80 protein-coding genes (1 of these 80 running past the window's edge) are annotated in these 115,343 nt (G+C 34.1%); 53 read left to right on the top strand and 27 right to left on the bottom strand.

Annotated elements, in window-relative coordinates; genetic code table 11:
* On the bottom strand, positions 1-427 hold the 5' portion of the coding sequence (locus DZ60_RS0111500) for an oxidoreductase (RefSeq protein ID WP_025742217.1). Its footprint begins 404 nt before the window's first position; only the first 427 of its 831 coding nucleotides appear in the window; its start codon is at positions 425-427; its stop codon lies beyond the left edge, outside the window.
* 98 nt (positions 428-525) lie between these two features.
* Entirely contained in the window at positions 526-1,113 is a 588-nt protein-coding gene (locus DZ60_RS0111495) for a Crp/Fnr family transcriptional regulator (protein ID WP_025742216.1), read from the bottom strand.
* Here DZ60_RS0111495 and DZ60_RS25160 point away from each other — a divergent pair.
* Both DZ60_RS25160 and DZ60_RS0111485 read left to right on the top strand, forming a co-directional pair.
* Positions 1,113-1,250 carry a hypothetical protein gene (locus DZ60_RS25160; RefSeq protein WP_161634396.1) on the top strand — a complete coding sequence of 46 codons (138 nt, stop codon included), beginning with the start codon at positions 1,113-1,115 and terminating at the stop codon, positions 1,248-1,250. The genes DZ60_RS0111495 and DZ60_RS25160 overlap by 1 nt on opposite strands.
* A 174-nt stretch (positions 1,251-1,424) precedes the next feature.
* Positions 1,425-1,808 carry a VOC family protein gene (locus DZ60_RS0111485; protein WP_025742215.1) on the top strand — a complete coding sequence of 128 codons (384 nt, stop codon included), beginning with the start codon at positions 1,425-1,427 and terminating at the stop codon, positions 1,806-1,808.
* Between the two features lie 64 nt (positions 1,809-1,872).
* Here DZ60_RS0111485 and DZ60_RS0111480 read toward each other — a convergent pair whose 3' ends face one another.
* From DZ60_RS0111480 to brnQ, 8 genes are all read right to left on the bottom strand, one after another.
* Positions 1,873-3,216 (bottom strand): cytochrome-c peroxidase, encoded by a 1,344-nt coding sequence (locus tag DZ60_RS0111480; protein WP_025742214.1) that lies wholly within the window; start codon positions 3,214-3,216, stop codon positions 1,873-1,875.
* A 218-nt stretch (positions 3,217-3,434) separates the two neighbouring features.
* Positions 3,435-4,853, bottom strand: coding sequence for a TolC family protein (locus tag DZ60_RS0111475; RefSeq protein WP_025742213.1), 1,419 nt, complete (start codon positions 4,851-4,853; stop codon positions 3,435-3,437).
* Complete coding sequence (locus DZ60_RS0111470) at positions 4,854-6,206, bottom strand: HlyD family secretion protein (protein ID WP_025742212.1); 1,353 nt, start codon at positions 6,204-6,206, stop codon at positions 4,854-4,856.
* Positions 6,199-7,872 (bottom strand): peptidase domain-containing ABC transporter, encoded by a 1,674-nt coding sequence (locus tag DZ60_RS0111465; protein ID WP_025742211.1) that lies wholly within the window; start codon positions 7,870-7,872, stop codon positions 6,199-6,201. The genes DZ60_RS0111470 and DZ60_RS0111465 overlap by 8 nt, the downstream gene beginning before the upstream one ends.
* A 129-nt stretch (positions 7,873-8,001) precedes the next feature.
* The gene (locus tag DZ60_RS0111460) at positions 8,002-8,340 is read right to left on the bottom strand and encodes a hypothetical protein (protein WP_025742210.1); all 339 of its coding nucleotides are present in this window, start codon (positions 8,338-8,340) and stop codon (positions 8,002-8,004) included.
* Positions 8,337-9,005: a TetR/AcrR family transcriptional regulator gene (locus DZ60_RS0111455; RefSeq protein WP_025742209.1), complete on the bottom strand. Its 669-nt coding sequence runs from the start codon at positions 9,003-9,005 to the stop codon at positions 8,337-8,339. Before DZ60_RS0111455 ends, DZ60_RS0111460 begins: the two co-directional genes overlap by 4 nt.
* A 190-nt stretch (positions 9,006-9,195) precedes the next feature.
* Positions 9,196-9,507, bottom strand: a complete 312-nt coding sequence (locus DZ60_RS0111450; RefSeq protein ID WP_025742208.1) for a hypothetical protein — start codon at positions 9,505-9,507, stop codon at positions 9,196-9,198.
* Positions 9,508-9,711: 204 nt separating this feature from the next.
* Complete coding sequence (gene brnQ, locus DZ60_RS0111445; protein WP_025742207.1) at positions 9,712-10,998, bottom strand: branched-chain amino acid transport system II carrier protein; 1,287 nt, start codon at positions 10,996-10,998, stop codon at positions 9,712-9,714.
* Between the two features lie 46 nt (positions 10,999-11,044).
* Here brnQ and DZ60_RS0111440 point away from each other — a divergent pair, with 46 nt between their 5' ends.
* Positions 11,045-11,842, top strand: a complete 798-nt coding sequence (locus tag DZ60_RS0111440; protein ID WP_025742206.1) for an alpha/beta fold hydrolase — start codon at positions 11,045-11,047, stop codon at positions 11,840-11,842.
* Positions 11,843-12,055: 213 nt separating this feature from the next.
* The gene (locus DZ60_RS0111435) at positions 12,056-12,328 is read left to right on the top strand and encodes a hypothetical protein (protein ID WP_025742205.1); all 273 of its coding nucleotides are present in this window, start codon (positions 12,056-12,058) and stop codon (positions 12,326-12,328) included.
* 10 nt (positions 12,329-12,338) lie between these two features.
* On the opposite strand, the gene thiL is transcribed toward DZ60_RS0111435, so the two are convergent.
* Positions 12,339-13,385, bottom strand: a complete 1,047-nt coding sequence (thiL, locus tag DZ60_RS0111430) for a thiamine-phosphate kinase (RefSeq protein ID WP_025742204.1) — start codon at positions 13,383-13,385, stop codon at positions 12,339-12,341.
* A gap of 297 nt (positions 13,386-13,682) precedes the next feature.
* On the opposite strand from thiL, the gene DZ60_RS0111420 reads away from it, so the two are divergent.
* The 6 genes from DZ60_RS0111420 to DZ60_RS0111395 all read left to right on the top strand — a co-directional run bounded on the left by DZ60_RS0111420 (position 13,683) and on the right by DZ60_RS0111395 (position 20,548).
* Positions 13,683-14,012 carry a HesB/IscA family protein gene (locus DZ60_RS0111420; RefSeq protein ID WP_025742203.1) on the top strand — a complete coding sequence of 110 codons (330 nt, stop codon included), beginning with the start codon at positions 13,683-13,685 and terminating at the stop codon, positions 14,010-14,012.
* Between the two features lie 40 nt (positions 14,013-14,052).
* Positions 14,053-15,498, top strand: a complete 1,446-nt coding sequence (gene sufB / locus DZ60_RS0111415) for a Fe-S cluster assembly protein SufB (protein ID WP_025742202.1) — start codon at positions 14,053-14,055, stop codon at positions 15,496-15,498.
* A gap of 27 nt (positions 15,499-15,525) precedes the next feature.
* Positions 15,526-15,942, top strand: coding sequence for a hypothetical protein (locus DZ60_RS22985; RefSeq protein ID WP_025742201.1), 417 nt, complete (start codon positions 15,526-15,528; stop codon positions 15,940-15,942).
* 30 nt (positions 15,943-15,972) lie between these two features.
* The gene (gene sufC / locus DZ60_RS0111405) at positions 15,973-16,725 is read left to right on the top strand and encodes a Fe-S cluster assembly ATPase SufC (RefSeq protein WP_025742200.1); all 753 of its coding nucleotides are present in this window, start codon (positions 15,973-15,975) and stop codon (positions 16,723-16,725) included.
* A gap of 94 nt (positions 16,726-16,819) precedes the next feature.
* Positions 16,820-18,133 carry a Fe-S cluster assembly protein SufD gene (sufD, locus tag DZ60_RS0111400; protein ID WP_025742199.1) on the top strand — a complete coding sequence of 438 codons (1,314 nt, stop codon included), beginning with the start codon at positions 16,820-16,822 and terminating at the stop codon, positions 18,131-18,133.
* Positions 18,134-18,403: 270 nt separating this feature from the next.
* Positions 18,404-20,548, top strand: coding sequence for a KAP family P-loop NTPase fold protein (locus DZ60_RS0111395; protein ID WP_025742198.1), 2,145 nt, complete (start codon positions 18,404-18,406; stop codon positions 20,546-20,548).
* A 128-nt stretch (positions 20,549-20,676) separates the two neighbouring features.
* On the opposite strand, the gene DZ60_RS0111390 is transcribed toward DZ60_RS0111395, so the two are convergent.
* Positions 20,677-21,333, bottom strand: coding sequence for a hypothetical protein (locus DZ60_RS0111390; protein WP_025742197.1), 657 nt, complete (start codon positions 21,331-21,333; stop codon positions 20,677-20,679).
* Positions 21,334-21,476: 143 nt separating this feature from the next.
* A complete protein-coding gene (locus tag DZ60_RS0111385; RefSeq protein ID WP_034229498.1) occupies positions 21,477-22,829 on the bottom strand; it encodes a serine hydrolase domain-containing protein in 1,353 nt (450 codons plus the stop codon).
* 83 nt (positions 22,830-22,912) lie between these two features.
* Here DZ60_RS0111385 and DZ60_RS0111380 point away from each other — a divergent pair, with 83 nt between their 5' ends.
* The 9 genes from DZ60_RS0111380 to DZ60_RS0111340 all read left to right on the top strand — a co-directional run bounded on the left by DZ60_RS0111380 (position 22,913) and on the right by DZ60_RS0111340 (position 31,042).
* Positions 22,913-24,127 carry an aminotransferase class V-fold PLP-dependent enzyme gene (locus tag DZ60_RS0111380; RefSeq protein WP_025742195.1) on the top strand — a complete coding sequence of 405 codons (1,215 nt, stop codon included), beginning with the start codon at positions 22,913-22,915 and terminating at the stop codon, positions 24,125-24,127.
* A gap of 200 nt (positions 24,128-24,327) precedes the next feature.
* Positions 24,328-25,452: a hypothetical protein gene (locus tag DZ60_RS0111375; RefSeq protein WP_025742194.1), complete on the top strand. Its 1,125-nt coding sequence runs from the start codon at positions 24,328-24,330 to the stop codon at positions 25,450-25,452.
* Positions 25,453-25,606: 154 nt separating this feature from the next.
* Positions 25,607-26,623, top strand: a complete 1,017-nt coding sequence (locus DZ60_RS0111370) for a zinc metalloprotease (RefSeq protein ID WP_025742193.1) — start codon at positions 25,607-25,609, stop codon at positions 26,621-26,623.
* A gap of 38 nt (positions 26,624-26,661) precedes the next feature.
* Positions 26,662-27,162: a hypothetical protein gene (locus tag DZ60_RS24255; protein ID WP_152537416.1), complete on the top strand. Its 501-nt coding sequence runs from the start codon at positions 26,662-26,664 to the stop codon at positions 27,160-27,162.
* 176 nt (positions 27,163-27,338) lie between these two features.
* Positions 27,339-27,761 (top strand): SufE family protein, encoded by a 423-nt coding sequence (locus DZ60_RS0111360; protein ID WP_025742191.1) that lies wholly within the window; start codon positions 27,339-27,341, stop codon positions 27,759-27,761.
* Positions 27,762-27,808: 47 nt separating this feature from the next.
* Positions 27,809-28,135: an SUF system Fe-S cluster assembly protein gene (locus DZ60_RS0111355; RefSeq protein ID WP_025742190.1), complete on the top strand. Its 327-nt coding sequence runs from the start codon at positions 27,809-27,811 to the stop codon at positions 28,133-28,135.
* A gap of 40 nt (positions 28,136-28,175) precedes the next feature.
* Positions 28,176-28,685, top strand: coding sequence for a DUF2480 family protein (locus tag DZ60_RS0111350; protein WP_025742189.1), 510 nt, complete (start codon positions 28,176-28,178; stop codon positions 28,683-28,685).
* A 172-nt stretch (positions 28,686-28,857) separates the two neighbouring features.
* On the top strand, positions 28,858-29,790 hold the full coding sequence (locus tag DZ60_RS0111345; protein ID WP_025742188.1) for a DUF3078 domain-containing protein: 933 nt from the start codon (positions 28,858-28,860) through the stop codon (positions 29,788-29,790).
* 223 nt (positions 29,791-30,013) lie between these two features.
* Entirely contained in the window at positions 30,014-31,042 is a 1,029-nt protein-coding gene (locus DZ60_RS0111340) for a DUF3078 domain-containing protein (protein ID WP_025742187.1), read from the top strand.
* 89 nt (positions 31,043-31,131) lie between these two features.
* Here the strand turns inward: DZ60_RS0111340 and hflX are convergent, their stop codons facing one another.
* The gene (gene hflX / locus DZ60_RS0111335; protein ID WP_025742186.1) at positions 31,132-32,340 is read right to left on the bottom strand and encodes a GTPase HflX; all 1,209 of its coding nucleotides are present in this window, start codon (positions 32,338-32,340) and stop codon (positions 31,132-31,134) included.
* Positions 32,341-32,474: 134 nt separating this feature from the next.
* Between hflX and DZ60_RS0111330 the strand changes: the two genes are divergently transcribed.
* Positions 32,475-33,452, top strand: coding sequence for an endonuclease/exonuclease/phosphatase family protein (locus DZ60_RS0111330; protein ID WP_025742185.1), 978 nt, complete (start codon positions 32,475-32,477; stop codon positions 33,450-33,452).
* 98 nt (positions 33,453-33,550) lie between these two features.
* On the opposite strand, the gene DZ60_RS24250 is transcribed toward DZ60_RS0111330, so the two are convergent.
* Complete coding sequence (locus tag DZ60_RS24250; protein WP_025742184.1) at positions 33,551-35,155, bottom strand: M12 family metallopeptidase; 1,605 nt, start codon at positions 35,153-35,155, stop codon at positions 33,551-33,553.
* A gap of 815 nt (positions 35,156-35,970) precedes the next feature.
* Here DZ60_RS24250 and DZ60_RS0111320 point away from each other — a divergent pair.
* Both DZ60_RS0111320 and DZ60_RS0111315 read left to right on the top strand, forming a co-directional pair.
* Positions 35,971-36,780 (top strand): hypothetical protein, encoded by an 810-nt coding sequence (locus tag DZ60_RS0111320; RefSeq protein ID WP_025742183.1) that lies wholly within the window; start codon positions 35,971-35,973, stop codon positions 36,778-36,780.
* A gap of 201 nt (positions 36,781-36,981) precedes the next feature.
* Complete coding sequence (locus DZ60_RS0111315) at positions 36,982-41,586, top strand: T9SS type A sorting domain-containing protein (protein WP_081740475.1); 4,605 nt, start codon at positions 36,982-36,984, stop codon at positions 41,584-41,586.
* Positions 41,587-41,683: 97 nt separating this feature from the next.
* Here DZ60_RS0111315 and DZ60_RS0111310 read toward each other — a convergent pair whose 3' ends face one another.
* Positions 41,684-43,129: a right-handed parallel beta-helix repeat-containing protein gene (locus DZ60_RS0111310; RefSeq protein ID WP_025742181.1), complete on the bottom strand. Its 1,446-nt coding sequence runs from the start codon at positions 43,127-43,129 to the stop codon at positions 41,684-41,686.
* Between the two features lie 415 nt (positions 43,130-43,544).
* Between DZ60_RS0111310 and DZ60_RS0111305 the strand changes: the two genes are divergently transcribed.
* The 9 genes from DZ60_RS0111305 (at position 43,545) to DZ60_RS0111265 (ending at position 58,079) form a co-directional block, all read left to right on the top strand.
* On the top strand, positions 43,545-44,669 hold the full coding sequence (locus DZ60_RS0111305) for a helix-turn-helix domain-containing protein (protein ID WP_025742180.1): 1,125 nt from the start codon (positions 43,545-43,547) through the stop codon (positions 44,667-44,669).
* 1,147 nt (positions 44,670-45,816) lie between these two features.
* Entirely contained in the window at positions 45,817-47,733 is a 1,917-nt protein-coding gene (locus DZ60_RS0111300; protein WP_081740474.1) for a 7TM diverse intracellular signaling domain-containing protein, read from the top strand.
* Positions 47,730-48,440, top strand: coding sequence for a LytR/AlgR family response regulator transcription factor (locus DZ60_RS0111295; RefSeq protein ID WP_025742178.1), 711 nt, complete (start codon positions 47,730-47,732; stop codon positions 48,438-48,440). Before DZ60_RS0111300 ends, DZ60_RS0111295 begins: the two co-directional genes overlap by 4 nt.
* A 142-nt stretch (positions 48,441-48,582) precedes the next feature.
* Positions 48,583-49,542, top strand: a complete 960-nt coding sequence (locus DZ60_RS24245) for a hypothetical protein (protein WP_025742177.1) — start codon at positions 48,583-48,585, stop codon at positions 49,540-49,542.
* Positions 49,543-49,577: 35 nt separating this feature from the next.
* Positions 49,578-51,617 carry a T9SS type A sorting domain-containing protein gene (locus DZ60_RS0111285; protein WP_025742176.1) on the top strand — a complete coding sequence of 680 codons (2,040 nt, stop codon included), beginning with the start codon at positions 49,578-49,580 and terminating at the stop codon, positions 51,615-51,617.
* Positions 51,618-51,866: 249 nt separating this feature from the next.
* The gene (locus tag DZ60_RS0111280; RefSeq protein WP_025742175.1) at positions 51,867-52,637 is read left to right on the top strand and encodes a hypothetical protein; all 771 of its coding nucleotides are present in this window, start codon (positions 51,867-51,869) and stop codon (positions 52,635-52,637) included.
* 356 nt (positions 52,638-52,993) lie between these two features.
* Positions 52,994-54,253, top strand: coding sequence for a T9SS type A sorting domain-containing protein (locus tag DZ60_RS0111275; RefSeq protein WP_161634395.1), 1,260 nt, complete (start codon positions 52,994-52,996; stop codon positions 54,251-54,253).
* Between the two features lie 254 nt (positions 54,254-54,507).
* Positions 54,508-55,182: a hypothetical protein gene (locus DZ60_RS22965; protein WP_025742173.1), complete on the top strand. Its 675-nt coding sequence runs from the start codon at positions 54,508-54,510 to the stop codon at positions 55,180-55,182.
* An 8-nt stretch (positions 55,183-55,190) separates the two neighbouring features.
* The gene (locus DZ60_RS0111265; RefSeq protein WP_025742172.1) at positions 55,191-58,079 is read left to right on the top strand and encodes a T9SS type A sorting domain-containing protein; all 2,889 of its coding nucleotides are present in this window, start codon (positions 55,191-55,193) and stop codon (positions 58,077-58,079) included.
* Between the two features lie 128 nt (positions 58,080-58,207).
* On the opposite strand, the gene DZ60_RS0111255 is transcribed toward DZ60_RS0111265, so the two are convergent.
* Both DZ60_RS0111255 and DZ60_RS0111245 read right to left on the bottom strand, forming a co-directional pair.
* Entirely contained in the window at positions 58,208-59,503 is a 1,296-nt protein-coding gene (locus tag DZ60_RS0111255; protein WP_025742171.1) for an aminopeptidase P family protein, read from the bottom strand.
* Positions 59,504-59,782: 279 nt separating this feature from the next.
* Positions 59,783-60,064, bottom strand: a complete 282-nt coding sequence (locus DZ60_RS0111245; RefSeq protein ID WP_025742170.1) for a hypothetical protein — start codon at positions 60,062-60,064, stop codon at positions 59,783-59,785.
* Positions 60,065-60,247: 183 nt separating this feature from the next.
* Here DZ60_RS0111245 and DZ60_RS0111240 point away from each other — a divergent pair, with 183 nt between their 5' ends.
* Positions 60,248-63,106 (top strand): beta propeller repeat protein, encoded by a 2,859-nt coding sequence (locus tag DZ60_RS0111240; protein ID WP_025742169.1) that lies wholly within the window; start codon positions 60,248-60,250, stop codon positions 63,104-63,106.
* 82 nt (positions 63,107-63,188) lie between these two features.
* Here DZ60_RS0111240 and DZ60_RS0111235 read toward each other — a convergent pair whose 3' ends face one another.
* Together DZ60_RS0111235 and DZ60_RS0111230 are read right to left on the bottom strand one after the other, a co-directional pair.
* Entirely contained in the window at positions 63,189-63,395 is a 207-nt protein-coding gene (locus DZ60_RS0111235) for a hypothetical protein (protein ID WP_025742168.1), read from the bottom strand.
* 315 nt (positions 63,396-63,710) lie between these two features.
* A complete protein-coding gene (locus DZ60_RS0111230) occupies positions 63,711-65,501 on the bottom strand; it encodes an AraC family transcriptional regulator (protein WP_025742167.1) in 1,791 nt (596 codons plus the stop codon).
* A gap of 147 nt (positions 65,502-65,648) precedes the next feature.
* Here DZ60_RS0111230 and DZ60_RS0111225 point away from each other — a divergent pair, with 147 nt between their 5' ends.
* From DZ60_RS0111225 to DZ60_RS0111210, 4 genes are all read left to right on the top strand, one after another.
* On the top strand, positions 65,649-66,245 hold the full coding sequence (locus DZ60_RS0111225) for a helix-turn-helix domain-containing protein (protein ID WP_025742166.1): 597 nt from the start codon (positions 65,649-65,651) through the stop codon (positions 66,243-66,245).
* A 54-nt stretch (positions 66,246-66,299) separates the two neighbouring features.
* Positions 66,300-66,695 carry a DUF2721 domain-containing protein gene (locus DZ60_RS0111220; protein WP_025742165.1) on the top strand — a complete coding sequence of 132 codons (396 nt, stop codon included), beginning with the start codon at positions 66,300-66,302 and terminating at the stop codon, positions 66,693-66,695.
* Between the two features lie 45 nt (positions 66,696-66,740).
* Positions 66,741-68,192: a sensor histidine kinase gene (locus tag DZ60_RS0111215; RefSeq protein ID WP_025742164.1), complete on the top strand. Its 1,452-nt coding sequence runs from the start codon at positions 66,741-66,743 to the stop codon at positions 68,190-68,192.
* A 98-nt stretch (positions 68,193-68,290) separates the two neighbouring features.
* Positions 68,291-68,704, top strand: a complete 414-nt coding sequence (locus tag DZ60_RS0111210) for a response regulator (RefSeq protein WP_025742163.1) — start codon at positions 68,291-68,293, stop codon at positions 68,702-68,704.
* Positions 68,705-68,744: 40 nt separating this feature from the next.
* Here the strand turns inward: DZ60_RS0111210 and pyk are convergent, their stop codons facing one another.
* From pyk to DZ60_RS0111185, 5 genes are all read right to left on the bottom strand, one after another.
* Positions 68,745-70,172, bottom strand: coding sequence for a pyruvate kinase (gene pyk, locus DZ60_RS0111205; RefSeq protein ID WP_025742162.1), 1,428 nt, complete (start codon positions 70,170-70,172; stop codon positions 68,745-68,747).
* On the bottom strand, positions 70,172-70,663 hold the full coding sequence (locus DZ60_RS0111200; RefSeq protein ID WP_025742161.1) for an IPExxxVDY family protein: 492 nt from the start codon (positions 70,661-70,663) through the stop codon (positions 70,172-70,174). Before DZ60_RS0111200 ends, pyk begins: the two co-directional genes overlap by 1 nt.
* A 284-nt stretch (positions 70,664-70,947) precedes the next feature.
* Positions 70,948-71,682 (bottom strand): ribonuclease III, encoded by a 735-nt coding sequence (rnc, locus tag DZ60_RS0111195; RefSeq protein WP_025742160.1) that lies wholly within the window; start codon positions 71,680-71,682, stop codon positions 70,948-70,950.
* On the bottom strand, positions 71,682-72,935 hold the full coding sequence (gene fabF, locus DZ60_RS0111190; protein WP_025742159.1) for a beta-ketoacyl-ACP synthase II: 1,254 nt from the start codon (positions 72,933-72,935) through the stop codon (positions 71,682-71,684). The genes rnc and fabF overlap by 1 nt, the downstream gene beginning before the upstream one ends.
* 17 nt (positions 72,936-72,952) lie before the next feature.
* The gene (locus DZ60_RS0111185) at positions 72,953-73,186 is read right to left on the bottom strand and encodes an acyl carrier protein (protein ID WP_025742158.1); all 234 of its coding nucleotides are present in this window, start codon (positions 73,184-73,186) and stop codon (positions 72,953-72,955) included.
* Positions 73,187-73,367: 181 nt separating this feature from the next.
* On the opposite strand from DZ60_RS0111185, the gene purN reads away from it, so the two are divergent.
* The 6 genes from purN to DZ60_RS0111155 all read left to right on the top strand — a co-directional run bounded on the left by purN (position 73,368) and on the right by DZ60_RS0111155 (position 80,786).
* On the top strand, positions 73,368-73,952 hold the full coding sequence (purN, locus tag DZ60_RS0111180; RefSeq protein ID WP_025742157.1) for a phosphoribosylglycinamide formyltransferase: 585 nt from the start codon (positions 73,368-73,370) through the stop codon (positions 73,950-73,952).
* Positions 73,953-74,160: 208 nt separating this feature from the next.
* Complete coding sequence (locus DZ60_RS0111175) at positions 74,161-74,796, top strand: ribonuclease H1 domain-containing protein (protein WP_025742156.1); 636 nt, start codon at positions 74,161-74,163, stop codon at positions 74,794-74,796.
* A 214-nt stretch (positions 74,797-75,010) separates the two neighbouring features.
* Positions 75,011-75,937: a PfkB family carbohydrate kinase gene (locus DZ60_RS0111170; RefSeq protein ID WP_025742155.1), complete on the top strand. Its 927-nt coding sequence runs from the start codon at positions 75,011-75,013 to the stop codon at positions 75,935-75,937.
* A gap of 91 nt (positions 75,938-76,028) precedes the next feature.
* Positions 76,029-77,927: an amidophosphoribosyltransferase gene (locus DZ60_RS0111165; RefSeq protein ID WP_025742154.1), complete on the top strand. Its 1,899-nt coding sequence runs from the start codon at positions 76,029-76,031 to the stop codon at positions 77,925-77,927.
* A gap of 422 nt (positions 77,928-78,349) precedes the next feature.
* Positions 78,350-79,411 (top strand): helix-turn-helix domain-containing protein, encoded by a 1,062-nt coding sequence (locus DZ60_RS24240; protein ID WP_161634394.1) that lies wholly within the window; start codon positions 78,350-78,352, stop codon positions 79,409-79,411.
* Between the two features lie 73 nt (positions 79,412-79,484).
* A complete protein-coding gene (locus DZ60_RS0111155) occupies positions 79,485-80,786 on the top strand; it encodes an NHL repeat-containing protein (RefSeq protein WP_025742152.1) in 1,302 nt (433 codons plus the stop codon).
* Between the two features lie 78 nt (positions 80,787-80,864).
* On the opposite strand, the gene DZ60_RS0111150 is transcribed toward DZ60_RS0111155, so the two are convergent.
* The gene (locus tag DZ60_RS0111150; protein WP_025742151.1) at positions 80,865-81,473 is read right to left on the bottom strand and encodes a superoxide dismutase; all 609 of its coding nucleotides are present in this window, start codon (positions 81,471-81,473) and stop codon (positions 80,865-80,867) included.
* A 187-nt stretch (positions 81,474-81,660) separates the two neighbouring features.
* Here DZ60_RS0111150 and DZ60_RS0111145 point away from each other — a divergent pair, with 187 nt between their 5' ends.
* The 7 genes from DZ60_RS0111145 to DZ60_RS0111115 all read left to right on the top strand — a co-directional run bounded on the left by DZ60_RS0111145 (position 81,661) and on the right by DZ60_RS0111115 (position 93,679).
* Complete coding sequence (locus tag DZ60_RS0111145; protein ID WP_025742150.1) at positions 81,661-84,813, top strand: UvrD-helicase domain-containing protein; 3,153 nt, start codon at positions 81,661-81,663, stop codon at positions 84,811-84,813.
* Positions 84,814-85,098: 285 nt separating this feature from the next.
* A complete protein-coding gene (locus DZ60_RS0111140) occupies positions 85,099-86,490 on the top strand; it encodes an OmpA family protein (RefSeq protein WP_025742149.1) in 1,392 nt (463 codons plus the stop codon).
* Between the two features lie 208 nt (positions 86,491-86,698).
* Positions 86,699-89,434, top strand: a complete 2,736-nt coding sequence (locus tag DZ60_RS0111135) for a PD-(D/E)XK nuclease family protein (protein WP_025742148.1) — start codon at positions 86,699-86,701, stop codon at positions 89,432-89,434.
* A 41-nt stretch (positions 89,435-89,475) separates the two neighbouring features.
* Positions 89,476-90,321, top strand: a complete 846-nt coding sequence (locus tag DZ60_RS0111130; RefSeq protein ID WP_025742147.1) for an alpha/beta hydrolase family protein — start codon at positions 89,476-89,478, stop codon at positions 90,319-90,321.
* Between the two features lie 43 nt (positions 90,322-90,364).
* Positions 90,365-90,658, top strand: a complete 294-nt coding sequence (locus DZ60_RS0111125) for a hypothetical protein (RefSeq protein WP_034229475.1) — start codon at positions 90,365-90,367, stop codon at positions 90,656-90,658.
* 74 nt (positions 90,659-90,732) lie between these two features.
* Positions 90,733-93,129 (top strand): TonB-dependent receptor, encoded by a 2,397-nt coding sequence (locus DZ60_RS0111120; RefSeq protein WP_025742145.1) that lies wholly within the window; start codon positions 90,733-90,735, stop codon positions 93,127-93,129.
* A 4-nt stretch (positions 93,130-93,133) separates the two neighbouring features.
* On the top strand, positions 93,134-93,679 hold the full coding sequence (locus DZ60_RS0111115; RefSeq protein WP_025742144.1) for a hypothetical protein: 546 nt from the start codon (positions 93,134-93,136) through the stop codon (positions 93,677-93,679).
* Between the two features lie 558 nt (positions 93,680-94,237).
* Here the strand turns inward: DZ60_RS0111115 and DZ60_RS0111110 are convergent.
* Entirely contained in the window at positions 94,238-95,959 is a 1,722-nt protein-coding gene (locus DZ60_RS0111110) for a tetratricopeptide repeat protein (protein ID WP_025742143.1), read from the bottom strand.
* 713 nt (positions 95,960-96,672) lie between these two features.
* On the opposite strand from DZ60_RS0111110, the gene DZ60_RS0111105 reads away from it, so the two are divergent.
* The 4 genes from DZ60_RS0111105 (at position 96,673) to DZ60_RS24230 (ending at position 115,290) form a co-directional block, all read left to right on the top strand.
* Entirely contained in the window at positions 96,673-97,413 is a 741-nt protein-coding gene (locus DZ60_RS0111105) for a T9SS type A sorting domain-containing protein (protein WP_161634393.1), read from the top strand.
* 125 nt (positions 97,414-97,538) lie between these two features.
* Positions 97,539-104,570: a glycoside hydrolase family 48 protein gene (locus tag DZ60_RS25515; protein ID WP_025742141.1), complete on the top strand. Its 7,032-nt coding sequence runs from the start codon at positions 97,539-97,541 to the stop codon at positions 104,568-104,570.
* Positions 104,571-104,724: 154 nt separating this feature from the next.
* On the top strand, positions 104,725-107,103 hold the full coding sequence (locus DZ60_RS24235; RefSeq protein ID WP_025742140.1) for a cellulase family glycosylhydrolase: 2,379 nt from the start codon (positions 104,725-104,727) through the stop codon (positions 107,101-107,103).
* 459 nt (positions 107,104-107,562) lie between these two features.
* Positions 107,563-115,290, top strand: a complete 7,728-nt coding sequence (locus DZ60_RS24230; protein ID WP_025742139.1) for a PKD domain-containing protein — start codon at positions 107,563-107,565, stop codon at positions 115,288-115,290.
* The last annotated feature ends 53 nt before the right edge of the window (positions 115,291-115,343 follow it).

Raw genomic sequence — 115,343 nt, 5'->3', positions numbered from 1 at the left:
ATGCCTTAATACCTCCGTGAGAAGAAATCTGAATGATATGTCCACTTTTTTGGTTGCGCATATGAGGCAGAACAGCTTGGGTCAGTTTAAGAGTGCCAAAAAAGTTGGGCTCAAAAACATTGCGCACTTCGTCTAAGGAGGTTTCTTCTATCGCTCCTACAAAACCAATACCTGCATTGTTGACTAAAACATCGATTTTTCCGAATTGAGAGGTAATCGTTTCAATGATTTCTTCAATTTTTTTTTGATCCGTTATATCCAACAAAAACGCTGCAGTATTTTTAATGTTTTTTTTATTAAAATTGTCTACTTGTGATTTTTTTCTGAATGTTCCTATCATAAAATCACCTTTTTTGACAACCGCTTCGGCAAGAGCTTTTCCCAAACCGCTAGAAATTCCTGTTATTAGCCATATTTTAGTATTCATAGTGCCTTTCTTTTATAAAATTCATATTGACTTTGCAAAGTTGAGCAGATATATCAACTTAATAAATGAACTGAATTAGGAAATCACCTTAAACTAGTTCAAGATTTGGCAGCAAGCCGTTTTCTTATTTTACTTAAAAATTCTGGAGACATTCCTAGATATGAAGCTAAGGTGTATTGCGGAACTCGATGAACAATAGATGGGTACGATTTTTTGAATTCGACATATCGTTCTTCGGCAGATTGACCAAGATTTGATAATACTCGTCTTTGCGAAAAAGCAAATGATTTTTGGGCGACAAGCCTAAAGAAGCGTTCGAATTTTGGATTGATAGCACAAAGTTTTTCTACATCCTCATAAGCAATTTGTTGCACAATCGAATCTTCTAATGCTTCTACAAAAAGGGAGGCAGGCGTTTGATGAATATAACTATTAAAATCACTAATAAACCAATCCTCTATGGCAAACTGTATCGTGTGTTCGGCACCTTGATCACTAACAAAATAACTTCTAAACGCTCCGCTATGAACATAGGTTTGGTGTAAACAGATAAAATTTGGTTGGACAATAAACTGTCGTCGTTTGATTTTTGAGGTTTTTATTATAGAAATAAACTGTTTTTCATCCTCCTCATTTAGAGAGACGTAACGCCTAATGTTGTTTAATATGTTTGTATAGTCTTTCAATGGTTTATAAAGTAGAACGTAATACTAATTTTGAAGAAAAATGGTCTCTGCTTTTTGCCATGATCCATAAGTCGTATAAATGTATGAAAAAAGAAGAAACCACAGCTAGTGATGTGCCCTATGAAATAACAATATAAAATAGTTGTAATCTGGTATTTCAGTAATTTTATATAGGAATTGGTATTCGTTGACTTTTAGTATCTTATTTAGAAATATAGTAAGGATATTTTTTTGTGGCATGTCATTTTTTATCATGTATAGAATATATATGTTGTTTTGTTCGTTGATACTTAAAAACTGATTTTTACGTTATGCAGCGAATGAAAATTATTGCTGGTCATCAGCAAGCCATGCCTTACTTAGTAGTTGATAAAGCAGAAGACTTTATTGATTTTATTCGTAAAATTTTTAGAGCAGAAGAGATGTTACGAAGCCTTGATGCAGCAAAACGCATACAACATTCTGAAATTAGAATAGGGGATAGTATGATTCTTCTGGCAGAAGCCTCTGTAGATTTACCGGCACATGCTGGGTCTATGTATGTGTATGTGAAAGATACAGATCAAACCTATTATGAGGCGATTGATGCCGGAGCTACATCTCTAATGTCACCTATGGATGAGGACAATGGTGCTAGAGGTGCTGGTTTTAGGGACCCTTTTGGTAATATGTGGTGGATTGCAACCTTGCCTTAGTTGCTAATTTAATATTCGAACAAGGATACTCCTACCAAAGTGAAAATGATATTTTGTAAATTAATTAATTACATCCTAAATCATTTTTGGATTGCCTGTCATTATTAGGAAAACAGGACCCTGATAAAGGAGCATCTGGTACATATCTATTTAGGTTAGGATCTCGTAGACTATTTTCTATAAAAAGAGTAAGGTGGTCTATTTCCTCTTCGGTGAGATTAGTGGTACCAAATTGAGTTGCAAGGTTTTCTACAGGCACTTCTGTAGATTGAGGGATACCTTCATTCTTATAAGCAATGACATCTCTAACCGATGTAAATGTACTGCCGTGACCATAAAAACCATTGTCAATTAAATTATATAGAGTAGGAGTCTTAAATTTATAATTATCATTGGTATTTTTTGTAAAACCACCTCTTCCTTTTTTTACGTTTTCGAAATCTACATTTTTAAGAACAATTGCTTTTTCTGAATTATCAAAATCTCCCATTCCGAAAGCATAAAAGTTGCTGTCATTTAGAGCAGGACCTGTGTGACACTCATAGCATTTTCCTTTTCCGAAAAATGTGATGGCTCCTTTTTTCTCAGAATCACTTAGCGCATCGTCATCTCCTTTTAGCCATTCTTGCCAGGGAGATTCATCAGCAAGTAATGTTCTTTCATATGCTGCCATAGCCAGACCTGCATTTTGAGTTGAGTACCGATCTTTTTCTGAGATATCGGCAAAGGCAGCATCGAATAATCTCTTATATCCAAAAGTAGTTACAAATTCTTCATCAATTAGTAGTCGATGTACTCCTTGTCCTTTTAATGCTTGTACTTCTACTCCCTGAAACCCTAAAAAATTCTCCTCAATTCCTTCCCAATTTGCTTCGGTACCAGCATTGGTCCCTGTACCACCAAACTGACCGTTCCAGAGCATTATATCTTGATAGGCAACATTAAGAATTGTTGGTGAGCGCAATGGTTGAATATCAACAGAATCAATAGGAACACTACTATCGATAACTCTTGTATTTCCGTTCGATCCAAATCCGGTACCACATTCCCCTATACCTTGTCGAAGTCCAGAGCTAAATCCAGCTGCAGCGTGATGACATGAAGCACAAGAATACGTAGCTTTCATATCTTTTATTTTTGGGTTTTTACCCAATGCCGTTTCATGCAGTAGTAATTTTCCGAGTTTTACTTTTTCCTTGGTAATGGGATTAAGCGGGTCTTGTGGTATCTTATGGTACTCGTTGCTTTGTGGTAACATAAAATAAGGAATTCCTTTGTGACCAGAAAGATCAACCAATCTGTTCTTAAGGTCTCGATCCAAATCGGTGTCTATATCAACATAGTCATCATGGGTACAAGATGATAAAACGATCACAATACTTATAAAAAATGCATTGATTTTTCTCATTTTCCTAGGGCCTTACGTTCTTAATAAATTGTTAAAAATCGGCGCAAACTTAGGAAATTTTAAATAGCTGGCAATAAAATACTTGTCTATTTTTTAAAGAATTCGATATACACGTACAATTGTCGATAAACTGCAATAAACACATGGTTTTACCGCATTAATCAAAAACTTTATTCACTTATACAGAGTACTGTTACAATAATGTTAAAAAATCAAGCTTAATTAAGTATGGGTTCTGAAATCCCTAATGCGTTATAGAGACTTGCGGTCGCTATACGTTGTTTTATTAAAAGTGCATTTTCTTTAAGTCTAGCATCAATTAATTTTTGTTCTCGTGAGTTGATAAGAAAGAGGGAACTTTCTCCCATAAAAAATTTACGTTCTTCTGCTTGTACCATCGCCACATAATCTTTTACAATATTATTAATAAGTTCATTTTGTGTTGCAATTGATTGTATTTCGGCATTTACAGCATCTATTTTATTCTGAATATTAAGCGAGGCAGATACACGTTCGAAATTAGCATCCTGTATTTTAATAGAGGCAAGTTTGAGGTCGCCTCGTTCTTTACGTAAGAACAATGGAAAACTAACATTAACAAAAGCCTTGTAGTTTGCTGTATTGAATGTGTTTATATCGTTATATTCTGGTGATAAAAAATTGTATTGCAGATCTATTTTGGGCAATAGTTTATTTAATTTTAAAGAGCGATCGATGGTTAGTTGATCAATTTTAGCTTCAAGGCTTAGAATTTTGGGATGATTTTCTAATGCTGCAGCTCTATTGGAGATATCGTCTAATAATAATGACGTTTCTAAAGTCACTAATTCTGGAAGTACGGGAACTACATTTTCTTGTATTTCCATGGGAATATCATTTAGCCATAAATAAGTACTAACTATTAATGCAGCTTTCTGCCTTTTTAGTTTTGCTGCCTCTAGGTTGAGTTGTCTTGTTTGTAGCGTTATTCTACTTTCTGTAATATCAATGGCGGCTTTTTCTCCTAAGTCTACACTTCTTTCTACAGCTTTTAATCGGGTGGTCGCGTTTTCTAAAAAGCTTTCGTATATGAGTTGTTCATTGGTGGCCTCTAACCAATCAAAATATGCTTTACTTGCCTCGAATAAAATAGTGTTTACTAATAAGTCTCGATCTGCTTTTGTTTGTTCTCTAAAGAAGCGAGCTTTTTTAAGAGAAGCCATGCGTTCATTAATCAGGAACCCTTGTGCCAACGAAAAGGAAATACCAGCACTATATAATCCATCATCAGGAACGGTTGCGCTTGGGTTTAAAAACTCGCCAGTATTTTCTTCAAAATTTGCTTTAAACTCAATGCCATACCAGGTAGGTATTTTGAAAGTGGCATTAAGCTGATCGAAGTATTCTGTTTCTTTGAACTTTTTACGATCATAATCTACCTCTATTTTGGGATCAAAACCACCACGAGATTTTAGCAACCTTGCTTCTCCTGTACTTAAGATAAGATTTGCCTGTTTCATAAGAGGGTGATGGGTTTTTACAAATCCTAGATATTCTTCAAAAGAGAGTATTTGGTTTTGAGAACCTTCTATATTTTGAGTCCATCCAGTTTTTGTAAAAGCGAACAAAGCGAATACATATATAATAAGTGTCTTCATTTACTTTTCTGCTTTAGTTGATTCTTTTTTACTAGGGGTATAGTAATTAGGAGGGAAACCATTAAGTTGTCGCCATAATTCATACCAAATAGGCACATCCTCAAGCAATGCTATGGTAAACGCTCCTGAACCTACACGAACGTTTTCTGGCCAATCATTATGATTTTTATCGGGTGCGATCAGTATTCTAAACTTTCCATTATTGCTGATAAATGTTTCTATGGCAACTACTTTACCAGCATATGTACCAAAAGATGCATTAGGCCAACCACTAAAGAAAATAGCAGGCCACCCATCAAACTGAATACGAACCTCTTCTCCTATGTGCATTAAAGGCAAATCGATAGGATGCACATACGTTTCTACAGCAAGATCGTAGTTCGAGGGCATTATACCCACGAGTTTTTCTCCCTCCTTAAAGGTTTCGCCAATTCCTCCTTTTATTGCTTTGTTAATATATCCATTTTGAGGAGCTGTGATATAATACAAAGTATTACGTATCTCATAATTAGCAGATTGGTTTGCAAGCTTTGTTACTTGTGCTTCTACTTCGAATTGATTAGATTCTGCAGTAAAACGATCGCTTCGTGATTTTGCAATCTTATCACCAAATTCTGCAGCGATACGATTAATTTCTAGTTGCGAATTAATAACCTCATTTTTACTAGAAAGGAGCTTATTTTCTTGCGATATAAGTTTTGCCTGAGTCTCTTGAAGTTTTAGTCTTTTTGCTTCGACGTCTGTCATGGCTTTTAGACCTTCTTTTTGTAGCGACAGGGTTCGATCATATTGTGTTTTTGCAATACGAACATTCGTTTGTGCTGCTTGTAAATCAATGCTATCACTTGCCACCTTAAAACGAGATTGTTTTAATTTATTGGCCGCTTGAGAGAGTTTTAAATTACGCTCATTATTAAGTGCAGTTACTTGGTTCTCTAGGGCTTTGATTTTTTCTTGATAAGAAACTACAGAACGACTTTTGGCATCACGTTGTTGATTTGTTCGCTCTACTAAGCGAGGGTCCTGATATTCATTCTTGATTTCAGAAATAAATAGTATAGTGTCCCCCTTGGTAACAAAATCTCCTTCGCGTACATACCATTTTTCTATACGTCCCGGTATTGGGGATTGTATGGTTTGTGGTCTTTGGTCTGGTGTAAGTGTTGTTACAAATCCATTACCACTTACGTTTTGAGTCCAAGGTAAAAAGAGAATGACAATAAGAATAATAGCAAATGCACCCAAAAAACGATTAAACAGCTTGTTATGTTTTGAGGTAAAGGCTTTGTCGAAAGCATTATATCCCTCGAGCGACACCTTCTTATTGAGTTGATTATGAGAGATGTTAAGCATTATTTTGGGTTTTTGAGGTTATTTTTCCTTCTGAAATTTTTATGGTTTGATTGCAATGGTTTTTCCATAGTATATTTTGACTAGATACGACAAGTGCCCACGGGCGCTCTGGCGAAGTCAAATACTTAATGATTCGAATTACTTCTTCTTTCTCAAAATGCTCTAAAGGGTCTTTTAGTAAAAGTAGTTTTGGATTGTGTATAATTGCGCGAGCCAAAACAATACGTTTTGATACGGTAAAAGGAATGTGTTGTCCTTCGGGATATAGCACAGTATTGATGCCATTGGGTTGCTCTTTAACAAAAGAAAGTAACCCAAGATTCTTAAGCACACTATGTAGATGTTCTTGAGAAATATCTTTTCTTCCGAAAGTTATGTTTTCTAGTATGGTAGCTTCAAATGGTAATTGTGACGGGAGTACTTGCCCAAGATGCGCACGATATTTGTTTGGCCAAATTCCTTTTAAAGAAACATCATTTATATACAAAGATCCTCCCGAAGGTTTTAATAGTCCGGCAAGAATTTTGAGCACAGTTGTTTTTCCAGAACCAGATGCCCCGTCAAACAGGATTCTATCTGATTTGTCAATAGTAAAATCAATATTATTTAGCACTTTGTGTCCCTCTGGAGTAGTATATCTAATATGGTCAAGCTCTATGTGTAAATCTTGTTTATTAGTAAAAGGGTCTTCACCCATCTGAACCTCTAAATCTTTATCTACAATACGGCCTATTTTTTCTAAAGAAGTGAGGACATCATAAAAAGACTCTAATCCTTTAATTAGCTTTTCTACAGAACTAATAACTAATAGAATAATGATTTCTGCTGCCACAAATTGACCAATATTCATTTGTTGATTTAGTACGAGTAACCCTCCGATAACCAAGAGTCCCGCAGTAACAAGCACCTTAAAACCGATAAGTTGAATAAATTGTAAAACCAAAATTTTAAAATGACTTTCACGTGCTTCTAAATACTTAGTAGTTAGTATATCATTGTGTTTCATGGCAAGGTTCGTAGTTCCTGAAAGTTTAAAACTTATAAGAGAGCGCGACACTTCTTGAATCCAATGGGCCACCTTATACTTACTTTTTGATTCTACAAGGCTTGTATCTAATCCTTTTTTTGCTGTAAACTTAAAAACCACATATATAAGTATGACCAATAGAAAACCATAAATAATAAAAAATGAATGATAGAATGATAATAGTATTAACCCGAAGATAATCTGCAAAGCTGCTGCTGGGAAATCGATTAAAATTTTGGATAATCCTTTTTGAATGGTTAGTACATCAAAAAACCGATTTGCAAGTTCAGGAGGATAATACGTGCGTAATTCTTCCATTTTAATTTTCGGAAAACGATAGGCAAACTCAAAAGAAGCTCGTGTAAAAATCTTTTGTTGCATATTCTCTAATATGCGTACCTGCATCAATTGTAGCACACCTTGACAGGCAACTCCTAGGGTAACCAAAACAACCAAAACAATCCAAGATGTAGAAACTTGAGCTCCTTGTATAAGATTAATAATGGCTTGAATTCCTAAAGGTAAAGTAAGGGCTACTAGACCTGCAAATATGGCGTAGTAAAAAATCTGACGGATATCTTTTTTATCTAATTTTAAAAGATTTATAAACCGTTTCCAAGGTGACATTGTTTCTTTCATTTAACTGAAAATTAGGCAGTAAATATGTTGAGTCAACAGAAGTTAACCCCTAATAAAATATAAGATTTTGGTCATCTAGCACCCATTCTTTGAAATGAGAAATATTTGGTGTCTTATTCGGGATAAGAGCTAAATGACAAGAGGTGCTGAGTCGGGAGGCGGAATAAGAATTTCTTCATAAAAATCTTTGTAAGAGGAAAGCTTTAACGCATAAACAGAAAGCTCATGTGCATATTTTTTGTCGTATTTATAATAGTTCGAAATTTGCACTTTTGGCTCTTTGGCATCGCTCTCTTTTTCTTCTTCAACATCTAAATCTTCTTCTAAGTCTATTTGAACTAATTTTAGGTTATTTTCAGAAAAAAAAGATAGTGTTTGGGCACAGGGTCCAATAATAATAGTAAACATAATTACTATAAAAGTAACCTGCTTTAATATTGAAAATATGATTGCATTATAGCTTCTCATTTTATAGTTTTTGATACAAGACTTGTATAAAATCGTACAATATTGTTTTTTCCTTTTTCTACATCTGTAAGTGATGGCAAGTGTTTCGAAAAATAGCGTTGATGATGAGCGCCTTCAATAACAGTTGATACTAACATATGAGGAAATTCGAATTTAGGGTTTACCTCAAGTACAACATCACTTATGCGCTTTACTACTCGTTTATATGTTTTGTAATATCCTTTTTCGTTTTCAGCATCAATATCCTTCGTATGATAGGCCTTTGATGATTCGGCAATAATGATACGGTTAAGAAGTTCCTCATTAACAAACGAAAAAGCATTATCCTGAGTTATTTCTTCTGTCAGTATTTGTATTGCATTGGATAATTTTACCAAAGGAGAACTAATATTAGAATTAGTAAAAACCAACTTATACTCAATCCAACTCCAATACCAACTAATTAGGTATACCAACAACGCATGTTTACTCTCGAAGTATCTATACACAGAACTTTCGTTAGAGCCAATTTTTACACCTAGCTTTCTAAAAGTAAAACTTTCAAAACCCAGCTCATCAATCATCTCGATACTGGTACTTATAATCTTTCTTCCTAATTCTGTCGACTCAGGGTTTTTGATATATAGTTCTGGACTAATGGTTATTTGTATCTGTAAGTTTTCCAATTTTTTAGTCTATGAAATTTTCCGAAAACAAATATATGATAGTAATACTATTAATAAAAATAGTTTAACTATTTTTTATGAAAGTGAAACCCGCTAATACTGTTTAAACAATTTGAAACCGTAAAAAGAAGCAAGTTGTACGCTTTATTTTATTCGGAAGTCCTATTATAAGATAGTTAGCTTCGGGACTTTATTGTTCTATTTCAATAGATATGGTGCTCTTAACCACTAGTTTCTTTCCGTCGAGTCTCGCCTGTGAAAAGAATTCTTTTGCTAATGCCTGCTCGTATATCAATTCGTCAATTCTTTTATTATCAAATTCACAGGTGTTTTGATTATTTCCCTCGGTGAGAGATAAACGTTGTAGTTTATGAAAATTGATTTTCTCTTGTAACAGGGAATTAATAATTGTAGCAGCCTCTGAAGGACTAAAGCATCCATTGATAAGATTAACTTTTTGTTCATCTTTTAGAGAGGTAAGGGTTGCTTCAATTGTTTCCATAATGCTATTTTTTTATGATTTATGGCACAAAGATGTGATATATTAATTATATATTTTTATTTATATATTTTATATAATGCATAAGTAATGATTATGTATCATTGTACTATAACTAAGAAAATATTCATGTTTATTATACTTAAAAGTACTGAGATTAACTTTTAATGTAATATGCAGGTAATACCAAAGATTGATTGTAAATTTCTAAGGTGTTCTTACAAATTTTGTTCGTACTAGTACATTTCCAAAGATAAAGGAAAAAAAAGAAGGCAGTAGCCAGGCTAAAGTATAATCTCCTAAAGGGAGAACCTCTAAAACTTGATTGTTATATCCTTGAACCCCTAAAGACTTGAGACAATCAGGAATGCTAAATATAATAGTAGTAATAACAACAGTTCTAAAAACAAATACCGAAGTAAATGTATCGGATATTACATTGAGCATAATTAATATAACTGTAACAGGATAAATAAGCATAAGAACAGGCACTGCAATATCTATTATATAATGTACATCAAATTGCCCCATTAGAACTCCCAAAATACATCCTACAATAGCTGTAATTTTATAGGCAAGTTGTGAATTATTACAAAGACCTTTTACAAAGTCTGAGGTTCCTGTTACGATTCCCACGGCGGTTGTAAAACATGCCAATCCTACCAGAATACTGAGAAAAGTTTTTCCTATACTACCTAAGGTTTTTAAGCTAAGTCCAGACAATAGTTCGGTGCGAGTGATGGTAGTATCAAAATCACTTTTAAACAATGCTCCGTTATAAATCATACCGGCATAAATAATAAATAGCCCAATACCCGCAATAATTCCCGACCTTATTAGTAACCTATGCAGATGATCGTAGCTACTATCTTCTTTTATTTTTAATGAAATTATAATTACACCACCAACTACGACGGCACCAATAGCATCAAATGTCTGATATCCTTCTAATAATCCACTTATAAAAGGTGTTGTGAATTCTGAAGAATTTATAACGGGATCTCCTACCGAAAAAATACCAATGCAAATAATACCTACAATAACAATGAATAAAATAGGTGAGAGAAATTTGCCTAAAATACTTAGTATTCTGGATCTATTAAGAACAAACATCAATACCAAAACAAAATAGAAAAAGCTCGTAGTTAAGGAGTTTATTTCTAAAAAAGGCTGAATAGCCATTTCATGAGTTACAGAAGCAGTTCTGGGAGATGGTAATGTAATTGATATAATATATATGAGTATGCCATAAATAAGACTGAATGTAGGAGATACTTTTTTGGCAAAATCCAACATAGTCCCTTGCAATTTTGCATGAGCGAAAATCCCAAGTAAAGGAATAAATACGGCAGAGATAAGAAACCCGACAAGGACTAACCACCAAGAATCTCCAGCTTTAAAACCAAGAAGAGGAGGAAGCATTAGGTTACCGGCACCAAAAAACATAGAAAATAATGCAAATCCTGTGATGAAAGTTTCTTTATTAAATCTCATTTAATTAGGTTTATCCAAGTTTTGAGTCTAAAAATAAACTTTCGAAATGATATTAACCTATAAAGGGATTAAAATAAAATATAGCAGTGAGGGAAACGGAATTCCGATAGTTTTTCTACATGGGTTTTTAGAAAATTCTAGTATGTGGAAAGAAACGGTAACGTATTTACCGAATACCTATCAATGTATTACCATAGACCTATTGGGGCATGGAGAAACAGAATGTATTGGTTACATACATACTATTGAGGAAATGGCAAAAGCTGTTAAAGCGGTTTTAGATCATATAAAGGTTTCAAAGGTGGTACTTGTTGGGCATTCTATGGGGGGATATGTTGCTTTGGCTTTGATAGATTTTTTTCCTGATTTAGTTTCGGGACTGGTATTACTTAATTCTACATCCTATGCAGATAGTGAAGAGCGCAAGATTAATAGAGAAAGAGCTATTGGTGTTGTAAAAAAAAATCCTCAGGCATTTACGAGTATGGCTATTGCCAATCTTTTTGCTCAGGAACATAGGGATCAACATTTGGATCAAATTCAAGTAATTAAGAAAATAGCCTCATTAACACCACTTCAGGGTATTATTGCTGCATTAGAAGGAATGAAGATAAGAAAAGACAATGCGGCCGTTTTATCAAACTTCGAAGGGGCTAAAATCATTTTTTCGGGAAAACAAGATCCAGTACTTTCTCATGCTAATAGCCAAAGAGAATCTAAAGAATGTAATACAGATTTAGTTTCATTTGATGGGGGTCATATGACCTATCTAGAAAATAAGGGACAATATCTTTTAGAATTAAGCAACTTTTTAAGTGTTTTTTTAACAAAGTCATATATGTAGCAATGCATTTTGAAATACTTAAAAAAGATACTTAGACTACAGATAAAATGCAATTTTAAAGGCTTAAAAACCCTAAATAGCTATTTTTTCAATAAAAAATACGGTTAAACTGAAAATTTTTCTTACAAAATATTGTTAATAACTTTTTTTTTGCTATTATTGTATTGATAATGAACATATAACTGTTCATTTGTAAATTTTAACCCCTGAAAAATGGCAAAGAAACACTACCCCGGTTCTGTATTTTCTCTATCCAGAATATACTGTTCGTTCTTTGGTCATGATTATGTTGTCTCTAAAAAAGTAACTAACCATATCAAAGAATATTGCTGTTCTCATTGTGGAGAACAAGCAACAATAAATAGCAAAGGTCAATTAGAAGCAATGACGCCTAAATTAAAAGAAATTAATAATCTTTTGGCATCTGTTCATGCCAAGAAATTAGCAAGAACAAATTCAGACACTCCTTTTCAGGCAGCATCTTAATATTTCTTAACTATTCCTTTATAGGATTCCATCCTTGAGCTGTTATTTCAATTTTTTCATTTGCTCTGGTTACTAATCCAATGCCACTTTTTTTATCCGTTATGTGTCCGATAACGGTTAGACTAGGATTCGCCTTGATTTTTGGAAAATCTTCCTGTTTGATAGTAAACAATAATTCGTAATCTTCACCTCCATTTAGGGCTACAGTTGTACTATTTAGCTTAAATTCTTCACACGTAGCAATTACTGTTGGATCTAGCGGAATTTTATCTTCGTATAAATTCACTCCGACCTGAGACTGTGTACACAAATGAATAACTTCTGATGATAGGCCATCACTGATATCTATCATACTTGTAGGTTTTACATCTAAGGCACGAAGTAGTTCAGGAATATCTTTTCTTGCTTCTGGCTTTAATTGTCGTTCTATCAGGTAGGTGTATTGATCAAGATCTGGCTGTAGATTCGGGTTGACTTCAAAAACCTTTTTTTCTCTTTCAAGAACTTGTAAACCCAAATAGGCAGCACCCAAGTCTCCGGATACGACAAGAAGATCATTTTCTTTAGCCCCATTACGATAGACCACATCTTCTTTATTAGCATGCCCCACTGCAGTAATACTAATAAGTAAACCAGTAGTCGAAGATGTTGTGTCTCCTCCTACTACATCAATATTATATGTTTTTGCTGCTGTCTTTATTCCTGCATATAAAGCTTCAAGAGCTTCTAAAGGAAATCTATTTGATACAGCTATAGAAACAGTTATTTGGGTAGCTGTCGCATTCATTGCGTATACATCAGATAGATTCACAATTACTGCCTTATACCCTAAATGTTTTAATGGGACATAGGATAAATCAAAATGAACCCCCTCAATTAATAAGTCAGTAGTCAAAATACATTTTTTGGAATCAAAATCTAATACCGCAGCATCATCTCCAATACCAAAAAGAGTTGATTTTTGTTTGATTTCAAAATTTTTGGTCAGGTGATTAATCAGGCCAAACTCTCCTAATTCTGAAAGAGGTGTTTTGGGTGTGTTTTTATCTTCAATCATTTTGCAAATTTAGGCAACAAAGTATTTTTAATTAGTAGAAACATAAAATAAATTCGACGAACTTGAGTTGGCTTATCTCTCCAACCGTCCTAAAATGAGTAAAAAGAAGGGGTGTTCAGGTCTTTATTTTTATGAATTTGACAAAGAGTAGGGCTTTGGCCAAGACCTATGATGTCATTTTTTTACTATTGATAGGCTCTATTTTGACATTTGTTATATATATGTTAGGTTTGGTGTATAAAATGTACTTATGTAGTATATTTGCATTTCATTTAGAATTAATCTATTTTATAAAAGATGATTAAGGTATCAGACATAGCAAAAAACAAGGTGATCGAGCTCATGAGCGATGATGGATATGACGCGACTACAGACTATGTGCGCGTTGGAGTAAAAAGTGGAGGGTGCTCAGGTTTATCTTATGACTTAAAGTTCGATAAAGAACAAACAGAAGGAGATAAGGTGTTTGAGGATAATAACATAAAAATTATTGTAGACAAAAAAAGTTTCTTGTATTTAATAGGTACAACTTTAGAATATTCTGGAGGTTTAAACGGTACTGGTTTTGTATTCAATAATCCCAATGCTAGCAGAACTTGTGGTTGCGGAGAAAGTTTTTCACTTTAATTTATAAAAAATTCCTGAATTACCTTTTAGGATAAAGAAGATGGCATATACTGAAGACGACTTAAAGAAAGAATTAGAAACTAAGGAATATGAGTATGGGTTTTATACAGATATAGAATCAGATACTTTTCCCGTAGGACTTAATGAAGATATTGTTCGTGCAATTTCTAAGAAAAAAGAGGAGCCAGAATGGATGACAGAATGGAGATTAGAGGCTTTTAGGGTTTGGCAAAAAATGGAAGAGCCTGAGTGGGCAAATGTACAGTATCAGAAGCCAGATTTTCAGAGTATTTCTTATTATTCTGCACCCAATAAAAAGCCAAAATATAATAGTATAGATGAGGTAGATCCTGAGTTATTAGATACGTTTAAAAAACTGGGAATCTCATTAGATGAGCAGAAAAAATTAGCCGGTGTTGCAGTTGATATAGTGATGGATTCTGTATCGGTGGCTACCACCTTTAAGGAAACATTGGCAGAAAAGGGAATTATTTTTTGTTCTATCTCAGAAGCAATTCAGGAACATCCCGAATTAGTTAAAAAATATTTAGGATCTGTGGTACCACAGAAAGACAACTTTTATGCAGCTCTTAATTCTGCAGTTTTTAGTGACGGTTCTTTTTGTTATATACCTAAGGGAGTTCGTTGCCCAATGGAATTGTCTACCTATTTCAGGATTAATCAGGCAGGTACAGGTCAGTTCGAACGTACATTAGTAATCGCAGATCAAGAAAGTTATGTGAGTTATCTAGAAGGATGTACAGCACCATCAAGAGATGAAAATCAACTACATGCTGCTGTTGTAGAACTCATAGCATTAGATGATGCAGAAATAAAATATTCTACAGTTCAAAACTGGTTTCCTGGTAATGCAGAAGGAAAAGGAGGAGTATTTAACTTTGTTACCAAAAGAGGAATTTGCGAGAAGAATGCAAAGATTTCTTGGACACAAGTAGAAACAGGATCAGCAGTAACCTGGAAATATCCTTCATGTATATTAAAGGGAGATAATTCGGTGGGAGAATTTTACTCTATTGCGGTAACTAATAACTATCAGCAAGCTGATACAGGTACAAAAATGATTCATTTAGGAAAAAATACTAAAAGCACTATCATTTCTAAAGGTATTTCTGCAGGAAAATCTCAAAACAGTTATCGCGGTTTGGTTCAAATAAATAGCCGTGCTACAAATGCTCGTAACTTTTCACAATGTGATTCACTATTAATGGGCAATGAATGCGGAGCACATACGTTTCCTTATATAGAAGCAAAAAATAAAACAGCCCAAATAGAACACGAGGCGACTACCAGTAAAATTGGTGAAGATCAGATTTTTTATTGTAACCAAAGAGGTATCGATACAGAAAAAGCAATTGCTTTGATCGTTAATGGTTTTAGTAAAGAAGTCCTTAATAAATTGCCAATGGAGTTTGCTGTAGAAGCCCAAAAACTTTTAGAAATTTCTCTGGAAGGTTCTGTGGGATAATTCGTAAAACCTAACAAACCTAAATCAATGAAACATTCAAGTATTTTAATTGTATTAATTCTTACACTTTTTTCTTGCAAAAAAGAAACCAAAAATGAAGAAGCTCAATTGATTCGTGGAGAATTTATTCTTACCGATGAAGCAGCAGTTATAAAAGGTACTGACTTTATTTATGGCGTAGTAATTAATGATCTTACTAAGGAATTGGCAAAAAAAGTAGCCCCTTTACAAAGAGAAAAATACGATATGGTTCCTGTAGTAGTAAACGGTATTATAACACCTAATACAGAAGAAGGGTGGGAAGAAATTGTAGAAATAAAAGAAATTATAGGAGTAAGTGCTCCAACATCAGAGTTACCAACCAAGATTAAATCCTCAGACCAAAGTACTACAGGAGATAATCATGCTCATGATGATGAAGGACACGAAGGACATAATCACTAAACAGTTTTTTAAGAATAGATAAAGCGAGAAATGTTAGAAATAAAGGATTTACACGCAAGTGTCGAAGGGAAAGAAATTTTAAAAGGTCTTAACCTAAATGTTAAAGCAGGAGAAGTACATGCAATTATGGGACCTAATGGTGCTGGTAAAAGTACACTTGCGAACGTAGTTGCTGGTAAAGAAGAGTACGAGGTTACAGATGGAAATATCCTTTTAGAGGGAGAAGATATAGAAGAATTAGCGACAGAAGAAAGAGCACACAAAGGTGTTTTTCTTTCTTTTCAGTATCCAGTAGAAATTCCTGGGGTAACTGTTACTAATTTTATGAAAACAGCCATTAATGAAACCAGAAAAGCTAAAGGACTCGAAGAGATGCCTGCTAAGGACATGTTGAAAAAGATTCGAGAAAAATCCGAACTGTTAGAGATCGACCGTAAATTCTTATCTCGTTCTCTTAATCAGGGGTTTTCTGGTGGTGAGAAAAAACGTAATGAAATTTTTCAGATGGCAATGATGGAACCAAAACTGGCTATTCTCGATGAGACCGATTCTGGATTAGATATTGACGCGTTACGAATTGTTGCCAATGGTGTAAATAAACTAAAAAATGATGATAATGCAATTGTAGTAATTACGCACTATCAACGATTATTAGACTATATAGTTCCTGATTTTGTACATGTATTATACGATGGTAAGATCGTAAAATCCGGTACCAAAGAATTAGCACTAGAGTTAGAAGAAAAAGGATACGACTGGATCAAGGAAGAAATAAATGCATAATGAGTTGACCGTTGATAGTTACACTAGTTGATAGCTCTTTTGAGTCTTCTTCTTTTTAACAATCAATGAACAACAGGAAACAATCAATAAAAACATGGAATTGAAAGATAAATTGGTGTCTTCTTTTTTGGCCTTCGAAAATACAGTAGATGTAGATGCTCCTGTTCATGATATCAGAAGCAACGCGATTAAGATTTTTGAAGAAAAAGGGTTCCCTAGCAAAAAAGAGGAAGCATGGAAATATACCTCTCTAAACAGTGTTCTTAAACATGATTATAGTATTTTTCCTAAAGAGGAAAATGCTTTAGAGTTTAAAGATGTAAAAAAATACTTTATCTATGATCTTGATACGTACAAGATAGTATTTATTGATGGCAAGTATTCCTCACATTTATCAGAAACGACACATGATAAGATCGATGTTTGTTTAATGTCATCAGCACTAGATCATGTCAAGTACAAACCTGTTATTGAAGCCTATTTTAATAAAATAGCACCAAAAGACGGTCTGACATCTTTAAATACTGCTTTTTCAAAAGAAGGAGCTTACATACATATCTCAAAAAATATTCAGGCTGATAAGCCTATACAGATTATTCATTTTTCTACCGGAAAAGAATCTGCACAAATGCTACAACCAAGAAACTTAATTGTTGTAGGTGAGAATTCTCATGTTCAGATTATTGAGCGGCATCAGAGTTTAACTGATAATCCTGTTCTTACGAATTCGGTAACCGAGATTTATGCAGACAAAAGTGCTTTTGTTGACTGTTATAAGATCCAAAATGATAACCAAAATGCCTCTTTGATAGATAATACATTTATAGAGCAACATGCAAAAAGTGTGGCATCTGTGCATACATTTGCATTTGGTGGTAATATCACACGTAATAACTTAAATTTTTACCAAAAAGGAGAAGGAATAGATTCTATTCTTAATGGGGTCACTATTATCGAAGGAAAACAACATGTGGATCACAATACATTAGTACACCATACAGAACCAAATTGTGAAAGTCATCAAGACTATAAAGGTATTTTTGATGAAAAAGCTACCGGAGTTTTTAACGGTAAAATTATTGTAAATAAAGAAGCACAGAAAACAAATGCTTTTCAATCTAACAACAATATTTTATTAAGCGATAAAGCAACGATCAATTCTAAACCACAGTTAGAGATTTTTGCCGATGATGTAAAATGTTCTCATGGCTGTACTATAGGTCAATTAGATGAAAATGCGTTGTTTTATATGAAATCACGTGGTATTGGTGAAAAAGAAGCGAGAGCATTACTTATGTATGCCTTTGCAAATAATGTATTAGAAAGCGTAAAAATACCGCAACTCAAGACAAGAATAAATAAGCTGATCGCAAATAAACTTGGGGTGAATATCGGGTTTGATTTGTAGAAATTAAACAACTCTTAACAATACTATAATCTAAACCTCTTCATTTATTTGTTGAGGTTTTTGAGTTCAAAAGAATAAAAAGACATAAAGAACTTTTATTATTAAAAATTGTTTCACAAAATAATCATGATATTTTTTTTGAATTAGTTTTACAGGTTTTTGTTATTTTTAACAATGTAAACAATAAAATTACCCCATTATCTTAGACCTTTATAAAGGGCCGAAGATAATGGGGTTTTTATTTTAACTAAATCATTGTTTAGAAAAATTATGACAAACACCCACACGTTTTCTCAAGAGCCAATTACTCATAAAAAAGATGATTTATTAGGTTTTGAATTCTATGCAGATAAAGTCAAAGAAATAATACGGCAAACGGCATCAGATCCTTCGCCATTAAGTATTGGTGTTTATGGAAAATGGGGAGAAGGTAAGACATCATTTTTAAAGCTTGTAGAGCGGGATATAGAGCTTTTTCAGAAACCAAAAAATGGAGCAGGGATTATAAAATATCATTTTAATCCGTGGATGTTTGATTCTCAAAACGAAATGCTTTTTGAGTTTTTTAATGGATTGTCAAAGAGATTGTTTATTGAGAAAAATGATACGTTAACCAATATCGGGAAACAACTTATAAAGTATAGTAAGTACCTGAAAAGCGTCAAATTATCAGCATCGGTAGGACTGCCTATGTTGGCTGGAGGAAAAATAGCTTTTTCCCCTAACGAAGTTATGGAAACCCTGGGCTATGCTTTACAAGGAGAGGAAGAAACATTAGAAGGATTAAGAAAGGAGATTAATACTGCTCTAAAAGAATATAAACATAAAATTATCATTTTTATCGATGATTTAGATCGATTAGATAAAGATGAAATTTATAAGCTCTTAAAAATTGTAAAGCTCAATGCCAATTTTGAGAATGTAGTTTATTTTGTTGCCTTAGACCATGATCAAGTTGCAAAAGCAATAGGACAACGATATGGTGATGGAGAAGAGGATGGAAAGGTGTTTTTAGAAAAAATCTTTGATATCCCCATTATGTTACCAGGAGTTCGCAAAGTTGATTTGAAAAAATTGTTTCAAAAAAAACTCGATACTATAACAGGAAGATTATATCCCGAAAATAAAAGACAACAATTAAAATTAGATGAAATAGTAAATGCATTTCCTTTAATGCGTTTCAAAAGTCCTAGAGAAATTTACAGAACCCTTCATAGTTTTTTTATCGGTGCTTTTGCTATTGGGGATGAGGTGAATTTATATCATTTGTTTTGGGTGGAGTACATAAAAGTCAAATACCCAGAATTGTATAACGAACTAAAAAATTATGAAATCCCTCAAAGAATATCCCATAGAGGAACTATAATAGATTTTGAAGAAACAGAGATTAATTCTGAATTTATGCGTATCTATCATAATGATGCCAATGTGTTTGGAGGGACCTCATATATGGACTGTCTTTTAAATGCTTACCCACAAACCAAGTATGTTTTATATCATTTATTTTATCATAAAAGACATTGCGGTCCTAAGTTAGAAGAAGAGTTTCATCAAGGATTGTGTATAAATCATGTTAATCATTATCATAAGTATTTTACGTATCATATCTCTGATGCAATCTCAAGAGTATATATTTATGACTTGAAAAAAGGGATCGAATCAAAAGATATAACGATCAAAGAAACCATTCTATTGCCGCTTCTAGAACAAGACAAAGCTTCAGCCATACAAGAATTTGAAAACATCCTGTACTTTGAAGATGACAGGAAGAACATAACTTTTTTTAGTAAACTTTTGCTGTCAATTTTAGGTGAATTTGATGATCACAAAACTTTTATTTTTAAAACAGAAAAAGAAAATATGCTGCTAGCTGTAGGAACAAAATTAAAAAGTACGGAAGGCATTGATTTCAAAGACTTCTTGGAGGAGTTTAAATTAATGTCTCTCAAAGACCTTTGTTATTTGAGAATATACTTAGAAATTAACGATGAATCTATTGATCAATCTATTGTTAATCGATTAAATGGTTATGAGAATTATAAATATATCCTTATAGAATCCCCTGAAAGCACATACATTATTGGGGCATTTAGAATTTGGAAAGATACCGATCCGAAGTCTTTTGAGAATTTTATCAATTCAATTTTAAAGGATAAAGAGTTATTAGGTCTTTTTATCAGAAATTTTGCAGCTTACACATATTCAAACACTAATTTTTTCAATGCAATTTCTTTAGATAATTATGAGTACTTAGGATCATTAGTTCCTATTCATATAATTGTACAAGCAATTTTAAGACACTATCCATCCATGCAACCCTTTGATGATTTTAGATTCAGTCTTGTCAATGAGAGTACTATAGAAGATAATATCCGCCAAGTCTTTACGTATTATAAGTCAGAACATCAAAGTTAAAAAAGATCACATATTATATTTTAGTCTAAACCTATTACTAATAGAAATTCTAATGCATACCAAAAACACCAGATTCAATAAGAATCTGGTGTTTTTGGCAATAGTTGTACTTTACAAAACAGAGCGGATCAAAAAGTCAGCACTTCTGCACCTCCCTCTGTGCCAATATCCTGACATTCTCCCTGAATACAAATTTCATCTTCATCACATTCATTACAAGGGTCCGAGGTACAAATACCATTTATACAAATTTGATCAGGTGTACAGTCTGCGCAAGGATCAGTTGCTTGACAGATCCCGTTAATACAGATCTGATCAGGAGCACAGTTAGCACAGGGATCTATTTCTGTACAAGTGTCTTGAATACAAATTGTACCAGGAGGACAATTACCGCCACAAGGTTGTTCAGGCAATCCATCACCACCGCCCACAGCTTGACAGATCCCGTTGATACATATTTGACCCGGGCTACAATCGCAACCAGAATTTGCAAAAACACCGGTTTCCCAAAGGGTTAGTTGGTCTTTTAGCGTTACCACGTCGTATTTTTCGAGATCATATACAATGGCTCTTCCTGATTTTGCAGACATAACAATAGCACTTCCTTTTTTGAGCCAAATAGATTTCTTGTATTTGATGTATAGAGATGCTTTGTAATTTTTTGCCGTATTTATTTCTTTCTCTAGTGAGATTTGTTCGGGATTTTCTGAAATACCATCATGCTCTGGTTGACAGCTTAAAATAAAAAAAGAAGTCAAAAAAAAGATTAGTTTAATTGTTTTCATAATTGTGGTTTTTAATTTCTTACCCAAATTATATAGGATCAAACAATAAACAAAGAGGATAATAACCCATTATTTTTAGGGGTAAACTCCCTTTTTTTTAGGGTATTAAGTAGTGGTTTTAATAGCTTGCGCCATTTGTTAAATTATTTTATGGCTTCAACAATCCCTTTTAAAAACGTATTAAAATCAACACCATCGTCACCGATTAGCCCAAAACGAACGATTACCAAATCCTTTGATGGAATTATAAATATACGTTGTCCCTGATATCCATTTGCAGAATACATATCTCGCGGTGCATCAGGATAAAAACCACCGGCGTTTAACCAAAAATGCGCTCCATAATCTCCTTCGGATGTAGGACTTGGAGTTCTTACATACGTTTCCCAATCGGCATCAAAAATTTGAGTACCATTCCAGTTTCCTTTATGAAGATAGAGTAACCCAAATTTGCCCCAATCTCGTACTGTTGCCCAAGAGTACGAAGAACCAACATAATTACCAGCCATATCGGTTTCTATAACCATAGAATTCATGCCAATTTTGTCAATAAATGCTTCGTAAGGATAGTCTAGATATTCTTGATATGTCGAGAACTGTTTTCTCAAAATACCGGATAATAGATTAGAAGTGCCAGAGGAGTAATACCAATGCTCGTTTGGTTTATGAATTGCCTTTTTGTGTATCTGCGCTTTGGTCATATCTTTATCGAGATATAGCATTGTTGTTGCATCAGAAATAGAAGTATAATCTTCTTCCCAAGCCAAACCACTATTCATTTGAAGTAAATTATTAATAGTGATATTTTTTCTTTCGTCTTGTTGCCATTCTTTTATCGGTGCCTTATCATTAATATTTATTCTGTCTTGCTTTTCTAATACTCCAAAAGCAGTACAAAGAATACTTTTGGTCATAGACCACCCCAATAGCATAGAGGAAGCATTAAAACCATCCAAATATTTTTCTGCAATAATTTGGTCCTTGTGCAGCACGAGAACAGCACGAGTTTTTTGTTGTTGTACTCCTTCTTTATCAAAAATAGCGTTTACAGTTTTTTGTATTTTTTGATAATTAATATTTTCGAATAATGTATCTTTTTGAGGTAAATCTCCATACGGAAAAGACAAGTTAGTTTTAGAAAATGTTCTTTTAGGAACCAGAAAAGGAGCATTTTCATCAAAAGTATCATCAATTAAAATACTACCCAATCCCTCGCGATAAATTGCTTTTCGTTTTTTGAGACCATATACATTGGCAGTTGTATATTTTTTGTCTTTTACTGCCTCATCAGTAGCTAATTTTATATTAGGGACATTGTGGTCTGTATTATCAGTATATTCAAGTGTTCTATTTGCTAAAAACACTGAGGAGCTCATGTTTTTTGCAGAAAACCCTGATATAATATCAAGCTTTGGATAGTTTTGAGCGATAACAATACCAATGATGAGTACCAAGAGGAAAAGAATAATCCGGCCAATTTTTTTGAATAACTTCATTATACACTAGAAATGATTAAATCATTCTAAAAATAAACAATCCTGATTAAAAATACTTAGTACTTTTGCAGAAAGAAATTGATATGTTCGATGTACTAAAAATTAGAGAGGATTTTCCTATTCTTAAACGAGAAGTTAACGGAAAACCATTGGTATATTTTGATAATGCTGCAACCTCTCAGACACCACAAATTGTAATAGATGCTATTGTCGATTATTATAGCAATTATAATGCAAATATTCATAGAGGAGTGCATACCCTATCTCAAGAAGCTACAGACGCTTATGAGATAGCAAGAAAAAAAATACAAGAACATTTTAATGCAAAACATAGTCATGAGATTATAATGACATCAGGAACAACCCACGGTATTAATATTGTGGCAACTGGATTTACGACACTGCTCTCTCCTGGTGATGAAATTATTGTTTCGGCCTTAGAACATCATTCTAATATTGTTCCTTGGCAAATGCTTTGTGAACGTACTGGTGCCATTCTCAAAGTAATTCCTATGAATGAAAAGGGAGAATTGGTTATGAATGTATATGATCAACTACTTTCTGAAAAAACGAAACTCGTATTTACCAATCATATTTCTAATGCACTCGGAACGATTAATCCTATAGAAGAGATTATAGAAAAAGCACATAAAATAGGAGCAGCGGTATTAATTGATGGAGCACAGTCATGCCCTCATATCAAACCTGATGTACAATCACTAGATGTCGATTTTTATGTAGCCTCTGCACATAAACTTTGTGGTCCTACGGGTGTTGGTTTATTGTACGGAAAAGAAGAATGGCTCAACAAACTACCACCGTATCAAGGAGGAGGAGAAATGATTGATCAAGTAACATTCGAAAAAACTACCTATGCAGGTTTGCCTCACAAATTCGAAGCAGGAACACCTAATATTTGTGGTGGTATTGCATTTGGTGTAGCTCTAGATTATATGAATAGTATAGGCTTTGACGCTATTGAGACATACGAAAAGGAATTATTAGTATATGGCACAAAAAAACTAGAAGAAATCGAAGGTTTAAAAGTGTACGGGACCTCTAAGAACAAAACTTCAGTAATCTCCTTTAATATAGGAGATATTCACCCTTATGATATAGGAACCATTGTAGATAAGTTAGGGATTGCAGTGCGCACCGGGCACCATTGTGCACAACCCATTATGGATTTTTATAAAATACCAGGAACCATAAGAGCTTCATTTTCATTCTATAATACAAAAGAAGAAATAGATGCCTTAGTAGAAGCCGTAAAAAAGGCGAAAATGATGCTTTCATAAAAGTAAAAACGCTGAAATATTCAATAGGGTATTGTTACCACCAGTTTCACTGAAAAGGAGGTAGTATTTCTTGTTGTAAAACAATATCTTTATAGAATCTGTTTTTAATTAAAAATCAGCATGTTACAAAATGGTGTGTACAATATCGATACACGTTATTTCGTTTACTATGATATCATAACCCCCAATGTAGTTACAGTATGAAATCCAATCTTCTTTTCAAAAAATATGGAGTAACCTTATTTTCAATTTTTATTATAGCATCTTGTAGTAATGAGTCAGAAAACACAAGTGATTCTGTGGTTGTTGATAATCCATTAGATAATCCTTTTGATGGGATTGTGGCAGGAAATCCTGAGGGTAATTATCCTATTCCTACAGAAGCAGGATTAGAAGATGTTTCTAGTCCAGATACAGTAGTTGGTGATGGTACTCCTGAGAGTTGCACAGGACAGGTTTTTATCGATGCTGTAGCACAAGGAGGTAAAATTGTTTTTGATTGTGGTCCAGATCCAATTACCATTACACTTACTTCGCCGGCAAAAGTATTTAATAATGCCAATACCGAAGTTGTCATTGATGGTGGTGGTTTGATAACACTTAGTGGAGGTGGCCAGACTCGGATTCTGTATATGAACACCTGTGATCCTGATCAGGTATGGACAACAGATCATTGTCAGAATCAGGACCATCCGAGATTAACGGTACAAAATATTACGTTTGCGAATGGAAATTCTACTAATGAAACCGAATATGATGGTGGTGGTGCAATATGGATAAGAGGAGGACGGTTTAAAGCCGTAAATACCAGATTCTTTAATAATATCTGTGCCAGTGTGGGTCCAGATGTAGGAGGAGGTGCCATTAGAGTATTTAGTCAATACGATGATCAACCTGTATATATTGTGAATAGTACTTTTGGAGGAAAAGAAGGATACGGTAACTCAGGGTCAAATGGAGGAGCTGTAAGTAGCATAGGAGTATCCTGGACACTTATTAACAGTCTGTTCTCCTATAATACAGCAATTGGTAATGGAGGAAATCCCAGCGTAGCCGGAACCCCAGGAGGAGGAAGTGGTGGTGCTATATACAACGACGGAAATACTATGACATTAGAAGTACTTGGTACGGTAATAGAACACAATGAGGTAAATGATTTTGGCGCTGCTATTATCTTTGTTAGCAATGACCATTCGGGAAATGTTGTTATAGAAGATTCAACAATTCAAAATAATATAGGAGGTTCATGGTACCCTGCATATCCTGGGATTTCGGCGCATAGTGATACAGATATTAATGTTACTAATTCTACAATAACAGAATAAAGTCGTTTTTTGAATTTTCAATTAATCTAATTTAACATAGTAACAGTCAAATCATTAAATAATGTTATTCTTTGTTAAAGAGTAAAACAAGTTTCTTTTATTTCTTGTTTTATACTTATATTGATATAGTATCTCTTTATAAGTTAAAATAGACATGAAGACTATTCAAAATATATTGGTTTTAATGATACTTGTAGCACTTTTAGCAAATTGCATACCTTCTAAAAAACGCAATGCTGATACAGAGAATCAAGAAGGAAACCAACAGGAGAATCCAGAAACCCAAACTTCAGATTCATTACAGAGCCAATCTTTAATTCGGTGCAGTACCATGGAAGTTTTAGAAAAACACATGGCAAGAACACCTGATTTAAGGTCAAAAATGGAAACCATAGAAACACTATGTCAACGTGTAATTCAAAGAAATAAGAAAAATAAGGTCAGTGGTACCGATACAATTTCGATTCCGACAATAGTTCATGTGATCTATAGCAATGATGTCGAAAATATAAGTGACGAACAGATTTCTTCTCAGATAGATGTACTGAATCAAGATTTTACCAAAACAAATGAAGATAGTTCTCAAATTCCGGAAGAATTTATGGGTATTGCGGCAGAAACGAACATACATTTTTCACTAGATAGTATCCTTAGAATTCCTGCTACAAGGGATTCTTGGGGGACCGATGATCAAATGAAATTTGCATCAAATGGTGGATCTAACGTTATTAGCCCCGAGACGCATCTTAATATCTGGGTATGTACTATTGGTGGTGGGATTTTGGGATATGCGCAATTTCCTGGTGATAGTGCTGACACCGATGGTATTGTGGTAAGTTCTCAATTTTTTGGAACAAAAGGGTCAGTTACCCCACCATTTAACAAAGGAAGAACAACAACCCATGAAGTAGGACATTGGTTAAATTTAAGACATATTTGGGGAGATGGTAATTGTAGTCAGGACGATTTTGTAGAGGACACCCCAAGGTCAGATGGACCCAATTATGGTTGTCCGGAGTATCCTATTGTGCGTTGTGAGTCTAATGATATTACAATGAATTTTATGGATTATACAGATGATGCATGTATGTATATGTTTACAGAAGGACAAAAAGAAAGGATGAGATCGGTTTTTGCAATAGATGGTCCTCGAGAAAGTTTTATAAAATAGATGAGTGGTGGTATTATTTTGAAACTAAAAGAAAAAATATGTGTAGGATAGTGACTATAGTAAGTATTTTATTCTTTTTGATTTCTTGTCAGGAGGTTAGAAAAGAATCCAGTGTAAGTGCATTTGTGTCAAATACAATAGAACGATCTGATACTGTTTCATACACATATCTTCAAGAAAAAATAGAAAGCCTTAGGTATGAGACAATGAGTAGGGGGGCTTTTTTTTCGATAAAGGTTTCTGCTGATTTTATAGAAAAGACCGAGGATAGAAACAAAAAAGATATTGGGTCTAAAAAATGTTCTAAAGACGATTGGGCTACAATCCAGTCTAGTTTGAATAAAATAGATCTTGAGAAGATACACAAATTAGAAACACCAACAGATTATAAAAGTGTGGATCGAGCGTTACATGCAAAATTGATAATCCGCTCATCCTCAAAAACATATACATCGTCTTCTTTTGATCATGGTAGTCCGCCTAAAGAAATAAAGCAATTAGTAAACACTATACTATCATTGGGAGAAAATATAGAATAACCAATATTCATTGGTCAACTATATCGATTTTTAGGGCAGAGAAATAATGAAAATAATTACTATTTAATAGGTATAACTTTTAAATGGTAATGTTAATAGTACTAGCTGAATATTTTGTTCTTTTCTGTTCAAAGTTCAAACGGTATTATTGTATTTTTGTTAAAAAATTGCAAGTAATGACAATACAGGAAATTCAGGAAGAGATTGTTGATGAGTTCGACATGTTTGAGGATTGGATGCAACGATATGAGTATATGATAGAGTTAGGTAAGTCACTTCCTCTTATCGAAGAGAAGTATAAAACTGAAGACAATATTATCAAAGGGTGTCAGAGCAAAGTTTGGGTTCATGCAGAGATGAAGGATGATAAAGTAGTGTTCACCGCTGATAGTGATGCAATTATTACCAAAGGTATTATTGCGATATTAATACGCGTTTTTTCAGGACAACATCCTACTCATATTATTGATGCTGATACAGGCTTTATAGATGAAATAGGATTAAAAGAACATTTGTCGCCAACACGTGCAAATGGTTTGGTTAGTATGATCAAACAAATAAAAATGTACGCTGTTGCGTACCAAACACAATTGAATTAATTATTTTTTGATTGAGTTTTTCTATCAAAAGACACTAAAAAAAGAAAATGAGTGATATTACTATAAATACAAATGAATTGGGCGAAAAAATTGTAGGTGTATTAAAAACGATTTACGATCCCGAAATTCCGGTGGATATATACGAATTAGGATTGATATATGATGTTTTTGTTAATGAAGACTATGATGTAAAAATTTTGATGACACTTACCTCTCCTAATTGCCCGGTTGCAGAATCTTTACCAGAAGAGGTAAAGGAAAAAGTAAAGTCTCTTAATGCAGTAAACGATGTAGAATTAGAACTAACATTTGACCCACCTTGGTCACAAGACTTGATGAGCGAGGAAGCTAAGTTAGAATTAGGGATGTTATAAGTAGTTTATCAATATCTAATAAGGAAGTTTTTAATATACTATGGCAGAAGAAATAGTAAATAGAGTAGCAAATAATAAAAAGCTAATTACTTTTGATTTAGAAGATTATTATCCTGAAGGCAATCGCATTCTTTTTGATATCAAGGATTGGCTTTTTGAGGGGTTACTACTGCGGGAGAAAGATTTTAGAAAACATGTAGCGGATCATGATTGGAGTCAATATCAAGACACCTATGTAGCTCTTACTTGCTCTACAGATGCAATTATCCCGGGATGGGCCTACCTTTTGGTAACAAGTGCATTGGCACCTATAGCCAAAAAAGTAGTTGTAGGTTCACTAGAAATTCTGGAGACCATACTATATAACGAAATTATAGATCGTTTGGACGTTTCTGGATATCAAGACAAATTATTAATTATAAAAGGGTGTGCAAATAAACCAGTTCCTCAAGGAGCCTATATTACTTTAATTCAAAAATTGCAACCTCTTGCAAAGAGTATTATGTATGGCGAAGCCTGTTCTTCGGTTCCGTTGTATAAAAGAAAATAATTACTTTATCGGTGTTTATGGTATTATACCGAAAAATCAATGCCGTCATCAGCTTTTTTTTATACCCATGATTTGGGTTCCTTTAAATTTGCCGATGATAAATTAAATGTCTTATTTTAAAAAAAACTTTTAGGACTTTTTATTTCAAATTAATTAAAATTCAACAAAAATGATTAAAAAACTCATTTTATTAACTACGTTTTTATTGGGAGTCGTATCCTTAAACGCACAAACAGAAGAAGAGCTAAAGACTATATTGTCTGCAAAAAAAGATTCTATCGCCGCTATTGAAGGAAGGGCAAATGCAATTCAGGCACAAATAGATGCATTACCAGGATGGAAAATAGGTGCCTTTGGTACTTTAGGAGGAAGTCTTTCTGGTTATCAAAACTGGTTTTCACAGGCAGCACCTAACAACTCTGCAGGAACAATAGGAGCAACATTAAATGCATATGCCAACTTAAAACAAGAAAAATATTTTTGGAGAAATAGTTTAAATGTAAATCTTTCTTGGGTAAAACTAGATAATGAAGATGATCCTACTGATGAGGAAGATTTTAAAGAGACGAATGATATTTTTACACTAACTTCTCTATTTGGTTATAATCTATCAAAAACGTTAGCAGTATCAACATTAGGCGAATACAGAACAACATTGTTAAATAACTTTAATGATCCTGGATATTTAGATCTTGGGGTTGGTTTTACTTGGACTCCAATTCCAGACCTTATTGTAGTTGTTCATCCATTAAACTATAACTTCGTATTTAGTGAAGGTGATTCGGTATTCGAATCTTCTTTGGGAGCAAAAATTGTAGCCGATTACACACGTAAAATAGGTGCAATTAACTTCAAAACGAATCTATCTGCATTTATGAGTTATGAAGATGCTGATTACTCAAACTGGCAGTGGACTAATTCATTCGCGTATACTTTGTGGAAAAAGATTGGTGTTGGATTTGATTTTGGTCTAAGAAGTAATAAGCAAGAAGCGTTAAACTATGCCATAGCTCAAATTGCTGATGGTGATACGGTACCAACGTTAGAGAATGTTGATAATGAATTACAAACTTTCTGGAATCTAGGAATGAGTTATTCTTTCTAGTAAATGAGGTGTAAACCATTTTAATACAATATTGATATATAATCCCCGTATTTTCTAAGAAAATACGGGGATTTCTCTTTCTAAAAACGTGAAGATCAAATTACATCTTAACTCAGAATTGGCATAAAATTACATTTTAAATAGAATTATTTGGCATTCGTACTTTTTGTAAACCTAAACACATCTATTACCTTTGTATCCTACTCCTGCATAGAATTATCAAATGAAGCGATTATATATAGCTGCTTTTTTATTTCTTTTATTTTCAAAAATTTCTGGTCAAGAAGAAGGAAAACCAAAAATGCTTGATTCAATTCAAGTGCAATTAGAAAGGTCTTTAGATAGTATATTAAAAAACACAACTAGAGAATTAAACACCATAGTTCTTACTAAAAAGTTAAAAGAAATAAACCCCGCAAAGACTAAAGTTACAGAACAAGAAGGGTGGAAAAGCAAAGGGCTTTTTTCATTACTTTTTAATCAATCTGCGTTTAATTATGATTGGCAGGCAGGAGGAACTTCAAATATTTCGGGAAATACTGCTGTTGCCTATGAGTTTAATTATAAGAAGAATAGCCTGACGTGGGATAACAAGATTATAGCAGATTATGGACTTACTTTTTTAAAAGAAGAGGTTTTTGCACGTAAAACTAGTGATAGAATTGAGTTCAATTCTAGGTTAGGGCAGAGAATCGATGAAAGTTTTTGGAATTATTCCTTATTTGTTAATTTCATTTCTCAATTTGCAAAAGGATATGAATTTAGTACTGATCCTGATACAGGCGAAACCATTCGTACCGAAGAAACGCATTTCTTTTCACCTGCCTATCTGCAAGTAGGGCCAGGTTTACTCTGGAAAAAAAGTGACAATCTCAATATTAACATTGCCCCTGTAACGGGACGTTTGATAGTTGTAGACGATAAATTTACTAGCGGAGATACTTATGTTGATGGTGATTATTTTGGAGTCGATAAATATAAAAGCTCTAGATTCGAGTTTGGAGGATCTCTGGCAGCCAATTTTAAATTTGTTCTGGTAAAAAATATTACCGTAGAGCATCTTCTTACTATGTATTCGAATTATATAGAAGACTGGGCAAATGTTGATATCGACTATACGTTAAATATTAATTTATTGGTAAATAAATATATTACCGGGAGTTTTGTTTTTCAGAGTATCTATGATGATAATGCGACTAACGGGTTTCAGATCAGAGAGGTAATGGGGATAGGTCTTAAATATGAATTTTAGTAGTGCACATGTATGGGTATAGTAAGAACAGGCCAAAACTAAAACAAAAGTAAAGGGCATTAGGATATCAAGATTTTAAAAAGAGATTTTTACTCCTCTACAATTTCTGGATACAAAAAGTTATTATAAGGAAAGCGAGTCACATGTATATCACGCACTTCTTTATACACACGGTTTCTAAAATCATCAATGTTTTCTTTGTTAATAGCAGAGATAAATAGCGCATTGTCACCGATTCTACTCATCCATGTTTGTTTCCATTCATCAAGAGTATAATGTGCTTTTGTTTTTTCTGTTATCAAATCATCAGCATCAATAGTTTCATGTTGATAGGCATCTATTTTATTAAAAATCATAATAGTTGCTTTATCACGACAATCGATTTCACCTAATATTTTGTTTACAGATTCGATATGATCTTCGAATTGAGGATGCGAAATATCAACTACGTGCAATAATAAGTCAGCCTCTCGAACCTCGTCAAGTGTACTTTTAAAACTCTCTACAAGTTGAGTAGGAAGCTTTCTTATAAAACCGACAGTATCACTAAGTAAAAAAGGAAGATTACCAATAACGACTTTGCGTACTGTAGTATCTAGTGTTGCAAAAAGTTTGTTTTCTGCAAAAACCTTACTTTTTGCAACAACATTCATCAAAGTAGATTTTCCCACATTCGTATACCCAACCAAAGCGACACGAACTAATTTTCCGCGGTTACCACGCTGGGTTGCCATTTGCTTATCGATAGTAAGTAATTTCTTTTTGAGCAAAGAAATGCGATCTCTTACTATTCGCCTATCTGTTTCAATTTCTGTTTCTCCAGGTCCTCTCATCCCGATACCTCCCCTTTGACGCTCTAAGTGTGTCCAAAGGCCTGTTAATCTTGGTAATAGGTATTGATATTGAGCTAATTCTACTTGGGTGCGTGCATAACTGGTTTGTGCACGCTGTGCAAAAATATCAAGAATCAAGTTTGTTCGATCAATAATTTTGGCTTTTAGTGTACGCTCGATGTTACGCAGTTGGCCAGGAGATAATTCATCATCAAAAACAACAGTCCCAATATCATGTTGCTCAACATAAATACGTACTTCTTCTAGCTTACCAGAACCAATAAAAGTTTTTGAATTAGGGATATCCATTTTTTGAGTAAATCGCTTTACGACCTCACCACCTGCGGTATAAGTAAGAAACGCTAACTCGTCCAAAAATTCATTGAGTTTTTCCTCATCTTGATTTTTGGTAATAATTCCTATTAAAACTGTTTTTTCGTATGCTACTTCCGTCTTTTCTATCATTGGCTACCGTATCTTCTATATCTTAAATTTGTTATATTGTGCCTTTAACCCAATTTTGATCGGGGTTACAAAAATACAATAATAATATACTCAAGAGTCTATAATATAAAGGCTTTCTTGCAAAAATCACCAGAATGTCGAACAAGTTTTATTTCAAAAAAACAATTACAGATTATTATACAGTTGCATTTTATAACTTAGAAAACCTATTCGATACCAAAGATGATCCGTATACTTTGGATGAGGACTTTCTGCCTGATTCTGAAAAAAAATGGAACCAAAAACGGTATCAAAAGAAAATATTTAAACTAGGCACGGCGATATCTAATATAGGCTTTCTTAAAACCAGAAAAGCTCCGGTATTGATTGGTGTTGCCGAAGCAGAAAACAAAGCAGTTCTCGAAGACCTTATTCAGTCTAAGCATTTAAAAGAGAAACAATACGGTATAGTGCACTACGATTCACCTGATGAGCGTGGTATTGATGTGGGTTTACTGTATCAAAAAGAATATTTTGAGGTAATACATTCTGAGAATATTCCTGTACTTGTCAATAACCCAGATGGCAATAGAGATTATACACGTGATATTTTGTGGGTTACAGGAAATCTTAATCAAGAAGAAGTACATATTTTGGTAAATCATTGGCCTTCTCGACGTGATGGGGCAGAAGGTACCGCATATAAGCGTATTGCTGCAGCAAAAAAAAACAGAGAAATTATTGATAGGATTACCTCAGAGAATGAAGATGCAAAAATTATCATTATGGGTGATTTTAATGATGACCCCTCTTGCGAGAGTGTTAGAAAACATTTGGTTAAGCATGATCTTTTTAATCCAATGGAACGATTACTAACTAGATATAGAGGAACTACCAATTACAGAGGTCAATGGAATCTCTTTGATCAGATTATTTTTAGTCATAATTTTCATAAATATGAGAAAGGAAAGCATACTTTTTCGGATGCTAAAATTTTTGATCCCGATTTTTTAAAAGTATACAAAGGAAGATATAAGGGGACTCCTTTTAGGACATACGGAGGCAGAAAGTATAATGGAGGGTATAGTGATCATTTTCCGGTATTCGTGAGATTACAACATAATAAGATGTAAGAGCACTTCATTTTACAACTTCAAGGTAATCTTTGATAATAAAAAAGGTCGCATAAAATAGTTTTATGCGACCTTTTTTATTATCAAATCTGTTTCTATTAGAGTTTGATAATTGTAAACTCTTCTGAGGAAGTGATCTCATCTGTATCACAGGTCATTGAACCATCACCATTTTCAGAGCTTACGTATTTACCGTTATTTCCTTTTAGGGCATAGCTATCACCACCAAGACTAATGAGCTCAAATTTTTCCCAAGCACCAATTTCGGGTCTATTACAGTTCATAGCTTTTGTACCATTTTCACTACATACATATTCTCCATTACTTCCTTTTAAAGCAATTAGCCCATCTCCAGCATCAACAACTTCGAATTGTTCCCAAGCACCAATTTCGGGTCTATTACAGTTCATAGCTTTTGTGCCATTTTCACTGCATACATATTCTCCATTACTTCCTAGAAGTGCAATGACATCAGATATATTTATTATAGTATTTGATTCTATGAGTGCTATTTGAAATGCACTTTCTCCGTTAAGATAGTTTTCCCCAAAAATAAGCTTGTCCGTCCCATACTCTCTTGATAAATACATACCGCTGTTTGCAGATTGAATACCATAAGTTCCACCACCACTTCTATACAGATAAAGCTTTGTAGCATTCTCAATTGCATCTTGATCAAATCTCAAATAATCACCACTACCTTCGCTTAAATATTTACCATTATTTCCTTTTAGGTATACATAACCATCACCATAAGGGACTATTTCAAATTCTTCCCAGGTTCCTACCTCATCTCTATTTGCTGTGATATCACCTCCATTTTCTGAACTAACAAATGTCCCATATTTTTCAATAGAAATCTTTTTATTTGATCCTATTTGAGGATACATGATTTCTAATCCTTGAACATCTAAATAAGATAAGTTTTCGCTTTGCCTAGTAAAAGTACTTCCATTGCTTTTGGTTAATGTAGGTTGGCCATTTACAGAAAAGGCATAGGAGTCATATAGCATAACACTATTAAAATCAAATTCTGTGTATTCAGACCCATCAGTATTTCTTTCTACATAGGTTTGAAAATTATATTCTGAACCCGAACTAATATTTTCCCAATGTACCTCAAGATATTGATCCCTGTCATTTCTACTCTGTTCATGCCATAATCCTGCGGCATGCCCTATTTCATGTATAGTTTCTTCTACACCACAACCACTGCCTACAGAAACGTTATGCTCTGTATCTTCTCCATAATATCCTACACCAGCACTACAACCTGATCCTTCGTAAAATAAGAGTGAACCCTTAACATCTTCATAACTCCCAGTAAAAGATTTTTCTACAAATCTAAGGTTAGTAAATAGTTCCCAGTGTTCTATAGCATCTTCAACAATACTTGATGATACTGATGGATCTAGGACGTAGGTAATCGTATTATTTGGCCATCGATTACTTACCCGACCTACTGATTTACTACTTATGGAAGTGTCAATAGGGATTATAATATCTCCTAATCTGTATTCATTGCCTACTTTTAGTACGGTAACAAGATGACCGTTCAATTCAATTTCTACCCATTCCTGTTCTTGATTTATTACGCTTTCCTGACTAATCGATTCAAAATTTTCATTCTCGCAAGAATTAAAAATTGAAGCTATTGTTATCGAAAAGAAAAAAAGCAACAGTGTTTTTACGTGTTTTTTCATGATTTTAAAAGTTAGAGTTTTATAATTAAGATGTAGTGTTATAAAGGTTTAAAAAGAATTGTAACTGTCTATACAAGTAATTAGGAATCTTCTAAAGATTCGTTGTGTAATACATTGTATAAACTTCAAACCTTGGTTAAAAATTATAAATTTAACAAAAAATGATTTATGTGTAATTATTTAACTTTATTTATGATTTATTTCTAATAAAATAACATTTTATAAATAATATTATCAATAATTATTTTGATTAACCTTTGTTTTTTTAACTTTTATGCATTTTCTGTGATCCTCAACTCAAAAGGAATGGATCACATTTTATTTTTTATGTAGTGGGTTTAATAACTTACTTGTACCTGTTTTGAGATTCAAAAAGTTACGCTTTGCAAATTGTACGATATATAGGATATTAAAAAGAGTGAATCTATAGGATTCTTGACTCTTTAGACTCACTGTCGTTAATGTATAGAAACATGAGGCTCTATTTTTGTAACGAAGTTTTAATATTCATACTGGTATTTCCCCTTTTTATAACAGGCAAACCCCCTAAATAACGTCCTGTTTTTTTGAAATTCAACCTTCTCGGATATCTACCTCTTTTTAAGCATGTAGTTTCGTCTTGTAAAATTTTACAAATAATAAGTACCTCAGATGATGTATTGTAATTAGGAGAAGCTGGCCTAAGTATCCAAATAAAGTGTACTAGTAAAAATTTGGTTGTACAATACAGCGCATGAGTTTCTAAAAAAACAGATTATACACTATTGTCTGTATAAAAATAAATAGGGGTATTGTTTTTAAATAACTAAATTAAAATGAAAAAATTATTTTATGTATTACCAATTGTGAGTGCACTGTTTCTTTTCTCTTGTGAGAGAGAAGATAGTACTGATTTTATAGATGAAGATGCACAATTAGAGACTGATATAAATAGTGTACAGGTGGCTCCGAAGCAAGTAGAAGTGGCAAGAGTACAGAAGAATGGACATGAATTTAAATTTTTAGAAGTCGGAACTGAAGGAAATATACTCGTGGTACACAAACTTAATGAGTTTGCTGATCAAAATGATCCTGTGGCTATGTTACTAGATGATACGGAGCGAACACCATTTGATATTTTTCTGGGGATTACTGATGCATCTATAGCGGTACCTGCCTCGATTGCAAAAACTGCAGCCATGGGTGCTCTTGAACAATCAAAAAGAGCTACCGGTAACACCGGAGCTTCTCTAGAGTTATTAGAACCAAATTTCGGAAGTGTACAAAAAGCATCATGTTATGATGTGGGAGCGGCGGTTTTTGCTAATACCTATTGCTATGCACCCGTAGTTTCTACACCAACGAATATTGAGTTTTGTGATAGCGGTTTATGGAACACAAATATCAGAAATTCTGTATTTGGCGGATCATGGAGATATCTTGATGATACAACTACATGGACCAATGTTGTATGCGGATTGACACGTATGCAGTTTTATGGTAATAGTGTCCTAGAAGCTCAGGTAGATCTTAATAATGGCATCTGGAAAATTAATTATTATACAGGAACTAATAAAAAACGTCAAGTCAAAAGATACAGACCACAGAACACAGGGAGCTTTAGAGCATTTACGCGATTCTTCTAAATGAGATCCAAATTTGTTTTTGACGAATTTTAAATAGGTAATTCCTCATAGATTTTAAAGTCTGTGAGGAATTACTTTTGTGAGTATTTTACTAAAATAAATTTGGTATATTTCTTAAACTTTTTTTAACATAATAAAGTGTTTATAACCAGCTCGGTATTATACCTTATGCTATTCAAAAATTCACACAAATAAGCAGTCATGATGTCAAAATTATCTTTACTCTCAGTGGGAGTCTCTTTGGTTTTTGGGATTCAATTAGGGTTTACACAATCTGTATTTATTAACGAAATTCATTACGATAATGTAGGTACAGATACAAACGAAGCAATAGAGATTGCTGGCGAAGCAGGTACAGATCTTGGTGGTTGGAGTCTTTTATTATATAATGGATTATCAGGTACAGTATATAACACAATTGCCCTTTCAGGAATACTTACAGATCAACAAAATGGATATGGAACATGGGTAGAAGTACTTCCGGTTAACGGATTGCAAAATGGCTCTCCAGATGGGATTGCCTTAGTAGATAATAATAATATTGTTATACAATTCCTGAGTTACGAAGGTACACTTACGGCAGTCGATGGACCAGCATCAGGACTAACAAGTATCGATATAGGAGTAGCAGAAACCAATAGCACATTGGTTGGGGCTTCGCTGCAATTATCCGGATCAGGAACATCCTACTCAGAATTTATATGGGAGCCAACAACGACAAGTACATATGGAACGATTAATACCAATCAGGTTTTTGGAACTATAGAGGTTGTGCCCGTTATTAATGAATTCGTTTTTAACCATACAGGAGCGGATACTGATGAGTTTGTAGAGGTATACGCACTACCAGAAACAGATCTTAGTGATTATTGGTTGCTAGAAATCGAAGGAGATATCACTGGGCCTGGAGTTATTGATGAAGTACAGCAGTTAGGGATTACGGATAGTAATGGATATTTTACGACCACACTAGGCGGCAATATTTACGAAAACGGAACAGTGACTTTGTTATTGGTTAGAGATTTTACAGGAACTGTAGGTCAGGATTTAGATAGCACCGATATGGGAGTTTTTGATAGTATTCCATGGCAAACAATTATTGATGAGATTGCGATTAGTGATGGTGGTAGTTCTGATCTTACCTATAGTAGTGTTATTTTGACTCCTTCTTTTGATGGTGTCACAGATGTAGTAGGAGGCGCATCAAGAATCCCAAACGGAGAAGATACAGATACTATTAATGATTGGATCAGAAATGATTTTGAGGGTAGTGGATTACCAAGTTTTCCTGCGGTAATTGCAGAAGCAGGAGAAGCATTGAATACTCCAGGTAGTGAAAATAGGATTGCAGAGGATAGTACCGAAATTGATTTGGTCATCAATGAGCTAGATGCAGATACCGAAGGAACTGATGCCTTAGAGTTTATAGAATTATATGATGGCGGAATCGGGAATACTGCTCTCGATGGATATATTCTGGTTCTTTTTAATGGATCTAATGACCTTAGTTATGCAACTTATGATTTGTCAAGTTATACAACCAACGGTAATGGATATTTTGTAGCCGGAAATGAAGGAGTGGCAAATGTATCACTACTGTTTTCGGGGAATGTATTGCAAAATGGAGCCGATGCTGTAGCACTCTATAAAACAGAAGCAACTGCATTTCCTAACGGAAGTGAAATCACGACAGAAAATCTGATTGATGCCGTTGTATATGATACCGATGATAGTGATGATGAAGCATTATTAATACTTCTAAACAGTGGTGAACCACAAATAAATGAAGATGATAAAAATGATAAAGATAAGCATTCTTTGCAGCGATTTCCGAATGGATCAGGAGGGGCTAGAAATACGAACACATATACACAAGCGACACCTACCCCGGGAAGAGGTAATACAAATGCAACAGTACAAGTAGACCTTATTATTAATGAACTAGACGCAGATACAGAAGGTACCGATGCTCTAGAATTTGTAGAATTATACGATGGTGGGTTAGGAAATATAGCACTTGATGGATATGTTTTGGTGACTTATAACGGTAACAATGATACTAGTTATAATGCGATTGATTTAGATGGGTTTTTTACCAATGATGAAGGGTATTTTGTGGTAGGAAATGCAGAAGTGACAAATGTAGGTTTAGTAATAGGTGGCAATTCTTTTCAGAATGGAGCCGATGCGATTGCTTTATATTTTGGTGATGCCACTGATTTTCCTAACGGAAGTGAAATCACAACAGAAAATCTGATTGATGCTATTGTTTATGACACTAATGATGATGACGATACTGGATTATTAGCATTGCTCAATTCGGGACAACCTCAGGTTAATGAAGATCAAAACGGAGCCAAGGATAGTGAATCTCTACAGCGATCACCGAACGGAGAAGGAGGAGCATTAAATACCTCGGCGTATGTTGCCAAAACCCCAACACCAGGAGCTAGTAATGAAGGAGTTATTATAATACCTGGAGATCCTATCTCTATTGCCGAAGCAAGAGCGGCCGAAGAGGGAGAAGGAGTAACTATTACAGGGGTTCTTACAGTAACCAACAGTTTTAACGGACCCGCATTTCTACAGGATGCTACTGGTGGAATTGCTATTTTTGATGCGTTGGTACATTCCGATGCGACACTCAAGGTTGGTGACTCAATAACTGTAACGGGTATACGGGCTAATTTTAGTGATCAGATACAAATCAGTTCTGTAGTCGAGGTAGTAAATAATGGGATTCCGCAAGTGCCTATTACAGCTCTAGATATAACTTTGGCAGAATTGGCAGATCATCCTGGAGAACTTGTTCGTATATCGAATACGATCTTCCCAAATCCAGGAGATATTTTCTTTGGTAATGCTAATTTTACACTCACCGATAATAGTGGTACTGGTGCCTTGCGTATAGATAATGATGTCATCTCGCTTGTTGGCAAAGCACAGCCAGAGACTTGTTCAAATATTACAGGAGTGGTGGGTCGATTCGAAGAATTTTATCAATTATTACCGAGATCATCGGCAGATATGCCTTGTGCAACAGATTATATCCCACCTGCAGATACAGTAGGTTTTGACAAAGCAGATACCTTTGACGTTGTCACCTGGAACATTGAGTGGTTTGGTGATGAGACCAATTCTCCTGTAGCAGGAAACCCACTATCAGATCAAATACAGAGGGATAGCACTGCAACGGTATTACAAAACCTGCAAGCAGACATTTATGCGGTGCAAGAGATTGCCGATGATGTATTGTTTGCAGAATTGGTAGATCTGTTACCGGGGTATGACTATGTCTTATCTGATGCTTTTTCATATCCTGAGTCAACAGGAGTGGTACAGAAATTAGGATTTATATATAATACCGAAACCGTGTCTGTGGTAGAAACCAGAGCTATGTTTAAGAGTATACATCCATTATATAATGGTGGAGATGATTCTGCATTAGTAGAATATCCAAGCACAACATCTCGTTTTTATGCCAGTGGAAGATTGCCGTTTTTGATGACTGCTGATGTTACAATTAATGGAGTAACCGACCGCATTGATTTGATCGCGCTACACGCAAGAGCCAACCTGAGTAGCGATCCGCAAGAGCGGTATGATATGCGCGCTTATGATGTTGGAGTACTCAAAGACTCTTTAGACGTTAATTTTGCAAATAATAAGGTAGTACTCTTAGGAGACTATAATGATGATGTAGACCAAACCGTAGCCGATGTCTCATCTACCATTTCTACCTATCAAGCCTATGTTGAGGATACTGCTAATTATAGGATTGTTTCAGCAGCCTTGAGTGAAGCAGGCAGACGCTCTTATGTATTTAGAGAAAATATGATTGATCATATCACCGTTACTAATGAGTTTGCAGATGCATATATTGATACTTCTGTAAGTGTACATTACGAGGTATACGATGGAGATTATGCCTTTACTACTTCTGACCACTTTCCTGTTTCTGCACGGTTTTTATTGGTACCTTCATCTATAGAGAATTCATGTATTGGCGAATCTATTGTTGCTTTTGATCAGGGAAGAAGAAGAGACGGCCGAAAAATATCTCGAAGCAGAAGTAATCCTCAACATGCTTTAGGTATTGCCGAAGAACGAAAACATCATAATTTTGTGAGTTTAGGGTTTGGCGGATCTATTACCATAGCTCTTGATAACGAGATTTTTGACAATGCAGATGCCGATGAGTTTGCTGTATTCGAGTCTACCGGATTTTTTGAGATTCCTTGTTATTATTATCCCGAAAAAGCAGAAGTATTTGCCTCTCAAGACGGGATTACTTATGTATCCTTAGGGACTACCTGTCAGGACGGAGTATTTGATCTTGCTGTGGGAAATTTGTCCTCAGCAAACTATATACGGGTAGTAGATATTAGCGAAAAAAGAATATTCCCTTGGTTTGCCGATGGATATGATCTTGATGCCATTATGTGTTTAGAAAGTGGAGCTACTATTTTCAGTAAAAAAACAGCTTTATTGGCAGAAAGTCCCACAGGGCTAGAAAGTGAATTACTCACAGATGATTTTATAGTAACAGAAGATATAATGCCTATTTTTCCTAATCCCGTAGTCGATCTACTATCTATAGATCTTACAGGTATTTATGTAGATATGATAGATCTTTTGATTACCGATACAACGGGTAAAAAGGTTTATGCAGAGACGATACAAGTAGGATCAGAATCATCGATAACCAAAATTAATATGAGTGCATATCAAAAAGGTTTTTACATGATTCATATTTCTAGTAAAGCAGGTAGTTATAAAAAAACGCATAAGATCATAAAGCAATAAGAACACTATTCTGAGATGTGTCGCACCTCAGGTTTTTATCGATTTATTCCCCTGACAAGTTTTAAAAACATGTTGGGGTTTTTATTAATTCAGGATATCATTCCTTCGTTTCATAAGCACCAATATCATTGGTATTATTTTCTGGTCTTGCATTTCCTATAATATCCTCTAATATGCCATATGTAGCTACATTTTCACCTTTGTTTAATGCTATCGAGCTAACACCTATTGAATAATCATGTGTTAATAGGTTAGAAAAATCTAGAGCAGTTAGGTTTTGAGTCATTATATTACTGATTGTATCTATGGTAGCCCCCTTTCTGTAAAGATCTTCTGTTGACCCGGCAAATATATTGTTGATTAGTCTTTTGGTGCCACCATCATTATTAAAAAAGGCAAAACCATTATTTCCAGAGTTTACGAAGGTGTTATTGATAATATTAAAGTAACCATCAGGAATACGATATACCTGTGTTCCGCTAGCGCCATAAAACCCATTATCTCCACTATTAGCGATCACATTATTAAAAATATCTACATTCCCCATACCCTGAAACTGAATTCCGTGACCGGTACCATTAATGATATAATTGTTGTAAAATTTGCCAGTTGTTCCTCCTCCTATAAAAAGGCCTTCATTATGTGCACCTTCATTTAATTGACCATAATTCTTGATAGTATTATTGTATAGTTCGCAATCTAAATCTGCATTTTTTATCTGAATTCCATCATATCCAACATCTTCTATAATATTATTATGGATTCGAATGTGCTGTATAGAATGTGAATATGTTATTGCAGAACAATCGCTTTCTTGTCTACCATTATAAAAACCATGTCCAATATAGAGCCCTTCTCCACCAACATCATGAATGTAACAATATTTTACAGTCACATTTTCCATGATCCATGCCGTTCTTGTGGGGTCGGTAAAAAGGTCGCAATCTTGATACGGACTTGTTTTTACACCTATTCCTGCAAACCCATTATCTTCACCTATTCCGCTAGGTTCATACCCCGCTATTTCGATAAAATACGTTTCAAAATTACTACTTAGCTGTTCAAAGGTTAAAAAGAATCCTTTGCTCGTCGAAATTTTAATCCCATAATCAGTACTTTCATCACCATCTCCGATGAATTTGAAATATTCACTATTTCTAAATTTGACTCCAAATGAACCCGTAGATGCTATAATAGCTTGCCCATTACAGTTTCGTATGATAATAGGTTTTTCTTTGGTGCCTATAATATTATTGAATGTTAAATTTTTATAAGGGTCACCATCACCTGATAATCCAATTATTTGACCGGGTAGAATATTAAGTTCTTCACCATCTATAACTCCTGTATTAGTGTCAATGATATGGTCACATGCTTCACAAGAAAAATTTGTTTTGGTGGGAGCTATCGCATTTATATTTGGTGCATCAACCTCATTTTCTGTTTCATCAGGCGTATTGCCAATTTCTTCAGCATCAGGGTCAGAAGAACAAGCATAGATAAGACATAAAAACATGATTGCTAAAACACTATAATATTTCATTTTCCTATTTTTTACTACTGGTTCTGGTTTGAATGTATCGTTTAAAAACAACCTTACCAAACATTGAACGATTTGTGATATTGATTGACCAAAATGTGATAAATTATTTTTTACCAGTATAAATTGAAGGTTCTTTTTTGAGGATAAAAAAAGGAATCTCTATAATACATTAATGTAATGATAATAATACATCGTATTAATTACAAAATAGATAATTTGACCGCTAATAGGTATTGGTGTAAGACCGATGAGTGCTCTGAATAAATAAGAAAACCTCAGTAAAAATAAGATGTATTTTTTTGAGGTTTCCTAAGAGCAACTTATATTTATCTAATGAAGTTCGTATGTGCATTAGTTTGACATATTTTTGATTTTCAATGTTTTGTGAGTAATAAAAGTTAAGTGTTTTGTATAGATGAATAAAAAAAATGTAGTTTACTTTCTACCCCTGGTATTGTTGGTAGCTTTTTGTTTCTATCTATTTGTAAGACCAAATACAATTCTATACCCAGATCCTGCTAACAAAGGAGCGTATTATACTTTTTCTGATAAAAAGTATGATGGTAATTCGTTTGTGATAATGAAGCAAATGAATGACTTCGTTTTTTTTGAGCTATATGTAAAATCAGGATATGAGGAGCCTTATGCTGGTTTTACCTTTAATCTTCCTAGAGGAAACCGGTTAGATCAGAAAGAATTGAGAGACTATTTTGATATGTCTGATTATGATCGTGTCAAACTTAATTTGAGTACAAAAAATGTTAAAAACATAGATTTTTCTATTAACACATTCGAACCTAAGATATCAGACACTCTTGACCCGGTTTCTTATCGCCATAATACATTAAAGATACATGTAGCAGGAGATACATCTGAATATATGGTGTATATTAAGGATGCGAGAACACCAAATTGGTGGTTCAAGGATTACAACATTTCAGAAAGTGAATTACCAGCGCCTAATTGGTCAGTTGCTTATAATTTGAGTTTTTTGGCACATATTGATGCAGATGGACCTCCAGGGCTTGTCACTGTTAAGAGTATTACTTTTTACAAAAATTATTGGAAATATTTGGCGCCTGCTTTATTACTGTTTTTCATATATTATATAGTAGTAGGATTGCTCTGGGCGAACCAGAAAAAGAAAAAACGACAAAAAGAAGTGGTAGTGACTTATGTACAACGACCGTTAGAAGATCATAAAAGTATTGAAGAAAATTCGGTTATCAATTTTATAGCAGAAAATTATCACTTACCGGATCTTTCTATCTCAAGCGTTACCGAAGCAACAGGCATTTCTCAACGTGCTGTTTCAAAAATTCTCTATGATGATTTGGGCAAAACATTTAAAAGCTATCTTAATGATCTACGTCTTAGAGAGGCAAAAAGGCTGTTGCTATGTACGCGAAATAGCATCAGTGAAATTGCATATGCAGTTGGTTTTAATAGCCCCAATAGTTTTAACAGGGTTTTTAGAGTACAAGAGGATACCACCCCAAGCGCTTACCGAAAAATTGCTAAAGAATTTACTGAAGAGTAGTAGTTTTTTCATAAACGATATTTAGCTAGTTCATATTTAAAACTCTTACCGTTTCCTTTAACTCTTTATGAGGACATCCATACAATAATTGTATTGTTTTAAATTAATTTGTACCGCTCATATATAGGTTCTTTAATGATTAGTTTCATGGTGTTTTTAAAATGTATTGAAAGAAACATTAGATACTATAGAGGCGTAATTTCTATCTGAAATGTATGATAACAAGATTGTAGTATTCGACCAAAGGTGATTTGAGTTGATTGCTTATTACAAAACTAGAAAGGTGTTTTTATAAGGTAACATCTTTGTGAAATTTCTTAATAATAAGAATTTTTCATTTTTTGCAAAGTTGTTTTAAAAACAGTGTTGTGCCTTTATTAATAAGGGTTTTACAAAGATGTTAAGGGTTTTTACAAAAATGCAAAGAATGTGTAAAATGATGATTTTCAGAATATTGATATTTTGTTAAGCATTTCTATAGTAAAGAAAATTGTATTGTCTTCTATTGTTATTTCTTTACACAAGCCTATCAATAAAACATGAATTGGTTTTACAAAAAGAACTAATAGTTTTTAGATCGTAATGGGTGATGAAAATGCAATTCAATTGTGTGTATACGCGATTTTTGATCTTCTTTTTAGAGGTAAGACTATTTAAATAAAGTCTTGAATTACTCTTTAAGAGTAAACCGAGAATAGTGAAGTTAATTTGATAGAGAATGAAAGCGATCCTTATCACAGAAACCAGCAAAATAAAAATAAATAGATTTCCTACTTCTGTAGTAAATTTAATTTTGATGTGGTTAAAACCGGGAGAGCGCGGAGTATTCTCTCGGTTTTTTTATTTATGAGTAGTCTTCTGATCAGTTACCTATCTTTTATTAATTTTAATCGACTAGTTAGAGTCGGAAACTTCGAGAAATGATAAAAAAAGCATAATTCAATAGAAATTACATATTTCTATAAAAACCTGAGTAGTTAAAGTTCTTATATCAAACAGGACTGATAAGATCAAATAAGTATCAAAAAAAGGTGCAATTAATACTTTGTTTCTTTTAATAAAAATAGGATCCTTGACTTATATTAATATTGTAGTTTTATCAAGGATTTATTGATATATAAACTGAATAATTTATTGACACAAGATTATGTATAGATACATTCTATTAATTATGATGTGCTATTCATTTAGTAATGTTTTTTCATCTGATTTAAATAGGTTTACCGGAGAAAAAACTGAAATTGGCGAGCATCTTTATTACCTAAAAACTAATGAATGGAATGATGTTAATTCTATTTTGGATCAACTAAAATCATTTCAACCTTCAAATAAGAAAACCCTCAATTTTGGAACAACAAATAAAGTAGTCTGGATTTATTTTGACCTCGAAAACATGTCTTCTAACGAAGAGATCTTGTTACAAATAAGAATGCCGTTAATAGACTCGGTAAAGTTGTATAAAATAACACCCGAGAAGAATGTAGACTGGAAAAAAATAAGTTATGAGCATCAATTTAAAAACAGAGAAGTCAATCATCAGTTTCATCATTTTCAACTTGAGCTGGGTGCTAAACAAAAGTCACGGTACTTGATGGCGGTTAAGTCTCAAGAAAATATAATCTTACCAATGAGAATTGGTACAAAAACCCAAGTAGAAGGCTCCCTAAAAACATTTGATAATTTCTTTTTTCTATTTGTAGGGGTGATGATTGCATTGTTTCTATACAATTTATTTGTATATATATCTATAAAAGATACGAACTACTTAATGTATTTAGTATACCTGTTAGTTCTATTAATATCTCAAACCAATAGACATGGGTTTACTACTTTTTATTTTTGGCCCGAGATAGATTGGTTTCCTAACTTTATTATTAGCCAATTAGCACCATTAATTGTTTTGGGTATCATACCCTTTGCATATCGGTTTTTACAAATTGATGTTAAACTTTCAATTTGGAATATAGGTTCTTTAGTACTGGTTATATTCTGTATAATAGCAATAGTTTTAGGGTGGTTTGGGGTATATGAACTGTCTAGAAGCATTGCGTTATTGGGGACATTATTCGGAGCTTTTTGGTTATTTGGTAAGGCATTGTATTTAGTTTTTAAGAAAAAAAGACAAGCGTATTTCTTTTTGACCGGTTGGTTGTTTTTTTTGTTCTCAGGTATTTATTTTTTGTTATATGTCAATGGAGTTTTTACTTTTACGATTTTTGCAGAACAAGCACCATTACTAGGAGCTATGTTTGAAGGAGTATTATTATCCTTTGCTCTGGGAGATAGAATCAATACTATTAATAAAGAGAAAGAGTTATCTAGAAAACAAGCTATAGAAGCACACAAGAAATATCATGAAGTTTTGGCCGCCCAAAACCAAAAGTTAGAAGAAGAGGTTGAACTTAGAACAGCAGAATTAAATATCGCGAATAAGGAACTAAGACGTCAGGCATTAAGTTCACAAATGAATCCCCATTTCATATTTAATGTGTTGAACTCTATTCAAAACTATATTTTAAAAAAAGAAACAACACAAGCCGATAAATACTTATCAAAATTTGCGTCGTTAATGCGTTTTGTCCTTAACAGTTCAGTAGAAAAAGAAGTGTTCCTTACAGATGAATTGAAAGCGATAGATGGGTATCTAGCATTAGAAAAGCTAAGGTTTGGAGATGTATTGAATTATGAAATAAAAAATAAATCTGAAATTGAAACAGGGAAAGTACTTGTTCCATCCATGTTGATTTTACCTTTTTTAGAAAATGCTGTTTGGCATGGAATTATGCATAAAAAGGGTGCAGGAACAATTATCGTACTACTTGAGAAGAGAAAAGACGTTTTATATTGCTCTATTCAAGATAATGGAATTGGATATGATCCTACTAAGAAAAAAAAGAATCATAAATCCACCGGTATGCGTATTACGCGAGAACGTTTAGAGCTTCATTGCCAACTGTATAAAAAACCTTATTTTTTTGATATAAAAAATATTAATGAAAATAATCCTGATCTTACAGGAACGATAGTGGAGTTTTTTTTACCTTATAAAATTCTTGATGTATGAATAAAAAACTTACAGCAATCCTTGTGGATGATGAGCCTCTTGCAATAGAAACGCTAGGTGTTTTACTAGACATGTATTGCCCAGAAATAGAGATAGTTGGTAAAGGAAACAGTATTGACCAAGCAATAATTCTGGTCGAAACATATAAACCGCAAATCGTTTTTCTGGATATTGAAATGCCAAATGGGAATGGGTTTATGTTATTAAACAGAATTGATACTACGAATATAAAAATCATTTTTACTACTGCTTATTCACAATATACGATTCAAGCTATTAGAAAAGGTGTACATGATTATCTCATGAAACCTATTGATAGTGATGAACTTGTTAGTAGTATTGATCGATTAAAAAAATCACTGTTAGAAAAAAATCCACATGAAGAAAAAGTACTAATTCAGTGTATGGACAAAGTACATCGAATTAAGCTTAATCAAATTCAGCGTTGTGAAAGTGAGAGTAATTACACACACCTTTTTTTAAATAGTGATAAAAAAATAACTGTTTCAATGACATTAAAGTCTATCGAGCAAAAACTAATACACGATACCTCTTTTATAAGAGTTCATCAATCTCATCTAATCAATAAGGATTATGTCGTTTCTCTCAGTAGGGGCGCTAAACCAGGTCTTACAATGAAATCAGGTGAAGAAATTCCTATTTCTTATAGAAAAAAAACTCAGGTTTTTTCTAAAATAAATTGTTGATTTTATATCTAGGTTACGAATACTCAAAAGTCATGTGCGAATACTCAAAAGACGATTTCGAGTAATTAATGTTCTACAGATAATAGATAATTTAGTTCAACACAAAACACAAATTATTTATTCAATTTAAAACATTAACATCATGAGAACAAAATTAACTCTTATCTGTCTTTTTTTTATTATTGTATCTGTCCAAGCTCAATACAGTGATGGTCAAAACTTGGGGCCTAATATAAACGTTGTAGATGATGCCGGTTGGAGAGGAAATTTATATGTGCAAAACAGAATACGTATGGGAGCTCAACTAGAGTTGGGTGTAGGTAATGAAAACGGAACTCCCAATAGGGCTTTAGCATCTTATACCAGTCATACAGGAGATTTTCTTTATCTAAATACGTCTAGTTCGAATGGGATTAGTGATTTTGCACAAGGAACCTATTTAAATAGTAGGGTAGCTATAGGAAACCGTCCTTATTGGGAAACTCCTGATTTTTTTACGAACGACATTATCTTGGCAGTAAATGGTAGAACATGGATTAACGGAAAAACATTCATTAATGATAAATTAGTCCTAGGAAAAAACACCAGTGATTCACATAAACTTTCGTTTCAATCGTATCAAGACGGAGACGATTACAAATCCGAAATAGATTATAGAGGAAGTTTAGTTTTTAAAGGATTAGATGGATACGCAAGTGTTTCTTCTTGGCAGACCTTAGCACTTACTCAAAATGGGCATGTTCTTGTTAATATGAAAGAAGAAGATATACAATCTCAATATGCCGATTATAAGTTTCAGGTAAACGGAAAAGCGATTGTAGAAGCTCTAAAAGTGGTAGGAGATGTTCCTGAGTCTGATTATGTATTTGAAGACGACTACAAATTACGCACATTAGAAGAAGTAGAAACATTTGTTACCAAAAACAAACACTTACCAGAAATACCATCTGCTGCAGATTTTAAAGAAAACGGATATCTCGTAGGAGAAATGGATGATGTATTACTTCGTAAAGTAGAAGAGCTTACTCTTTATATGATTGAAGCCAACAAGCAAATAGAAGCATTAAAGAAGGAAGTAGTGTTGTTACAATCTGCTAAATAATAAGAATTGATTTTTTAACTAAATAAAAAGAAATCATGAAAAACTATTTAGCACAGGTGCTCGTACTGATTATTAGCACCATGAACCTTTTATCGGCTCAAACTTCTACTCCAATGTCAGAATTAAGAGTTAGAAATGACGATCCAAGTTGGAACAATGAAACTTGGGGTAGATGTGAGTATTATACTTATTGGGGGTGTGATGAAGAACCTGGTAACGAAAAAGGAGACCGGTATGTAATTATTGTAGAAGGAATTGATGCCAACAATGATTTCAATTTAGACGATTTTGAAGAGGTGTTCGGCAACACAAGAAGACTCTTGAATTCAAAAGGAATTGAGGTCGTGTATGTAAACTTTGGAGATGGTGCAGATTTTATCGAAAATAATGCCGCAGTATTAGAAGCTGTAATCAGAGATATCAATAGAACCAAAGAAGGAAATCACGAAAATGTGGTAGTAGGGGTTAGTATGGGAGGATTAGTAGCTCGAATGGCTTTGGTAGAAATGGAGAGGACTTTTGACCCAGAAGAAGATGGCTTTCATAAACAACATTTAACCAAACTTTTTTTAAGTGTTGATTCTCCTCAAAAAGGAGCAAATGTTCCTGTAGGGCTTCAATTGTTAGTAGAAGATTTATCGACGGTATTAAATCAATCGCTATTATCTAGTTCTGATCAGGTGCAAGAAAAGAAACCTATTGTGGCATCAAGATTGAGAAAGTTGAATAACCCTGCTGCTAAGCAACTTCTTCTGTATTATAAGGGAGACGATTCTCACCAATGGTTTAAGGATTTACAGGCCAAAATGGATGATTCGTACTATCCAGAAAACTGTACCAATATTGCATTGACTAATGGGAGTTTACAATATGGTTTATCAGGTATTTCTCCTGGAAGTAAGATCTGGTCGGTTGATGAGTATTTATACGAAGACAAATTTCTAAGTAGACGGATGCGGTTGCATATAGAATCACAAGTAAACGCAGAGCCGAATGGGCATGGACAAGTATATAATTTTAGAGCGAATATGATCGTTAGATTATTTGGAGCAGATATCATATACGATGGTCCATTGAGTTTTGATATTAACAAAAGTTTTTCGGGTACTTTTACACCATATTCTCATTTAAACGGAGGCACTTTAGACTCTCAAGGAGGTATCCAAAGTGAAGGATTTGGACAAGTTTCAGGAAATGGTCATCATTCTTTTATCCCTACGTTGAGCGCTTTTGGGATACATCCAAATAAATATTCTATGGAGTTTGGGCAGACACAGTCAGAGGAAAACTGGAGAAATATTCTAGAAATGTATTCACCATTTGATCGTATTTATTATGATGATGATGTATATCAAAATTTTAGTGCATCCAGTTATAACGGATTACATACGTTTTCTATCACCGATACAGCTACTTCTCTTGATGGTAATGAGGTAGGAAGGTATGATGATGAATTGGGGCAAATATTGCTTCAGGAAATGATGATGGACGAAGTACGAGTTCAGGATATAACATTTTCTCAATCTGATGAAGGTAACGACTACTCCTCGGCTTCTGTAATTAGGGTTTCTGGAGCAATGCCTCAGAATAATAATGGAGATCATTGGATAACAGATCAATCAGGAGAAGTAATACTTAATTCGTATGCCAGTGTTAATCTAACCGCTGCAGAATGTATTGATTTTACACCAGGTGTAACCATTAATCACAATGCAAAATTAACAGCAATTATTGATGCGTCTCTAGAAGCGTGTCCTTTTAATGAGTTGGCAAAGATGGCACAAAAGACTGCAGCTAATCTAGACGAGTATTCTGGCAAAGATGAATATATTATTTCAGAATCTACAATAGGTAATTTTATAACCTCTAACCCTAGTAATGGACAAATTTTATTAAAAACCGGGATACAAGGAGCGTTTAATTTTGTGGTAATGAGCTATGATGGTCAAATCCTTTATGAATCTATAGCAAAGGATGGCGCATTAGAGAACGTGAGCTTTTTGCCTTCTGGTTTATACATACTAAAAGTTCTTTCTGAAACTAAAATAATTACACAAAAGGTAATCATTAAATAATAAAATACTACCCTTAATTTAATTACTCTGACTGGTTTAAATATTTAAACAAGGCTTTGTTAAATGCTCATTAAAAAAAAGGAAACATTAAATTTTGGGTAGTATACTTTTCCTTATTCGTTAAAAAAATCTTCAAAAAACATGAGATAAATGTGATTGAAGATCAATACATAATTAGAAGTATCTCTGAAAAGATTTATTTCTATTGCCAAAAAAAATTTCACAACATAAAACTAAAAAACTAACATTATGAAACTAAGTAATATTTTATTCCTTATTAGCACCATTTTAATCTTCTCTTGTAGTACTGAAAAAATTAATGAAGAAATCGATGATGTAAACCAGATTTCAAAAAATAATATAGTCCATTATAAAGGAAACGTTTTAGATACAAATAATGAAAAAGACGCACTTTTTTTATCAAATTTGGTAGCAACTCAAAGTACATTGAATTATGTATATGATTTAAAAGAAAAAGGAGATGTTTATCTATTTGATACTGACGAAGAATACTTTAATGAATTGATAAGAATGTTTCCTGAATCTGAACAACAAATTTTGGCAGAAGCCGAAATGGAAAAATTTCTTACCTCTACCGAATCTACAGGTGTAGAAATAGAGAAAAAAAGAAAAGAAGTGTATTCAAAATACGAACTTTTAATTCCAGAATATAAAAAAGATGGCATATTAAAATGCTCATTTTATAGTAATGCCAACTACAGTGGTGCACAATATACAATCAATGCTGATAACGATGACTCAATCAAAGTAAATTCGGTGAATTCTTCTTTTGGTAATGGCTGGAATGATCGAATATCTTCGTTTAGTATGGAGAGTTATGGATTTTTAATTAAAGTTGTTATATACGAGCATGAATATTGTGGTGGTAAAAGACAACGATTTACAAGTTCAGCGAGTAATCTTACCCAGTACACCATGAATTGGAAACCTTTTGGGAAAAGTATTTCCTGGAATGATCAAATCTCATCATTAGTTATTAGCAGAAGATACTTTTGGTAGGTCAAAAAGGACTAAAAATAGGCATATAGAAAATGCCACTCCCCGCAAATGTCTAATACAATATGAATTAAAAATATGGAGGGTCTTGACTCTCCATATTTAAACAGAACTATGTTTTAAAACTGTGTAATAAAGTCGTAAAAACCAGTATAAAAAAGAAGATTCTATTGTGCAAAGAGGTACAAATATTTCGAATTAGAAAATAGAGAAATCAGCATTACCGGTTATTACCTTGGACAGAGAAATCATAGTGTTAATTCAAAAAAGGGATTAGAATGCGCTTTCCAAAACCAGAACAAATTATAAGGTCTTAGCAAGTATTTGATTTTTTATTTAATCTAAAAAACATGAAAAAAATGAATAGATATTGGATAGTGTTAAGTCTCTTATTGACAGTAAAAAGTGCTATTGCTCAGTTAAACAGCGAGCTTAATTACGACGATGGTACAAGTGCTATTTCTGATAATTTTGCGTCATATGAAGAGGAAACAATACATGCACACAAGACAGTTACTAATGGTGATTTTTTAAATTTTAATAGTAACAGTGGCTTTATACCAGCGTATTGCTCAGGGCCAGGTAGTATTGCACAAGTACCAGAAAAATGGTTTACAGAATCAAGAATCGTGTTAAAAAATGTTCATTTAGATTTTAATTCGACCTATACATTACTATTAACATCATCTATTGATGTTAGTTTACATTCGGATTGGTTAGAGATTTTTGCCATTTCTAGCCAGGATATAGAAGATAAACAGCTCATCACAAATACGTCAAGGCATAGAGAGCCCTATGTAGCATGTGGTGTTTCAAGTAGTGGAGATGGGTGGATAAATGGTATTACCAATAACCAAGAATTAGATCAAGGTTTGGTTAGAACAGAAATTAGTACTATTAGACAAATAGACAGTTTTTTGGGGATGGATTTTGCGGATCCATCTTTAGCTTCTCAATACCAAAACATCCTATTTTATGAATACGAAATAACGTTTAAGATATCATATCAATATATTGAAAGCAAAGAGCCTCCTAAATACTTAGTACTAAAAGCTAGTAATGGTATTGATACTAAGATTGGACGTATTGAATTTATGAATGGGTATTCATCATTTATAACTAGTAATTCATCTGATCTACCTCCTAGAATACATACGAATTATGCATGTTTAGGAAATGATTGTGAACCAGGTGTCAGTGGAAGTGTTATTATACCACCAAACACAGAAGTTAATATTGAGTATTGTGATGAGGTAGAATTGCGAGTAGGTTTTTGTGCAGAACTTGAGAGTAAGTTACAGATCATGTCTTCTCAAGATTGTACAAGTAATATACTTTCGCGTACTGTTGATAACAGTCTTTCTTATGCTGATATTTCTAGTGAGGACACAAGTTCAATTTTAATAACTCCCAATCCATCCTCTGGTTTTGTAACCATTGGTGCAGATTCTAGAAGTGCCTTGTTGTATGTTTTCAATTCACAAGGCATTCAGATGTTTAGCGGTCATTTTGATTCAACAGATAATGAGTATGATTTTTCTTATTTAGACAAAGGCATATATATAGTTACTCTTATTTCGAACGAACAAACAGTATCAGGAAAATTAATTATTCATTAAACAAAAGCATTAAAACTTACTAGTGTAAATGATGTAAAAAAGAATGTGTTTTTTACCGATTTTATGAAATAAATTACAGTTAAAGTATACATTAAAAGATTTTAGAACTACCGTATTTGAGAAGCGTAAAGGAGAATTTTATACTTCTCAGGATAACCAGTGTCAACACTGAAATAAATATTTTTTGAACAATTATCCTTATTACACCATTCAAGTACATAACTCAAACATTACACATATAAAATAATTATAAGATGAAAACTATTTCAAAAAAAAACATTTCGAGAATTATTTTTGTTATCACATTATTCTCTATGACTACAATAAACGCACAATATTTGGTAGACTGGCATGGCGATAAGTCTGAGAGTATTGGCGAATTAAGATTAAATGATCACGGACAAAATACCTTTAATGCAGCACTACTTGTTAAAGATTATAATTTTGCTTGGGATCAAGCAGATCAATATACAAATAGATGGTTAATTATAAACCCAAGGAGATGGCACGAAAATACAGCCTTCAATGACTTTTCTGAGGGAACGTATTTAAATAGTCGTGTTGCCATCTCAAAAGCAACAAGTTGGTTCGAACCCAAGACTGCTATTGATGCAATACTTTCTGTAGATGGCAAAATTTATAGTGAGGGATTAAAATGTCAATTGTCTGAGAATTGGGCAGATTATGTGTTTAAAGCAGACTATGTTTTAAAACCATTAGAAGAAGTAGAGCATTATATTATTGAGCATGGACATTTACCAAATATCCCTTCTGCAGAAACAGTAGAAAAAGAAGGGCTAGATGTCACGAATATGCAAGTCCTTCAAATGGAAAAAATAGAAGAATTAACGCTTTATATGATAGCATTGCAGAAGCAAAATAAGGAACTTCAAGAAAGGCTAAGTAAATTGGAATTAGCATCTAACTAATCTATAGCATGAAACTACAGTTCATACTAGTAAGTTTACTACTAGGTAGTATACTTACGACTGCGTATGCTCAATTATCAACGAGCGAAGCAGAACAGTTTATGATTGATAATGCAGAGCCTGGGTATGCAAATTGGGATTGGGAGGATACTCAAAATAAAGATTGGTATGCGCGCACCAGTGGTAGCATTAGCGCAGATAATGCTATTGACATTTTAGATAACCCTTTATTAGAAGGAGGAGTTCCTTCTAATATTCGTAGAGTAAGAGATAGCAAGGATTATACAAAATCAAGAGGATGGGTCTGTCTAAAGCGAGATTTTGGATATAGTTCTGCTGAGGACACACCTTATTTTATATTGTATAATAAGTATTCTGGCATGGTCAGGTTATTTATATACTTGGATATAGGAGGTTCTCAATGGGCTAGTGGATATGCGATTAGTATGCAGTTTGCCGATGGAAATGGAAATTCTTTATTATTCTCAACAGGAGATGATTTGGCCTATGCATCTGAAGAGTACTTAGACTCCAATAATGATCTAGGAGATGATATTGTATATTATAGAAGTGATAACCTAACACAAAAAGGCTGGATCATGGGAGAGTTCATGACCAATTTAGATATTCATACCGATCAGGGAAATTACGATTATGTAAAAATACATTTTGCATTAAGGACAGTTGCTACATCAGTAATAGAACTTTCTATTGAAGGAGAATCGGTTACAAAAGATTATTTGTTGAGAGGAAAACAAGACGATATTGAGGGAGAGCCAGATGAAGGGTCTGATTCATTCAAAGAAATTGACGCGGCACTTGCTAAAGTTACCAAAATAACAGATAAAGCAGAAGAAATAAGAGCAGATATTAATAAACAATCAGTAGAATTATATGATAAAGTCAGCGATTTTCAAAATGATAGATTATCCAATCTTTCTGGCACACCAGAAGAAATAGAGAATAAGAAAGAGAGGATACTCAATCAAGCATATGGAGTTACAGGCATTATTCGATCGCTACATAATTTTACCACAGATGATAGTAAATTGTCTAAAGTCTTAAGTGGTATATCAGAAGGTTCTGCTATTGCTTCAACAATATTAACAGGAGTAAGTACAATAGTAGGTTTTTTTGCTAAAGATGAAGATGTTGCCACCCAACCCAATTATGTAAAAGCCGTGTATTCTACTTTTGATTTGACGGCCACTGGCACTATGGAAATTGAAGCTCCTATGTTAGATATATATGTTGCGCTTCCGGGTATAGATATGTCAAATGTTACTTTGTTCGAAGAACAACCATTTTATAATTGCACACTAGGAGTGGTAAACCTTAGGAATACACCTATAATCGATGAGGTGTATTATGATCAAGAATATATACGAAAAAGAGAAGAAAGCCACCGAGTAACAGTAAATAATGATACAGAAGGAATTTATGATAACCGGTTCAGCAATGAATGGACTACTCCAGCAGGATTAAATGTAAATTGGCCTTCTTCTGTAACAAGCTATGCTCAGTTTGCTAATGATAACCTCAAGGATGAAAATTATCGTTTATATAAAGAATATAAATCCATAAAAGTAACTAATGATCTAATTGTAGATATAAATGGCTCGTTGGATTTTGATGAAAAAAGTATTAAAGTTGCGTTAATCGCAGAAGTAGACAAAAGAGATGTACTAACAGATAATCAAGAATGGTTATTTCCTAGAACAGGAAACTTTACAGGAATTAGCGACTTAAGAATTCAAAAAATAAATACGTTACTGGCAGATGTAGAAAATGGGAAGATTAATATTTACGGATCAAATCCTGTTGACGATAAATTAATTATAGGAACTCCGTATGTGGATGTCGAGGATTTCAAAGGACACATCTTAAACGTTCCCAGAAATGCAAAAATATATGTAAAAGTAATCACAGGGCTTTATAGTGATGACGATCTAATCCCTGATTTTTATTTAGCCAAAGGATATCACATTGATGTAGTTCATAAAACACAATCAGAGATAGGGTATAATGAAGTACAAGATATATATGAACTACCTCCGTTTTATTACTCATCAGAGACTTTTCCTGACTCCAAAGTAGAGATGTTCGAAGAAATTAAGGATGTAAATTTACCAGAAGATATGGTAGTCAACGGTTATATTGCAACCGATAATTCTATTGGTGGAGGCGGGTCCTGGACGTATCAGTCATTTGATTTGAACGATCAAACAGAGCATTTTAATAATACAGGTGAGTATATTAAATCTGATAAGGAAATATCGTTAAACAATGTAAAAATAAGTGCTTTTGATTATAAGTACCCTTCTGCTTTAGTGAATAGAATAACAACGGGTTGGAAAGGCGGAACACCTGGAAATGTTACGCATTTAAATAATTCTTTTTCTGGTCTTGGCTATTCCAGTATCCATGACATGAAAACACCTGATGTATTAAAACCTGTAATAATAATATCCGCTAATTCAATTACTTTAGAAGAAGGAGTAGAAGTAATTGAAGGGGCTGAACTTGAGTTAACAATAGCAGATTCAAAAATGCCTACACTAGGCACAGGTGAATTATCGATATATTCAAATATAAATTGTGATCCAGAAAACTCAAATGCTGTAGTTAGTAGGAATGCGGCCTCAAAAAACAAAGAGGTAATATCACAGAATGGCCTTCGACTATTTCCAAACCCTTCTTCAGAGATGGTTACGATTCAGAACGACTTAGATGAAGTATCTAATGTAAGCGTGTATGATATTAGAGGAATAGAAATATTTCATTCTTCATTAAAAGGAACTATGAATCTAGATGTTCGCAATTATAATACAGGAACTTATATCATTCGTATTAGAAACTCTAGAGGAGTATTTAATCAAAAATTAATGGTTGAATAACCAGAAAGTTAAATTCCTACAATACGTAGCGAATTTAGTATTGATGTGGTTAAACCGAGAGAAATCGGGGGATTCTCTCGGTTTTTTAATCAATAATTTAATTTTTTTAGAAGATGATGAATAGAACTCTATGATTGGTTCATGAGTTCTTCAATTTCTTCTGCTTCAATTGGGATTGATCCCATAAGGTTAAAAGGAGTACCTTCTTTCTGAATAACCACATCATCTTCGATACGAATACCAAATCCTTCATCGGGGATATAAATACCAGGTTCTACTGTAAATACCATATTAGCTTGCATAGGTTCTGTCAAAATACCGTAATCATGAGTGTCTAATCCTAGATGGTGAGAAGTACCGTGCATGAAGTATTTCTTATACGCAGGCCAATCCGGGTCTTCTTTTTGTACATCGGCTTTGTCTAGAAGCCCTAGCCCTAGTAGCTCTGAGGTCATTACTTTTCCTACTTCGACATGATAATCTGCCCAGATAGTACCAGGAACAAGCATATTCGTTACTTCATTTTTTACGCGTAATACAGCATCATATACAGCTCTTTGTCGTTCTGTGTAGGTGCCTGACACTGGTATCGTTCTGGTAAGGTCACTAGCGTAATTTGCGTATTCGGCAGCCACATCCATAAGAATAAGGTCTCCTTCTTTGCACTGCTGATTATTCTCTATATAATGCAGGACATTAGCATTAGCACCACTTGCAATAATCGGAGTATAGGCAAACCCTTTGGATCTATTGTTAATAAATTCATGAAGTAATTCTGCCTCGATATTATATTCCCAAACACCTGGTTTAATAAATGATAAGAGTCTTCGAAACCCTTTTTCGGTAATAGAGCAGGCTGTTTGTATAAGGTCGATTTCAATAGGACTTTTTACCGCACGTAGTCGTTGTAAGATAGGGTTACTTTTGGCAACGGCATGTGCTGGGTATTTTTCTTTACACCAGCTAATAAAACGATCTTCGCGAGTCTGAGTTTCTACATTAGATCTATAATGTTCATTGGTATTAAAATAAATCGTATCGCACTGTGTCATAATTTCGAAAAATATTTTTTCGAAATCCTTAAGCCAGTATACAGTTTTAATACCCGAAGTATCAAAAGCTTTCTCTTTGGTTAGTTTCTCTCCTTCCCAAATAGCAATATGTTCACTGGTTTCTTTTAGAAAAAGAATCTCACGATGTTTTTCTTTGGGAGCATCAGGAAAAAGAAGTAGTATGCTTTCTTCTTGATCTACACCACTTAGATAAAAAATGTCTCTATGTTGCTCAAATGGCATTGTGCTGTCAGCACTAATGGGGTAGATGTCGTTGCTGTTAAATACGGCAATACTATTGGGTTTCATCTGTGCCTTAAAGCGCGCTCTATTTTTTATAAAAAGAGTATTATTTATAGCATGGTATTTCATGAAATGTAATGTTTTATTATTTCTAAAAGACTTATAGTCAGTAATACGAAAAGAGTGTGATGCCAATTTTACACAAAATTACTGAAATACCAAATCGAACTATTCTGATTTCTTTTTTCTCAGAAATCGAAAGAGATAATTTATTACAGTTTTTTCATATGCGAAAGTGGTATCAGGATCCAGTTTTTTCAAAAATAGGATTATTATTCTGGGCACAAAAAAAAAGGAACTCATAAGATTTAAGTTCCTTTTTTTTTATGATTTTATTAAGTATTAGTATTATTTGCTAATTGCCTTTTTGATCAAACCAATTATTGCCATTAGAACGCCACCTCCTACACCACCACCAGCAACACTGCCTAATATCCCTGAAACATCCATTCCTCCAGAAGTATCAATTCCCAGAAAGCTCAATAAGTACCCTCCTATGCCGCCACCCAAAATTCCGAGGATAGAATTTCCTATTTTGCCAAAAGATGAATTTTTTAGCAATGATCCCGCAATATTACCACCAATGGCACCACTGATTAGTTGAATTATTAAAGGTAAATAAGCTTCCATAATACGTTGTTTTTTTTGATTAGTATATAATAAATTAACTAAAAAACAACGAGATACGCAAAAATACTTAAAAGTATTAGATGGTTAATGAGAATAGTTTTTTTAGAGATTGTTAAACAATCTCTAAAAGTTTTGAGGTTGTATTCACAATATCTACTTTGAACTCCACTAACATATTGCAACATGAAAATAATTTCTCTATCATTACTTTTTTTCTTCCCCTCATTTTTTCTTTTTTCTCAACAACCCAACACAAGTTCGACAGCATTACAAAAAAGTGTACAGCTTAAAAAAGAAATGGCAACATCCTCATTAGTAAGTAATGTTCCCTTTGTAAATATTGGTCCATCAGTAATGAGTGGTCGCGTAGTTGATGTTGATGTAAACCCGAATAATACATCAGAGTTTTATGTGGGATATGCCTCAGGAGGACTCTGGTATACTCAAAACAACGGAACTACGTTTAAACCTGTTCTTGATAATGCCGAGACTATAAATGTAGGAGACATAGCAGTTGATTGGAAAAATCATACTATTTGGGTAGGTACGGGAGAGAATAATGCTTCGAGATCTTCATACGCCGGTACTGGGATTTTAAAATCGATAGATAAGGGGGTAACCTGGAAAAATGTAGGCCTAAATGACTCACATCATATAGGGAGAATAGTGATTAATCCCAAGAATTCTGATGAGGTAGTTATAGGAGTCGTGGGACATTTGTATTCTGAGAATGAAGAGCGTGGTATATATAAAACAGTAGATGGAGGCGCCACTTGGCGTAAAACTTTATTTATTAATAAAGAAACAGGGATCATTGATGTGGCTTTTGCCCCTGATAACTTTAATATACAGTATGCAACAGCATGGGATAAAGATCGCAAATCTTGGAATTTTGAAGGAAGTGGAGAGGGATCTGGGATCTATAAAAGTATAGATGCAGGAAATACATGGACAAAGATTTCTACAGCCAAAAGTGGTTTTCCTACAGGTAGTGGCGTTGGGCGAATTGGGCTTGCCGTTTTTGATGAAAATACATTATATGCAGTTCATGACAATCAATATAGACGCGATAAAAGTGATACAGATAAAGAAACATACACAGGACTAACTAAAAAAGATTTTAAAACAATGTCTTCTACTAACTTTTTGAAATTGGAAGATAAAAAACTAAATGCCTTCTTAAAAACCAATGGGTTTCAGGAAAAATATAGAGCTGATAATTTAAAACAATTAGTTCGCAAGGGGAGTGTACAGCCCAATGATCTCGTAAAATATCTTGAGGATGCTAACTCAATGTTATTTGATACTCCTGTAATAGGAGCAGAAGTATATCGAAGTGATGATGCAGGTGTTACATGGAAAAAAACACATACTGACTTTTTAGATGATATATATTTCAGTTATGGATATTATTTTGCTCTGATACGTGTGAACCCAATAAATAAAGACCATATCTACATAGCTGGAGTACCTATTCTCAAATCAAAAGATGCCGGAAAAACCTTTGAGAGTATCAATAGTGGTAATGTACATGCAGATCATCATGCGTTGTGGATAAATGCTCAAAACCCAATGCATTTGATCAATGGGAATGATGGTGGTGTAAATATCTCATATGATGATGGTGCTAATTGGATAAAAGCAAACCAACCAAGTGTAGGTCAGTTTTATGCTATTAATATAGATCATGAAAAACCTTATAACGTATACGGAGGACTGCAGGATAATGGCGTTTGGGTAGGACCAAATAATGCGAAAGAAGACCCGTCATGGCATCAAAGTGGTCATTATTCATGGAAAAGCATCATGGGGGGCGATGGTATGCAAGTACAGATTGATCATCGGGATAGCAATATAGTATATACAGGATTTCAGTTCGGAAATTATTTTAGGATCAATAGAAAAAATAAAAAACATACTCCCATTCAACCAAAACATGAACTAGGAGAATCCCCATATAGATTCAATTGGCAAACACCTATTTTATTATCGAGTCATAATCAGGATATCTTGTATATGGGAGCCAATAAACTAATGCGTTCTATGGATAAGGGAGATAATTGGACGGCACTTTCTTATGATCTTACTATGGGTGGTAAAAAAGGAAATGTGGCCTTTGGGACACTAACTACGATTTCAGAATCTCCATTTGAGTTTGGGTTGTTATATACAGGTAGCGATGATGGATTGGTATATATGACCAAGAATTCTGGCGCTAGTTGGAGTAAAATCTCAACTTCTTTCCCCAAGGATTTATGGGTGTCGAGAATTGTTGCCTCTTCGCACAAAAAGGAAAGAGTATATTGTACATTAAATGGTTATCGATGGGATGACTTTACTGCATATGTATTTGTAAGTGAAGATTATGGTGCTACTTGGCGATCATTACAAAGTAATCTTCCTATGTCTCCTGTGAATGTAATTAGAGAAGATCCCGAAAACGAAAATATATTGTATTTAGGAACTGACAACGGAGCCTACGTATCATGGGATAGAGGAACTACCTGGTATGTGTTTTCTGACGGATTACCCAATGTAGCAATTCATGATTTAGTGATTCAGCCAGAAGAAAAAGATCTTTTGTTAGGAACCCATGGCCGAGGTATTTATAAGACTAATATAGCGCCAATACAAAAAATGAATGACCAGATTATCAATGAACCACTGCATATTTTTGAGCTTGATGCTATTAAGTGGTCTGATAAATGGGGAGTTTCTTGGAGCAAATGGTTTGACAGTATTGTTGTACCCTCAGTGGCGATACAATTCTTTGCAACAACTTCTGGTGCATATACGATAACCATTTATAGCGAAGATAAAAAAGAGCTTCAGAGATTTTCTACTAGTGTAGAAAAGGGACTTAATTATGTGTCATACGATTTGACCATTACAGAAAAAGGAAAAGAAATACTCGAAAAAGAATTTCCTGATGACAACATAGAAAAAAGAACTAACGAAGAATATTATTTGCCAATAGGATCGTACAGCATCAAAATCAGTAATGGCAAAATCAGTAAAGAAATTACTTTAAATATTAATTAGCTATATAAATTTCCCTCAAAAAGTAGTCTTAATAATGATACTTTTTGAGGGAAGTAAAACAAGTATAATTTAAGTGCTGGCATTAGCCCCATACAATAATAGTGGGGCCAGATGGATTGGTGCAATCACACTTTGTTTCACACGTAAGTGTCAAAATAAAAATGGGACTACCCGCACAACCTGGACTTCCGCTTTTATCAGTATATCCACCTTTTATCGATGACATCTGATTTAATTTTGTGATTTTAAGTTTAGTGAGACTTAATTTTTTTCCCTTTGTTTTTTTCATGATTATAAGTTTTAAAAGATAAATGAATTTTGATACCAGTAATGAATTAAAATGCGCTAGTTAGACTTGATCATTTTATTTTTACATTTTCTTTTTTTGATAGCAGACCTATCAGAAACCTTCACGGTCATATATAAAAAAAAGCGACCTTATCTTTTGAAGCTCATTTGAACTAATAATTGGTATAATTCCCCTTGAATTGAGGTATAAAGATACACTTGAAAAAAATAAAACATACTATAAATCAATAAGGTATTGCACCGTATTCCCGGAATTTCGATAAAGTTATCTAAGTGAATTCTGAACGCAGCGGCTTTATTGAGTGTCCAACTCATTAAGTTTTTTGATGAAATAAGAAGTCTTAATACCTGTACTTTTTTTGAAAGCTGAAGAAAAAGACTCTGCCGTATTAAACCCCATTTCTTCAGCTATTCCTTGTATGGTATATTGTTTAAGCGTACTATTTTTTTTAAGCTCAATAACTGCATGCTCGATTCTGAGATCGTTAATGTAGTTTGCAAAATTTTTATGCTTATGATAATTAATCACTTTAGACAAGTACTTCGTATTTGTTTTTATGTCTTTTGCTAAAGAAGCGGTACTAATATTTTTCTTTAAAAACTGTTTGTTTTTTTCAAAGCGGTTAAGTTTCTGTAGAATTTCTTGTACGATAAGATCAGGGACTCCAATCTCACCTTGAGGCTTTTTTTGTGGAGTTTTGGATCGTGTATTTTTATCGATTAGTTGTTCGAATTTTTGTTGGTATGTTTTTCTTTTTTGATATTGGGTAAAAAGAAAAACAGAAGAAACAGCAGTAATAATAGTAAGAAAAATAACAATGAGATTAAGGTTTTTATTATTTCCTTTTAATGCTCTGATTAGCGTTTCTTTTTCTTTTAGTAGAAGCGGAGTGTCGAATTCTTTGAATAGCTTAGAAGACATAAAAGATGTTTTTTTAGTATTGATACTATCAAACTTCAATAAGTTGTTAATGTAGTGCAGTTGTCTTTCTTTTTTATCCGTTTGTTTGTAAAAATTAATGATATACTCATATCCTTCTCTAACCTCCTGAAATGTAATTTGTTCTTGTTGAATAATAGAATCAACAGTATGAAAATGTGAGAGTGCAGACATTTTATTTTTTTCTAATGCTCGTAATTTTCCTAAGTAAAATTCACCAAGAATATGGGGTCTTTTGGCAGAAATACTATTTTTATCCAACAAAGAAATACCCTTAGAGATACTATCATAAGCTTGCCGATATTTTTTTTTGTAGAAAAGATTAATACCCTCATTTAATACCAAAGTACCGTATAAATGATGATGCTTTTTTTTGTCTAGTAATGATTCCCCTTTCTGGTAATACATAGACGCAGAGTCTAGTTTATTCGTGTAGCGATACGATTCTGCTAAAACAATGGATGATTTTAAATAGCGAACTGTATCCATCGGAATTCGAGTACTATTTCTTCTAAAATTATCTCTAAACAATGGCAAAGCTTCGTCATATTTGCCAATATCCGTTTTAATTAAAGCAATATTATGTTTTGTAATATATATATATTCAATATTGTTTGTTTTTTCGGCATGTCTCAATGCCATAAGGTAATTATCTAATGCAGAAATAAAATCTCCTTTTCTCAAATAATGTCCTCCCTTAAATGAGTATGCTTCAGTAGGGTAAATTTTATCCTCTAATCCAATACTAAGATCTATAGATTGATCGAGTAGTGATATTTTTTCTGATTCATTTTTTGCATAATATGATAACATACAATACGCTTGTGCCATTTTTATAGGATCATTTTTTTCTATTGATTTTTTTAAGCAAGTGTATAAATAGGTTTGGGATCGCAATGTGTCTTTCCAAGTTTTTAGATATGATCTATATACTTGGTTATAATCTAAATCCACCAAAGAATCAGGAATCGAAAAATGATTTACTTGACCAATAGAAACTTGTATTCCTAAAAGAAAAGAGAAACAGAAAGTTCTGAAACAAAATAGATCAAAAAATAAATATGTTTTAGGTGGTTTCAAGGTTTTTTGTGTAATGCCGTTTTTGTTTAATAAGGTATAAAGATACCATTTTCTGATTTTGTCCATGACGTATTAATAAAACATGTAAATATCTAATAACAAGATGGTTAAAATATTGTTGCGCGTCTCGAAATTCATAGAATTTCGAGATATTCTATTTGTTTTTGGTGCAAAAGGCATACTATATTTGATCAAAACAGAAGAATTGTTATTATGAAAAATAGTAGAGAAATTATCAATAAAGCAGCGCAAAAAAGTGTTCTTAAATTAGGTTATGGGGTCTTTATTTTAATACTAATATTTTGCTCTATACTTCTGATAATGCAAGGGAATAGATTAGCGGTTATATATACGGCTATTGTGCTGACAGTTATTAATGTTATACTGATAAGTTTAGGTGTTTATTTTTTTATTGGTAATCAAAGACAGGACAAGAAAAAAATATCAATAAGAATTGCTAAGGATAACAAACATTTTAGAGAGCTTGATTTTTTGATGAAAGAAGCAAAAATATATAGAGATTCGAGTCTTGGGCTAGAAAGTATGTCTAAAAAACTGAATATTAGTGGTAATTATTTATCGCAACTAGTTAACAAATTAAGTGGATATAGTTTTACAGAATATGTAAATGGTTATAGAATAGAAGATGCAAAATCCAAACTAAGAGACCCAAGATTTATTAATTATACAGTAATAGCCATTGCATTAGAGTCTGGATTTAACTCAAAATCTACTTTTTATAACGTTTTTAGAAAAAACACAGGACTTTCTCCTAGACAATATAGGGTATTGCAGCTTCAGGTTAGTTAATCATTTGTAGCTCTATTTTTTTGAACTAAATTAGTGGCTCCAAAAAAATGATTTATGAACCTTACAATGAGTATTCCCGCATTATTGTTTCCTGCGATATCATTAACAATGTTGGCATATAATGCGAGATATCTTGCTATTGCTGGATTAATAAGACAATTGCATAGTGAATATCAGATTTCGAAATCAAAAAATACAGTTCTACAAATCAAAAATTTAAGAAAACGGTTATGGCTTATTAGAAATATGCAGGCTATTGCTATTGTTAGTTTTATAACTAGTGTTATCACAATGTTTTTATTATATGTAGAAAAGATTTATTGGGCCAATGTAGTATTTGGGATTAGTTTATTGGCACTAATAGCCTCATTGTTTTTATCTTTTATCGAAGTTCAGATTTCTACCAAGGCATTAAAAATCAAGCTTAACAGAATAGAGGAAAGTAGGTAAGAAATTCTTATATTGTTAGAATAATAGGGTTTCAAAATTGAATAAATGCTTGAGAATGATCTTTTTAATAATGTAATACAGGATTTTGATACGGGCTATTGGGAGTTACGTACAAATCCGGATAGGGAGATCTGGTCTGCAAAATTTTACGAAACACTTGGATATAAAAAAGAAGAGCTACAGAGTACTATTGATACTTTTTTTGAAACTCTTTTACACCCAGAAGATCTAGAATTATTTAGAGATAATTTCCTGAATTACAGACAGAATTCTATTAATTTCAAACAACATATTAAAATTTTTGATCAAACAGGTAACTATAAATTATTTAGATGCTCAACTATTGATAACTTACCTGTAAATATAAAATCGAGCACCAAGATTCTATTTTTTTTCGAGATTAAATTAGAGTCGAGTAATGAAATGATCAAGGATAATTTTTATTATCGAGAAACAGCCCAGATGACCCAAACAGGAAGCTGGTATGTAGATTTTCATGAGAAAAAAAGTTATTGGGATTTTGAGACAAGAAGAATTTTAGAATACCCCGATGATTATGTACCTTCTCTAAAAGATTCTGCTTTATACTACTCAGAGGATTGCCAACAACAGGCAGCAGATTGCTTTTTTAATTGTGCAATGGCAGGAGTGCCTTTTGATACCCAGATCAAAATGAAGACTGCGAACAAAAGAATATTTTGGGTACGGGCAATTGGCAAACCTGTATATAATGAGAAAAAAGAGATTATTGGGATCAGAGGTGTTTTTCAAGATATAGACGATAACAAAAGAAAAGAATTAAGACTAAAAAAGTCAATGGATATAATCACTTCGCAGAACTCTAGATTATTCAATTTTGCCCATATCGTATCGCACAACCTTAGATCACACACGAGTAATTTATCAATGATATTAGAATTTATGGACGACATTGATAATCCAGAAGAAAAACTTGATTTTTTACTGCAAATAGGACAAATTTCGAAGAGTTTAAATATGACTATCGAGCACCTTAATGACATTGTGGCGATTAATACAAATAAGCATCAAGAAAAAAAAGAAGTTAAATTTAAGGATACCCTTAAGTTGGTGACACATGGTATCGGTCAAATGATATCCCTTAGCAAAACTGAAATTAATACCGATTTTACCGCATTTGATACAATCGAATATATTCCTGCATATTTAGAAAGTATTTTATTAAATCTGATAACAAATGCAATTAAATATAAACACGAAGAAAGAGACCCTGTAATTAATATTAAGACATATATCGAAGAAAATAAAAAGTATCTCTATATTAAGGATAACGGAATGGGGATTGATATGAAGTTATTTAAGGACAAGATATTCGGAATGTATAAAACATTCCATTTTAACGAAGATGCAGTAGGAATAGGGTTGTTTTTGACTAAAAACCAAGTAGAATCATTAGATGGAAAAATCACTGTAGAAAGTAAGGTTGATGTTGGAACGACTTTTATTATTGAGTTTTAAAAAAGAAGCGGTTTAGAGACATTTTATAGTAGTCTGAAGCGGCATTTTTTAATGTTATACTGGATTTAAATAAGAAACTACTAAATAAACACAAACAAATGATTCATAAAATAGAACTTGCGTGTATTATTGATGATGATAGTCTATATGTAAATCTTGTAAAGAAGATTATAGAGACAAAACAACTTTGTGAGAATTTAATGATTTTTAAAAACGGTCAAGACGCCTTGACTTATTTTGAAGCAATTTTGGGAAGTTTAGATCAGCACAAAGTCCCAGAGATTATTTTTTTGGATCTTAATATGCCCGTAATGGATGGCTGGGAGTTTCTTGATAACTTTACTAAGATTAAAAACAAATTCAAAAAAACAATAACCCTGTATATTGTCAGTTCGTCAATTAACACCGTAGATATCGAAAAAGCAAAAGGTATCAATTCGGTAAAAGACTACCTTATAAAACCTGTTACTATAAAAGACTTAGAAGTGATTTTCTCACAACAAACATCATAAATCTGTCACCCCGATTTTGTTCGGGATGACAGAAGAAAAATTATACTTGTGAAACTCTAAGAGTATTAACCATCCCTTTTGCAACAATTGGCATTGCAGCGAGATTGATCAACATATCTCCTTGTTCAACAAACTTGTGGTCAAGCGCTATTTTATTAATATCTTCTACAGTTTCATCAGTGCTTACATACTTATCATAAAAAAGTGCTTTAACGCCCCATAATAAGCTAAGTTGAGCCAAAATTCTTTGATTACTCGTAAACACTAAAATTTGTGCACTAGGTCTCCAGGCAGAAATCTGAAAAGCAGTATATCCACTATTGGTAAGCGTACAAATGGCTTTTGCTTCAATTTCATTTGCCATTGTTGCCGCATGATAACAGATAGATTTTGTTATAAACCTATTTGTTCTAATATGTGGTGGATTCTGCGGAACAGTAATTAGTGATGAATTTTCTACACTAGAAATAATTTTTGACATGGTTTCTATAACCTGAACAGGATATTTCCCAACAGAAGTTTCTCCGGATAGCATTACGGCATCAGCCCCATCCATTACAGAATTTGCTACATCATTTACTTCTGCCCGTGTAGGAGTAAGGCTATCTATCATCGTCTCCATCATCTGGGTTGCAATTATAACCGGTATTCTAGAAGTCTTAGCTTTGTGCACTAATTTTTTCTGAATCAATGGTACTTCTTCCGCAGGAATTTCTACACCCAAATCTCCTCTCGCAACCATTAAACCATCGCAATAAGCAACAATTTTATCAATGTTTTTCACCCCTTCTGGCTTCTCAATTTTGGCGATAATCGGAATTTTATGATCACTATTTTCTTTGATTAGTTTTTGTAACTCCATCAAATCTTGCGCATTACGAACAAAAGATAAAGCCATCCAATCAACACCTTGCTGACATGCAAAAATAGCGTCTTTTACGTCCTTTTCTGTTAATGCCGGTAGCGAAATATTAGTATTAGGTAGATTTACACCTTTTTTAGATTTTAGAGGTCCCCCTTGTAGAACTTTAGCCTTAACGGTATCTTTACTATTTGTTGAAACAACTTCGAAGATTAATTTGCCATCATCAAGTAATATGCGCTCACCAGCTTTTACATCTCTCGGAAAGTTTTCATAATTCATATATACTTTTTCCGAAGTACCCTCAAAAGGTTTTCCGGTTATAAAGTCAATCATATCGCCATCAGTAACGACACTATCTCCTTTCATAACACCAACTCGCAATTTGGGCCCTTGTAAATCACCAAGTATCGCCGCATTATACCCATAATCTTTGCTAAGTTTACGTATCATTTGTACACGCTCTTTAACATCAGTATAATCCGCATGAGAGAAATTGATTCTGAAAACATTTACGCCTGCCTCCAACATTTTTTTTAACGTCTTTTCGCTACTGGTTGCGGGTCCTAGAGTTGCAACGATTTTTGTTTTTTTACTTTTTGGCATTATTCAAATATTAAGTTGTTCTTCGATTTAAGTTTAGTATGTTCTACGGGATAAGCCGTTACAATTTGTGAAATAGTAAGGATATGCGTTAGCAAATTTTTACTCGAAAAACCTGTGTTTTCCGTTTCTATTTTCAGAAAATAATCTACATTTTTTAATTCAGGAATTAAATATTTCGTGGCGTATGTATCCTCAACGGTAGAAAACAATCCTTCAGTAATAGGGTTCTTTAATGATATTTTGGTGTGAAATTTATTTCCCAAAAGATTATATGTGTTATATTGAAAATGATCATCGTATTGGTACAACGGAAAATCGGCAATAAGATCGCTATATTCAAAACGAATATCTTTTTTATTTCTAGAAAACCTTAGATTTAAGTTTTTATTTAATAAAAAAGCCAATCTGTATGAAGCTAATGAACAATGAATAGCAATGAGCTCATAATCATCCTCGGCAAAAGCATCTAATACTAACCGTTGAACAGCCACGTTGATTTTATTTCAAAATTAACTGGAAATATACAAATAAAATTGTGCTGCAAGTTTAAATAAACATAAAGTTATTCAAACGAAAACGATTTAGTTAGTATCTTTTATACATGTTTGCAGGAATTATGCACAACGAAGTGATTATATCTTGTTTAGATCGAATAAATCTAATATGAGTAATGTAAATTTTTAATTGAGTTAGAATATTAAGAATAAAGCTGATAATTTTATAAAATATAATATAAAATTTGAAATTATATGTAACGAATTTTAGATTCGCTCTATTACTTAGAAATCTTTGTTTGAAATGCAAAATAGGCTCTTTTCGAGGCTTTTTCTTCTGCTTTCTTCTTTGAGGTTGCTCTAGCTTTTGCAACAACTTTTTCATTGATCCATAGCTTAACGGCAAAATGTTTAATTTCATCTTTGCCCGTATCTTCATAGACCTCGTAGTTGAATATTTTCTTTTCTTTTTGACACCATTCTATCAAGAGACTTTTGTAGCTAATAACCTGACCTTCGAGACTTTCTATATCTACATAGGGGTTTATGACCGCTTCTTTAATAAATCGTTCACAATAAGGATATCCCCTATCCAAATAAATGGCACCAATTAATGCTTCAAAAAGATTTCCATGAATATTGATTCCGAATTGGGATTTAGGAATATTTGTTCTAACTAACTCAATAAGTTTGAGATCTTTTCCTAGTTCATTGAGGTGTTTTCTACTAACAACTTTGGCTCTCATTTTGGTAAGATATCCCTCATTGCCTTCAGGAACTTCTCTAAATAGATGTGAAGCGATAACACTACTCAACATGGCATCTCCCAAGAATTCTAACCTTTCAAAATTAATAGCATTACCTTTTTTATCCTTAAGATTTAAGGAACGATGCGTAAATGCCTTTTCATAAGGTTGAATGCTTTTGGGTTTGAAACCCAGAATTTTTTGAATTTTGGCAAAAAAATTCCCGTTCTTTTCAGAGCGGGAATTTAGTATGTTTCGAATAACATTCATTATTCGTTCAATTTTTTAAATAATACACACGCATTATGACCTCCAAAACCAAAGGTATTACTCATAGCATATGTGATATCACGTTTTTGTCCTTTGTTTAATGTCAAATTCAATGCAGAATCTATGTTTTCATCCACAGTAGTGTGGTTGATTGTAGGTGGCACCAAACCATGTTGCATTGCAAGAATAGAAGCAACGGCTTCAATAGCTCCGGCAGCACCAAGTAGATGACCTGTCATAGATTTTGTTGAATTGATATTGATATTAGAAGCGTGTGCTCCAAAAACTTTTGTAATTGCTTTTAATTCGGCAACATCTCCTAAGGGAGTTGATGTTCCGTGAGTATTAATAGCATCTACTTGTTCTGGTGATACACCTGCATCTCTTAAACAATTGATCATTACACGCTCTACGCCTATCCCATCGGGATGTGGAGCTGTCATGTGATAAGCATCACTAGACATACCGCCTCCAACGACTTCGGCATAAATTTTAGCACCTCGTGCTTTTGCGTGTTCATACTCTTCAAGAATTAAGGCCCCACTACCTTCACCAAGGACAAAACCATCTCTGGTTGCATCAAATGGTCTAGAGGCTGTTTCCGGACTTTCATTTCTCGTTGATAACGCGTGCATCGCATTAAACCCTCCCATACCAGCTTGTGTTACTGCTGCTTCGCTTCCACCTGTAATAATGATGTCACAATGTCCTAAACGAATGTAGTTTAAGGCATCTATCATCGCATTGGCAGAAGAGGCACATGCAGAAACGGTAGTATAGTTAGGTCCCATAAAACCATTTCTAATAGAAATATGTCCTGGAGCGATATCAGCAATCATTTTCGGAATAAAAAATGGATTAAAACGTGGTGTTCCATCCCCATCTGCAAAATTAAGTACTTCTTGCTGAAATGTTTCTATTCCTCCGATTCCTGCACCCCAAATTACACCAACTCTGAACTTGTCAACCTTCTCAAGGTCAATGGCAGCATCCTGTATAGCTTCTTCAGAAGATATAATAGCATACTGCGCAAATTTATCAAGTTTGCGTGCTTCTTTTCTATCAAAATAATCTGTGGGAGAATAATTTTTGACTTCACAAGCAAATTTAGTCTTGAATTTTTCAGTATCAAAATAAGTTATAGGGGCGCAACCGCTCTTTCCGTTTGACAATCCTTGCCAATATTCACTAATATTGTTACCAATAGGTGTTAAAGCACCCAGTCCTGTGACTACAACTCGCTTAAGGCTCATATTTTGTCGTGTAGTTATTATTTTGCGTCTTCAATATATGATATTGCTTGACCAACTGTTGCAATGTTTTCAGCTTGATCATCTGGAATCTGAATATCAAATTCTTTTTCGAATTCCATAATCAATTCTACAGTGTCTAACGAATCAGCGCCTAAGTCGTTTGTGAAGCTAGCTTCGCTTACAACTTCGTTTTCGTCTACTCCTAATTTGTCAACGATTATCGCTTTTACTCTTGATGCAATGTCCGACATAATGTTTAATTTTAATTTTTAAATTAGGTGGCAAAAATAAAAAACTTTATTTTAAAACCCCACAATCCCTTAAAAATGTATTTGTAATTTATCAAATATAACGAAGTATTGGGTTTTTGCTACCTAAAAATGAATAATAATAGTTTTTTTTGTACTCTCTAATTAACAATCATATTATACTATGAAGCGTATCGTAATTTTTGCTTCCGGCTCTGGTACTAATGCCGAGAATATAATTAAATACTTTCATGAGCAAAAAATTGCAGAGGTTACTCATGTGTTTTCTAACAACCTGCGTGCCAAAGTCCTAAAAAGAGCTCATGGCCTCAATGTGAAGGCGTTACACTTTGACAGAACGTCATTTTATGACACCAGTGAAGTGCTTCATATCCTAAAAGATGCCAAACCAGATCTGATTATATTGGCAGGATTTTTATGGATATTTCCAAAAAAGATTATAGATGTCTTTCCAAATAAGGTAATTAATATTCATCCTGCTTTATTACCCAAATACGGTGGAAAAGGAATGTATGGGCACCATGTTCATGAAGCAGTTGTTCGAAATAAAGAAAAAGAAAGTGGTATAACAATACATTATGTAAATGAACATTATGACGAAGGAGCCATTATTTTTCAGGCAAAAACGCCAGTCAAAGAAACAGATTCGGCAGAGGACGTTGCTAATGCAATTCATCAATTAGAATATAAACATTTTCCGATCGTTATAGAAGAACTACTTTTTTCGAAAGATAAAACTAAAAAGTAATCGAACTACATGAATTCATATTGATAACAATATATATAAGGTGGTTCTAGGGTAAAGAAATGTCCTAATTATGGCGTTCGAGCGGGCTATACGCTGCAATTCCTCACTCACTATGGTGAGTTGTGGGATTTTCACTACTATCCCTAACGCAAAAATCAGTAGATGGTCTATCTTAATAACGATCAATTAATAATAACCTCATTAATAGATGGCAAAGAAAGAAAAATTTTATGTGGTCTGGGAAGGTCATAAGCCAGGAATTTATACCAAATGGAATGATTGCAAAGCTGCAGTATCAGGATATACGAATGCAAAATATAAGTCTTTTGATTCTTTTGATATTGCAAAAAAAGCATACAATGGCAATTATGAGGATTATAAAGGGAAAACAAAACCCAAAAAAACATTAACTGCTGCGCAGCTAGAAAAAATAGGAGAGCCTAATTTATATTCGATTGCCGTAGATGCTGCTTCTAGCGGAAATCCTGGTAAGATGGAATACAGAGGAGTAGATACCCAAACTCAAAAGCAGTTATTTCATCAAGGCCCTTTTAATCAGGGAACAAATAATATAGGAGAGTTTCTGGCTTTGGTACATGGATTAGCATATCTTAAGAAAAAAAACAGTGATCGAATTATTTATTCTGATTCTAAAATTGCTATAGGTTGGGTAAAACAAAAAGTTTGTAAAACAAAATTAAAAAGGACACCCAAAAATCAAGAAGTATTTGATCTAGTAGATCGCGCCAGTATTTGGCTCAAAGAAAACACATATACAACCACTATAGTAAAATGGGAAACAAAAGCTTGGGGAGAAATACCTGCAGATTTTGGTAGAAAATAGAGATAGTAATAACAATCTCATTAAGAAGTGATTGAAATTAAAAAATACCGTAACAATTTTACCATAACATAAGGATTACTTTTATAGCCATACCCTACACTATTGCTTTTGATTGATATAGTTAATAATTAAGTAAAAGACCATTTTAAGGATTAGTATCGTTAGATTTGGAATTTCAAAAACGTATATTTGCACAAAAATATAATGCTATTTTATGAGCAAATTACTTATTGTAGGCTCTATTGCCTTTGATGCTATCGAAACACCTTTCGGAAAAACAAATAAGATTGTTGGAGGAGCGGCTCCATATATTGGATTGTCTGCTTCTAATTTTAATATTCCTTCTGCTATAGTTTCTGTAGTAGGTGAAGATTTTCCATTAGAATACCTTAACAAACTAGAAGAAAAAAATATTGACACTTCGGGTATAGAAATTGTAAAAGGTGGAAAAACCTTTTTTTGGAGTGGTAAATATCACAATGATTTAAATTCTAGAGATACATTAGAAACTCAATTAAATGTATTGGCAGATTTCAACCCTATCGTACCTAATGATTACAAAGATGCTGAGATTGTCATGTTAGGCAATTTGCATCCTATTGTTCAATTAGGAGTTCTTGAGCAATTAACAAAAAAACCAAAGTTAGTTGTATTAGACACCATGAATTTTTGGATGGATAGTGCCTTAGAAGATTTATTAAAAGTGATTGCCAAAGTTGATGTAATTACTATTAATGATGAAGAAGCACGACAGCTAAGCGGAGAGTATTCTCTGGTAAAAGCAGCAAGGGCTATCGAAAAAATGGGACCAAAATATGTGGTGATCAAAAAGGGAGAGCATGGAGCGCTATTATTTCATAACGAACAAATTTTCTTTGCACCTGCATTGCCATTAGAAGAAGTCTTCGACCCAACAGGAGCAGGAGATACTTTTGCAGGAGGTTTTACAGGGTTTCTTACCAAAACTGATGACATAACATTTGAGAATATGAAAAAAGCAATTGTTCATGCTTCTAATCTAGCATCTTTTTGTGTAGAAAAATTTGGAACAGAACGAATGGAAAACCTGAAACGGGAGGAGGTTCAGAAGCGCCTTCAACAGTTTAAGGAATTAACTCAATTCGAAATAGAATTGTCTTGATATAAAAGTAATTGCCTCAAAACAAATGTTTTTGAGGCTTTTTTAATTATTGTTTACTGAACACAACAACATTTAGAATTTTTGGAATACAATGAGTGATGAGTTAAAACACGAATGCGGTATCGCATTTATACGGTTATTAAAGCCATTAGAGTATTATAAAGAAAAATACGGAAGTGCATTTTATGGCGTAAATAAAATGTATCTAATGATGGAAAAACAACATAATCGTGGTCAGGATGGAGCAGGGTTTGCAAGTATTAAATTAGATATGGCACCTGGTCAGCGATATATAAGTCGAGTACGATCAAGTGAATCACAACCGATACAACATATATTCTCGCAGATAAATGATAGAATTAATAAATCGCTTACAGAGAATCCAGAATATGCAGAAGATGTCGAACTACAGAAAAATAATATCCCATATATAGGAGAAGTACTTTTAGGACATGTGCGGTATGGTACTTTTGGGAAAAATAGTGTAGAGAGTGTTCATCCGTTTTTAAGACAAAACAATTGGATGCATCGTAATCTTATTGTTGCGGGTAACTTTAATATGACTAACAATGGGGTTTTATTTGATAATTTGGTGCGACTTGGCCAACACCCCAAAGACAAGGTTGATACTGTTACAGTAATGGAAAAAATAGGTCACTTTTTGGATTCTGAAGTGGCAAAGTTGTATAAGAAACTTAAAAAAGAAGGATTTAATAAAATTGATGCTTCTCCCGAAATAGTAGATAGACTCAATGTTGCTAAAATTCTTAAGAAGTCATCTAGAGATTGGGATGGTGGGTATGCAATGGCAGGAATGTTGGGGCACGGAGATGCTTTTATTCTTAGAGATCCAGCAGGGATCAGACCTACCTATTATTATAAGGACGACGAAGTAGTAGTGGTAGCTTCAGAAAGACCCGTGATACAAACCGTATTTAATGTAGCTTTTGACAAAGTGCTAGAGTTAGAGCCAGGAAAAGCAATCATAGTTAAGAAAGATGGGGATACGTCTATTCAGAAAATTATGGATCCGCTAGAGCGCAAAGCGTGTTCTTTTGAGCGAATTTATTTTTCTAGAGGGAGTGATGCCGAAATTTATAAGGAAAGAAAAGAACTTGGTAAATTACTTATGCCTCAGGTATTACAAGAAATCGATCATGATACTGTAAACACAGTCTTTTCATTTATTCCTAATACTGCCGAAACCTCTTTTTATGGGATGGTTGAGGCGGCCCAGGATGAGTTGAATAAGCAAAAAAATGAAACCATCTTATCAGAAAAAGATACATTAACAGATGAGCGATTGTCAGAAATTCTTTCTTCAAGATTGAGAACAGAAAAGTTGGCAATCAAGGATGCTAAACTAAGAACTTTTATTACCGAAGATAGTAGTAGAGATGATTTAGTAGCTCACGTATATGATGTAACCTATGGGGTGGTCAAAAAAGAAGATAACCTTGTTATAATTGATGATAGTATTGTAAGAGGGACGACACTAAAAAAGAGTATTATAAAAATGCTCGATAGACTAAAACCTAAGAAAATTGTTGTAGTTTCTTCTGCACCGCAAATACGCTATCCTGATTGTTATGGTATCGATATGGCCAATATGGAAGGATTGATAGCTTTTAAGGCGGCATTGGCATTATTAAAAGAAAATGGGAACTATGATCTTGTAGAACAGGTATACGAAAAATGTAAAGCACAAGAAAAGTTAGAAGATAAAGAAGTTCAGAATTTTGTAAAAGAAATTTACCAAGGATTTGAAGATCAAGAAATAAGTGATAAAATCGCAGAATTATTGAGTGATGACACGGTAAATGCTGAGGTAAGAATTATCTATCAAACAGTCGATAACCTTCATAAAGCATGTCCCAAAAACTTGGGAGATTGGTATTTTACAGGAGATTATCCGACAGTAGGAGGAAATAGAGTCGTGAATAAGGCTTTTATAAATTTTTACGAAGGAAAAAACGAAAGAGCTTACTAGAAATCACAAAATTAAAAGTTGTTAAAAAGGGTTAATTTGTGTAGTTCAACAAGTATATTAGCTTTTCGTCTAAAACATTTTTCCACTATGAAATAACGCTTTATATTAGCAGAGCCATAGCATAAGTAGGTTAAGTTCATGGTAGATTTGGGGCAAAAAAAGGTGGATTTTCCACCTTTTTTTATTTTACAACAGTTTGTAATTTCGGATAGTATACATCCCAAGTTTTGTACTTCACACCTTCCTTTATAGACATAAACATTATATCTTTAGATCAGTAAAAATTACGTTGTCAATCTTAGATCTAAATGTCCAATGCTTTTACATTTATTATTCCCCTTATAGGAATTGGAGTGCTCCAGGGGATAATGCTGTCATATATACTATTGTTTATTAAGAAAGGTACTACAAAAGCAAACATAATGCTCGCGATAGTAGTGAGTATATATTCAGGGAATATTTTTACAAGTTTTGTAGTATTTAGCGGATTATATACATCTATTCCTCATTCGGTCTTAGTTTTTTATCCACTGAATAGATTGGTATGCCCCGCATTTTATTTTTTTGTTCTTTTTTTATTAAACCCCAAAAGATCATTTAAGTGGTATGATATATTACATGTGATTCCGGCACTCTATGTTTTTTATACCACACTCCCTTTTTATACACTTCCTTTTTTCGAAAAAACATTACTGATAGAGGAATTATGGTTTGGACATAGGTATGGTGTCGAATCGTTTAGAATTAGAGATTTGATTCGTGGTGTTTTAATGAGTGAACCGAAACTAATCTATATTATTATTTCAATATTTCTTCTGAAAAAAGCAGGGAGTACGTATAAACAATATTCTTCAAATACTTTTATAGACTTTATTGATTGGCTACGTCGATTCACTAATTTTTATTTATGTTTTTTATTGGCAACCATTGCTACAGGTTTTATAGCATCTATGTTTGGTATATCAGCCAGTAAAACGGAAGCAGTTACTCATTTGGCAACCACATTTTTTATTCATTATATTGTCTTTATAGCGATTAAACAACCAGAAAAATTATTCTATGTTTTTGATACATCTAAGTTAAGGTTTGATAAAGAAAAACAGACGGATCAGATTGATGCGTCAATAACCTCATTGTTATTGCTTATGGAAAACGAAAAACCGTATTTAGACCCGGATCTAAAGGTTCATAATTTGGCAACAATGCTTCATACTACTCCACATTCGATTTCTAAATTAATTAATCAGGAGAAGGAAGTCAATTTCTATACATTTATTAACGAGTATCGTGTGAATGAGTTTAAAAAAAGAGCGAATTCTAATCTATATAGTCATTTAACATTATTGGGAATAGCATTAAGTGTCGGTTTTAATAGTAAATCTTCATTTAATAGAATTTTTAAAAAACAGACAGGAATGACTCCATCAGAGTACATGAAGTCCAAAAAGGTGTCAAGTTCTAATATTGGGACATCTGTAGAATAAATTACTTCCTTTTCTGAAGTATCGAAATCTATTTTTACCTAAGTATAAATTAGTATTAAAACTTATGTATAAAATGGAAAAAACAACTTTAAGAAGAATTATCAAAGCGGCACAATTAGTAACCTACATTTTCTGCACATTCTATATTGTATCCTGTGACCTTATTGATGATTATAGTTCTGGAAATCATCACGAAGAGCTAGCTGTTCAGGAAATTGTAGTAATCGATACATCTAATTATGGCAATAGCCAGGACATAAAAATACAATTTGATGCTCCATCATATCAATCCAATCTCAAAAGATTTAGAGTCTATGTGTCAAAAACCACTTCATTAGATATGTTTGATGAACAGTTTGCATTGTCTCTCGGGGATGATAAGTTTTTGGAAATAGAACATAACAAGGCAACATATGCTATACGATTTCCCGAAACACTTTTGGACACCGATGGAGATGTTATCGTAGAAGATGTAGCATATCAGATATCAATTTTGAGCATCTATATGAATTCTAAACACCGTAGAAAAGTAGTGTTGTCTGATTTTACAGATGTTTTTCAATTAACCACTCCTCCTGCAGGTGTTTTTACTCTGCCCGTAACGTATCCACCTAATAGTGGTCTTGATGGCATAACAATTGATTCTGAAAAGAATATTTATGTTTCGAATTTTGGAGTATTTGTTGATGGTGCGGGTTCTGGATCAGAAGTGTTTAAAATAGATGTCAATAGAGATGTAGATAATTATGCAACAGAATTAGATGTGCCAGGAGGTTTGGTGACTGATGAGAATGATGTTGTGTATGTTAATAATGGTGGAAATATTCACAAATTGATCAATGAAACTACAAAATTACTTTATGCTAATTTTGATCTAGGCTTCGCAGGACTCGTGATGGATGAAAATAGAAATATCTATTCTGGGGGGTATCAACATTCTTTAATTCTAAAAATTACACCCGATATGGATGTTATAGAATTGACATCAGATGCAAGGTTAGCAGGGACTGTTGGGATCGCTTACCACAAAGAATCTGCTAGTTTGTTTGCAGCAAATTTTAATACTGGAGAAATTTATAAAATAACGATGGATGGATCGGTTAGTGAGTTGGTTAATCTAGGGGATTCTATTGGGTATATTACAGAAATGAATGGAGAGTTGTATGCCACCTCTTTTTTTAAGAATAAAATTTTGAAGATCACTCTAGAAGGAGCGGTAGAAACCATTGCTGGTACTGGGGATAAATCTCAAAAAGACGGACCTCTTCTCGAAGCTTCATTCGATTGGCCAAATGGTATTATAGGTGATGCCGAAAATAAAGTTTTATACGTATCAGATTGGGGATCCCCAAGAGTAAGTAAAATACAATTGTAGGCATAGTGCAAAAAGGCAGTAATAAAAAAGGTGTTTGATTTTTTCAAACACCTTTTTCAATACATTGCGTATATACTATTATTTTGAGTCGGCATATCTTCTAGAAACTTCGTTCCAGTCAATTACATTGAAGAATGCAGAAACATAATCAGGTCTTCTGTTTTGATAATTTAGGTAATACGCATGCTCCCAAACATCAAGTCCTAAGATAGGAGTTCCCCCGCATCCTACACCTGGCATTAAAGGATTATCTTGATTAGGAGTAGCACAAACCTCTACTTTTCCACCTTCTTGAACACATAACCAAGCCCATCCCGAACCAAACTGAGTAGCGGCAGCTTTAGAAAATGTATCTTTAAAAGCATCAAAAGAACCAAAAGCAGCATTAATAGCATCAGAAAGTTCGCCAGATGGTTTATCTCCTCCATTAGGAGATAGTATTTCCCAGAATAAGGTATGGTTGTAATACCCTCCTCCATTATTTCTTACAGCCGCATTCGACATATCAAGATTAATTAGGATATTTTCAATGGTTTTACCATCTAGATCTGTTCCATCTATGGCAGCATTTAATTTGCTTGTATATCCTGCATGGTGCTTGTCATGATGAATTTCCATGGTACGCGCATCTATATGAGGTTCTAATGCATCAAAGGCATAGTTTAATTTTGGTAGTTCGAATGACATACTTTACTAGTTTAATTAAAAAAATAAATGTGAAACCAAATTTAAGGATAAGCAAGATGAATAAAAAATTTATGAATGTTATAAATTGATTAAATTGAAATTAGCGTAGATACACCTTGTTTGTTAAAATATTTATAGAATGTCATAAGATAGACACTATTGGTTTTAGTATTTTCGTAAAAAAACTTTGACTACCACTAAAGCTTTTACCGTTTATAATGCCGCTGCCGGAGCCGGTAAAACGTATACATTGGTAAAATCATACCTGATTACACTGTTAAAAGGAGAGTTTAAGGAGAGTTATAAGAATATTTTGGCAATAACCTTTACAAACAAAGCGGTTGCTGAAATGAAAATTAGAGTATTAGAAAATTTAGTGGCCATTAGTCAGCCAGAAACGCCCACCAAATACAGAGCAATAGAACAAGAACTGATTGAAGAGACACAACTCGATACATCTAGGCTCAAGCAAAAAGCAAAGAATATTCTTCTTAATATTCTGCATAACTATGCAGCATTTGATATTGTAACTATCGATACTTTTACGCATAGAGTGATCAGAACTTTTGCGCATGATTTAGGAATTCCTATGAATTTCGAAATAGAAATGGATGTAGATTCTTTGATCAAAGAAGCGGTCGATGCAGTTATTGCGCAAATAGGATTAAATAAGGACTTAACAAGATTGATTGTTGATTTTGCAATTAGTAAACTCGAAGAAGACAAAAGTTGGGATATTACTATAGAACTTAATAAGATTGCCAGACTTTTATTTAGTGAAAATGATTTGAATCATCTTAACAATTTATCGAATAAGTCTGCAATCGATTTTGAGAAATTAAAAACACTGTTAAACAATAAGATAAGAGATCATAAAAAGAGTATTACTTCTCAGGCAACCTCGGTTTTACAGCTAATTATTGATAAGGGTGTTGATGAGAAAGATTTTATGAGGGGTTCTATTCCAAAACATTTTCAAAAACTTGTAGAAGGAGATCTAAAAGTTGATTTTAAAACGCAATGGAAGCAAAATATATCCGAAGCCACCTTTTATGGTGCAAAGCTAGATGATTTTAAGAAAGACCTGATTGATGGGATGCGCCCAATGATAGAAGAGGTGTTTATAGATACAAAAAATAGGTGTTTGCAAATTGATCTTTTTCAGAATTGTTTTAAGAATCTTACACCACTTTCTGTTCTTCATGTTATTAATAAAGAATTGATTCAGATTAAAAAAGAAAGAAGGATTTTATTGATTTCAGAGTTTAATACTATTATTAGTAACGCAATTCTAGATCAACCGGCTCCGTTTATATATGAGCGATTAGGAGAGCGATATCGAGATTATTTTATTGACGAATTTCAGGACACCTCTGAGTTACAATGGAACAATTTGATACCTCTTATAGATAATGCCGTCTCTACAGAAACTTTATCAGGGAAAAGAGGTAAAATTACAATTGTAGGAGACGCCAAACAAGCTATTTATAGATGGCGTGGAGGAAAGGCAGAACAATTTATAGATTTATCATCTGATACAAATCCTTTTTCTGTGAAAGAAAAAGAAGTGCTTAATCTCCCCAAAAACTATCGAAGTAGTGAAGAAATAATAAAGTTTAATAATAGCTTTTTTACATTTCTATCTAATGATTTTAGTGATGTCAAACATCAGCAATTATATCGTGAGGGAAACAAACAAAAGGTTAATGATAAAAAGAATGGTTTTGTAAGCCTATCCTTTGTCAAAGCCAAAAATGTAGCAGAAGAAAATGAGATGTATCCAGAAAAAGTTTATAATTCGATTGTTGAATTAGAGCAAAAAGGATATGGGCTTAATGAGATTTGTGTAATTGTAAGAAAACAAAAAGAAGGAAGTGCAATTGCAGACTATCTTACACAAAAAGGGATGGCGATTATTTCTTCAGAGACTTTATTGATAGCAAATGCTCCTCAGGTAATGTTTATTGTTAATATACTAATATGGTATGTACAACCAGAGCACATGATCTCTAAGCTAGAAACCTTACATTTTTTAACTGAGCAATTTTCAATAAAAGAAAAGCATTCTTTTTTGCAGAAAATGATTCATATGGATAGAGAAGGTTTTTCTTCAGAATTAAAAACTTTTGGGGTTAATTTTGATTTTTCAGAACTCGTTATAAAACCATTATATGATGCAATAGAATATATTATTGGAAGTTTTTTTTACGCCGAACCAATAAACGCTTATTTGCAATTTTTTCTGGATACAGTATTTACATTTACTCAAAAACATAATGAAGGAATTGTTGGTTTTCTTTCTTATTGGGACTCAAAAAAGGATACTTTAAGTATTGTGGCACCAGAAACAGAAAAAGCAATTCAAATTATTACAATACACAAGGCAAAAGGATTAGAGTTTACGTGCGTAATTTATCCATATGCACATGTAGATATTTACAGAGAAATTGAACCCAAAACATGGATATCTGTAGATAAAGAAACTTATGAGGGTTTTGACGAAATGTTTATAGATTACAGTAAGAATATCGCACATTATAGTGAGCAAGCCCAACAGATTGTTAAAAAGAGACAATCTCAATTAGAGTTAGATACCTTTAATCTATTGTATGTAGTATTTACTAGAGCAAAAGAGCAATTATATGTGATCTCTAATTTACAGTTGAATAGCAAGGGGATGCATAATCCCAATACTTTTTCTGGGAAACTAATTGCTTATTTAAAAGATCAGGGGCTATGGGATGCAGAAAAGACAGCGTATACTTTTGGTAATTTTTCTGAACCGGATACTATAACAAAAAGCATAGAAGGTGGTGCTAACGTCATTAAACTGTTTGGATTTGGGAATAACCAGAGAAAGTACAAAGTGCATATTATGACTAATTCAGGTAAACTTTGGGATACTTCACAGCAGAATGCAATAGAAAAAGGAAACTTATTACATGATCTTATGGCTCGTATTTATACAAGCGAAGATATTGACAAAGTGATTGATGATGCCTTTAAAAGAGGAGAAATTATGGTTGAAGAAAAAAAACTTCTTTATGATGAGATACAAAATGTTGTAAAGCACCCTGAGCTTTCGAAGTATTTTTCTACTGGGTATACTATATATAATGAGCGAGATATTGTGGCCGATGGAAGATTATTTAGGCCCGATCGAATATTAATTGATAATGACAGCAATGTGATACTTATAGACTATAAAACTGGTGTCTATAATAGTTCTCATGGGTCTCAACTAGAGCACTATGCGGGAATATTACTAAAAATGGGGTTTCATATCCAGCATAAGATTTTAGTATATTTTAATGACATAATCACTTTAAAATATATATAAATAACTCATGATTTTTACAATTACTAAAAGAAAGTTAAGGTTAAAAGGTATTTTTATCTTATAATTGTATTACGATTGTCGAAATAAATTGAATAATTTCTTTCTTAAACAGGTCAATTTTGTACTTTTTTTGGGGTTTAAAAAGCAGTTTCAGAAATCTGCATACCCTTGAAAACGACTATAGATACTGGGTTGTTAAGAAAATTTTATTAGATTTGTCTTTGACAGTTATGTTTAACATATTACATTTGCTCTAATTAACACTTAAAAATTAAATTATTGAATATGAAACATCTTATCACATTTTTAGTGGCTTCGTTACTGGTACTTAGTACTGCGAATGCACAAGATGAAAACAATCCTTGGGCAATTACTGTAGGGGTCAACGCTGTTGATATTTATCCTACTGGCGGTGATCTTATTACTCAGGGTGAAATTTTCGACGAATTTTTTAATGCGAGTGACCACTGGAACATTCTTCCTTCTGTTTCCAAATTAACTGTTGGAAGATATATAGGAGATGGTTTCTCTTTTTCAGCTGCTGGGTCAGTTAACAAAATAGATAAAGCGGGAGAGAATCCTTTTGATGGTAGTACAGTTACAGTTGATGACTTGTCTTACTATGCTTTAGATGGTACAATCTCTTACAGCCTTAAGAATGTATTGAAGACAGGTTGGTTCGATCCTTCTGTAGGAATAGGTGGTGGTTACACTTGGCTTGATGAAATAGGTGCAGGAACATTAAATGGTTCTTTAGGAATCAACTTCTGGATCTCTGAAAACTTAGCTTTTAGTGTTCAGTCTACTTACAAGCACGTATTCGAAGATTACGAAGCTAGTAACTATCCTCCAACTCACTTCCAACATTCTGCGGGACTTACTTTCGCATTCGGAGGTAAAGATACAGATGGTGACGGAATATACGATAAAGATGATGAGTGTCCTGAGGTTCCTGGTTTAGAGGAATTCAACGGATGTCCTGATACTGACGGTGATGGAATCACTGATTCAAAAGATGAATGTCCTGATACTGCAGGTCTTGCAGAATTTAACGGATGTCCTGATACTGACGGTGACGGTGTTCCAGATCCTAAAGATGATTGTCCTACTGTAGCTGGTTTAGCATCACTTAACGGATGTCCTGATGCAGATGGTGACGGAATCAAAGATAGCGCTGATGGTTGTCCTGAAGAAGCAGGTCCAGAAGCTAACAACGGATGTCCTTACCAAGATAAAGACGGAGACGGAGTATTAGATAAAGATGATAACTGTCCAGATGTTGCAGGTACTGTAGCTAATAATGGATGTCCTGAGGTAACTGAGGAAATTCAGAAAACATTAAATACATATGCTGCTCAAGTATTATTTGATTCTGGTAAGTCAACTATCAAAGATCAGTCAACAAAAGTTCTTAATGATATCATTAGTATCCTAAAAGAATACCCAACTGCTAAGTTTACAGTAGAAGGTCATACAGATTCACAAGGTGCTGCTGCTAATAACCAGAGATTATCTGATTCTAGAGCAAACGCTGTGAAGAACTTCTTAACTAACAACGGTATTGATCAGTTCAGATTATCTGCTGTAGGTTACGGAGAAGATAGACCAATCGCTTCTAACAAAACTAGAGCTGGTAGAGCACAAAACAGACGTGTTGAGATTAACTTAGTAAAATAAGTAAAACCAACTCTCAAACTAATAGTTTTATTAAAAACGTCCCGAAATTTTTCGGGGCGTTTTTTAGTTTAAAGAAGTTATAACACTATGTTGTTGGTCTATACTATATGTGTTATGCTAATATCATTTAGATTTGGGTATAGTGATCCATAAAGTAAATCCATAAAGTAATCTGATTCCTATAGAATAAGAACAAAACCTCTAGCTTTTGAAAAGTTTTCTTAATAATGTAATAGTAGAGATATCTAAATCCTCTCAAAACATAAGTGATATAGTTTTTCTTGTGCCAAGTAAAAGGGCTGGGCTTTTTCTAAAAAAAGAACTTCTAGAAACCTATAGTGAGAATACATTTTTTGCTCCTATAATATTGAGTATAGAAGAGTTTATAGAGCAGTTATCGGGACTGCAACAGATAGATAATGTAGAGACCTTATTTGAGTTTTATAATACGTATCTAACAATAAAAGAACAGGAAGAAAAAGAGAGTTTTGAAACCTTTAGAAATTGGGCACAAACACTTATTTATGACTTTAATGAGATTGATAGATATTGTATTGATCACAAAAGTTTTTTTGCTTACTTATCAGGAATTCAAGATATAAACCATTGGTATTTGCAGACCGAAAAAACAACATTGGTCAAAAATTATATTCAATTCTGGAAAAGTCTTTTAGAATATTATGAAAACTTTAGGGATACGCTTTTGTTCAAAAAAGTTGGTTATCAGGGGTTGTTATATAGACGGGCATCAGAAGAGATTCATACTTATATAAAGAAAGAAAACAGAAAGCATGTTTTGGTGGGGTTTAATGCCCTCAATAATGCCGAGCAAATAATTTTCCAAGCACTTTTAGAGGCAGGTATAGGACAAGTATTTTGGGATGCTGATGCATTTTTTGTACAAAATAACTATCACGAGGCTTCACTGTTTTTGAGAAACTACAAAAAGCAATGGGGCTATTATAAGGATAAACCTTTTGAATGGATACAGGATAATTTTTCTCAACAAAAGAATATTACATATGTAGGGGTTCCAAAAAATATTGGTCAGGCTAAAGCAGCTGGCAGGATAGTACAATCTATCTCTAAAATGGATATAGAAAAGACAGCCTTAGTGCTTGCTGATGAAAGTTTATTACAACCGGTGCTTAACTCTTTGCCTGATACGATAGAGTCACTAAACATTACAATGGGGTTACCGCTTAGTGATGTCCCTTTGTCATCTTTTTTTGAATTGTTGTTCGCAATTCATAAAACACCAAGTCTAAAAGGGTTATACTATAAACCTGTTTTAGATATTTTAAACAGTCCGCAATCTAACCGATTGTTAGGGGCATCTGCATCACATCTTATCAAAACCATATCCAAGGAAAATATAGTTTATCTAACAGTATCAAAAATACTAGAGCAATCAACGGATCATGAAAAAAAGAAATTCGAACTTTTGTTTGCTCCTTGGACAAATGTAAACGTAGCTTTAGGCAATTGTAGAAAAATTATTCAATTACTCAAAGATAGTTTAGATGCTGAGAAAGATGAACTCGAATTAGAATGTGTATATCATTTTCATTTGATTTTTAATAAATTGGCAAATTTACAAAGCAAGTATACTTACCTAGATTCTATAGCATCTCTGTATACATTGTATAAAGATATTTTGACGTCCGAAACATTAGATTTTTCTGGCGAACCATTTAGAGGGTTGCAGCTCATGGGAATGCTAGAGTCTAGATGTCTTGATTTTGAAACGGTAATTATTACCTCAGTAAACGAAGGAGTGCTACCTGCAGGAAAAAGTATCAATTCCTTTATTCCTTATGACCTCAAAAGAGCATATAACCTACCAACATACAAAGAAAAGGATGCAATATATACATATCATTTTTATAGATTAATACAAAGAGCAAAGAACGTTTACCTACTATATAATACAGAAAATGATGGTGTCGGTGGCGGAGAAAAAAGTAGATTTCTATTGCAGCTCGATATTGATAAAAGACCTAACCATACACTTAAGAAATACATGTTGTCCTCAGAAGTACCAATATTTGTTAAACAACCGCTGAAGATTGATAAGAACCAAGATGTTTTAGAAAAGTTACAAAAACTGGGGGCTCATGGTTTATCACCTTCTGCATTAACCTCTTATATCCGAAACCCAATGGAGTTTTACTACACATATATTTTGGGAGTTAGAGATACTGATGAGGTAGAAGAAACTATTGCGGCAAATACTTTAGGTACGGTCATTCATAATACATTAGAAAACTTTTATAAGCCTTTTGAAAATCAATTTCTTACTCTTGAAGGTATTAAGAAAATGGAAAATCAGATTGACAAAGAACTTCTGGATCAGTTTAGACAAGAATACAACAAACTGGATATTACACAAGGAAAGAATTTATTGATTTTTGAAGTTGCCAAACGCTATATTTTTAATTTTTTAAAATCGGAAGAGAAAATACTTCGTTCGGGAGGACAATTAAAAATTATTGCAGTCGAAAGTAATCTTAAATGTCGATTAGAGATTCCAGAATTAGATTTTCCTATATTTATCAAAGGTAAAGTGGATAGAATAGACGAACTCAATGGAGAATTAAGGGTAATTGATTATAAGACAGGAAAAGTAACTCGAGGCGACGTAGTCATTATGGATTGGGATACAATGACTCAAGATTATAAATATAGCAAGGCTATACAGGTTTTGGCCTATGCCTATATGTATCATAATGAAAAACAAACTCATACATCTTTTCAGGCAGGAATCATATCTTTTAAGAACCTAAAGGAAGGGTATCTTCGTTTTGGGACCAAGAATAGTGTAAGAAGTAAGCCAAATCATGAAATTACAAATAGTGTTTTAGATGAATATTTAGTGCAATTAAAAAAACTAATCATAGAAATTTTTAATATTGAAATTCCCTTTATAGAAAAGGAAGTTTAATGTCCTTCTAGTTCATTGTCTAAAACCCTGAAATATTTGATATGGTAAAGAATAAAAATATTATAGTAGAAGGTAAGTATAACAAGCCCATTCTTACAGATGTTTTTTATCCAGAGACTCAAGACCCCAAGCCTATTATTGTGTTTTGTCATGGATATAAAGGTTTTAAGGATTGGGGAGCATGGGATTTGGTAGCAGAAAGATTCGCAGAGGCAGGATTTTTCTTTGTTAAATTCAATTTTTCGCATAACGGAGGTACACCAGAACAACCTATAGATTTCCCCGATTTAGAAGCTTTTGGCAATAATAATTATATTAAGGAATTAGATGACCTCAAAACTATTCTTGATTGGATGGGCACTTCTGATTTCGAATATAAAAACGAAGTTAACTACGAGAATATCCTATTAATTGGGCACTCTCGCGGTGGTGGTATTGTGACTATAAAGGCAGCAGAAGACCCCCGGATTACTAGAGTTATCACCTGGGCTGGAGTTTCAGATTATAAAAACCGATTTATTACAGGAGAGGCACTTGAGAACTGGGAAAAAATAGGAGTGTTCTATATACAGAATGGACGCACTAAACAAAAAATGCCACATTATTTTCAGTTTTATACATCCTTTATAGAAAATGAAGAACGATTAACTATTTCGAGGGCGGTAGCAAAGCTTAAAATTCCTTATTTGATAATTCATGGTACAAATGACAATGCCGTTGATAGTTCTGAAGGACAAAATTTACATCATTGGAGCACCGACAGCGAATTATTTCTGATTGATGATGCGAATCATGTTTTCGGAACAAAGCATCCTTGGGGATCTTATAATTTATCTGAAGATTTAAAGATCATTGTTGAAAAATCTATAGCGTTTGCAATACTTTAACATAGATATGTTGATGAATATCTAATGATTTCATTTATTTGCGATGATGAATATAAATAAACAAATATTTGCATCCCTTTTTCTTATGTTATTTGGGATCATTCAATTAGCTGACTTGCACACTTTAGGTCATGATGATGAGAATGATGCAGATTGTGTTGTTTGTATGCATACTTCTCAACATCAGGAGAATTATTTTATGGTACCACATACGATTGCAGTTCCTGATGTAATTGAAATACCTGTCCAAGAAGTCAATTTAGTCTATATTGATCAAATTTTTGGCATAAGGACTATTCTTTCACTTAATAACAAAGCTCCTCCTACACTGGGATAGTTTTGTTTCTCATTTTTATAGATTCTTATTGCTATAAGCGATAAGAATACTACAATTTTTTATTTTTTATAATAATGATAAGACGTGCTTGGTTGATAGTGCTTCTTTTCGGTATTCATGTCCTATCAGGCCAGCAATGTGATAAAACACTTGTGGGTAAGGTGATAGATTTTCATGATGGGGTACCACTAGAAAGTGCTATAATACAATATAATAATACAATAATAAAGACAGATCAGGATGGAGGATATCGGATATCAGGACTTTGTCCTACGGCCTACGCCTTTACGATATCGCATGAAAACTGTAATGAACGTGTCATAACTTTGGATATGAAAGAGGTTACTCAAAATGATTTTTATCTCGAGCATCATTATACAGATTTAGATGAAGTTGATCTAGCTTCATCTCAAAATAAAGTGACCAATAGTCAAGTCGAAGAAAAGTTAAGTAGAAAAGAATTAGACAATTATAGTAATTTGTCTATCGGTGATGCCCTTAAAGAAATTTCTGGGGTTACTACATTGACTTCCGGAAATACTATAGTTAAGCCTGTAATTCAGGGTGTGCATAGCAGCAGAATTATAATACTTAATAATGGTGTACGACAAGAGGACCAAGAATGGGGAGAAGAACATGCTCCGAATATGGATATTAATGCTTTTGACCAAATCAAGGTAATAAAGGGTTCTGGTGCATTGCAATATGGAGGTAATGCTATCGGGGGAGTTATAATAGCCGAAAATAAATTAACGGCACTAAGAGATACTATTTTCGGAAAGTCACAATTGGCTGCTAGTGATAATGGTAGAGGGGGAGCCATTAATTCTGGAGTTAGCATAGGATTAAAAAATGGTTGGGCAGGAAAAATTCAAGGAACTGCAAAATATTTTGGGGATAGTGAAGCACCGGATTATGTGTTAAGTAATACAGGGCATAGAGAGCAAAGTTTTTCTGCTGCATTTGGCCGTAGAGAATTTATTTATGGTGTAGAGTCTTATTATAGCTTTTATAACGCTACTCAGGGGATTTTGCGCGCTTCTCATATTGGAAATGTTGGAGATCTTGTTAGGGCTATTAATAATGATTTCCCATTAGTAATTAATGATTTTGGATATACCATTGATGCGCCTAGACAAGAAACGCAACATCATTTAGCCAAGATAAAAGGATACAAACGATTTAAAAATTTTGGAAAACTCAATTTGCAATATTCCTTTCAGTATAACAACAGAAAAGAATTTGATATCAGACGAGGTGATGATAAAGATAAACCAAGTTTAGATCTAGAACTAATAACCCATAGTATAGAGAGTAACTTCCTGTTCGATTCTAGTGATAATTTTAAGAAAAATGTAGGTTTTCAATTTTCATATCAAACCAATACTCCCAATCCGGATACAGGAGTTCGACGACTAATTCCGGATTATAAAAAAACAGGTATCGGAGCATTTGCGCTCACAGAGTTTAAAGTAAACGATCAGCTTACTCTTGATGCAGGATTGAGGTATGATTTTTTAAACATCAATGCTAAAAAGTTTTATGAGAAAGATTTTTGGGAAGAGCGCGGGTATGATACAGGTTTTGAGGACCTAATTATTGATGAAGAAAGTGATCAATGGCTTACGAATCCAGATTTTGATTACAATAGTATCTCTGTTTCTGGAGGTCTCAATTATATATATGGTAATCGAAACACGTTGTTTTTTAGTGTTTCTGTTGCCAACCGTGCTCCTAATCCTGTAGAACTGTTTAGTGATGGGCTACATCACAGTGCAGCGATTATCGAATTAGGAGATTTGCGCTTTGATCAGGAACAAGCACTAAAATTTTCTCTTGGCAGTGAGCATAATGATTTTTTTGACTTAGGTAGCCTAGTGATTTCACCTTATTTAAGTAGGATACGTAATTTTATTCTTTTAGAACCAACTGAGGTTGAACTTACAACTAGAGGAGCTTTTCCTGTTTGGGAATACAAACAGACAGATGCAGTACTATATGGCATTGATATAGACTATAGTATTGATGTGCTTGAAAGTCTTAAATTTAATACAGGGTTTTCATATGTGTATGGCCAGGATACTATTGCCAATGAACCTTTAATTAGTATACCCGCTCCTAGCTTTAGATCAGAGATTTTATGGAAAGATAAGAGGTGGATTGCGAGACTAGTTAACTCGACTGTCTTAAAACAAAACAGATATCCTGATAATGATTTTGAAATCGACATTATTGAAAATAATATACTTACCACAGAAACTGTGGCTCTATCCGAAACTCCTATGGCCTATACTGTTTTTGATGTTTTTGGTTCTTATGTTTTTGATCTTTGGCAAGCAAAGGATCTAACTATTGGCGCAAGTATAACCAATATTTTTGATGCGTCATATCGAGATTATATGAACCGGCAACGTTTTTATGCAGATAATGTAGGAAGAAACATAACACTTAATATTAACTTTAAATTTTAATAAAATGAAAACCCAATTTTTTAAACTAGTAGTACCTGCAATATTTTTGCTTTGTGTAAGTATTTCTTGTAGTGATGACGATGATAATCCTGATGCGATTAATGAAGAAGAAACAATTACTACCGTTTTATTGGTGGTAACAGAAGAAGGAACAACTAATGTAGATACGTATACGTGGACCGAATCTGATCAGGATGATATTGTGCTAGATGCGGATTCAACGTATAATTTCAAAATTCAATTTCTGGATCAATCTGATCCTACCGACGTTGAAGATATCACAGAAGAAGTGATTGAGGAAAAAGACGAACATTTTGTCTTTTATGAAACTACAACCAGTGGATTGACTTTTGCTAGTGCTTCAGATGATACTATAGATAGTGATAGTGTAGCGATAAATATTTCTACTGATTGGGAAACTGGTGATGCTACCACAGGAATTATACGTGCATATTTAATTCATGAGCCTACAACAAAAACAGGATCATCTAGAGATGATTTCGGTGGCGAGACAGATATAGAGGTAGATTTTAATGTGACAATTCAATAGTATTTTTGCGAGTATATATGTCTAATTAGATCCTCTCTGGAGGTAAGAAATGACATAAAAGGGTGTAATTTTTTCTATCACTGTAATACGGCACTAACAATGTGCTAATGAAAGATTAAAAACCCTGAAATAAATAGTTGTAATACTGGATTTCAATACATTAATGACAAGTATTTTGTCGAGATATTATAGTATTATTAAATGTCAGTTAAGAGTAAAAATTGATATAAATAGTTAAGAAATACTAATTATATTCGTTCAGTCGAATGACACTTTTTGAAACTGTAGTATTAGTATAAGTAGAGTTTGTGTTAAATACAGTTAAGTTTCAATTTAGACCCCTAAGAGTAGTTACTTAGGGGTTGTTTTTTTGATAGTAAAAGATAAAATAAAAACAATCATTTTTTGGTAAAATGTATCTTACATTTTAAGTACGTTAGAATCTAACCGCTTAGAAGTATTTAAAGTAATTAGCTTTATAAAAACAGTAGATATTTATGTTGTATTCAGAATTTTTCTAAAGCAAAATAGAAACACTTTTGCAATGAGAGAACAATTTTACCTTATACTCATGCTCTTGGTTGTCATCATGTCTCTAAGATGTTCTTTTAATGAAATATCTTCAGGAATACCAATTTTTTTCTTCACTCGTTTTCTTGCCATTTTTACAGCATGAGTAGAAACACCTAATAATTCTGCGGATTCTTTAATAGATAGGTTTAGTTTTACTAATAAACAATGTCTGGTATCATTTGGAGAAAGGTTGGGATAACAAGCATGAATCTGACCTGTAATTCCCGGATATTGCGATTCAATACGATCTTTTAAAATACCAATATCTGATGTCGAAGAAATCAATTGGCCTAATTTTTTTTCAGCTTCAAGTAATTCTTTTTTATTGTTATACTTAATTGCAGACGATAGATATTTTTTTATTAATGTGAGTTTATTAAGTTTTTCGTTTATCGATAATAATGTGGCTAGAAATTCTTCTTCTCTATTTTGTATTTGATTTTCTAGAATTACTTTTTCGTCATCAGTGTCAGACGAGGGAATTTGTTCTTGATCTGTATTTTTTTGCTTTTTAGGAAAAGCAACATAGAATAGAATGGCAGTAATAATACTAATAAATAAACTAATTGATAGAAATATTATAAATCCCTTTTGTTCGTCGTTTTTTTCATTTAATATCCCATTGTTTTCAATTAGTTGATTGTTTTTAAATCGTTCTTCGGCAAGCTGAGCCTTTTCATTCGAAATTTTAGCTATTGTTACGTTCCTTTTTTTATAAAGACGGTTAGCCAAAGAGCCATATTTATAGTAATGATCAGAAGAGATTTCTGGTTTGCCTATTCTCTTATAAAGAGCACCTAAATGTTTATGTGCTAAAATAAGGTCCATTGGGTCATCTGGATTTTGTAAAATAGCATTTTCAAAATGTATGATTGCCTCTTTTGGATTTTCTAAAGAGTTGTATATTTTTCCTAATACTAATGCATTAGACGCGGCTTGTGAACTATATGCTGGTTTGTTTTTTATTATTTGTTCTGATTTGTTTATTTTTTCTAATGCAATTTCATAATTCCCTATACTTCGGTATGCATCGGCAATAGAGTTTAGTACATAACTTATAGTTCCTATTTTCTTGGATTTCTCGACGCTTTTAAGATTGGCTTCCCACCAATTTATAGCTTTTCCAAACTCTTTTTTGTTAAAATATGCTAATGCTAAATTGTCGTATAATAAATATTGTAAATCATCATATTTATTTACGACCGAGTCCCTCAGTAATTCTTTCGAGTATGCTAAAACTTTATCGGCTTCTCCTAAAGATAAATGACAACTAAGAATATTCATTTTGGTAGCCAAAATGTCTTTTTTGTTCCCTTTACTTACATTTATTTCATAGATCATATTATAATAGTTTAATGCTCTATTATATGCCCCTTGATTTTTTAAAATATCTGCTTTTCTAGCAAATATATAGGGTAATTCTGATGTAAACTGCGGATACTGCCTAATGAGATGTTCACTTTTGTCATAAGTCGCCTTGGCGCTATCTATTAATGCATTGTTAGTATAGTACGTTCCTAAATTAATTAAACTGCGAAGTTCGCCTTTAACGTATTTAATACTTCGAGACATTTTTAGAGTCTCATGCAATAGGTCACCATTACCAATAAGATCTTTCTTGGCAATTTTTGATAGACTATCAATTTCATGAATTTGCCGCTTATATTTTTTAGCATCTTGAGGATAGAGTGCATAAAAACATAGCATGCAAAGGACGAATATTTTGTTGGTCAAATATGTCACTTTAGCTTGGGTAGTTTTATTGTGCGTTTTTTAGGTTTTATTGAGTGTCTATTACAAATAACGTGTGAAACCAGAAATAGTATGCTTTATGTATTCTTTTTTTTTTGAATGTACCCCTAATGTACACCAATAAAAAAGAAAATACAACGTTTTTAAAGGTGTTGCGTCCAACAGGCTTAAAGTGAATTTTGTGTTAAAAAAACTCGAAAATTGTTAAATATTCATTTTTTGTGTTAAATTAACATCAATTAAGCACTTACCAACAACCTAGGGTGCAAAAATGAAATAGTATAAACCTTAATTAATTATTTATTAACCAACAATAATTATTACACAAAAAAACCACTACAAAATGAAAACTACACACACAAAACCTATCCCTAAACCGATTAATCGATATTTTAATTTTTCTTAATTCTTATAGACTTTTAGGATTAGACATTATTAAGAAGTACAATATGAATTAGTATGCATTGCATCAATATGTATTTATTGCTTGTTGTAACAATTCATAAAGTACGTATCCTGTATGTTCTTTTTGTGCCCATTATATTTTAGACAAATAAAAGGCACAGGATGATAAATAATGTATTCTGCTTTTAGAAATTAATAACCCCCTATCGATTAATTATATCATGTCCTTTATAAAGTATCTGTTTATAACAATATTTTTGTTTGTGAGTATATCATCTAATGCTCAGAACTCACAAACAAATAAGACTACTAATGATGGTGAATATCAGGAGACGTGTACTTCTAGTATTCTTCAGAATAGTATTGCTTTTATAAACCCAGCAACAAAATTACACGCTAGTAATTTTTATGTATTTAGTATTGAGTATGTTGCGGTCGATGATTGTGAAATTGCAGTAAGCTTTTGGAAAAATAATACATGGGTCGCAAGTAAAGTAGCACAGATTGCCAAAGGATCGGGTATTAGTGAAGTAAGGATTGACTTGCCAGCTTTTCCTGCTAAAGGAAATGAATATACTTATAAAACACACATTCGCCCTGTAGGAACCGATTGGGAGCATGCGTTAGATAAGGATCAGGTGGATAATGTAACAATTCTTAGTGCTAAGGTAGCAGAGAATAATATTCATAAAAAAATACAGGAATCATCTGCAAATGACATATTTCAAAAGCAGCATATTTTTTCACTAAACAACACTAGTGTTAGCAATACAAATACCATCCAAACGGATATTATCCTTTATCCCAATCCTGCATCTAAGTTTGCAAATATTCGAGGTATAGAATCAGGAGATATTATCATAGTGTATAATAGGTCAGGTGTTGCCGTAGTTAGTATTGTGGCAGACGGTAGAGAAGAAGTTATTCTTACTTCGGGATTACCAAAAGGGACATATATCGTAGCAGTTTCAGGAAAATCAAGGCAACAATTACGAGTAGAATAAATAACTATCAATAAAAAGTAAAACCAAATCTTAAAACCCAAAAAAATGATAAATCACTCACCTTAGAAAAGAAAACCCAAAAATTTTAAACCACTAAATATATTAAATTTAAATTCACGAAAATCATGAAAAATTTTATTAAATCAAGTATAGTAATAGTGCTATGCTTAATCTCCGTTAAATTGTCCGCGCAATTTAATTATGGAGAAGCTTTACAGAAGTCTATTTTCTTCTATGAGGCGCAACAATCGGGAGAATTGCCTGACTGGAACCGAGTTACTTGGCGAGGGGATTCTGCTTTAGATGATGGATCTGACGTTGGACATGACCTTACAGGGGGATGGTATGATGCTGGAGATCATGTAAAATTCGGTTTCCCAATGGCATACAGTGTTACTGCATTAGCATGGGGAGCTATTGAATATCCAGATGCTTATGAGTCTACAGGGCAAATGGAAGCCTTAAAAAGAAACTTACGTTTTGTTACAGACTATTTTATTAAATGTCATACGGCACCTAATGAATTTTATGGACAATTGGGTAACGGTGGTGTAGATCACGCTTACTGGGGTGCATCTGAGGTAATGACAATGGACAGACCATCTTACAAAATTGATGCATCTAATCCAGGAACTGAGTTAGCAGCAGAAACTGCCGCTGCAATGGCTGCAGTAAGTATGTTATATGCAAATGATGATCCTGCGTATAGTGCTACACTTTTACAGCATGCAGAGCAGTTATATAGTTTTGCAGATAATTATAGAGGTAAATATTCAGATGCAATTACAGATGCTTCGGGATTCTATAATTCTTGGAGTGGATATCAAGATGAACTTGTTTGGGGAGCAATATGGCTTTATAGAGCTACAGGAGATAGCTCATACTTAGATAAGGCTGAGTCAGAATATCCAAATTTAGGTACTGAAATAGGATCTGATGTAAAAGCCTACAAATGGGGTTTAGCGTGGGATGATAAATCTTACGGATGTTATATTTTGATGTCTATGTTAACCGATAAAGAGGAGTACAAAGTAGATGCAGAAAGGCATTTAGATTATTGGACAGATGGTTATAATGGAGAAAGAATTGCTTATAGTTCAGGTGGCCAAGCGCATTTAACTACTTGGGGATCATTAAGACACTCAGCAAATACTTCGTTATTAGCGTTTATCTACAGTGATAAGGTACAAACTACAAAAGCCGATACTTACCATGACTTTGCAGTAAGACAAATTAATTATGCTTTAGGAGATAACCCTCTTAACAGAAGTTTTATGGTTGGATTTGGTAATGATCCTGCAAATAGTGTTCACCATAGAGCAGCTCACGGGCCATGGGCAAATTCATTACAAGCTAATCCAGTAGATTCAAGCCATATATTATATGGTGCATTAGCAGGGGGACCAAGTGCTCCTAATGATCAATTTGAAGATGATAGAGGGGATTATATTGCCAATGAAGTAGCGTGTGATTATAATGCTGCTTTTACGGGTGCATTAGCAAGAATGTATAGTGAGTATGGTGGTAATCCATTAACTAACTTTCCTGTAGAAGAAGTACCTTCAAGAGCAGAGTTACGTTCGTATTCAAAATTTAATAGTAATAATGCTTTTGGAAGTACAGTTAGTATCATGTTCCAAAACAGATCAGCATGGCCAGCAAGAGTTACAGATAATGTTTCTATGAGATATTTCTTTGATATATCTGAAGCAGTAGCTGCTGGAAGTACTATAGATGATATTTCTATTTCGTTGAGTTATGCTCAGACTGGTAATTCATCATTATCTATAAAGGAATGGGATGCAGAAAATAATATTTATTATGCAGATATTTCTTTGGCAGGAAATGTAATTTCTCCTGTGGGAGATCCTGCTTTTAGATATGAAGTTCAAATTCAAATATCGACTAATAATAATCCTTACGATGCATCAAATGATTGGTCGGCAATAGGTTTAACTAGTTCAGCTACAGAAAGTCCTAATATTCCGGTATACGATAATGGTGTATTAGTTTTTGGTAATGAGCCAAACGGAGGCGACGTGCCAACAGCATCTTTTACAGCTACACCAGAAGAAGGAATTGCACCGTTAGATGTTGCATTTGATGCATCAGAGTCTTCTGATCCAAATGGAGATGTACTAACATACAATTGGGATTTTGGTAATGGTCAATCTTCATCTTCAGCTACACCTGATATTACATATGATGAAATAGGATCTTATTTAGTAACTCTTACTGTAAGTGATGGAGAAAATACATCTACAGAAGTTACAAAAGTTATCACAGTAAATGATGGAGATATTGCTCCAGAAGCAGAATTTAGCGCTACACCAACAGCAGGAATTGCTCCTGTAACCGTTAGTTTTGATGCATCTGCATCCTCTGATGCAAATGGTGATTCAATTTCTTATGCATGGAACTTCGGAGATGGTAGCACTGGTACAGGAGTTACTGCTGATCATGAATATGATGCAATAGGAGAGTATACAGCAACCCTTACAGTAACAGCTAATGGTAAATCAGATATAGCAACTACAACAATCAGTGTAACTGACGGTACTCCGGTAGCTTCTTTTACATCTAGTGCTGATGCAGGAGTAGCGCCGTTCGAGGTTACTTTTGATGCATCTGCATCTGCTGATCCAACAGGAGACGGTCTTACATATAGTTGGGATTTTGGTAATGGTCAAACGGCATCTACAGCTGTAGCATCTACTACTTATACCGAACTAGGAACTGCTACAGTGACACTTACAGTTACGAATTCGGCAGGAACAGATTCTGCAACAACTACAATTAATGTAACTGACGGAAGTCAGAGTTGTACTTTTGATACTCCAATAGCAACTGCTTTACCTAGTATTTCTAATGTTCAATATAATAACATTCATGTATTAGGAGATGGTGGACCAAGCTTTGATAATGTAACTAACTTTACAATCAATTGGGATTTATCTAACAATGGATTGTATCAATTCTCTATGCTTACCAATAATGGGGTTCCAAATTGGTATAATGACTTCTTAGGAAAAGTTACACAAAACTTTAATTCTGCAGAACCAGCAATTACTATTACTGGATCAGGATTTTCAGGATTTGATGGTACATACTATGCAGCTAACGACGAAGGTAATTTTGTTTTAGTATCTCAAACAGGAGGATTTACAATCTACTTTAGTAATTCTTCTGATGCACCTGATTGTGGAGTAATTATAACTCCGAATAATGATCCTGTAGCCGCATTAACAGCGACTCCTGATTCTGGTGATGCACCATTAGAGGTAAGTTTTGATGCTTCAGGTTCTACAGATGTAGACGGAGATACGTTAAGCTACAGTATTGATTATGGTGATGGTACATCAGGAACTGGTGCTACATCAACACATACATATGAAGCTGGTGATTATACAGCTACGGTTACTGTTACTGATGGTAATGGTGGATCAGATACAGCTTCTGTTGCTATTTCTGTAAGTGAGATTATAATAGGAAATACTCCTCCTGTAGCCGCATTAACAGCGACTCCTGATTCTGGTGATGCACCATTAGAGGTAAGTTTTGATGCTTCAGGTTCTACAGATGCAGACGGAGATACGTTAAGCTACAGTATTGATTATGGTGATGGTACATCAGGAACTGGTGCTACATCAACACATACATATGAAGCTGGTGATTATACAGCTATAGTTACTGTTACTGATGGTAATGGTGGATCAGATACAGCATCTGTTGCTATTTCTGTAACTGATATTATAGTAGTGAATACTCCTCCTGTAGCCGCATTAACAGCGACTCCTGATTCTGGTGATGCACCATTAGAGGTAAGTTTTGATGCTTCAGGTTCTACAGATGCAGACGGAGATACGTTAAGCTACAGTATTGATTATGGTGATGGTACATCAGGAACTGGTGCTACATCAACACATACATATGAAGCTGGTGATTATACAGCTACGGTTACTGTTACTGATGGTAATGGTGGATCAGATACAGCTTCTGTTGCTATTTCTGTAAGTGAGATTATAATAGGAAATACTCCTCCTGTAGCCGCATTAACAGCGACTCCTGATTCTGGTGATGCACCATTAGAGGTAAGTTTTGATGCTTCAGGTTCTACAGATGCAGACGGAGATACGTTAAGCTACAGTATTGATTATGGTGATGGTACATCAGGAACTGGTGCTACATCAACACATACATATGCAGCTGGAAATTATACAGCTATAGTTACTGTTACTGATGGTAATGGTGGATCAGATACAGCTTCTGTTGCTATTTCAGCAGAAGAAGATGTTACTCCAGTTGATGGATGTCCATTTGATACTCCTATAGCTTCAGGTTTACCATCTATTAACTCTTCTTTCTCTAATGTATTTGTATTAGGAACAGGAGGACCAAATTTGGATAACGTAACAAACTTCTCTATCAATTGGGATGCTGCAAATAATGGTTTATACCAGTTCTCTATGAACACGAATAATGGTAATCCAAATTGGTATACTGATATAGGTAGTGGTTCATCTCAAAACTTTAATTCTGCCGGAGCTTCTATAACAATTAGTGGTTCAGGATTCCCAGGATTAGATGGAGCTTATTATGCTACTATCGATGAAGGTAATTTTGTGTTAGTTTCTCAAACAGATGAGTTTACATTGTACTTTAGTACATCTTCTATCGCTCCAGAATGTGGAGACGGTACTAGTGCTCCTGTTGCAGATATTTCTGTTGATCCAGGAACTGTAGGTCTTGCACCATTCTTCGTTACTTTTGATGCTTCTGGTTCTACAGATGTTGATAATGATATCGTTTCTTATGCATGGGATTTTGGAGATGGAAGCAGCGCAACAGGTATTGTTGCAGATAACACATTTGCTTATTCAGATGATCCTTATACGGTAACGTTAACAGTTACAGATGCTACAGGAAACATTGATACTGATATAATTACAATTGCTTCTAAGGATGAAATTGTAGGGACACCAGAAAATGAATATATCGATCGTTTTACTGAGTTAAGAGCAGAAATCTATAATCCAGAGAATGGATATTTCAGTGCAGATGGATCACCACATCACTCTATAGAAACACTTATTGTAGAAGCTCCTGATTACGGTCATGAGTCAACTAGTGAGTTATATTCTTACTGGGTATGGATGGAAGCTATGCATGGTAGAATTACGACTGATTGGCAACCATTAGCTGATGTTTGGGAAAAAATAGAAGAATTTATTATTCCTGACAATGCAAATCAGCCAACTAATGATGCTTATGATCCTTCATCTCCTGCTGCTTATGCACCAGAATTTTCAGATCCGTCTGGTTATCCAGCACCACTGAGCTTTACAGCTCCTGTAGGAGTAGATCCAGTATCGTCTGATTTAACAGCTACCTATGGTTCTGATGTATATCAGATGCACTGGTTATTAGATAATGACAATTTCTACGGATATGGTAATCAGGGAGATGGTGTTAGTACACCTTCTTATATTAACACGTTCCAAAGAGGTGAAGAAGAGTCTGTTTACGAAACAGTACCTCACCCATCTTGGGAGAGCTTTGATTGGGGTAGTGATACAGGTTTCCTATCCTTATTTACATTAGATGCTAATTATTCTGAGCAATGGAGATATACAAGTGCAACTGATGCAGACGCAAGAGCTGTTCAGGCAATGTATTGGGCTCAAGAATATGCAAAAGAACAAGGCGCAAGTTTAGGAGGTCTTGATTTAGATAAAGCTTCTAAAATGGGAGATTACCTAAGATTAGGAATGTTTGATAAGTATTTCAAGCCAATGGGAGTACAAAGTGCTACAAGTGGTGCAGGTACAGGATATGATAGTGCACACTACTTAATGTCATGGTATATATCATGGGGTGGTGCAGCAGATACTTCTTCTCCATGGGCATTTAGAATTAGTTCTAGTCACTGTCACTTTGGATATCAAAACCCAATTGCAGCATACGCATTAACAGAAGTTGATGAAATGAAGCCAATTTCTCAGAATGGAGAAAGAGACTGGTCACAAAGTTTGACAAGACAAATGGAATTCTATACGTGGTTACAAGCTAGTAACGGAGGAATTGCAGGTGGTGCTACTAATAGTTGGAATGGTGATTATAGTGTGTATCCTTCTGGTAAGTCTACATTCTATGATATGGCTTATGATGATAATCCAGTATATCATGATCCAGGAAGTGGTACTTGGTTTGGATGGCAAGCTTGGTCAATGGAGCGTGTAGCAGAATACTACTACATTACCAATGACGCAATGGCAAAAAACCTTATGGATAAATGGGTTGCTTGGGTAAAAAGTGAAGTACAGTTAGTAGGAGATAATGATTTCTTAATCCCTGCTACATTAGAGTGGTCAGGAGAACCTGATACTTGGGATCCAACAAACCCTGGTTCTAATGATAATCTTACAGTTACCGTAACTGGTTACAATAAAGATTTAGGTATTGCTGCTTCTATGGCAAAAGCACTTATTTACTATGCAAAAGCAACAGAAGAGCATGCAACTTTAGATACAGAATCTCGTGATCTTGCTAAGGAAGTGTTAGATAGAATGTGGAACACATATAGAGATGATAAAGGAGTTGCTACTGTAGAAAGTAGAGGAGACTTCAGCAGAATCTTCGAACAAGAAGTATATGTTCCTGAAGGATATAGTGGTGTTATGGGTAACGGAGACGTTATAGAGCCAGGAGTATCTTTCCTTGATATCAGATCAGACTTAAGAGATGATCCAGAATTCGATAGATTAGAAACTGCTTATAATGCAGGTGAAGATTTTACGCAGTCTTACCATAGAACTTGGGCACAGATGGAGATCGCATTAGCGAATGCAGAATACGGATTCTTCTTTGGAGATGATGTAGTTGCAAAATCTTCTGTTACTCAGAAAGATTTTAACGTGATTGCTGCTCCTGTACCAGCAAACAAATATGTTGAAATAACGCTTTCTGGTGATAAAAAAGTAGAAAATGTTACTTTGACATTAACAAACCTACAAAGAAAAGTAGTTAGAACTAAAGAAGTTTCTAATGCTCAAATTCAAGCTCGTTTAGATTTATCAGGATTACCAACAGGTATGTATTTCTTAAGAGTTGAAGGTAGTAATGTTGATACAGTTGTGAAGAAAATTATTAAGAAATAATTAGCTTCATCGCTGGATATATTATAATCTTAACAGATAAGTAAATGAATTAAAAAACAGAGGAGAGTTGTAAGCAGCTCTCCTTTGTTGTTTTAATGTTTGTTATAACCTATCACTACGAAAAATGGTTTAACAAAAAGAAATTTTAAAAAACATGAGAAAAGTACTAACATTATTAGTAGTTGCCATTCTGGGGTTAAACCCAATGACAACTCTATTTGGTCAGCAACAAAATTTCTTGACTGCTTCAGGAAACAAGTTGTATGATAGCACCGGAAAAGAGGTGCGACTTACTGGTGTCAACTGGTTTGGTTTCGAGACATCATTATACAGCCCACATGGGATTTGGAGTCGAGACATGAAAAGTGTTTTACAGCAGATCAAAGACATGGGATTCAATACGATACGTGTGCCTTGGTGTAATGAGATGTTAAATCCGGGAGCATCGGTTAACATAAATTCATACGGAACAGATGCTTATAGCGGTGTTTCTCCTATGAATGAAGAAGAAGCTACTGTAAGTACTCCAATAGAATTAATGGATATCTTTGTAAGATGGTGTCAAGAAAATGATATGAAAATCGTTTTAGACAATCACTCTAGGGCAGCTGATGGATTTCTTAATGAAGAAGTTTGGTATACCGATGAGTATTCAGAAGAGAGATGGATTAATGATTGGCTTTTTCTAGCAGATCGTTATAAAGAATATTCTGCAGTGGTAGCTATGGATTTAAATAATGAACCTCACGGATCTACTTGGGGAGACAGTAATCCTGCAACAGATTGGAACAAAGCAGCCGAACGATGTGGTAATGCCATCCTAGAAGTCAATCCTGATGTATTGATTATGGTAGAAGGTGTAGGAGAATTTGAAGGAGATACCTGGTGGTGGGGTGGACAGCTTAAAGGAGCTGGACAGTACCCTGTTGTATTATCTGATCCAAGTAAATTAATTTACTCAGCTCACGAATATGGACCAGAAGTAGCACAACAAGATTGGTTCGAGGCGCCTAATTTTCCAGAAAATATGCCAGCTTTGTGGGAAGAACATTATCATTATCTATACGAAAGTAATACTTCACCAATATTGATAGGAGAATTCGGTATTAGAAATCAGAATGCCTATGGTGGTATTGCGTATACATGGTTTACAGAATACATGGACTTTATGGGTGATATTTACTCATGGACATTTTGGACTATGAATCCTAATTCTGGAGATACCGGAGGAATTTTACAAGATGATTGGACTAGCGTTAATCAATGGAAATTGGACGTGTTACAACCACACGTAGCACCATTAATACCTAATGTTATAGGAGATGAAACAGGTAATTTACCACCAGTAGCAAGGTTAACATCTTCTGATACTTCTGGAGATGCTCCTTTGACAGTAAGCTTTAGTGCATCTACTTCTTCTGACCCAGATGGTGATAGCTTAACATATAGCTGGAATTTTGGTGATGGTAGTGCTACTGTAACAGGAGAGACTGCAACCCATACATTTGTAGATTTTGGAGACTATCTAGTGGTACTAACAGTTAGTGACGGAGAATTATCTGATACAGAAACTGTAACGATATCGGTAGATGACGGAGAAGGACCAGCACCAGTAACAGCTGTAATTTCTTCAGAGATTATAAATGAGGTAGCACCAGCAACAGTAATTTTTGATGGTTCAGGATCTTCAAGTGAGGACGGTAGTTCATTAACATACGTTTGGGACCTTGGTGATAATAATAGTGCAATCGGGGAGGTAGTATCTCATATCTATACCGAAGAAGGAGAATATAATGTTACACTTACAGTTTCTAATGGTGATTCAACTGATACAGAAACAACTACCATTGTCGTACTTCCTAATGATAGTACAGGAGATTGTTCATTTGGAGCTCCATTGAGTACTTCACTAGAATCAATAAACAGGTCTTTTAACTATAGTTATACCTTAGGAACCGGAGGACCAGATCTTAGTAATGTTACTAGTTTTGTGATCAATTGGGATCTACAAAATAATGGGCTTTGGCAATTTTCTATGAACACTAATAATGGGCAACCAAGTTGGTGGAATGACTTAAAGACGAATATAACTAGTCAGAATTTTAACAGTGCATCACCAGCCGTTACATTATCAGGAACAGGGTTTCCAAATCTTGATGGGTCTTATTATGTAGCAATAGATGGTAGCAATTTTGTTATGGTATCAATAGATAGTGCATTTACTCTTTATTTTAGTAATCAGACAACAGAACCAGCGTGTAGTGATGAGAGTAAGTCTTCGACATTAACTGCAGGGTTATTAGCCAAAGCACTTAGCAATCCAGCAACTTCAAAATTTGAGATCGAGGTACTTTCTTCAGAAGTAACAGACATGACGCTTTATTCCATTACAGGACGTAAATTGTTATCAGTTGCTCCAGAAGCATTGAAAACAAGAATAGTAACTTTTGGAGAAGAATTATCTACAGGAATCTATATGTTAAAAGTGCTTCAGGGTAAAGAATCTCAAACATTGAAATTAGTAAAAGAATAGTGTTATGAACCTAATTTGTGGTAGTTACTTTGTGCAATGAATGTCTAAAAACATTAAAAATTTGGATTACTCTAGTATAAAGTAGGTATTGCAAAAACATAAATAATAAAATAGTGTCTAAAAACAAACCAATCTTCTTGGTTTTATATAACATGCCATTTCTTAAAGAAAGTTTGTGGTATTTGTTTTAGACCATAGACATCAAGAAAATTCATGATTCTTCTCTAGAGAAAACTCATGGATTTTCTGGATGTTTTACTGATATATGAACTTGTACTAAATAAGGAAATGGTTTAGTATAAAGTAGAACTGCTTTCACAGATTTATTCTTTGTTAACCAGGTGGATAGCGAAATTAATTTTCAGTATAAAAATGATACAAGTCACTGCACAAGGGGTAATTCAATCTCTTGTAGTCTAGTGAAAAATTGACTCTTTTAACCACAATAATACGTAATGTATGAAATCACAGCACACCCAAAATAAAACGCTTCGGGGTTTTATAAAAGGGCTCAACGTAAAGCTATTGTATGCAATAGCAATAACTGTTTCAATAGGGTTGGGCATTAATGCCGTTTCACTATTTTTTGACGGTACCGCAGGACCAGAAATGACCACACAAACATGGCCTGCAGGAACTTTTTTAGCCAATTTCCCAGAGGGAGATAGGATTAATACATACCACCGTAATCATTTAATGATTTCTGGTCAGGAAGGAACCGGGATATGGGATATTTCTAACCCTACTGCCCCTACAAAATTACAATCAAATGCTGCGGCCAATAATGGGCACAGATGGTGGAAAATGGGAGACCTTTATTACAGAGAATATTCTGTGCCCGAAGTTGCAGGTACAGGATATAAATATCTGGATTTGTCTGACATGCTTAATAGAGTACCCATCACATCTTCAGATGTGCTTTTTACAGTAGAAGACGGCCAGTCACATTACGATAATTTAGAAACTTTTCCTCATACGGTAGATGGTAATCGCGTATATGATATGAGAACAGGAGAGTTTATGAGTGAAATACAAGATGCTGTTACGCTTCCCGATATTGTGGTGCGTATGGGTAACTATGTGTTTTATGCCCCCCAAAGTGGAGAAATTACAGTATATGATTTCGGAGATGCAGAAAATATTAAATACCTAGGTTCTTTTGGAGGTGATGTTCCCCACGAACAATACAGTACAGGTTTTCAAGTATGGAGAAATTATTTAGTTTATATGAGCGGTAATGAGGGAGATAACCTTGTTGCTTTTGATATTAGTGATCCAACCAATGTTACCCACGCGTTTAATATTCATTCTGATGATATTACTCTAGGACGTTACATGACTTTTCAGGATGAATATGGATTTACAGGAAGATTCGACCGTGGTGTAAAATATAATTTTGAGACCATGGAGGTAGAACAAGAATTCTTACCACCTTCTGATGATGAATCTTTACAATTTTTGGATAATCAATGGCTCCCAATAGGTCATATTCTTGTTGCAAGTGGAGACGGTAAAACTTCTATATTTTCACACCAAGATGAGCTAGATACGAATCCGCCTTATGTAGGACATCATTTTCCTGTAGCCGGAGCTACGAATCAGCCAATAGGAACAACTATAGGTTTTGTTATTAATGAAGTAATAGATGATTTGTCTGTTACAGATGAGACAATACAAGTACGCCCACTAGGCGGAGAACCCATTGTAGGTGATGTAACATCAACGTCATACCAAGTTACTAACTATGCACCAAGAGAACCACTATTACCTAATACAACATACGAAGTAAAATTTGTAGAAGGAGGTATAAAAGATGCAGTTGGTAATGGGATGGAAGAATATGTTTTTTACTTTACAACAGGGGGAGACGATTCTAACCAATCCCCAGAGGTAAGCGGTATTGATACAAGTATCCCTTCACCTATGTTGATAGGTTCAACAATAGATTTTACCGCCAATGCAACCGATGCAGAAGGTAACAGCCTTACTTATCGGTGGGATTTTGGAGACAGTTCTGCAAAGACAGATTGGATTGGTAATACAACCTCTTATACTTATGACGAGCCCGGAAATTATTTGGTGCAAGTACAAGTTTCTGATAATAATGGTGGATTTTCTGTGGCATCGCAAGCAATAACAGTAGTGGCATCATTACCCGAAAATTTACCAACACAATCAAGCCCAATAGCAGTAGATACAGAAGAAAGAGTTGTATGGTCAGTTAATCCAGATAATAATACAGTTACTATGATAAATGCCGATGACTTATCGGTTATTCGAGAAGTTGCTGTAGGAGAAGACCCTGTTAGTATTGCCATTGACGAATCTAATCGTGCGTGGGTAAGCTGTAGAGATGCAGATGCGATTTATGTAGTAGATCAAAACGGTACCATTGATGAGGTAATTTCTCTATCTAGTGGAGCTCGGCCTTATGGAGTTGTATTTACACCAGATAGAAATCGTGTCTTTGTATCTGCTTTTGGGTCTGGTGAAATTTTAGAAATTTCTCCTTCAACACATACAGTGATAAATACGTTGGCAATAGGAGAAACACCAAGAGCATTGGCAGTTTCTGGAGATGGTATGACCCTATTAATAACTCGATTTATTTCTGAAGATACCGAAGGTCAGGTATGGCAAGTAGATTTATCAAATTTTAGTATCGGTAACACAATAGACTTAGCACTTGATGACTTTACATCAGATAATGGTAATGCCGGAAGAGGATTACCTAATTATATAGCAGGAGTTACGATTCATCCAGATAATACAACTGCTTGGTCAGTAGCCAAAAAAGATAATATCGTAAGAGGGCTTTCTAGAGATGGTCAACCACTTACTTTTGACAATGCAGTACGAACTGCCTTATCACCAATCAATCTTACAACATCAAGTGAAGAATTGTCAAAAAGACTAGATATCGATAATCACGGTCAACCATCTTCTGCACTATATACACCTACAGGAAACTATCTTTTTGTAACGATGCAGGGGAACAACGAAATAGTAGTTATTGATCCTGAAACAGGTCTAGAATTACTTACTAAAAATGTTGGAAAAGCACCTCAGGGTCTTGCAATAGATACGCAGACCAATCGTGTTTTTGTCAAAAACTTTATGGATAGAACCGTTTCAGTATTTGATGGACAAGATATGATTACTACCGGTGCTAATATCCTAGATGAGGTAACAACCCTTTCTACAGTATCTTCAGAAACACTTAGTGCTACAGTACTAAAAGGGAAACAAATATTCTATGATGCTTCTGATATAAGAATGGGTACCGATGGTTATGTGAGTTGTGCAACATGTCATATTGATGGTACTCAAGATGGTCGAACTTGGGATTTTACCGATAGAGGCGAAGGATTAAGAAATACCATTTCTTTGATAGGAAGAGCCGGAACTGCACATGGTAGAGTTCATTGGAGTGCTAATTTTGACGAAATTCAGGATTTTGAGAATGATATGCGTTCTCATTTTCAAGGAACAGGATTTATGAGTGATGGGGATTTTAATGAAGGAACAACAGCGTTGACTTTGGGAGACACCAAGGCGGGTAAATCTGTAGACTTAGATGCTCTAACAGCATATATCGAATCATTAAATTCATTTGACCCTAGCCCCTATCGTAATGATAACGGGACATTAACCACTGCCGCCGTTGCAGGAAAATCATTATTTGAAGATTTACAGTGTACTTCATGTCACGGAGGTGAGAATTTTACGGATAGTAACACTGGGAGGTTACATGATGTAGGTACAATGAATACTGATAGCGGAAATCGTTTAGGAAAAACATTAATAGGATTAGATGTTCCTACCTTGCGCGATGCATGGGCAACAGCGCCTTATTTGCATAATGGAGCAGCGGCTACAATTATGGATGTTTTGACAACCTATAATTCTAATGATGCCCATGGAGCGACATCAACATTGAGCACTACAGAATTATCGCAGCTAGAAGCATATATTAAGCAAATCGATGGTACCGAACCCGCTTTGTCAGAAGATCTTGTAGTAACAATGGCGACGCCGTCGAATGCAGATGTGATCGAAAAAGCAGATCCTATTCTATTAAGTGTCGACACCAATATTGACGACATCGTAAAAATAGAATATTATGTCGATCAAGAATTAGTAGAAGAAGTAACAACAAGCCCTTTTGAAGCATTCTGGAGTCCTATTATCTGGAAAACATATGCTATAACCGCCAAAGTATATTATAATAATGGCAATACTGCATCAGTTACTCCAGAAATTAATGTGAGCTATAAGAATGATATCAAAGTAATGTTTGTAGTAGGAGATGATGATGAACTTACATCAGAGGATCAAACGATAAAATCACGTCTTGAACAAAAATTAGGATTTACTATTACTCTTTTTGCTGATGAAGATGCAGAAAGACCAGAAGATGCGAATCCTTATGATTTGGTGTTAATATCCTCTTCGGTAGATCCAGGAGTATTAGGAAATGACCTAGAATCGGCAGTTGTGCCGATGATGACTTGGGATCCCTATATGTACGAAAAAATAAGATTAACCACAGGAAGCATAACTTCGGATTTTGGATTTACAGAAGAAGCATATACAACAGCTACCATAACGAATCCTGATCACCCTATGGCCGCAGAAGTAGGAGCAGAAGTATCTCTTTATAGTGTTACAGTGCCTCTACCCTTTGGAACACCATCAGAAGATGCTGTCGTTATTGCTCGAGCAGGAGATGACGCCATTGCCTATGGATATGAAGCAGAAGGTACAATGCCTTCTAGACGTGTAGCTTTTCCTCTTAGAGATCAATTCATGCATTTGTTAACCGATGATGGTTGGGCAATGTTTGATGCTGCAATTGTATGGACCCTGCATGGTGGGGATGCCGATACTCCGGTAGCACCATTAGCAGACATATTTTTTACAAAACCTCTTGATGGAGCATTAGTTAATACTCCACTTGCCGTTGATTTTGATACAGAAGGATGGTCTTTACCATCATCACAGTATAAATTACGTTTTAGAATAGATGGTCAAGATCGAGGGTTTATTTCTTCAGAAGGAGAATTTATAGATGGGACAGCATTATCAGAGGGTCCTCATGAATTAACGCTTGAGATGGAGCGAAGTAATAACTCTTTAACAGCACTATCAGATACCATTACGGTCATTGTAACCAACGATCCTTTGCCAGAAAATCCAACAGCGATTATTAATTCACCGATTGATGGTGGTTTAGTTGCTCCTGATTTTCAGGTAGAATTCTCTACGTATTTATGGGATATTAGCCCTGGTGGACAACACGTGCGATATTTTATTGACGGTCAAGAAATGGGATCTGTATATGAGATTACACCCATTGTTCTAGAAGATATAGCAGATGGAGAACACACCATAGAATTGGTTCTAGCAGAAGCTGATGGTACATTAACAGATTATACATCTTCAATTACGGTTACTGTAGATTCGGCTTTTGAGAATTTACCGGACACTGATTTTAGCTTAGAATATCGTAATAATGGTCAAGCCGGAAATTCGGTAGAATTAAAACCCGTTTTTCAGATTGTAAGTGATGCCGAAGAAGCAATACCTTATTCAGATTTTACAATACGTTATTGGTATACCCCAGAACATGAGGTAGACATGAACTTTAATGTCGATTATACTGCTGTTTCAGGAGTTACAGGAACTTTTGGAAGTGTTGATGATCAGGATTATATAGAAATAGGTTTTTCTGCTTCTTCTGGAAATCTTTCTGCAAACGGAGAGTCAGGTGAGATCCAAACACGGATTAATCATTTAGGTTTTCAGGCTCATGACCAAAGTAATGATTTCTCTTTTGATAGTGGTAAAACAAGTCTAAAACCACATGTATTGGTGACTTTATACTACCAGGGAGAATTAGTTTGGGGATTAGAACCAATAGATGATGGTGGTAATAGTAGACCTAATGCATCCTTTGTCTCAGACTTAACTGTAGGCGAGGTGCCAATGGCAGTCAATTTTGATGCGTCGGGATCTACAGATTCTGACGGAGATACACTTACTTATTCTTGGGATTTTGGAACAGGAGATACTGCATCAGGTGTTACAACATCTTATACATTTACAGAAGTAGGTATTTATGTAGTAACTTTAACTGTTTCTGATGGTAATGGTGGTACAGATACCCAAGTCAGAACAATAACGATTATAGAAGCTGTCGAACTAGAAGCTGCTATTAGTGCAAGTGTGATACAGGGAACGGTGCCGCTTAATGTTGACTTTGACTCTTCATCTTCTGTAATTCCTGAAAATACAGATGTAGCCTATACATGGGATTTTGGAGATGGGAATACAAGTACAGTACCCAACCCTTCGCATATATTTACAGAAGTAGGAATATATCAGGTTATGCTGACACTTACAGACGGTGTAGATTCGAGTTCATCAATAATAGAAATTAATGTTTTAGAAGAAGTTAACCAAGATCCTGTTGCAGCACTATCTACTTCTGTAACTTCTGGGGCAGTTCCAGTATTGGTAACTTTTGATGCTTCATTATCTATCGATCCTGATGGAGATACATTAACGTATTTCTGGGATTTTGGTAATGGTGATACCGCTACAGGAGTAACAACGACTTATGAATTTACCGAGGTCGGAACTCAATTAGTAACGTTGACAGTTAATGATGGTAATGGTAATACTGATAGTGAGATAGTGACAATTGATGTTTATGATGCTTTGCCACCTTTAGCTGCCTCTTTCGACGTAAGTGTTACCACTGGTACCGCACCATTAAGTGTTGCATTTGATTCTTCATCTTCGGTTATTCCTGATGGTAGTGATGTTACGTATTCCTGGGATTTTGGTGATGGTACAACGAGTACATTGGCCAATCCAACACATATATTTACAGAAGCCGCTTCGTATGCAGTTACATTAACTCTAAGTGATGGAACAAATTCTAGTATTTCTAGTATCGTAACCATTACAGTAGAAGAAGAAGAGATTAATTTGGCACCACTAGCAATACTTACAAGTTCTAGTACTTCTGGAGAAGCACCATTTGCGATTGATTTTGATTCTTCAGAATCTAGTGACCCTAACGGAGATGCTTTAGTCTATACATGGGATTTTGGTGATGGTACTACAGGAGGAGGATCCAGTGTATCACATACATTTGGTGCAGGAACTTTTCAAGTTGTATTGACCGTAAGCGATGGATCTTTATTTGATACAGCTTCTATAGAAATTTTTGTTACAGAACCTTTACCAGAAGTTACAGCAGTGATAGCTGCAGATACTAATATAGGTATTGCACCGGCAACTATTAATTTTGATGGTACTGATTCGACAAGTGAACAAGGAGAAATAATAGAATATCTTTGGGATTTTGGAGATGATACGATGGGTACAGGAAGTGTTATAGCCCATGAATATACTGAGGCAGGAACTTATATAGTAACTTTAACCGTTACTAATGAGTATCAAAGTTCTGATATAGCTACAGAAACAATTATTATAACTTCTGATGATGATACCTCTTGTAATTTCGGAACACCATTGAGTGAACCTCTTGCTACTATTCCTAATGCATCATATTCGAATAGTCACGTTTTAGGAACTGGAGGTCCAGACCTAAGCAATGTAACCAGTTTTGTGATTAATTGGGATTTACAAAACAATGGGTTATGGCAGATGTCTTTTAATACAAATAATGGGATACCTGGTTGGTGGATTAATTTGACAACGGCGATTACAAGCCAGAATTTCAATAGTGTAGCTCCACAAGTGACTTTATCAGGAACAGGGATTCCTAATTTTGATGGAGAGTACTATGTAACAATCGATGGAGGTAATTTTGTAATGGTATCTATAAATAGCTCATTTACAATTTACTTTAGTAATTCTGCTGATTTACCTACATGTAGTAATGTGAGTCAAAAATCAGAGTTCAAAACCTCTGAGGTTCTGGCAACAGTCTATCCGATTCCTTCAAATTCGATGTTTACGATGCAGTTAGTATCACCTGATGTTACAGGAATCAAAGTGTATAGTGTTACGGGTCAGGAATTATTGGTATTAGAGCCGGATGCTCTTAAGAATAGAACGATTACCTTCGGAGAGAATTTTGCCACAGGTAATTATTTTGCAAAAGTATTTAAGGACGGAGGATTCCAGATGATACGATTACTTAAGCGATAATTTATTCTAAAAATCAAGAAATATATGTGACGTCCTGAATAATCGTTACAAGA

This window comes from Aquimarina pacifica, from assembly GCF_000520955.1.
In the GTDB taxonomy this organism is placed as follows: Bacteria; Bacteroidota; Bacteroidia; order Flavobacteriales; family Flavobacteriaceae; genus Aquimarina; species Aquimarina pacifica.
This window is presented reverse-complemented; position numbering and strand designations above follow the sequence as displayed.

Bases quoted from the DNA above. Each gene is read 5' to 3' on its own strand.
- DZ60_RS0111245 (WP_025742170.1), bottom strand. From the start codon at position 60,064: ATGGAAGCTTATTTACCTTTAATAATTCAACTAATCAGTGGTGCCATT.
- DZ60_RS0111385 (WP_034229498.1), bottom strand. From the start codon at position 22,829: ATGAAGTTATTCAAAAAAATTGGCCGGATTATTCTTTTCCTCTTGGTA.
- DZ60_RS24240 (WP_161634394.1), top strand. From the start codon at position 78,350: ATGCTCGCGATAGTAGTGAGTATATATTCAGGGAATATTTTTACAAGT.
- DZ60_RS0111320 (WP_025742183.1), top strand. From the start codon at position 35,971: ATGAAAAAATTATTTTATGTATTACCAATTGTGAGTGCACTGTTTCTT.
- DZ60_RS0111390 (WP_025742197.1), bottom strand. From the start codon at position 21,333: ATGAAAACAATTAAACTAATCTTTTTTTTGACTTCTTTTTTTATTTTA.
- DZ60_RS0111295 (WP_025742178.1), top strand. From the start codon at position 47,730: ATGAATAAAAAACTTACAGCAATCCTTGTGGATGATGAGCCTCTTGCA.
- DZ60_RS0111255 (WP_025742171.1), bottom strand. From the start codon at position 59,503: ATGAAATACCATGCTATAAATAATACTCTTTTTATAAAAAATAGAGCG.
- DZ60_RS0111275 (WP_161634395.1), top strand. From the start codon at position 52,994: ATGAATAGATATTGGATAGTGTTAAGTCTCTTATTGACAGTAAAAAGT.
- DZ60_RS0111330 (WP_025742185.1), top strand. From the start codon at position 32,475: ATGTCGAACAAGTTTTATTTCAAAAAAACAATTACAGATTATTATACA.
- DZ60_RS0111265 (WP_025742172.1), top strand. From the start codon at position 55,191: ATGAAACTACAGTTCATACTAGTAAGTTTACTACTAGGTAGTATACTT.
- DZ60_RS0111340 (WP_025742187.1), top strand. From the start codon at position 30,014: ATGAAGCGATTATATATAGCTGCTTTTTTATTTCTTTTATTTTCAAAA.
- DZ60_RS0111130 (WP_025742147.1), top strand. From the start codon at position 89,476: ATGGTAAAGAATAAAAATATTATAGTAGAAGGTAAGTATAACAAGCCC.
- DZ60_RS0111210 (WP_025742163.1), top strand. From the start codon at position 68,291: ATGATTCATAAAATAGAACTTGCGTGTATTATTGATGATGATAGTCTA.
- DZ60_RS0111170 (WP_025742155.1), top strand. From the start codon at position 75,011: ATGAGCAAATTACTTATTGTAGGCTCTATTGCCTTTGATGCTATCGAA.
- DZ60_RS24235 (WP_025742140.1), top strand. From the start codon at position 104,725: ATGAGAAAAGTACTAACATTATTAGTAGTTGCCATTCTGGGGTTAAAC.
- DZ60_RS0111235 (WP_025742168.1), bottom strand. From the start codon at position 63,395: ATGAAAAAAACAAAGGGAAAAAAATTAAGTCTCACTAAACTTAAAATC.
- DZ60_RS0111450 (WP_025742208.1), bottom strand. From the start codon at position 9,507: ATGGAAACAATTGAAGCAACCCTTACCTCTCTAAAAGATGAACAAAAA.
- DZ60_RS0111420 (WP_025742203.1), top strand. From the start codon at position 13,683: ATGATTAAGGTATCAGACATAGCAAAAAACAAGGTGATCGAGCTCATG.
- DZ60_RS0111460 (WP_025742210.1), bottom strand. From the start codon at position 8,340: ATGAGAAGCTATAATGCAATCATATTTTCAATATTAAAGCAGGTTACT.
- DZ60_RS0111185 (WP_025742158.1), bottom strand. From the start codon at position 73,186: ATGTCGGACATTGCATCAAGAGTAAAAGCGATAATCGTTGACAAATTA.
- DZ60_RS0111110 (WP_025742143.1), bottom strand. From the start codon at position 95,959: ATGCTATGTTTTTATGCACTCTATCCTCAAGATGCTAAAAAATATAAG.
- DZ60_RS0111435 (WP_025742205.1), top strand. From the start codon at position 12,056: ATGGCAAAGAAACACTACCCCGGTTCTGTATTTTCTCTATCCAGAATA.
- thiL (WP_025742204.1), bottom strand. From the start codon at position 13,385: ATGATTGAAGATAAAAACACACCCAAAACACCTCTTTCAGAATTAGGA.
- DZ60_RS22965 (WP_025742173.1), top strand. From the start codon at position 54,508: ATGAAAACTATTTCAAAAAAAAACATTTCGAGAATTATTTTTGTTATC.
- DZ60_RS0111120 (WP_025742145.1), top strand. From the start codon at position 90,733: ATGATAAGACGTGCTTGGTTGATAGTGCTTCTTTTCGGTATTCATGTC.
- sufC (WP_025742200.1), top strand. From the start codon at position 15,973: ATGTTAGAAATAAAGGATTTACACGCAAGTGTCGAAGGGAAAGAAATT.
- DZ60_RS25160 (WP_161634396.1), top strand. From the start codon at position 1,113: ATGGTTTATAAAGTAGAACGTAATACTAATTTTGAAGAAAAATGGTCT.
- DZ60_RS0111140 (WP_025742149.1), top strand. From the start codon at position 85,099: ATGAAACATCTTATCACATTTTTAGTGGCTTCGTTACTGGTACTTAGT.
- DZ60_RS0111285 (WP_025742176.1), top strand. From the start codon at position 49,578: ATGAAAAACTATTTAGCACAGGTGCTCGTACTGATTATTAGCACCATG.
- DZ60_RS0111280 (WP_025742175.1), top strand. From the start codon at position 51,867: ATGAAACTAAGTAATATTTTATTCCTTATTAGCACCATTTTAATCTTC.
- DZ60_RS0111165 (WP_025742154.1), top strand. From the start codon at position 76,029: ATGAGTGATGAGTTAAAACACGAATGCGGTATCGCATTTATACGGTTA.
- pyk (WP_025742162.1), bottom strand. From the start codon at position 70,172: ATGCCAAAAAGTAAAAAAACAAAAATCGTTGCAACTCTAGGACCCGCA.
- DZ60_RS0111315 (WP_081740475.1), top strand. From the start codon at position 36,982: ATGATGTCAAAATTATCTTTACTCTCAGTGGGAGTCTCTTTGGTTTTT.
- DZ60_RS0111230 (WP_025742167.1), bottom strand. From the start codon at position 65,501: ATGGACAAAATCAGAAAATGGTATCTTTATACCTTATTAAACAAAAAC.
- DZ60_RS0111125 (WP_034229475.1), top strand. From the start codon at position 90,365: ATGATGAATATAAATAAACAAATATTTGCATCCCTTTTTCTTATGTTA.
- DZ60_RS0111375 (WP_025742194.1), top strand. From the start codon at position 24,328: ATGAAATCCAATCTTCTTTTCAAAAAATATGGAGTAACCTTATTTTCA.
- rnc (WP_025742160.1), bottom strand. From the start codon at position 71,682: ATGAATGTTATTCGAAACATACTAAATTCCCGCTCTGAAAAGAACGGG.
- DZ60_RS0111115 (WP_025742144.1), top strand. From the start codon at position 93,134: ATGAAAACCCAATTTTTTAAACTAGTAGTACCTGCAATATTTTTGCTT.
- DZ60_RS25515 (WP_025742141.1), top strand. From the start codon at position 97,539: ATGAAAAATTTTATTAAATCAAGTATAGTAATAGTGCTATGCTTAATC.
- DZ60_RS0111350 (WP_025742189.1), top strand. From the start codon at position 28,176: ATGGCAGAAGAAATAGTAAATAGAGTAGCAAATAATAAAAAGCTAATT.
- DZ60_RS0111310 (WP_025742181.1), bottom strand. From the start codon at position 43,129: ATGAAATATTATAGTGTTTTAGCAATCATGTTTTTATGTCTTATCTAT.
- DZ60_RS0111370 (WP_025742193.1), top strand. From the start codon at position 25,607: ATGAAGACTATTCAAAATATATTGGTTTTAATGATACTTGTAGCACTT.
- DZ60_RS0111465 (WP_025742211.1), bottom strand. From the start codon at position 7,872: ATGAAAGAAACAATGTCACCTTGGAAACGGTTTATAAATCTTTTAAAA.
- DZ60_RS22985 (WP_025742201.1), top strand. From the start codon at position 15,526: ATGAAACATTCAAGTATTTTAATTGTATTAATTCTTACACTTTTTTCT.
- DZ60_RS0111480 (WP_025742214.1), bottom strand. From the start codon at position 3,216: ATGAGAAAAATCAATGCATTTTTTATAAGTATTGTGATCGTTTTATCA.
- DZ60_RS0111300 (WP_081740474.1), top strand. From the start codon at position 45,817: ATGTATAGATACATTCTATTAATTATGATGTGCTATTCATTTAGTAAT.
- brnQ (WP_025742207.1), bottom strand. From the start codon at position 10,998: ATGAGATTTAATAAAGAAACTTTCATCACAGGATTTGCATTATTTTCT.
- DZ60_RS24255 (WP_152537416.1), top strand. From the start codon at position 26,662: ATGTGTAGGATAGTGACTATAGTAAGTATTTTATTCTTTTTGATTTCT.
- DZ60_RS0111225 (WP_025742166.1), top strand. From the start codon at position 65,649: ATGAAAAATAGTAGAGAAATTATCAATAAAGCAGCGCAAAAAAGTGTT.
- DZ60_RS0111380 (WP_025742195.1), top strand. From the start codon at position 22,913: ATGTTCGATGTACTAAAAATTAGAGAGGATTTTCCTATTCTTAAACGA.
- fabF (WP_025742159.1), bottom strand. From the start codon at position 72,935: ATGAGCCTTAAGCGAGTTGTAGTCACAGGACTGGGTGCTTTAACACCT.
- DZ60_RS0111470 (WP_025742212.1), bottom strand. From the start codon at position 6,206: ATGCTTAACATCTCTCATAATCAACTCAATAAGAAGGTGTCGCTCGAG.
- DZ60_RS0111220 (WP_025742165.1), top strand. From the start codon at position 66,300: ATGAACCTTACAATGAGTATTCCCGCATTATTGTTTCCTGCGATATCA.
- DZ60_RS0111305 (WP_025742180.1), top strand. From the start codon at position 43,545: ATGAATAAAAAAAATGTAGTTTACTTTCTACCCCTGGTATTGTTGGTA.
- DZ60_RS0111150 (WP_025742151.1), bottom strand. From the start codon at position 81,473: ATGTCATTCGAACTACCAAAATTAAACTATGCCTTTGATGCATTAGAA.
- DZ60_RS0111155 (WP_025742152.1), top strand. From the start codon at position 79,485: ATGGAAAAAACAACTTTAAGAAGAATTATCAAAGCGGCACAATTAGTA.
- sufB (WP_025742202.1), top strand. From the start codon at position 14,053: ATGGCATATACTGAAGACGACTTAAAGAAAGAATTAGAAACTAAGGAA.
- DZ60_RS0111440 (WP_025742206.1), top strand. From the start codon at position 11,045: ATGATATTAACCTATAAAGGGATTAAAATAAAATATAGCAGTGAGGGA.
- DZ60_RS0111215 (WP_025742164.1), top strand. From the start codon at position 66,741: ATGCTTGAGAATGATCTTTTTAATAATGTAATACAGGATTTTGATACG.
- DZ60_RS0111175 (WP_025742156.1), top strand. From the start codon at position 74,161: ATGGCAAAGAAAGAAAAATTTTATGTGGTCTGGGAAGGTCATAAGCCA.
- DZ60_RS0111360 (WP_025742191.1), top strand. From the start codon at position 27,339: ATGACAATACAGGAAATTCAGGAAGAGATTGTTGATGAGTTCGACATG.
- DZ60_RS24230 (WP_025742139.1), top strand. From the start codon at position 107,563: ATGAAATCACAGCACACCCAAAATAAAACGCTTCGGGGTTTTATAAAA.
- hflX (WP_025742186.1), bottom strand. From the start codon at position 32,340: ATGATAGAAAAGACGGAAGTAGCATACGAAAAAACAGTTTTAATAGGA.
- DZ60_RS0111485 (WP_025742215.1), top strand. From the start codon at position 1,425: ATGCAGCGAATGAAAATTATTGCTGGTCATCAGCAAGCCATGCCTTAC.
- DZ60_RS0111395 (WP_025742198.1), top strand. From the start codon at position 18,404: ATGACAAACACCCACACGTTTTCTCAAGAGCCAATTACTCATAAAAAA.
- DZ60_RS0111240 (WP_025742169.1), top strand. From the start codon at position 60,248: ATGAAAATAATTTCTCTATCATTACTTTTTTTCTTCCCCTCATTTTTT.
- DZ60_RS24250 (WP_025742184.1), bottom strand. From the start codon at position 35,155: ATGAAAAAACACGTAAAAACACTGTTGCTTTTTTTCTTTTCGATAACA.
- DZ60_RS0111355 (WP_025742190.1), top strand. From the start codon at position 27,809: ATGAGTGATATTACTATAAATACAAATGAATTGGGCGAAAAAATTGTA.
- sufD (WP_025742199.1), top strand. From the start codon at position 16,820: ATGGAATTGAAAGATAAATTGGTGTCTTCTTTTTTGGCCTTCGAAAAT.
- DZ60_RS24245 (WP_025742177.1), top strand. From the start codon at position 48,583: ATGAGAACAAAATTAACTCTTATCTGTCTTTTTTTTATTATTGTATCT.
- purN (WP_025742157.1), top strand. From the start codon at position 73,368: ATGAAGCGTATCGTAATTTTTGCTTCCGGCTCTGGTACTAATGCCGAG.
- DZ60_RS0111475 (WP_025742213.1), bottom strand. From the start codon at position 4,853: ATGAAGACACTTATTATATATGTATTCGCTTTGTTCGCTTTTACAAAA.